The following is a 111,792-nucleotide window of genomic DNA, read 5'->3' as shown; positions in this document are numbered from 1 at the left end:
AGGAAGCCCAGGATCAGGCCCGCACTCGCCTTTCCGAACCAGTTCTTAGCGGTCAGTTGCGGTTTCATGTGCGGTCCTCCGGCATACCTTTCCACCACGCGATGGCGAGCGGGGCGATCGACAGGACAAGCATGGCGAGTGTCACTGAGACGAACACTGCGGTGGCCGGTCCGTAATGCTGAAGGAGCAAGACAAGCCCGATGACGAGTCCCGTCGAACCAGCCACCTTGAATATTAATGGTCGGTTCTTGGCTGTGAACAGTTTGCGGTTTGGCGACGCGAAATAGAACAGCAGGGCTGACAGCAAGGTCAGCACGCCTCCGGCAAGAACAATCATGGCAATTTCTCCAGCCCGAAGGCGAGCGTGATGCTGTGCGCGATGCTGGCAGCCATGGTGCTGCCGTGGTTCTGGTGCGACAGGGCAAGGGTTTGCACCTGCGCCCCGCGTGCGACCAGGTGTCGTTGAAGGTTGGTTATGTGAGCCCATGCCGCCGCGTCACCGGTCGCTTCCGCGATCAGCACGGTCGTTCCCTTCAGATTGCGGGCAGACTGATTCTGCGGCCGTGCGGCTGTTCCACCAAACCAAAGCGAGGGGCTGACAAGCGCATAGTTGCGGAAGCCTCCACTGGTGAGCATCTCGTGCACGGCAAACAGCCCACCGTAGCTGTGCCCGGCGAGCGTCTGGCGGTTCGGATCAAGCTTCCAGCGTGCGGCCACGGCCGGGCGAACACTGTCGCTTAGGAACTTGGCATAGGCGTTGGCACCGCCTGTCGGCAGGCCATGTCCCGGAGCGCCCGGTGGCACGCTGTAATCATCGATCAGAGGGGTAAAATCCCGCGACCGCCGGGCCATTGGTTCGGACCCAATCGCGATGATAAGGCCTGGTTCGACGCCGGACCTTTGCCGCGCCCGTGCAAGCCGGCGGGCATTGGTCACAGCCATGGGGAAATTGTCCTCGCCATCGAGCAGCCAGAGCACGGGCCAGCCATTTGACGGTGGCTGACCTTCGGGCCAGGCGACCATGACCGCATAGTCCTCACCCGCGTCCGAACGAACGGTCAGGACGTCGGAGTTCTCCAGATGCCATGGCGCAGCGACGGCAGCCGGTGCCACCATCGCTGCTACCACTGTCGGCAGGATCGCCGCTCGCATTACCAGCGGAACTGAAGCCGCGCAGTGACGCTGCGACCCTGACCATAGAAGCAACTCGCGGTCGAACCGCACGTCGCAACATAGCGCTTGTCGGCGATGTTGCGCGCATTGATCGATGCGGAAAGGCCTTCAAGCTTCTGGTTCGCAACCCCGAAATCATAGCGCAGGAACAAGTCGAACAGCGTATAATCGGGAATGGTCAGCGTGTTGAGCGCATCGCCATAAGTCCTCCCGGTATATCGCACGCCACCCCCGAAGCCGAGGCCTGCAAGGCTGCCCGATTTGATCCGTTGGTCGATGAACAGCGAAGCCAGCCAGTTTGGCACCTGTGGCAGTGCCTTGCCCAGTTGCGCAGCCGTGTTGGTCTTAGTGACTTTGCCTTCGCTGTGGACCGGCGTGCAAAAGGGACCCCGTTAGCGGGGTGATCGGCGTCTAAAAGGGCCCCCTCATTCCGATGGTGTAGCGGGCCGCCTGGTTTTCCAGGTGGCGAGATCGGGATGTTGGTGGTGGAGACAGTTGTTCGGATCCGACGCGAGCACGCGAACGGGAAGGCGATCAAGGCAATAGCGCGGGATCTGCGGTTGTCTCGCAAGGTGGTGCGCAAGGCGATCCGGGCGCCGGAAGGGGCGTTCGACTATCACCGCACGGTCCAACCGCTGCCCCGGCTTGGGCCGTTCCAGGAGCGGCTCGATACACTGCTGACGGAGAACGAGGCGCGGCACCGGCGTGACCGTCTGCGCATGACGCGGATCCACGATCTGCTCCAGCGCGAGGGGTTCGAGGGCTCCTACGATGCGGTCCGGCGCTACGCCCGGCGTTGGGCCGAAGCGCGGCGCAAGGATGCGGGTGACGGCGCCCCGGCGTTCATTCCGCTGCTGTTCCAGCCCGGCGAGGCCTACCAGTTCGACTGGAGCCACGAGGACGTGGAGATCGCCAGCAAGCCGATGCGGGTGAAGGTGGCGCACATGCGGCTGTGCGCGTCGCGGGCGGTCTACGTCAGGGCCTACCCGCGCGAGACGCAGGAGATGGTGTTCGATGCCCATGCCCGGGGCTTCGCCTTCTTCGGCGGCGTTCCGCTGCGGGGGATCTATGACAATCTATGGACGCCTCCCGCCGCAAGGTAGTTCTGATCGTTGCATCCGGCTTGGGTTGCGTGAATCTATCCGGCCTGTGGTCGGAGCGGTCACGCTCCTGGCCTTGATGGGAGTCCGCTACTTCTTGCCTCATAACATGATCGGCCTCGATGGCCTTGTCGTAGATCAGGCTTCGAAGCGGCGGCCCTTGCCGTTGCACCATCAACATCCACCTCGCAATTCTTCGGGGACCTAGCCCCGTTCAGCCAATGCGTTACGCTGGCAGGTAATCTTCCTTCCGGGCCAGCAGCACCCAGGCCAGGCGAGCGGTCTTGTTGGCAAGCGCCACGAGCGCCTTGTTGAAGCCTGCTCGAGCGACAATGCCCTTCAGCCAGACTGATCGCCCATCGTCTTTTGCAGCAAGTCGGCTGATCACCGCTCGGGCCCCATGAATAAGCTGGCGCCGCAGATAATGGTTGGCGCGTCGCCCGATGCCGCCGAGCCTGGGCTTGCCGCCGGTCGTGTACTGTCTTGGCACTAACCCGATCCACGCGGCGAGCTCCCGGCCTGAGCGGAAATGCCGACCGTCATCTACCGCGGCAACAAGTGCGGTCGCAATAACCGGCCCGACGCCCGGCAACGCTGCAAGCCGGCGACAGGCTTCATGCTCGCGGCAGATGCTAACGAGCTTGGCGTCGAGCTTCGCAAGTCGGGCTTCTACGTCGGTGAGCTGATCCATCAGCTCAGTAAACAACTCGCGGGCAAGGTTGGACAAATCAGCCTCGGCCACGGCTGACGGGACTTGCTGACGAAAGCGCCACGGGCCTTTAGGTAAAACTACGCCGTACTCGGCGAGAAGCCCCCGGGCGTGGTTGATGAGCGAGGTGCGTTGGACGACCAGCCGCTCTCGCACGCGGTGCAGGCTTTGAAGATCCTGCTGCTCGGTCGTCTTCACCGGGACGAAGCGCATCGTCGGCCTCGAGGCCGCATCGAAGATCGCCTCTGCGTCGATGGCATCGTTCTTGGACCCGCGCACGAACGCCTTGACGAACCTTGGGTTGACCAGGCGCACTTGGCGACCGGCCGATGAGAACCGTCGACCCCAGTGGTGGGCGCTCGCACAAGCCTCCATAGCAACAATCGCGGGATCAAGTTCGGTGACTGCGTTCTCGAGCTTGGCACGACTTACCTTGCGCGAGATAACTACCCCATCGGCGTCGATCCCGTGCAGGTGGAACGACTGCTTGCCCAGATCGATCGCGAGCATCTCCATTGTCATTGCCTTCCTCCTTCTTGTTGACCGACATGTTGGTCGGAAGACGGGAGGCGTCCATCCCATAACATGAAGACCGCCGTCGCCGCGGTCTTCGTCGGCAAGGAGCGGGTGTTCAACTGCCGCTTCCTGGTCATGGCCGACCATTACATGGTCGAGCCCACGGCGTGCACGCCGGCGGCAGGGTGGGAGAAGGGTCAGGTCGAGAACCAGGTCCAGACCATCCGTGGCCGCTTCTTCCAGCCCCGCCTGCGCTTTGCCAGCATCGAGGAGCTCAACGGATGGCTGGAGGCCGAGTGCCTGCGCTGGGCCGCGTTGCACCCGCATCCCGAGCAGAAGGAGTTGACCGTTGCCGAGGCGCTGGAGCTCGAGCGGCCAGCCCTGCAGCCGATGCTGGCGCCGTTCGATGGCTTCCACGAGACGGCCCATGCCGTGACCGGCACTTGCCTGATCAGCTTCGACCGCAACCGCTATTCCGTCATGGCCAAGGCCGCGCGGCGGGCGGTCCAGGTTCGTGCCTATGCCGACCGGATCGTCGTGCGCCTCGGTGACGAGGTTATCGCCGAACATGCCCGGCACTTCGGCCGTGACCGGACGATCTACGATCCCTGGCATTATCTCCCCGTTCTGGCCAACAAGCCCGGCGCCTGGCGCAACGGCGCCCCCTTCCAAGGCTGGGACCTTCCGCCGGCACTGGCGCGGCTGCGCCGCAAGCTGGGGAGCGGTGATGAGGCCGATCGGCGCTTCGTGCGGGTGCTGGCGGCCGTGCAGACCGATGGCCTGGACGCGGTCGAGGCCGCGATCCGCGAAGCGCTTGATGCCGGCGCCGCCAGCGACGAGGTGATCCTCAACATTTTGGCGCGATACCGCGAACCGGCGACTGACCGGCCTCTCGACGTGGTCGTCGACCTCAAGCTTAGCCATCCGCCAATTGCGGACTGCGCCCGCTACGATACGGTACGAGGCCTTGATGCAGCGGCATGAGATGATCGAGGCCATGCGCGGGCTCGGCCTCAGGGGTATGGCCGGCGCGTTCGACGAGGCCGTCACCACGGGACTTCAGCGCAAACGCACGACCCACGAGATCCTGACCGACCTGCTGCGGGCGGAAGCCGCGCATCGCCATGCCGCCTCGATCCGCTACCGCATGACCGCAGCCAAGCTGCCCGTGGTCAAGGATCTCGATGCCTTCGTGTTCGAGGGCACGCCGATCAACGAGGGACTGGTCCGCTCGCTGCACGCCGGTTCCTTCCTGCCAGGCAGGCGCAATATCGTGGCGGTTGGCGGCACGGGGACCGGCAAAACCCACCTGGCCACCGCGATCACCGCCAACGTGGTGCGCGCCGGCGCCCGCGGGCGCTACTTCAACACGGTTGACCTGGTCACCCGGCTCGAGGAGGAGGCTCGCATCGGCAAGGCCGGCGCCATGGCTGCCCAGCTCAGCCGGCTCGACGTCGTGGTCCTCGACGAACTGGGCTACCTGCCGTTCGCCCGCTCAGGCGGGCAGCTGCTGTTCCACCTGATCAGCAAGCTCTACGAGAAGACCTCGGTGATCATCACCACCAACCTGGCCTTCGGCGAGTGGCCCACCGTCTTCGGCGATCCCAAGATGACCACAGCCCTGCTCGACCGGATCACGCATCATTGCGATATCGTCGAGACCGGCAACGACAGCTGGCGCTTCAAACACCGCAGCTGACCACCTCAGAAATCGACTTCGCGCTGCTGCCGCCTCCGGTCGGGCTACGCCCTCCCTACGCCGTCAGCAGCGCGAAACACGCGCCCAGCATCAACCGTTCTACGCAACGCAAAGGGGGTCCCTTTTGCGCGCCGATAGGGGGTCCCGATTGGACGCCGATTGACAGCCATTGCTTGCTCTCGGCATGTCGGTTCGTACCCGAGGAGATAAAATCTGCCTGGCAGCATCGACATCGAGACGATCTGTGTCGCCAAAGGTCTCCGCATCACGGAGCAACGGCGCGTGATCGCAAGAGTGCTATCGGAAGCGCTCGATCACCCCAACGTCGATGTACTGTTTGCACGCGCTTCAGCGATCGATCCCGGCATTTCCATCGCAACGGTATACCGAACAGTCCGCCTGTTCGAAGAAGCCGGGGTCATCGATCGCCACGACTTTGGCGACGGAAAGGCCCGCTACGAAGCCGCTCCCGATGCACATCACGATCACCTGATCGATGTCGAGACAGGCAATGTCATCGAATTCGTCGATCCCGAGCTGGAGGCTCTGCAAAGACAGATAGCCGAGCGTCTAGGTTTCCGTTTGGTTGACCACCGCATGGAACTCTATGCTGTGAAGGTTTCATAAAATGCTGCTCGCTTTTTTGAAGGGGATGAAGCGTGAGAACGGTTGGAGATGCTTTCCAGCCGGCGTTGCGTCCCTTCTCCTGGACGGAAACTCGTCAGAGTGAACAGCGGTAGCGATCCATACGCTGTGGGTTCAAGTCGGGGAGGCGTCCGACCAAGTTACCCAACGCTACTCAGATATTTCATGCAGCCTCATCCTGCTAGCCATTAGGCTCGATCAGGCGGTGGAGGTGCACCACCACATATTTCATCGCGGCATCGTCTACCGTGCGCTGCGCCGCGCCGCGCCAGGCATTTTCAGCTGAGGCAAAATCGGGAAAGATACCGACCAGATCGATCTTCGAAAGATCCTCGAAATCCACCCCTTGCGGATCCGTGACCCGGCCGCCCATGACGAGATGCATCATACTCAGATTTTCCTTCAGATTGTCGCGGCGGGTTCGTGGATGGAATGCTCTGCCAGCAGCCGGGCGATGGCGGGGCGGCAAGAGCCGCAGTTGGTGCCGGCGTTGAGCGCGGCGCCCACCGCTTCCACGCTTTCCAGCCCCTGCCGGGCGATGGCATCGCGGATGGTGTATTCGCCCACGTTGAAGCAGACGCACACGATCGGGCCGCGATCTGGCTCGGGTTCGGCCGGGCGGGCGGCAAGCAGCGCGCCGGCGCCGGTTTCAGTCATTTCGGCCAATTGGCCCGCAATCCAGTCACGCGGGGGCAGGGCGCCCGAGCGAGTGAAATAGAGCGCGGCGGCAAGCTGGCCCACACCGCGATCATCCTGAGCTTGTGGAAGGGCGCGCACCACCACGCGCCGGGTGCCACGGGCGGCGTCGAAGGCCTCGATCCGGTCGCCTTCGGGCAGCAGCGCGTCAAGGTCGATCGTGCCCTTGCCTTCCAGTTCGATCAGCCAGCCGCCGTCCTGCTGCACGGCGGTCCAGTAGATGCCGTCCGGCAGCGCCGGGCGCTCTGCACAGACCAGGAAGCCGCGCCAGTCACCGCGCCACGGCTCCACCGCCGCCGGACTGTTCTTGAAACCGGGCTGGCCGCTGACCGGATCGTGCGCCGGGCCGGGCAGCAGGTTGCAGCGCCCCGCGCTCGATGTACGGTCAGTCCAGTGCATCGGCACGAACACCTCGCCGGGGCGTTGCGCATCGGTGACTTTCACGCGGAACAGGGAATGCCCATGCGGCGTGCGCACTGCGGCGAGCCGTCCATCGGACAGGCCCTGCGCCTCGGCATCCAGCGGATGCACTTCGAGCAGCGGTTCGCGGCGATGCTGCGAGAGCCGGGGGGAGAGGCCGGTGCGCGTCATCGTGTGCCACTGGTCACGATACCGGCCGGTGTTGAGCGTCAGCGGGAAGGCCGGATCGGTCTCACGCGCGTGGGGCACGTCCACCGCAATCATCCGCGCACGGCCGCCGGGGTGGGTAAAGCGGCGATCGGCGAAGGGCGAATCCCCGCCCCAGCGGCGCGGTGCCAGATCGTCATATTCCGGCCCGCTCAGCCCGGCCCAGACCGACAGGTCGAGCTTGCGCGCGCCGTTGTTTTCAAAGGCGGTCTGGCGGCAGAATTCGTCGAACACTTCGGCGCTGCTGCTCCACGCGAAAGCATCGCCGTGCCCCATGCGGCGGGCGACATCGGCGACGATCGCCCAATCCGCCCGCGCTTCACCAGCGGGGGGGAACAGGGCGCGCTGGCGCGAGATCAGCCGTTCGGAATTGGTGACGGTGCCGTCCTTCTCGCTCCACCCCAGCGCGGGCAGGCGGACGTGGGCGAAGCGGGCCGTGTCGGTGTCAGCAATGCAATCGGAGACAACCACCATCGGGCATTTCGCGAGAGCCGCGCGCACGAAGTTCGCGTCCGGCATGGACACCGCCGGATTGGTCGCCATGATCCACAGGAAGCGGACCTTGCCTTCGTCCACCGCGCGGAACAGGTCCACCGCCTTGAGGCCGGGGCCGGAGCAGATCGTCGGCGAATTCCAGAAGCGCTTGGCCCAGTCCAGATCATCGGGGTCGAAGCCCCGGTGGCAGGCGAGCATGTTGGCAAGCCCGCCCACCTCGCGCCCGCCCATCGCGTTGGGCTGGCCGGTGATCGAGAACGGCCCCGTGCCCGGTCTGCCGATGCGGCCCATGGCCAGGTGCAGGTTGATGATCGCGTTGCCCTTGTCCGTCCCGCAGACCGACTGGTTCGCGCCCTGGCTGAACAGTGTGACCATGCGGGGCGAAGCCGCCACCAGATCGGCGAGCGCCGCAAAGGCTGCCTCGTCGATCCCGGCAAGAGCGGGGCTGATCGTCAGCCCTTGCCAGAAGTGATCGGGCACATCGACATGGGCGCCGAGATAGTCCTCGTCGATCAGCTTGCGCACGCGCATTTCGGCCAGCAGGCTATTGAACAGCGCCACATCGCCATCGGGAGCCACCGGAACGTGCAGGTTGGCCTGCTCGGCGGTTTCGGTGCGGCGCGGATCGATGACGACGATCTTCGTGCCGCGCCTTTCGCGCGCCGCCTCGATCCTTTGCCAGATCACCGGGTGGCACCAGGCGGTGTTGGAGCCGACCAGCAGGATCAGGTCCGCTTCCTCCAGATCGTTGTAGGAGCAGGGCACCACATCCTCGCCAAACGCGCGGTTGTGGGCGGCGACTGCGCTCGACATGCACAGGCGCGAATTGGTGTCGATATTGGCCGAACCGATGTAGCCCTTCATCAGCTTGTTGGCGGCGTAATAGTCCTCGGTGAGGAGTTGGCCCGAAACATAGAAGGCCACGCTGTCCGGCCCGTGTTCGGCAACCGTATCGGTGATCGCCCGCGTCACCAGATCGAGCGCGGTGTCCCAGCCCGCCTGCTGGTCGCCGATCATCGGATGCAGCAAGCGCCCGTCCAGCCGCACCGTTTCGCCAAGGTGCGATCCCTTGGAACACAGGCGACCGAAATTGGCCGGGTGCGCGGCATCGCCCGCGATGGTGACGGCATGATCGCCTGTTACCGTTGCGGAGATGCCGCAGCCGACGCCGCAATAGGCGCAGGTGGTGCGAATCGTGGTCATGCCGGTCTCCGGCTCAGCCCTGGCCCTGCAAGGCTTCGGCGCGGCCGATGAAGATGCGGCCGTTGTCGATCTTCACCGGGATCACCGGCACGCAGCCTTCGTCGTCGCCCAGCGCATGGCCATCGATCAGCGAGATGCGCCAGCTGTGCAGCGGGCAGGTGACGGTCGTGTCATGGACGATGCCCTCGCTCAGCGGTCCCTGCTTGTGCGGGCATTCGTTGATGAGGGCATAGACCTCGCCGTTGGCGGTGTGGAAGATCGCGATCTCCTTGCCGCCCTGCACCGGCAGCGTGCGCGCGCCGAGCGAGGGCAACTGATCGACCGGCCCGATATCGAGCCACTTGGCACTGTCCATTACTTGGTTCCCATGACGGCGAAGGGCCGGATTTCGGCGATGTGCTGGTGGATGTGCGCTTCGGCACCGGCGGCGCGCTCGGCCCAGGGATCCTTCTGGAGGAATTCCTGCGCATGGTAAAAGCGCCGGGCGAGTTCCTTGCGGCCCTCGCCGTCCTCGACCACGCGGGATTTTACATAGTCCAGCCCGACACGCTCCACCCAGGGAGCAGTGCGATCGAGATAGCGGGCTTCCTCGCGGTAGAGCTGGATGAAGGCGGCGCAGTATTCCATCGCCTCCGCCTCGCTCGTCACCTTGCACAGCAGGTCGGTGCCGCGCAGGTGGATGCCGCCATTGCCGCCGATGTGCAGTTCATAGCCCGAATCGACGCAGATCACGCCAAAGTCCTTGATCGTGGCTTCGGCGCAGTTGCGGGGACAACCGGAAACGGCAATCTTGAACTTGTGCGGCATCCAGCTGCCCCAGGTCATCTTTTCCAGCTTGATGCCAAGGCCGGTGGAATCCTGCGTGCCGAAGCGGCACCATTCGGACCCCACGCAGGTCTTCACCGTGCGCAGCGCCTTGCCATAGGCATGGCCCGAAACCATGCCGGCGGCGTTGAGGTCTGCCCAGATCGCGGGCAGATCCTGCTTCCTGATCCCGAACAGGTCGAGCCGCTGGCCGCCCGTGACCTTGACCATGCGCGCACCGTACTTGTCCGCCGCATCGGCGATGGCGCGCAGTTCGTTGGGGGTGGTCACGCCGCCCCACATGCGCGGGACGACTGAATAGGTGCCGTCCTTCTGGATGTTGGCGTGCATGCGTTCGTTGACGAAGCGGCTCTGCGGGTCTTCCTTGTGTTCGGCCGGCCACTGGCACAGCAGGTAGTAATTGAGCGCGGGGCGGCACGAGGAGCAGCCGTCGGGCGTCGACCAGGACATTTCCTGCATCACCTGCGGGATCGATTTCAGCTCCATGTCGCGGATGTGCTCACGTACTTCCTCGTGGGTGAAGCTGGTGCACTTGCACATCGGCTTGTTCTGGCGCTGGCCGGAGAACTCGTCACCCAGCGTCAGCGCCAGCAGGCTTTCGACAAGTCCGGTGCACTGCCCGCAACTGGCCGAAGCCTTGCAGGTCGAGCGCACCGCATCGAGATCATGCGCGCCGCCTTCGATGCAGGCCACGACCTTGCCCTTGGACACGCCGTTGCAGCCGCAGATTTCCGCATCTGCGGAAAGCGCCGCAACGGCATCAGTAGGGTTTGCCGAAGCGCCTCCACCCGATGCAAACGCCTGACCGAAGATCAGCGCGTCGCGGATATCGGAGATGTCCTCGCCCTTCTTCAAGAGGTCGAAATACCAGCTTCCATCCGCCGTATCGCCATAGAGCACGGCGCCGATTACCTTGTCGGCCTTCACGATCACGCGCTTGTAGACGCCGCGGGTGGCATCGCGCATCACGATGTCCTCGCAGCCTTCGCCGCCCGCGAAATCGCCGGCGGAGAACACGTCGATTCCCGAAACCTTGAGCTTGGTGGACGTGACCGAACCGCCATAGGGGTTTTCGGCCCCGACGAGGCCGTCGGCGAGGCTGCGGCACATCTCCCACAGGGGCGCGACCAGGCCATAGACCATACCGCCATGCTCCACGCATTCGCCCACCGAAAGCACATCCGGGTCGGACGTGATCATATGATCGTCGACCACGATGCCGCGATTGACCTCCAGCCCGGCCTCTCGCGCCAATGCGGTGGCGGGGCGGATGCCGACCGCCATGACGACGATGGAGGCCGGAATCTCCGTCTCGTCCTTCAACCGCACGCCCTCGACCTTGTTGTTGCCGAAAATTTCGGCGGTGTCGGCCTCGGTCAGGATGGTCTGTCCACGCCGTTCCAGTTCGGTCTTGAGCAGCCAGCCCGCCGCTTCGTCGAGCTGACGTTCCATCAGCGTCGGCATCAGGTGGATCACCGTCACCTTCATACCCTGGAGCGACAGGCCGTGCGCGGCTTCCAGCCCCAGCAGCCCGCCGCCGATCACCACCGCCGCGCCGCCGCCTTTGGCCGCGTCCAGCATCTTGTCGACATCGTCCAGATCGCGGAACGTCACGACGCCGGGCAGATCCTTGCCCGGAACCGGGATGATGAAGGGATCGGAGCCCGTGGCAATCAGCAGCTTGTCATAGCCGACGCTCAGGCCCGACTTGGCGGTAACTGTCCGCCCCGCGCGGTCGATGCTCACCACCGGATCGCCCGATACCAGTTCGATGCCGTTGTCGGCATACCAGGCGGCGTCGTTGATCACGATGTCGTCGAACGTCTTCTCGCCCGCCAGCACGGGGGAGAGCATGATGCGGTTGTAGTTCACGCGCGGTTCGGCGCCGAAGATAGTCACGCGGAACTTGTTCGCATCGCGCGCGAGCACTTCTTCCACGGCGCGGCATCCGGCCATGCCGTTGCCGATGACGACGAGATGGGGCTTTTGAGACATCAGATACGAACTCCCTGAATCGCCGCGCCCCAGGTGGTGCGCCAGCGCTTCTTGACCGAGGTGAGGCCGGCCAGCGCGATCAGCGCCAGCACGGCAAAGACGAGGAAACCGGTGGAGGCACTGCCGGTCCACTGCTTGGCAAGGCCGAGCGAGGAGGCGAGGTAGAACCCGCCCACGCCGCCGCCGAAGCCGACCAGCCCGGTCATCACGCCGATTTCATGGCGGAAACGCTGCGGCACTAGCTGGAACACCGCGCCATTGCCCACGCCCAGCGTTCCCATCACCGCGAAGAACAGCGGGAACATGACCACGAACGAAATTGGCGCCAGGCTGATCGCGGCAAGCAGCACGGCAGCCACCATGTAGACGATCGACAACGTGCGGATGCCGCCGATCCTGTCTGCCAGCGCGCCGCCGAAGGGGCGCACCAGCGATCCGGCGAACACGCAGGCGGCCGTGGCATAGCCGGCGTGGATCGGGGTCATGCCGAGTTCGCCGGTGAACCAGATCGGCAGCGAGCCGCTCAGCCCGACGAAGCCGCCGAAGGTCACGCCGTAGAACAGCATGAACCACCAGGCATCGCCTTCGCCCAGCATGCGGAAGTAGCTGGCGATATACTGGCTGGTAGTCTTCGCGGGGGGCTGGTGCGGGCTGTCCTTCACCAGCACCATGTAGGCGATGAACACGATGACCAGCGGGATCAGCGCGAAGCCCAGCACGTTGTTCCAGCCAAACGCCTTGGCCAGCAGCGGTGCGAACAGCGCGGCAAACACGGTGCCCGAATTGCCCATCCCCGCAATGCCCATCGCCTTGCCCTGATGTTCTGGCGGATACCAGCGCGAGGCCAGCGGCAGGGCGACCGCGAAGGCCGCGCCGGCAAAGCCCAGGATCACGCCCACGGCAATCAGCCCCTCAAGGCTGTCCACCCCGAAATGCCAGGCGACCCCAAGGCCGACGATCACGATCACCTGCCCGATCGCGCCCGTCACCTTCTGGCCGATCCGGTCGACCAGGAAGCCGTTGACAAGACGCAGCACCGCGCCCGCCAGCGTCGGCACGGCCACCATGAAGCCCTTTTCCGCCGGGGTAAGATCAAGATCCTTGGCAATGATCGGAGCGAGCGGCCCCAGCAGGTTCCAGACCATGAAGGCAATGTCGAAATACAGGAACGCCATGATCAGCGTTGGCCTGTGCCCCGATTGCCAGAAGGATTTTCCGCTCATGCGGCCCGCTTCCTTTCGAGATGAGAAATGGCTTGACGAAGAATGGTCCCGGTCGTCCCCTTCGCGTGTGCACGCATGAGGGGGCGCGAGGATTGAAACCGGAAGGACGATTGCTGGTGGCTGGTGGCCACGCTTCTGAAACCGGGGTCCGTGCCGACAACCAGGACTTCGCCGGCATCTATACCGCGACCGAACTGGAGCGGATGCGCCACGGGATGATCGCCGCCGTGGCCGATGGCGTAGGCGGCGGCATCGGCGGCGATCATCGGGGCGGCCGCATCGCCGCCGAACTGGCCGTGCGCGCATTGATCGAGGGACTTTACGATCAGCCCGACACCATCGGCGTGCCTGCCGCCGCGCACCGGGTCATGGCCCCCTACAACCGCTGGCTGACGGCGATGGGGCGAACCGATTCGATGGCCCATGCTGCCACCACTTTCACCGCCTTGGTTCTGAAAGGGCGCAGGGGCCATGTCCTGCATGCGGGCGACAGTCGGGCTTGGCATTTCCGCGACGGCAGACTCACCCTGCTGACGCAGGACCATACCCGGTCGCATCCCGACCAGCGCCACATCCTCTACCGCGCCATCGGGATCGAGGATCGCTTGCGGCTCGATCATCACGAAGTGGCGTTGGCCGAGCACGACCGGCTGCTGCTGACCAGCGACGGCGTGCACGGCAGCCTGTCCCACCGGCGACTGGAGAAGTTGCTTGGCGCGCGCAATTCCGCCGATGCCGATGCCGGTGCCATCGTGGCGGCGGCGCTGGGGGCGGGCAGCCAGGACAATGCCACCGCGATCGTGCTCGATGTTGTCAGCCTGCCCGCGATCGGGCATGACAGCGTGGCCGGCGACATCGACCGCCTGCCCATCCTCGATCCGCCGGGTGAGGGCGACAGCGTGGACGGCTTCCGGCTCGATCATCTGCTGTCCGATGGCCGCTACACCCGCCTGTTCCGCGCAACCGACACCGCCAACGGGCAGGTCGTCGCGATCAAGTTTCCCAAGCCCGCGCTGCTTTCCGAAACCGGCGCACGGCTGGCCTTCACCCGTGAGATCCTGGTGGGCAGCCGGGTGTCCAGCCCCTTCGTCGGCGATGTCATCGCCGTGGCGCAGGATCGGCAGACCCGGCTTTACGGAGTGCAGCCGTTTTACGAGGGCCAGACGCTGGAGGCGCGGCTTGCCAGCCCGATGAACCTTGCCGAAGGACTGGATATCGCCATCCGGCTGACCCGCGCTGTCGCCGCGCTGCACAAGCTCGACATCATTCACCGCGACATCAAGCCCGAGAACGTGATGCTCACCCATGATGGCGGGCTGAAACTGATCGACCTCGGCGTCGCCCGCCTGCCGCGCGTCGACGAGTTCGGAGCCAGCGAAATTCCCGGCACGCCGAGCTATCTCGCGCCCGAGATGTTCGCCGGCAACCTTGGTGACGAGGCGACCGACCTCTACGCGCTGGGCGTCACGCTGTGGCGCCTGTTCACCGGGCATTACCCCTATGGCGAGATCGAGGCTTTCAGTCGCCCGCGCTTCCGCAAGCTGGAAGCGCCGAGCAGCCTGCGCCCGGAATTGCCCGCATGGTTGGACGCCGCGCTGATGCGCGCGGTTTCCGTCGATCCCGAGGAGCGTTTCGGCGATGCCATCGGCCTGCTGCGAGCGCTCGAAGGCGGTGCGGCGGTCGAACGGGTGGACCTGCGCGCGGTTCCCCTGATCGAAAGGCATCCCGTTCGGTTTTGGCAGGGCGTTTCGCTCATCCTGCTGGTGGCGCTGATCGCAGCGCTCATCCACTGACGGGGCATTCGTTGACCAGCGCACACGCGCAAACGCAAGGGCAATCAAGCCCCTGCGTCCGTCCGCTTGCTTCGCTTTCAATGCCCGTTCCATCCCGCCCCAAAACGCAAAAAAGCCGCACGGCCCGCACTCCCGAGGAAGCCAGGCCGAGCGGCGCCATTGCCACTACAGTCAGAAAAGCAAATCCCATGCCACATCGCCGCGACACGGGATCGTTACAGTGTTCGAATCGCCAGAACGCCGTTGTTCCGGTGAAGTGCGTGCCTATTGTCGGTTATGCCGCAAGCATTCAACCAGAATTTTGCGTTGCACAATTAAGTGGCATTGGCAGGCATGCCTGCCTGATTTTCAGGCGCGATCCGCCAGCGTGTCACCAAGTTTCGCGGGATCGAAGCGGGCGCCGTCGAAAAAGCTGTCGGCGCCCAGGATCAGTCTGCCCTGGATTGTTCCCACACCCGTCGGGTCGGTAATCGCACCCTCCAGTTTTGCGCTGGCGCCGGGAAGATCCGCCCCGATTCCGCGCAAGGCCTTGCGATAGACGTCCGGTCGGAAGGTTCGCTGCACGGTGGCATAGTTTTCGGCGTCAAACTGCGCGTGTCCGGCAAGGCACATCTGCGCATAGAGCCAGGCGGCCTGGCTGGACCAAGGGAAATTGGCGGCTTCGCGGTGCTGGAACATGAAATCGGGAACGTGGTGAGGCTCATGCCCCCGTGCGAAGAGGATGCGGTCGGAAACGGCGCGGCGGACAGGCTCCTCGGGCGCATCGACATAGGCCGGGCCGGAAAGAATGCGGACGATCTCGTCCTGGTGGGCAGGATCGACGAAGGCGATCCCGGCACGGTATAACGCGCGCAGTAGCCGCTCCGTTCGTTCCGGATTGTCCTCCATCGCGCGGGTTGGCATGGCAAGCACCTTCTCCACGCCGCGCCGCCAGATCTGCGCGGTGACGACCGAAATGGCTCCGACACCGCGATCCACCGCAACGCTGTTCCACGGCTCGCCCACGCATATCCCGTCGACTTCGCCGCTTGCCAGCGCATCTGCGGCGAACGGCGGGGAAACCGTGACAATTTCGACATCCTCGTTCGGATCGAGGCCACTACCACGCAGCCAGTAGCGGAGCATGTAACTGTGGCTGGAAAACCGGTGGACCACGCCGAACCGCAGCTTCCTGCCACCTGCCTTCGCAGCCAGCGCCGCGATGGCAAGGCGCCTGCCGATGGCAATGGCATCTCCGGGTTCGCCCGGAGTCATGACCTTTGCGGCGAGATCGGGATTGAGGGTGACAGCATTGCCGTTCAACCCGAGCACGAACGGCACCGACAAGGCGTGAGCCGGCCGGCCCAGACCCAGCGAGGTGGCGATGGCGAGCGGCGCAATCATGTGCGCGGCGTCGTTGTGGCCATAGACGAGGCGATCGAGGACAGTCGCCCAGCTCAGATCCCGCACGAGGACGAGATCAAGCCCTTCTTCTTCGGCAAAACCAAATTCTCGTGCCAGGATCGGCACGGCCGCGTCCACCAGCGGCAGGAAGCCAATCCTCACGACGTCTAGCGCCACAAGCAACCTCATCAATATTATTGGCCGAAATCGGCAGCCTTCATTCTGGACAGCTTATAGCATTTTGTCATGTCGAAGTTGGTTGTGCCGACTCTGCGGGGTTGCAATTAGGTGTATGGTTCATCTGGATAGCGGCCGAGTGCAACCCATAGGCATGGCCTTGGCTTTCTCGTTCGGTTGGCCTATGCGGTCTGTCGGGTGTTGAGCTTTTCGACATCCATCGATCGCGCCGGTGCCCCGAAAGGGGCTTAATCGGGAATGCGGTGCGGGAGTTCGCTTCCCAAATCCGCGGCTGTCCCTGCAACTGTAAGCGGATAGCGCGATGCACATCGTTCCGTCGATGAACGGGGCAGCCACTGGGCCGGACGCTAAGTCCTGCGAGGCCTGGGAAGGCGTGCATCAAGCTGTGACCCGCGAGCCAGGAGACCTGCCGGCGTCTGGTCGCTCTTGCCCTGGCCCAGGGGATGGCCGCGGCACGGTGAATTCCGTCTGAGCGACGAACGAGCGGCTGGGGCCGCATCGGCAGACGCGCGTCGGCCGCCCATGGCGTCCGGTCGTCGCGCGTGCCGACCGTTCGCGAACGGCAAGCCCCGGCCACGTCGCAAGACGCCGGGGGACACTTTGTGATCAAGACTATCCTTTCCAGCAGCGCGCTCGCCGCGCTGATCCTTTGCGCAACACCGGCGTTTGCCGAAGAAGCGCCAAACGAAACGGAGGTAGGCGCGGATGCCGATTTGGCCAGTGCCGACATCGTCGTTTTCGGACGTGGCGAGGCGAAAATCGGCACCGCGCAGGCAGCGAGCGAGGGCAGCGTGGGCGGCTCCGACCTGCTGGTCCGTCCGCTGCTCCGCGTGGCTGAACTTTTGGAGGCGGTTCCGGGCATGGTGGCGGCCCAACATTCTGGAAGCGGCAAGGCGAACCAGTATTTCCTGCGCGGCTTCAACCTCGACCACGGATCGGACTTCACCACCTACATCGACGGCGTACAAATGAATTTCCGCACACATGGCCACGGTCATGGCTATCTCGATCTGAATGGCCTCATCCCTGAAATCGTAGCGCGGGAGGACTTCCGCAAAGGCCCGTATCGCGCCGACGGCGGAGATTTCGCGCTGGCCGGGGCGGCCTACATGATCACCATCGATGGCTATGAACGACCGTGGGCGTCACTTGAGGGCGGCTCCTATGGCTGGCGCCGGATCGCCGCAGGGGGAACCCTTCGCAACATCGGCACGGGTGACCTGACCCTTGTCGGGCAGGCGAAGATCTACGACGGGCCATGGCAGCAGCCGGAACGGATGCGCCATTTCTCGGGCTTTGCGAAATACGGCACGCAAGTCGGCGCGGGTACGCTGGAGGGTACGCTCCATGCCTACCGGGCAACCTGGCGTCCGACCGAACAGATCCCCGAACGGATCATCGGCACGCCGCTGTGCCCGGACGTGTTCTGTTCCCCCGATCCTTCCGCACGGGGGCAGACGACGCGCCTGATCGGCAATCTGGCGGTCGAGCAGCCCGATTGGCGGGCCAACGCCTATGCCCAGTTTTACGACTGGTCGATGTTCTCCAACCCGACCTACGCCGATGCCGACGGAACCAGCGCACAGATCGAACAGTTCGACCGACGCTGGGTGCTTGGCCTTACGGCGCAGCGGCGGTGGGAACTCACGCCCGCCCTGACTCTCACCATCGGCACCGAGAACCGGTTTGACGCGATCGGCAACGTCGGCGTCAATCGCACCGCCGATCGCGCGTTCCTGGCATCGCTGGGGCATTATCACGCCAAGGAGCTGTCGCTGGCCCTCTATGGCGAGGCGACCTGGATGCCGATCGACGGGCTGCGCCTGACCGGCGGCCTGCGCGGGGATCATTACCGCTATTCGGTTCGCGCGCGCGATGCGGCGGCCGCTTCACTGGGCGAAGGCAGCGGTTCCGCGTCGCTTCTTTCGCCCAAGGCGTCGGTCGCCTGGCGCATCACGCCGCATCTGGAGGTCTACGGCAACTGGGGCAGGGGCTTCCACTCCAACGACGTTCGCGGCGCGGTGAACACGGCCGCGCCCGTGCCGGTGCTGGTGCGAGGCATTGGCAAGGAACTGGGCGCGCGGCTGCAATTCCCCGGCGTGAGCCTGACCGCGACATACTGGTGGCTGGATGTCGGCAGCGAACTGCGTTTCGTGGGCGATTCCAACGCCGTTGAGCCTTCTGGCGCCAGCCGCCGTCACGGTTACGAAATCGTCGCGTTCTGGCGGCCAGTCTCGTGGCTCGCGCTCGATGGCAACTACACCGCCAGCCATGCCCGCTATGACAATGGCGATCATATCCCCAACGCATTCCAAAACGCCGCGTCGGCCGGTGTTTCGCTGGTGCTCTCTCCGTGGGAGGCCAGCATTCGGGTGCGCCACCTGGGTCCATCACCCCTGGTCGAGGACGATAGCATCCGCGATTCCGGCAGCACGGTCGTCAACGCCCGTGCTGCGTGGAAGGGCAAGCGGGTCGAGCTTTTCGGCGAGGTTCTCAATGTCCTGGGCAGCCAGGACAAGGACATCGCCTATTATTACGAGTCCTACATCCCCGCCTATGACACAGGCGGCCCGGTGGAAGGCCGGCTCAGCCGCGTGGTCGAGCCGCGCACCGTAAGACTGGGCGCAAAGCTTACTTTCTGACCGCCACGCCAGCCAATCCGCGCGGCGGTGCATTCCGCCGTGCGGCGTTCCCCCCAAACCCCGGACCGATCATGACCTCACCTCCCGCACCTTCATCCATGGCGCTGCGCCAACGGATCGGCGTTCTGTTCACAGGATTGATCGCCGCGAACATCGCCGCCTGGCTCTGGGCCTATAGCCTGTTTCACGCGCAGCCCCTGATGCTCGGCACCGCCTTGCTCGCCTGGGGGCTGGGCCTGCGCCATGCCGTCGATGCCGATCACATCGCGGCGATCGACAATGTGACCCGCAAGCTGATGCAGGACGGCCAGCGTCCGGTGACAACCGGCTTCTGGTTCGCGGTCGGTCATTCGGGGATCATCGCCATCGCCTCGGTCGGCATCGCGCTTACGACAAGTGCCCTGGCGCGGTTCGGCGCCTTCAAGGAAGTGGGCGGTGTGGTTGCGACGATAGTTTCCGCGCTGTTCCTCTTCACCATCGCGGGCATGAACCTGGTCATCCTGCGTGTCGTCTGGCGAACCTTCGCCCATGTCCGCAAGGGCGGAGAATATGCCGAGGACGATCTCGACCTGCTGCTCGGAGGGCGCGGCCTGCTCTCCCGCCTGTTCAGGCCCATGTTTCGCCTGGTGAACCGGAGCTGGCATATGGCGCCGCTCGGCTTTCTGTTCGGGCTGGGGTTCGATACCGCGACCGAGGTGGCCATTCTGGGAATGTCGGCCAGCCAGGCCGCCAATGGTCTGTCGATCGCAACGATCCTCGTCCTGCCCGCGCTGTTCGCCGCCGGCATGGCGTTGATCGACACACTGGACGGGGTGGTCATGCTCGGTGCCTACGAATGGGCCTTCGTGAAGCCGATCCGCAAACTTTACTACAACATCACCATCACGCTGATTTCGGCGATAGTGGCCATCGTCATCGGTGGTATCGAAACGCTGGCGCTGATTGGTGACAAGCTGGGCCTGACCGGCACGCCGTGGCGTATCGCGGCGGAACTGGGCGAGAACTTCAACGGGCTCGGCTTTGCCATCATCGGCCTCTTCGTGCTTTGCTGGCTTGCCAGTTTCGCGATCTACCGCTGGAAGCGCTTCGACGAAATCGAGGTCTCGGTCGTTGCCTGACCGGTCCCGCATCAATCGGTGCGTCCTGCTCGAGTTCACGAACGAGGCCTGTGTCGTTTTGATCAATCTCGAGGTCCGCATGCCACTCGGGTTGCGCGTCCACCACGGGGAGCGCGACGCCGCGATCAGGTTGCTGATGGGGCGTTCGACTGGCAGCTTCTCCAGGACCAGTCGAAGCTGCGTTTTTGATCGAGCATCGAGGCAAGACGCTCAGAATCTCGTCGAAGCCTTACGAGAACGGCTTTTCCGGATAGCGCGCAAGCCTGTCAGTCAACGACAGGTCGAGGACATTCTCGGCATCACGTCCCGCGAGCGGATACGGTGGGGCAAGGATGGCCGCTTGCCGCTGTCGGGGACGTCCAGGATCAGGAAGGGTACAACCGGGATATCGCTTTGGACCTATCCTGGTGATGCGATAGAGCAGATCGCAGCCAACCCCGCCGTGATCCGGCGGTGGCGCGACGAGGATGAAGCGACAACAGCAATTGGCTTGGCCGCCATTATCGTCTAGGGGCAGGGCCGAAGGGTTGGGCTTGCCCGTTCTTCGATGATCGCGCCGGTGCCCCGCAAGGGGCTTAATCGGGAATGCGGTGCGGAAGCTTTTCTTCCAAATCCGCGGCTGTCCCTGCAACTGTAAGCGGATAGCGCGATGCACATGCTCCTGCATGCAGGAGCAGCCACTGGACGGCGCAAAGGCGCAAATCCGGGAAGGCGTGCATCAAGCTGTGACCCGCGAGCCAGGAGACCTGCCGGCGCACCGGTCGCTCTTGCCTGATCCAGGGGATGGTCATGGCACGGTAACTCTCCGTCTGGGCGACGAAGCTGTGTGGCTGGGGCTGCACGGCCGCGTGGTTACGGGTGCCTTGCTGCGCCCGCCCGTCGCCCGCGTGCCGGCCGGACATGTCCGGCAAGCCCCGCCTGTTCTCGCTCCGGCGCACGGGGAAGTTGACATGTCCGACCTGTCCAAGGTTCCGGTCACCATTGTTACCGGTTTTCTGGGCGCGGGGAAAACCACGCTTATCAGCCACCTGATCCGCAATGCCGGCGGGCGCCGCCTGGCGGTGGTGGTCAACGAATTCGGGACGCTGGGCGTGGATGGCGACATTCTCCAGTCCTGCGCCATTCCTGATTGCCCGGCGGAAAACATCGTGGAACTGGCGAATGGCTGCATCTGCTGCACCGTGGCCGACGATTTCATTCCCACGGTGGAAAAGCTGCTCGCGCTCGATCCGCGCCCGGACCACATCCTGATCGAGACATCCGGGCTGGCGCTGCCCAAGCCGCTGCTGAAGGCGTTCGACTGGCCCGCGATCCGCAGCAGGATCACGGTCGATGGCGTGCTGGCGCTGGCCGATGCCGAAGCCGTGGCGGCGGGCCGGTTCACGCCCGATGTGGCCGCGCTTGACGCGCAGCGCGCGGTCGACCCCAGCATCGATCATGAAACGCCGCTGTCGGAAGTGTTCGAGGATCAACTGGCCTGCGCCGATATGGTCCTGCTGACCAAGGTCGATCTGGCAGGAGCCGAAGGTGTCGCCGCCGCGCGCGCGGTGATCGCGGCGGAATCTCCCCGCCAGGTGCCGGTGATCGAACTGACCGAAGGCGTCATCGACCCGCGCGTGATCCTGGGGCTCGGCTCCGCCGCCGAAGACGACATCGCCGCGCGCCCTTCGCACCATGACGGAGAGGACGATCACGAGCACGAGGATTTCGACAGCGCCCTGATCGAACTGGGCGAGATCGCCGATCCGGCGGCACTGGCTTCGCGGATCGAGGCGCTGGCCCGCGATCATTCGATCCTGCGCGTGAAAGGCTATGCCGCCGTCGCGGGAAAACCGATGCGGCTGCTGGTGCAGGCCGTGGGCGCGCGGGTGCGTCACCAGTATGACCGGCCGTGGCGACCCGACGAAGCGCGGCGGACCATGCTGGTCGCCATTGCCGAGCATGACCATGTCGATGCCGAGGCGATCCGCGCGGTTCTGCTGGGCTGAGCGGCACGCCGTGCACGTCATCTTCCGCGAAACCCACGGGATGGAGGAGACCGCCGTCCCGCAGGATCCGGGGCAGGAGCCTGCGGATCTTGTGGTCCTGTCCTTTTCGGACAGCGACCTGGGCGCTTTCGCGGCTGGGTGGCGCGAAGCACGCGGGCGTGATGCGGGATTCCCTTCGCTCAGGCTCGTCAACCTGGGCTCCCTCCTGCACCCCTTATCGGTCGATACCTATGTCGAGCGGACGCTGTCTGGCGCAAAGGCGATTCTGATCCGGTTGATCGGCGGCATGCCTTACTGGAGCTATGGGTTGCAACAGGTGGAAACGCTGGCCCGGTCGCGCGGGATTGCCCTGGCGGTGCTGCCCGGCGACGGCCGCGTCGACGCGCGCCTCGATGCGGCCTCCACCCTGCCGGTGCCGGTACTGCGCGATCTGGCGCGGAATTGCGATGCGGGCGGGGTGGCGGCGGCATGTTCCGCACTCGTCCGCTTGGCACGTGTTGCCGGACTGGTCGATGCTGCGCTTCCGGACAGCGCGCCCGTACCCGAGGCGGGCGGCTGGCATCCCGAACACGGCGTGATCGATCCCGCAGCTTTCGTGCGCGATCCCGCCCGGCCGCTGGTGCTGATCGTGTTCTACCGCTCCTATCTGACCGCCCACGATCTGGACCCGTTCGCGGTGTTGCACGCTGCATTCGCGCATCGCGGCTTCGATGCGGTGTCGATTTTCGTACCGTCGCTGAAGGCGCCCACGGTGCGCGGTCAGGTGGACCAGTGGGTGCGTGCCCTGTCGCCGGACGCGATCATCAACGCCACCGCCTTTTCCGCGCGCGGCGAAGAGGGGGACACTCCGCTCGATGGCGCTGGCGTCCCGGTGCTCCAGCTGGCCCTGGCGACCTGCGCGCGGACGGCCTGGGCGGGCACCGCGCGCGGGCTGTCCCCCGCCGACCTGGCCATGCACGTCGTGCTACCCGAGATCGACGGGCGGGTCTTTGCCGGGGTCGCCAGTTTCAAGGAGAGCGGCGCGCGCGATCCCGACCTGCAATTCGCCCGCGCCGTCCACCGTGCCGATCCCGAACGGATCGCGGCGATTGCCGCGCGGGTGGCGGGCTGGGTCGCCCTGGCGCGAAAGCCCGTGGGCGGGCGGCGCGTGGCGCTGCTTCTGTCCACCTATCCGGGCAAGGCGCACCAGATGGCGCATGCCGTGGGTCTGGACGCGCTGGCCTCGGCAGAGGCCATCCTCGCCGATCTGGCGCAGGCGGGTTATGCCGCCGAGAGCAGCGTTCGGGCCACCGATCTCGAACGTGCCTGTCTGCGATGGCCGCTGGCGGACTATCGCAAGGCGCTGGCGTCCTTGCCGGACGAACTGCGCGCCGACCTTTTCACCGCCTGGGGCGAACCGGAAGACGATCCGGCCGTCGTTGACGGCGCCTTCCGCTTCGCCGCGCTGCCTGCCGGCGCGGCGCTGCTGGCCCTGCAACCGGAACGGGGCCACGCCGCCGGCCGCGACGGTGAGTATCACGATCTTTCCCGTTGCCCGCGCCATGGCTATGTCGCCTTCTATCTGTGGCTGCGCGAGCAGGGGACGGACGCGCTGGTGCATGTTGGTGCGCATGGCACGCTCGAATGGCTGCCGGGCAAGTCGGTCGCGCTGTCCGGCGGTTGCTGGCCCGAGGCGCTGACCGGCGCGATGCCGGTGATCTACCCCTTTATCGTCAACGATCCGGGCGAGGCGGCGCAGGCCAAGCGCCGCATCGGTGCGGTCACCATCGGGCATGTGCCGCCGCCGCTGGCGTCGACCCGCAGCGGCGCCGGATTGGGACGGATCGAGGCGCTGCTGGACGAATTTTCCAATGCCGACGGACTCGATCCCGCGCGGCGTGGCCGCCTGCAGGATGCCATCCGCGACGAAGCACGGGCATTGGGGCTCGAAGCCGAGCTGGGCCTCGATGGCGCGGCCACGCTGGCCGAGGCGATCACCCGGATCGACCGCTTCGTGTGCGATGTGAAGGAAAGCCAGTTTGGCGACGGGCTGCATATCTTTGGGCGCGGGGAACATGGTGCGGCGGAACGCGACGGGCTGCTGGCGGCGCTGGATGGGCGGCGGGTGCCGCCCGGTCCTTCCGGTTCGCCGTTTCGCGGGCGCAGCGACGTGCTGCCGACGGGTCGGAATCTTTACGCGATAGACCCGCGCGCCGTGCCTTCGCGTGCGGCCCATGCGCAAGGCGTTCGCCTCGCCGAGGAACTGGTCCGGCGGCATTTGCAAGATCATGGCGATTATCCGCGTGGGCTGGTCGTCGATCTGTGGGGCGCGGCCACGATGCGCACGGCGGGCGAGGAGTTCGCCATGGCGCTGCACCTGCTGGGCGCGAGGCCGCTGTGGGATACCGGCTCCGAGCGGGTGACGGGGGTGGAAATTCTCAACCTCGCCGTCTTGGACCGGCCGCGCATCGATGCCACCTTGCGGGTGTCGGGCCTGTTTCGTGACGCGTTCCCGACGCTGCCGTTGCTGTTCGGACAGGCGGTGCGGGCGCTGTGCGAGCGCGATGAACCGGCGGAATGGAATCCCTTCGCCGGGCAGGGCGCGAGCCCCCGCGTTTACGGTCCCGCTCCGGGCAGCTATGGCCTGGGCCTCGGCAGCGCGGCGGAGACCTATACCGATGCGGCGCGGCGGGCTGCTGGAGAAGCCTGGCTGGCGGCATCGGATCATGCGCTGGATACGGTGTTCGGCGAAGGAGCCGGCCGGGCCGACCCGCAGGGACTGCGCCTGCGCGTGGCCGGGGCGGATGCCTTCGTCCATCTCCAGGACCTGCCCGAGACAGACCTGCTGCTCGCCGCCGACTATGCCGCGCACGAGGCTGGATTTGCCGCCGCCAAGGCGCTCACCGGGGGTGAGGCCGCACTCTATCACCTCGATAATCGGGATCCGGCGCAGCCCACCGCGCGCACCGTGACCGAGGAAATCGCCCGCGTCGTGCGTGCCCGCGCGGCTCACCCAGGCTGGGTGGCGGGGATGATGCGTCACGGTTTTCGCGGGGGCGCGGAACTGGCGGCGACGCTGGATCATCTCGGGGCATTTGCGCACCTTGCGGGCGGAGTGCCACCGCACCTGTTCGACCTCTATCACGACGCGACGCTGGGCAGCGGCGAGGTCCGGGCTTTTCTGGAACAGGCAAATCCGGGCGCGCTGGCGGCAATGGAGGCCCGCTTCGCCGCGCTTCACGTTGCCGGACTGTGGCGGACGCGGCGCAATTCCATCCTCGCCAGCTTGCCAACCTCCTCCAGCCGGAGGGATGGGGCATGACCGGGTGCACGGTGAAAGGCTGGTGCCCCGATGCCTGGCGCCCGATGATGGCGGGCGACGGACTGCTGGTGCGGGTCAAGCCGCGCCTTGGCCGTCTGACGCGCGCGCAGGCGCTGGGGCTGTGCGATGCCGCGATGGCGCATGGCAATGGCCTGATCGACCTGACCCGGCGCGCCAATCTGCAGATACGCGGGGTGTCCGAACAAGGCTGGCAGAGGCTGCTGGACCGGCTGCTGGCGCAGGGTCTGGTGCATCCCGATCCTGCTATCGAACAGCGGCGTAATCTGCTGCTGCCGCCCGACTGCCGGACGGGCGACGACAGCCACCGGATCGCCTGCGACCTGCTGGACCGGCTGGATGAACTGCCGGATCTGCCGGGCAAGACGGGCTTTGTTATCGATGCCGGGCAGGCCTGTGTATTGCGCGATGAGGCGGGCGATTTCCGCATCGAGCGCGGGGCGGGGGGCGGGCTTATCCTGCGGGGCGGAGGACGGGATACGGGCGCCCCGGTCGCTCCCGGCAAGGAGGCCGACGCGCTGGTCGCGCTGGCCCGCTGGTTCGTGGCAAGTGGCGGCGCCCATGTCGGCCGCATGGCACGGCACGATGCCGCTCTTCCCGGCTGGGCCGATGGCGATGTTCCGCCGGGGCCGCCCGCTGCCCGCATCGTGCCGGGAGCGCATGACATAGGCACCGCCTGTGGTGCGCCGTTCGGCTGTCTCCACGCGGAGACTCTGGCCTGCCTGCTGCAAGCCTCGTCCGCCCGCGCGTTGCGGATCACGCCGTGGCGGGTGCTCGTGCTGGAAGGCGTTCATGCGCCCCTCGACAGCATGGCGGGGCTGATAACCGATCCCGCCGATCCCCTCCTGCGCGTCGATGCCTGTCCCGGCGCGCCGCTGTGCCCGCAGGCCACCGTCGAAACCCGCGATCTCGCCCGCCGCATTGCCTCGTTGGTGACTGGCAGCCTGCATGTGTCGGGCTGCGCCAAGGGCTGTGCCCGGTCCGCCCCGGCCGATGCCACGCTGACGGGCAGCACCGGCCTGTTCGACCTTGCCCTGAACGCGGTCCCCGGATCGCCTGCCGTTCGCTCCGCCGTCGGCACTGCCGAACTGCTTGCCCACTTCGAAAGGCGCCCTGATGCCGCATGTCTATGAAACCGACGGGGCGGCGATCTACCGCCAGTCCTTCGCCACGATCCGCGCCGAAGCCGAGCTGGCACGCTTTTCGGAGGACGAGGAACCGGTGGCGGTGCGCATGATCCATGCCGCCGGGATGGTGGAGCTGGCCGCGCATATCCGTTTCTCCGGCGGCTTCGTGGCAGAGGCGCGGGCGGCGCTGGCGGATGGCGCGCCGGTGCTGTGCGATGCGCGGATGGTGTCCGAAGGGATCACCCGCGCCCGACTTCCCGCCGCCAACCCGGTCATCTGCACGTTGCATGAGCGCCAGGTGCCGGACATGGCGCGGGTGATCGGCAACACCCGCTCCGCCGCGGCGCTGGAGCTATGGCGGCCGCATCTGGCGGGCGCGGTCGTGGCCATCGGCAATGCGCCCACCGCGCTGTTCCACCTGCTGAACATGCTGGACGCTCCGGATTGTCCGCGCCCGGCGGCGATAATCGGTTGCCCGGTCGGCTTCGTCGGCGCGGTCGAATCCAAGGCCGCTCTGTGGGCTGCGCCGCCGGTTCCGTGCTGCATTGTCGAGGGACGGCTGGGCGGCAGCGCGATCACGGTTGCCGCGGTCAACGCGCTGGCGAGCCGCGCGGAATGAGCGGGCAGATGGGAACCGTGCATGGCGTGGGCCTGGGTCCCGGTGCGCCCGATCTCCTGAGCGTGCGGGCCGACCGGCTGGTGCGCGGGGCGCGCCATGTCGCCTATTTCCGCAAGGCGGGAAGGCCGGGACAGGCGCGCCGCATCGCCGAGGGCATGTTGCGCGAGGACGCAGTCGAAATTCCGATGGAATATCCGGTGACGACGGAAATTCCGGTATCCGATCCACGCTACAACGCCCGGCTGTCCGCCTTCTACGCCGATTGCACCGGGCGGCTGGTCGCCCTGGCGCGGTCGGGCGAGGATATTGTCGTGCTGTGTGAGGGCGATCCGTTTTTCTACGGCTCGTTCATGCATCTCCATGCCCGCTTGTCGGGCATGGTGCCGGTCAATGTGGTGCCGGGCATCACCGGCATGGCCGGCGCCTGGAACGCGACCGGCCAGCCGATCACTTGGGGCGACGACGTGCTGACCGTGGCGATGGCGACCCTGCCGGAAGCGGAACTGGCCCGGCGCATCCGCGATACCGACGCGCTGGTGGTGATGAAGATCGGGCGCAACCTGCCCAAGCTGCGCCGTGCGGTGGTCGCGGCCGGGCGCGAGGATGTGGCCTGGCTGGTCGAACATGCCGCCATGCCCGGCCAGCGCGTGACCCCGTTGGCCGACGCGGAGAGCGTCACGCCCTATTTCTCGATCCTGCTGATTCACGGCCAAGGACGCAGACCATGAATGCGGAGGCGGCCGTGAGTGCCGGACTGACCAGCGGCTGGCTGGCCATCGCCGGGCTGGGACCGGGGGACGAGGCGCTGGTGACGCCCGAAGTTGCCGCCGCCCTGGCTGGGGCCAGCGACGTCATCGGCTATATCCCCTATGTCGCCCGCATCGCCCCGCGCGACGGGCTGGTGCTGCACCCGTCGGACAACCGCGCCGAACTGGACCGCGCGGTCCACGCGCTGAACCTTGCCGCGCAGGGGCGGCGGGTGGTGGTGGTATCGTCGGGCGATCCCGGCGTTTTCGCGATGGCCGCCGCCGTGTTCGAGGCGCTGGAGGCCAGCCCCGCGCATTGGCGCGATCTCGATATCCGGGTGCTGCCCGGCATCACCGCCATGCTCGCCGCCAGCGCGCGGGCCGGGGCGCCGCTGGGGCATGATTTCTGCGCCATCAACCTGTCGGACAATCTCAAGCCCTGGCCGCTGATCGAAAAGCGGCTGCGGCTGGCCGCCGAGGCGGATTTCGCCATGGCCTTCTACAACCCGCGCTCGCAGGCCCGGCCCGAAGGTTTCGCGCGGGTGCTGGAGCTACTGCGCGAGTGTTGCGGCGATGACCGCCCGATCCTGTTCGCCCGCGCCGTGTCCACGCCCGACGAGCAACTGCGGATCGTGGCGCTGGGCGATGCCCTGCCGGAAATGGCCGACATGCGCACCATGGTCATTGTGGGCTCGAGCCGGACCCGGATCATCGAGCGCCCAAGTGGACGAAAGCTCGGCCCGATCCTCTATACGCCCCGCTCGGTGCCAGAGCCGGTGGCGGACCCCGTGTCATGATCCAGCCAGTCGATCACATCCTCCGGGTTGTAGAACTCGGTTCGTTCAGGAACGGCGGGGCGGTCGATCATCAGCACCGGCAGGCCAAGCTGGCGCGCGGCGAGCAGCTTGGCCTGTGCGCCCGTGCCGCCCGCGTTCTTGCACACCACCAGATCGACGGCATGGGCCTGCATCAGCGTACGATCACCTTCGGTCGTGAACGGCCCGCGATCGACGACAAGACTGTGCCGGGGCAGGGCAGGCGGCCGGTCCGGCGCGTCGACGAAGCGCAGGAGATAGTGGTGCTGCGGCTGGGCGGCGAAGGCCTCGACATGCATCCGCCCCAACGCCAGCATCACGCGGCGGGCTGGGCCGGCCAGCGCAGCGACCGCGCCGTCGATGTCGGCCGCATGGGTCCAGCGGTCTTCCGGGGCGGGCTGCCATGCCGGCCGGGTCAGAGCGACATGGGCGATGCCCGCCTGCCGCGCCGCTTCGACCGCATGGGCGCTCATGGTTGCGGCAAAGGGATGGGTCGCATCGACCAGATGGGTCACCCTGTGCTGGCGCAGATAGTCCGCCAGCCCCGCCACGCCGCCAAAGCCGCCGACCCGGATCGGCACGGGCTGAAGCCGGGGCGCTTCGGTTCGCCCGGCATAGCTCAGCGTTGCGGCAATGCCCCGCGCGGCCAGCAGCCGGGCCAGCGCGCTGGCCTCGGTCGTGCCGCCCAGCAGGAGGACATGGCGCATGACTGATACGGTTCCTCATGCATGGTTGACGATCATCGGCGTGGGCGAGGACGGGGCGGAGAGCCTTGTCCCTGCGAGCCGGGCGGCGCTGGCGCGGGCCGAACTGGTCATCGGACCGGCCCGGCACCTGTCGCTGCTGCCCGCGCATAGCTGCCCCGTCATCGAATGGCCAGTTCCCTTCGCCGACGGGATCGCCCGGTTGATTGAGCATCGCGGGCGGCGCGTGGTGATGCTGGCCTCTGGCGATCCGTTCTGGTTCGGCGCGGGGAGCAGCGTGACGGCTCACCTCAGCCGGGAAGAATGGACCGCGATCCCCGCGCCTTCAACCTTCACGCTTGCCGCCGCGCGGCTGGGCTGGCCGCTTCAGGATGTGGCCTGCCTTGGCCTTCACGCCGCGCCGCTGGAACGTCTGCGTCCGCACCTCTCGCCCGGACGGCGCGTGCTGGCTCTGCTGCGTGACGGCGAGGCGGTAGCGGCGCTGGCCGACTATCTCTCAAGGCAAGGTTTCGGGTCATCGGCGCTGCATGTTCTGGAGGCGCAGGGCGGGCCGCGTGAGCGCGTTCGCCTGACGGCGGCCGATGCGCTGTCCTTTACCGACGTGGCCCATCCGGTCGCGGTCGGGATCGAATGCGCGGGCGACGGGCGCACCCTGCCGCTGACGCCGGGACGGCCAGATGACTGGTTCGCGTCGGACGGACAATTGACCAAGAGCCCGGTGCGGGCACTTGCCTTGTCGGCGCTGGCGCCGCGCCCCGGCGAATTGCTGTGGGACATCGGTGCGGGATCGGGGTCGGTGGGGATCGAATGGCTGCTGGCCCACCCGGCGAACCGGGCCTGCGCGATAGAGGCCGATCCCATGCGCGCGGTCCGCGCGCAGGCCAACGCCGCGGCGCTCGGGGTGGACCGGCTCGATCTGCTGACCGGCACTGCGCCCGATGTCCTGCCCGAGGGGCCTGCGCCCGATGCGGTGTTCATCGGCGGTGGCTTGTCGGACGCCTTGCTGGACAGGCTATGGGCGCGCTTGCCCCCCGGAACCCGGCTGGTCGCCAATGCGGTGACGCTGGAATCCGAGGCGCTGCTGACCCGCTGGCATGGCGCGAAAGGCGGCAGCCTTCTGCGGATCGAACTGGCCGATGCCGCACCGCTGGGAAGCAAACACGGCTGGCGCGCGCGCTATCCGGTGGTGCAGTGGAGCGTTACGCTGTGATCGTCGCGGGCTTCGGGTTCCGGTCGGGCGCGGGCCTGCCTTCGCTGCGCGCGGCATTCCTTCTGGCGCAGCAGGGGTACCCACCGGTGACGCATCTCGCCACGGTGTGCGGCAAACTGGCGGTGCTGGCTCCGCTGGCCGAAGCGCTGGGCCTGCCGCTGACCGGAGTGGAGCCTGAAGCGCTGGCCGCTGCCGCCACGATCACCCGTTCCGCCGCCAGCCTTGCCGCCCATGGCACCGGCAGCCTTGCCGAAGCCAGCGCCCTCGCGGCAGCCGGGGTGGGCGCGGGCCTGCTCGGGCCGCGTCATATCTCCCCTGATCGCATGGCCACTTGTGCCCTTGCAATCCGGGCTTCCGCCAAAGGACATTCGACATGACCGTGCATTTCATCGGCGCCGGCCCCGGCGCGCCCGACCTGCTGACCCTGCGCGGAAGGGATCTGATCGCCGCCAGCCCTGTGTGCCTTTATGCCGGGTCGCTGGTGCCCGAGGCGGTGCTGGCGCATTGCCCCCCCGGCGCGCGGATCGTCAACACCGCGCCGCTGGAACTGGACGGGATCATGGCCGAGATCACCGCCGCGCACGCCGCCGGGCAGGACGTGGCGCGGCTGCATTCAGGCGACCTGTCGGTCTGGTCCGCGATGGGCGAGCAACTGCGCCGCCTGCGCGCGATGGACATTCCCTTCACGGTTACGCCCGGTGTGCCAGCCTTCGCCGCCGCCGCCGCCGCGCTGGAGGCGGAACTGACTCTGCCCGAACTGGCGCAATCGCTGGTGCTGACCCGCACGCCGGGCCGCGCGAGCACCATGCCGCCCGCCGAAAGCCTGGCCAATTTCGCGAGGACAGGCGCGACGCTGGCCATTCATCTTTCCATACACAATCTGGGCCTAGTGGTGGCCGACCTGTCTCCCGCCTATGGTGCGGATTGCCCGGCAGCGGTGGTCTGGCGGGCAAGTTGGCCGGACCAGCGGATCGTCCGCGCCACGCTCGACACTATCGAACAGGCCGTGGCGGGCACCATGGAGCGCACTGCGCTGATCCTGGTCGGACGGGTTCTGGCCGCACAGGATTTTGCCGAAAGCAGTCTCTATGCGCCCGGCTATGATCGCCGGTTCCGGCCTCAGGATGCCGCTTCACGCTTTGCGGGGGTGAGCGAATGAAGGTGCCCCAAGGGTTCCCGCCGGGACTGATGATCGCGGCACCGGCATCGGGGACGGGCAAGACCACGGTGATGCTGGGCCTGCTGCGCGCGCTCACCGAAGACGGGCTGGCGGTGCAGCCGTTCAAGAGCGGGCCGGACTATATCGATCCGGCCTTTCACCGGGCCGCCAGCGGGCGGGCTTCGTTCAACCTCGATAGCTGGGCGATGGATGGTGCGCTGGTCGATACCATCACAGGCCAGGCGGCGGGCGCGGACATGGTGCTGGCCGAAGGGTCGATGGGCCTGTTTGACGGCGTGGCCAGCACGGGTGCGCTGGGCAATGGCGCCAGCGCCGACATGGCGCGGCGTATGGGCTGGCCCGTCGTGCTGGTGCTGGATGTATCGGGACAGGCGCAGTCCGCCGCCGCTACCGCGCTGGGCTTCAAAAGCCTCGATCCACACCTGCCATTCGCGGGCGTGATCCTGAACCGCGTGGCCAGCTCGCGCCATGAACGACTGGTGCGGCGAGGGCTGGAAGCGGCGGGCGTGTCCGTGCTGGGCGCCTTGCCACGGCGCGGCGACCTGACCCTGCCCGAACGCCACCTCGGACTGGTCCAGGCGGAGGAGCACCCCGACCTCGAGCACGCTATCGCCGGTTACGCGGCCTTCCTGCGCGAACATGCGGATCTCGGCGCCATTCGCGCGGCGGCCCGCGCTGCCGGGCGGACGGGCGAGGAAGGACAATTGCCGTCCCCTCCGGCCCAGCGCATCGCCATGGCCCGCGATGCCGCCTTTTCCTTCGTCTATCCGCATCTGCTCGAAGGCTGGCGGCGTGCGGGGGCACAGATAATCCCGTTCTCGCCGCTGGCCGATGAGGCACCCGCCGGGGACGCCGATCTGGTCTGGCTGCCCGGCGGCTACCCCGAACTGCACGCGGGCACAATTGCGGGTGCAACGAACTTCCTGTCGGGTCTGCGCGCCCATGCCCGGACACGGCCGGTCCACGGCGAATGCGGCGGTTACATGGTGCTGGGCGAGTCGCTGATCGACAAGGCGGGAGAGCGGCACCGGATGGCTGGCCTGCTTGGCCTTGTCACCAGCCATGCCCAGCGCCGGATGCATCTGGGCTATCGCCATGCCGAACTGCTGGCACCGATAGCGTGCCTTGCCGCCGGAACCAGGCTGCGCGGCCACGAATTTCATTATTCCACCATTGTCGAACAAACCGACGCCCCGCTCGCGCGCGTGACTGACGCCGATGGCGGGTCCGTTGGCGAAACCGGATCACATCGCGGTCCTGTGACGGGCACGTTCTTCCACCTGATCGCGCCTTCGGCATCGGGGAGTGTGGGATGAGCGGCTTCGTATCCTTTGTCGGAGCAGGTCCGGGCGATCCGGATCTGCTGACAGTGAAAGCTGTCACGCGGCTCGGCGAGGCCGACGCGATATTGTTCGACGATCTTGCCTCGCGCCCGGTGCTCGATCGTGCGCGCCAAGGCGTGAAGCTCGTCCCAGTCGGCAAACGCGCGGGCTGCCCGTCGCCCAGCCAGGCGGAGGTCAGCCGGCTGTTGGTGGAGCACGCGCGGGCGGGCATGCGGGTTGTGCGGCTCAAATCTGGTGATGCGGGTATTTTTGGGCGGCTTGAGGAAGAAGTCAGCGCGTTGCGTGAGGCCGGGATTTCCTTCGAGATCATTCCGGGCGTCAGCGCCGCCAGCGCTGCTGCGGCGGCCATCGGCATCCCGCTTACCCGGCGCGAGAAGGCGCGGCGATTGCAGTTCGTGACGGGCCATGGTGTGAACGGGCAACTCCCGAAAAATCTTAACATGGCCGCTCTGGCTGATCCGGCGGCGACCACCGTCATGTATATGGCAAAGCGCACCTTTCCGTTGCTGGCCGACCGGCTGCTGGCCAGCGGCATAGCGCCCGATACACCAGCGATCCTTGCCGAAAATGTCGGCCATCCCGACCAGAATCTTGTGCGCAGCACTGTCGCCGGATTGGCAGAAATGCTGACTGGCCGGTCATCAGCGACACCTGCGATCATCCTCTACGGCCCGCTGCTGGAGGGCGCATGATCGAACTCCACCTCATCGGCATCGGCACGGGCAATCCCGATCATCTGACTGCGCAGGCAGTGGCGGCAATGAACAATGCCGATCTGATTCTGCTACCGCGCAAGGGTGCCGCGAAGTCCGATCTTATCGATTTGCGGCGGGGGATTTGCGCAGCTGTGCTCACGGCTCCCGTGCAGGTTGCGGAGTTCGATCTGCCTGCCCGCAGCGATGATCCGGCCTATCTTGATGCCGTGCACGACTGGCATGATGCCATCGCCGCCACATGGTGCGCGCAGATTGCCGAGCATCTGCCCGATGGCGGCAGGCTGGCCATGCTCGTCTGGGGCGATCCTTCGCTCTATGACAGCACGCTGAGGATTGCCGAACGGCTGAAGGGCGCCGGGCTGGATGTGGCCGTTCGAGTAGTGCCGGGTATCACGAGCATTCAGGCGCTCACGGCGGCGCACGCCATCCCGCTCAACCGATTGGCAGGGTCGGTGACGATCACCACCGGGCGGATGCTGCGCGAACGGGGCTGGCCGGAGGGGGCTGGCACTATCGTCGTGATGCTCGACAGCGGCGGCGCCTTCGAGGTGCTGGAGCCGCAGGGCATTTCGATCTGGTGGGGCGCCTATCTGGGCATGACGCACGAAGCGCTCGAACAGGGGGCGCTGGCCGAAGCCGGCCCCCGGATCGCCGCGCGCCGGGCCGATCTGCGCGCCCGCCATGGCTGGATCATGGATGTCTATCTCATGCGAAAGGAGCAAGCCGATGGAGCCTGAAAGCCAGGAGGATAGCGCCGTGGATGCGGCGAATGGCGATACCCGCCATGCCGACAAGATGCGCAAAAAACAGGCAGCACGCACCGCGATCATGGCCACCAAGACTCGCGAACAGGGTCTGCTGATCGTCCACACCGGCAAGGGCAAGGGCAAGACCAGCGCGGCGCTAGGCATGGTGGTCCGTGCGATCGGCCACGGGATGAAAGTGGGTGTCGTCCAGTTCGTCAAGGGCGCGATGACGACCGGAGAGAAGGCGGTATTCGGTGCCTTTCCCGATTCTGTCGAGTTCAAGCCGATGGGCGAGGGCTTTACCTGGGATACGCAGGACCGCGCCCGCGACATCGCCGTCACTCGCGCCGCGTGGGAGGAGGTCAAGCGGATGATCTCCGATCCTTCCTATCACATGGTCCTGGCCGACGAACTGAACATCGCGCTGCGCTATGACTATCTGCCGCTGGACGAGGTGCTGGAGGTGGTCTCGGCCCGCGGCGAGATGAAGCACGTCATCGTCACCGGCCGCAACGCTCCCGAAGCGTTGATCGAGGCGGCCGACCTCGTCACTGAAATGACCATGGTGAAGCACCCGTTCCGTTCCGGCGTGAAGGCGCAGAAGGGGATCGAGTTCTGAGCGCCGTTCCGCCCCTGTTCGACGCGGGCTTTGCCGGGCAGTTCAACGAATTGCTGCGCTGGCGCCGCGATGTCCGGCATTTCGCGCCGCGCGGCGTGAAGGAAGCGGACATACGCGCGCTGCTGGAATGCGCCGCCCTCGCGCCTTCGGTCGGTAATTCGCAGCCGTGGCGGTTCGTGCGCCTGCGCTCGCCCGCGATCCGCGATGCGCTCGGCGCCCATGTCGATGCGCAGAGTGTTCGCGCGGCCGAGCGCTATGCCGGGCAGGCGCGGCATGATCATTATCTCTCGCTGAAGCTGCACGCGCTGCGCGAGGCGCCCGAATTGATGGCGGTGTTCTGCGACGAACGGCCCGAGGCAGGGCACGGCCTCGGCACCGCCACCATGCCGGAAACGCTGCGCTATTCCTGCGTGCTGGCGATCCACAATCTGTGGCTGGCGGCCCGGCTGCGGGGCATCGGCCTTGGCTGGGTTTCGATCGTCGATCCCGACACGGTTCGCGCCATGCTGGATGTGCCCGCCCACTGGTCGCTGATCGCGCTGCTGTGCATCGGCTACCCGGCGGAAGAATCCGACACACCCGAACTGGAACAACGCGGCTGGCAAGCCAGAGAATCGCTGAGCGACCGGGTGTTCGAGCGATGAACTTCAAGCAAAGGACCATGATACCATGCTGACACCAGTGGAGGATGGCCCCGCTATCGTCGCCTGCAACACCTGTCGTCACAGTGCCGATGCGCGTGAGGATGAGACCGGATCACGCGGCGGCGCGCGGATGGTGGCGGCGCTGCGTTTGGTTCAGGAGAGCGATGCGCGCTATGCCGGGATCGCCGTGCAGGAGATGCCCTGCCTGTTTGCCTGCGCCGAGTTCTGCACCGTGCACCTGCGCGCGCCGGGCAAGGTCGGCTATGTGCTGGGGCGGTTCGCTGCGGATGAAGAGGCCGCCACCGCCATCCTGGATTATGCCGTGCATTACGCCGCCAGTGAGAATGGCCGCGTGCCGTTCAAACAGTGGCCGCAGGGGGTGAAAGGGCATTTCATCACCCGCACTCCGCCGCCGGGCTTCGTCGCGGAATGAACAGCTTTGCTTCACCCGCCGATTTCGACGTGGCGCTCCAATCTCTGTCCGTGCCGGATGCGGAGGCTGCCGCCGCTGCCCGCGCCCGGCAGGGGGAACTGACCAAGCCGCCCGGATCGCTTGGCCGGCTGGAGGATATAGCGCTATTCTTCGCCGGGTGGCAGGGCACGGAGCGGCCCGCGATCGAACGGGGCCGTGCGGCGATCTTCGCGGGCAATCATGGCATGGTCGTTCACGGCGTCAGCGCTTTTCCGGCCAGCGTCACACAAGCGATGGTGGCCAACTTCGCGGCCGGGGGTGCGGCGATCAATGCGCTGGCGGGTGCTGCCGGGCTGGAGCTGAAGGTAGTACCGCTCGATCTTGACCGGCCCACCGCCGATTTCACGACTGCCCCTGCCATGACCGGGGACGAATGCCTTGCCGCGCTCTCCGCCGGGGCGGCGACGGTGGAACCGGGGCTGCAGCTGCTGGTCGTCGGCGAAATGGGCATCGGCAATACGACGGCCGCCGCCGCGCTCTGCGCGCGCAGCTTCGGCGGTGCGCCCGCATCATGGGTCGGGCCGGGAACGGGGGTCGATGCGGAAGGTGTCGCGCGCAAGGTGGCGGTTGTCGAACGGGCGCTTGCCTGTCACGCCGACGCGCCCCGCACTCCCTTCGAGACTCTGCGCCGCCTGGGAGGGCGCGAAATCGCCGCGATCGCCGGAGCCGTGCTGGAAGCTCGGAAGCAGCGGGTGCCGGTGGTGCTGGACGGCTTCATCAGCTGCGCCGCGCTGGCCCCGCTGGCCGCCGCGGCGCCCACCATCACCGATCATTGCCTGGCGGGTCATTGTTCGGCCGAGCCGGGGCATCTGGGCCTGCTGGCGCGTCTGGGCCTCGAGCCGCTGCTGTCGCTTGGGCTTCGGCTGGGAGAAGGCAGCGGCGCGGCGCTGGCGGTGTCGCTGATCCGGGCCGCGCTGGCCACGCATAACGGCATGGCGACGTTCGCCGAGGCCGGGGTGGCGGGCAGCTTGTGAGCAGCTTCGCGCTCCATCTGCTGCGGCACGGCGAGCCCGAAGGAGCAGAGGCGCTGATCGGGCGCACCGATGCTCCGCCAAAGGCTGCGGGTATCTCCGTGTGCGTCGATCAGGCGCGGGGGTTGGAAGCTGCGGCATTGATCGCCTCCGATCTCTCTCGTGCGCAGCTGGCGGGCGAGGCGATCAGCCGGGCGACTGACCTGCCGCTTTCCGTCGACCCGCGCTGGCGCGAGCTGGACTTCGGCGCATGGGACGGCATGGCGCCCGCCGATATCGACAATGCGGCGCTCGCGCGGTTCTGGAACGATCCCGATGCCCATGCGCCGCCGCATGGAGAATGTTGGTCGGCGCTGGTTCACCGCGTGTCGGCGGCGATTGCCGATCTTGCGCCGTGTCCGACGCTGATCGTCACCCATGGCGGGGCGATGCGGGCAGCGCTGGCGGTGCTGTGCGGGTTCGATGTGCGACAGGCCTGGGCCTTTGACCTGCCCTATGGCGCCTTGCTGTCGCTGCGCGTCTGGCCGGGCGCAAATCCTGCCGCGCAAATCACGGGTTTGCGGCCATGAAGGGCTTTCTCATCGCCCTGCAATTCCTGACGCGGTTGCCATTGCCCTCCATCATGGTCGACGATGCCGCCTTCGCCCGGTCAATGCGCTGGTTTCCCGCAGTCGGCCTGGTGATCGGCGCGGCTGTCGCTGGCTCGGCATGGGCGGGGGCGCTGATCGATAGCCGGCTAGGCGCGCTGGCTGCTCTTGTCGTCTGGGTGGGCGTCACCGGCGCGCTGCATCTCGATGGCCTTGCCGATATCGCCGATGCTGGCGGAGCGGCGCACAAGACGCAGGGGAAGGACCGCGAGCGATTGCTCGCCGTTCTGGCCGATCCGCATCTGGGCAGCTTCGGCGTCGTGGCCATCATGCTGCAACTGCTGGCCAAGTTCGTGTTGCTCAGTTGCCTGATCGATGAGGGCGCATTCGCCGCGCTCGTGTCTGTGCCCTTTGCCGCGCGCATCGGCCCGCTGGTTTGGACCTGGTGGCTCGTGCCGCTGCATCAGGGGCTGGGCGCCAGATTCCGCTCAGCTATCGGCCCGCTGCACATTATGTTCTGGATGATCGCTCTGGCCGCCGTGTCGTGGTTCTGCCCGGTGCTGCTGGTCACGCCGCTGCTGGTGCTGTGGTGGGGCTGGCAGGTGCGGCGCACGATCGGCGGGGTTTCCGGCGACGGCCACGGTGCGGGCATCGAGCTTATCGAAACCGCATTGCTGCTGGCTCTGACGGTTGCCGTCCGGTGGGGTCTGGCCGGATGACCGGCTTTGCCTTTCACGGCGGCAAGCTTGCCGAGGCCATGGCGCGGTTCGGCGTCGGCGATGCGCCGTGGATCGATCTTTCGACCGGTATCAACCCGCATGGCTGGCCCGCTGCCGGGACGCTGGCGGTGGACTGGCAGGCCCTGCCCGAGGCGGGCGCGCTGAATGATTTGGAAGCCGCAGCGGCCGCCTTTTTCGGCACGGACCCGGCCCATGTCTGCGCCGTGCCGGGGACCGAGATCGGGCTACGGATGCTGGGCGATGTGCTGCCGGGGCCGGCCGTTCATGCCTGGCCCAGCTATCGCACCCATGGCGATATGATCGCCGGAAGCCGTGCGGTTCCGCCGACCGATCTGGATCGGGAACAGGCTTCGACCGTCATTCTGGCCAATCCCAACAATCCCGATGGCCGTATCATTCCACCCGCTACGCTGCTGGACCAGCTGGAGGCCCGATACGTTGATGGCGGCGTAAGCTGGCTGGTGGTGGACGAGGCTTTCGCCGATGTCTCGCCTGAGATCAGCCTTGCCCCTTTTGTGAATGATGCCCGGCGGCTGATCGTCTTTCGCTCCTTCGGCAAGTTCTTCGGGCTGGCCGGGGTGCGGCTTGGCTTCGTGCTGGGACCGCGAGAAGTGATCGCGCAATATCGGCGGCGCCTTGGCAGCTGGCCGTTGTCGGCGGCGGCGCTGGCCATCGGCACGGCGGCCTATCGGGATACGGCGTGGATATCCGCCACGCGGATTGGCTTGCGTGAACAGGCGGCGGCGCTGGATACCGTGCTGGCCCGGCGAGGTTTCAGGGCGATGGGGGCCTGCCCGCTGTTCCGGCTGATCGAAGTGGACGATGCAGCCGCCCTGTTCGAGCGCCTCGCCAAGGCTGCGATCCTGACACGGCCGTTCGACTATGATCCGCGCTGGCTGCGGTTGGGTCTGCCTGCTGGCGGAGAGGGGCTGGACCGTCTCGACAGAGCGCTTGCCGAGCATGGAGGGGCCGATGGCTGAGCCGATAGCCCTGCTGGCCTTGACGCTGGATGCCGCGATGGGCTGGCCGCATGCGCTGTATCTCCGGATCGGCCACCCGGTGGGCCTATTCGCCCGGATCATCGCGGAAGGCGAGCGACGGTGGAACGATCCTGCGAGGGGCGACGCCGCGCGGCGCACGGCTGGTGTGGCGACGGTGCTGCTCCTGCTGGCGATTGCCGGTGGCGCGGGCTGGGCGTTGCAAGCTCTGCTCGAAGCTGTCGCCGGAGGCTGGGCCTGGCCATTGATCGCGGTGCTTGCCTGGCCGGGACTGGCGCAGCGCAGCCTCCATGATCATGTCCGCGCCGTCGCCGAGGCGCTGGAACAGCAGAATCTTCCCGCCGCACGCGGCGCAGTCGGGATGATCGTTGGCCGCGATACGGCCGATCTTGACGAGGCGGGCATCGCGCGCGCCGCCATCGAAAGTCTGGCGGAGAGTTTTTGCGACGGGGTGGTGGCGCCGTTGTTCTGGCTGCTCGTTCTGGGTCTGCCCGGCATCTGGATGTACAAGGCGATCAACACCGCCGACAGCATGGTCGGGCACCGCGAGGAGCGATGGCGCGCCTTTGGCTGGGCGGCGGCCCGCACCGACGATGCCCTGAATCTGGCGCCCGCGCGGTTCGCCGCTGGGTTGATTTGCCTGTGCGGGGGACGCGGCTGGCGGATAATGTGGCGAGATGCGCACCAGCACGCCTCGCCCAATGCGGGCTGGCCGGAGGCGGCGATGGCCGGAGCGCTGGGCCTGCGTCTCGCCGGGCCGATGGCCTATGACGGCGCTGTTTCGGACAAGCCGTGGATCGGTGAAGGTGAACGTCCGGCCGGGGCAGGGGATATCCGGCGGGCACTGACCGTCTACGCCCGTGCCTGCCTGTGTCTGTGGATCATTGCGGGGGGTGCGGCATGGGCGCTTTGATGCTTCAGGGCACCGGCTCCGACGTGGGTAAATCGGTGCTGGTGGCGGGGCTGTGCCGCGCCCTGGTGAAGCGGGGCTTGCGGGTCTTGCCGTTCAAGCCGCAGAACATGTCCAACAATGCGGCCGTCACCAGCGACGGCGGCGAGATCGGGCGGGCGCAGGCCTTGCAGGCGATCGCCTGCAAGGTTGCGCCGCACACCGACATGAACCCGGTGCTCCTGAAGCCGCAGGCCGACCGCACCTCGCAGCTGATCGTGCATGGCCAGGTGCGCGGCACGCTGGGGGCTGGCAATTTCCGGCAGGCAAGGAGCGCGCTGCTGGGCGAGGTTCTGGCCAGCTATGCGCGGCTCCACCAGGCCTGCGATGTGGTCATGGTCGAGGGCGCCGGCTCGCCCGCTGAAATCAACCTGCGCGCGGGCGACATCGCCAACATGGGCTTCTCGCGCGCGGCGGACGTGCCGGTGGTCCTGATCGGCGACATCGATCGCGGCGGGGTCATTGCTGCCATCGTCGGCACGAAGGCGGTCATCGACCCGGATGACGCGGCGATGATCGCGGGTTTCATCATCAACAAGTTTCGGGGCGATCCCGCGCTGTTCGCCGATGGCTATACCCAAATCGAAAGCCTGTCGGGCTGGCAAGGATTTGGCGTGGTTCCCTGGCTCGCCGCCACCGCGCGGCTGCCCAGCGAGGATGCCGTGGTGCTGGAGCGTCGCGGAACGGGGCCCGGGGGACGCAAGCTTATCGCCTGTCCGATCTTGCCGCGCATCTCCAATTTCGACGATCTCGATCCGCTGAAACTCGAAGCGGGCGTCGAACTGCGGATGATCCCGCCCGGCCATCCGATCCCGGCGGAGGCCGCGCTGGTCATCCTGCCTGGATCGAAGGCGACCATCGCCGATCTGGCCGCGCTGCGCCGCGAAGGCTGGGACATCGACATTCTGGCGCATCACCGGCGTGGCGGAGTGATCCTGGGGTTGTGCGGCGGCTATCAGATGCTGGGACGGAGCATCGCCGATCCCGAGGGGCTGGAAGGTCCGCCCGGCACCGCCAGCGGCCTTGGCTTGCTCGATGTCGAAACGACGCTGCATGTGCACAAGGCGCTGCGCCCGGTCAGCGGGACAGCATTGGGCGCGCCGTTCGAGGGCTATGAAATGCACATGGGGCGAACCTGTGGTCCAGACACCGAGCGGCCCTTCGCCACGCTCTCCGATGGTCGCCGCGATGGCGCGATGAACGCGGCGGGGATGGTGCTGGGCTCCTATGTTCACGGCCTACTGGCAGACTCGGATCAGCGCCGCGCATTGCTGGCGCGCATCGATGTCGTGGCCGAGGGCTTGGACTATGGCGATTCTGTCGAGGCGGCCCTGGACGAGATTGCCTCTGCGCTGGAGGAGCATCTCGACATCGACGCGCTGATCGCACTGAGCATGGCTGAGCGAAAAGGGTCACGGTCATGAGCAACTTGCTGGTGCTGGGTGGTGCGCGTTCAGGCAAGAGCCGTTATGCTCAACTCCGCGCCGAGGCACTGACCGGTGAACTGGTCTATCTGGCGACGGCACAGGCCTTCGATGGGGAGATGGCCGAGCGGATTGCCCTCCATCGTGCCGATCGCGGCCCGCGCTGGTCGACCGTCGAGGCCCCACTGGAACTGGCAGAGGCCATCACGGCGCACAGCAGGCCCGGGACGGTGGTGTTGGTGGATTGCCTAACGCTCTGGGCGTCGAACCTGATCCTGGCGGAGCGAGATTCGACTGCGGCGACGGCAGACCTGTTGCGCGCGGTTCTGGATGCGCCGGGGCCGGCCATTCTGGTCGCCAACGAGGTGGGGCTGGGCATCGTGCCTGACAACGCTCTGGCCAGACGCTTCCGCGATGTTGCGGGCAGGATCAATCAGGAGGTGGCTGCCGCCGTTGACGAGGTCGTGATGATGGTTGCCGGGCTGCCGCTGGTGCTGAAGCCAAAAGCGTGATCATGCCGGTTGATTAGGACTGCCCTCGGAAGGCTTGTGTGGTCTTTCGGTGTTGACCAATACTGCCGAATATATTGCAAATGCCAATGGCAAGGGGCTGAGATGACCGACAAGATTCCAATGCCTATCCGCTCTCTGGCCGCGCTCTCCGGCGAAGCAGTGGCCGCTGTGGGACTGCCGATTCAGGCAGCGGGTACGACTTACACCATGGCGCAGGAAGCGGCCTTCATCGACGACAAGCATTATGCGGTTGGCCGGTGGGACGGAACATTGTCGCTCTTTGCATTTACGGATTCGCCGACGCAGGGGCCGCTCATAGCCAAAGCGGTCAACAGCCCGGCGCAGGAAGGCGTGCAGATGATCGTGCCGCTGGAAGCATCGGCGCTGGCGTTCGCCTCATCGAATGACGAACAGAGTCTTCTCGTCTGGGCGTCGGCCACGGGCGACTGGAGCAACCTTGCTATTGCCGCCACGCTCAGCTTCGATGCCGCTCTCGGCGTCGCCAACAGCGGTGCGAGGGTTGACGCGAGCGGTGCGCAATACCTCGTCATCGGCCATGCCAATGGCTATGTCAGCATCTGGCTACAAGGGAGCGGAATCGCAGATTGGATCTGCACCATGGTCACCGATGTGCGCGCGGCGAAACCTGCCAATCCATGGGGTATTCACAATGTTCGCGGTGTGGCGAACGTGGAACTGGGCGATGGCCAGGGCTATGTCGTCACCGGCTCGGAAGATGGCAACCTGACGATCGTGCGGGTATCCGACGGAGCGATCCTTTCAACGACTGTTTACAATCCCGCCGCCCAGCGGGGCATCAACAGCCTGGCAGTCGCAGGTTCGACCTTGCTCGTCGCAAACTGTGCTGTGGGTGCGGCAGATTCCAACCTGTGGTGCTACACGATTGACCCCGTCGGTTGGTCCATCACGTTGACCGACAAGGCGACGCTCCGAATCGACCCGAGTGCGCCGCAGGTGTTTAATTTCGACGTGATTTTCTCTGTCCTGGATTGCGGTCCCACGAGATTTTTCTGTTCGACCGAGGAGGGAGCCTTGTGGATGGGGCAGGTCAGCCCCGCTGCAAGGCTCTCGGTGGAAGGGTACAAGCCCATTGGAGCGGCGCTCGGATCTGCCTTGTGTGTCAGCGGAGTCCGCCTCTCAGCCACTGCTTATGATCTACATGAGTATTTGATCGAGTGAGCGAGAGCGAAGCGGAAGCAGGCCGAAAAGGGCCGCGCACCTCATCGTTCCCGCGATGGTAACAAGCGGCGGTATAGTTATCCGTTACTAAGCCGCAGCCTTTTCTCTTTGTAATTCGGCAAATGCCTGGCGGACGACGTGCCATCCTCCCTGAATGCCAAGTGCCGCCATGATCATCGCAACGATCAGGTCCGGCAGTCCGCTACCCATCCAGAGAACGGCAATGCCTGCTCCGATTACCAGCAAGTTGTTGATCGCATCGTTGCGGGAGCAAATCCATACCGACCGCATGTTGGCGTCACCTACGCGGTAGCGGAACAGCATAATAGCTACGATCGCATTGACTGCCAAAGCCAAGGCTCCCACGCCTGACATTGTCCATGGATCAGGGTGTGTGCCCCGCAGCAGACCCCAAATTGCGGAAATGGCGACGGCGCATGCGAAAGCCAGAATCGTCACGCCTTTCGCCAGTGCGGTACGTGAACGCCACGCTGATGCCAGACCTGCGACACCGAGGCTGATCGCGTAATTCGCGGAGTCCCCGAGAAAGTCGAGCGCGTCGGCCTGCAATGAACGAGATCCGGAAGCATGCCCAGCAGCGGCTTCGACGACGAACATCGCCACGTTGAACACAAGCGCGATCCACAGGACCCGCCGCCAGTTTACATCGTCCGTTGCCACTGCCCCGCCACAAGCGCTCGCGCAGCATTCGTCAGCCATGCGGCAAATCCTTCTGTGAATTTCCGACTCGCTCCCTTATCTGCACCCTGTAGTAACTACAGGGTCAAGGCGATGAAGATCGGCGAACTGGCTGCGGCGACCGCGACGAAAGTCGAGACGGTTCGCTATTACGAGAAGATCGGACTGCTGGCATCTCCGGCACGATCTTCGGCTAACTACCGCAGCTACGGCAGCGAGCACCTCGCCCGCCTGTCCTTCATCCGTCGCGCCCGCGATCTTGGCTTCTCGTTGGAGGTCGTGCGCGAGTTGCTGACGCTTGCAGACGATCGCACCGAGTCATGCGAGGCGGTGGACGGCATCGCACGCTCCCACCTATCGGAAATCGATCGCAAGATCGCCGATCTTTCGGCACTGCGACGCGAACTTGGACGTGTGCTAGACAGTTGCAGCTGCGATACGATCGCCGATTGCAAGATCATCGATGCACTCGCGCCGAGACGATAGTCGCCGCGGCAATGACCGAACAATTGACATCGTTCCAATGCGATGTGCTATGCAGTACGCAGTGAAACGACTGCTCTCCCTGCTGCTGCTCGCCGGAGCACTGGTTGGCCTTCTCGGCCAGGAAGCTGCGTTCGCGTATGTCATGCCGGTCGCGAATGCCGAGCAGATTGCCGCGCCCGCAGCGCAGATGAGCGCCGATTGCGCGGAGATGATGGGGCTCGCCAAGCAGGCGCTTCAGCCCGAGAAGCCGTGCGAGGGTATGACGCCCGACTGCGTGGCCAAGATGGGTTGCGCTGTGCCTGTGGCCCTGGTTCCGCCGCTCGCGTTCGGCGCAACGCTGCAATTCCGCGCGGCATCGCCGCCGCAAATGCCTGTCGCCCCGCTTGTCGGCCGCGATACCGGCCCGGAGCCGGAACCGCCCACTTTCCTTGGCTGAACTCAAGACGACACGCACGAACAGCTTCGCTCGCGTGTCCTTTCCCAGTTCAACCAAGGATAGTTTCCATGAAGACGATTCTCACGCTCACCGCTGTCGTGGCGGCCCTCGCTAGCGCATCCGTTGCTTCCGCCCATGACGCCGCTGGCGGTCATTGGGAATGGCGGGCCCAGCCCTCGTTCGGCCCCAAGTCGATCGTGCCCTCGCGCGTGCGCGTCTGGGTCAAGGACAGTGGCTCGGAAATGGCCAGTTGCGACTGCTCCATGATGAAGGCGGACAGCGCCAATTGCATGATGGGCATGTCCGGCCAGCGCCGGGCGCCTTCGGCCAGCTAAGGCGATTGCCTGGCCGATAACGACAAGAACGATGGCCGGGCGCGCGGCGCCGGTGGAAGGTGCCCCCCTTCGCCGGCGTCGCGTCAATCGGAGGCCTCGTCAAGCTTCGGCCCGGTGATCTTCCGAACGGGAGATTCCCATGCGAATACTTATACTGACTCCGCTTCTGGCAGCGGTTTCGGGTGCGGCGGTGGCCGAGCCGCTGACCTTCGACGCTGCGATCGAGCGTACTACGCGCGATGCGCCGTCGATCCTGGCTGGCGAGGCAGGTGTCGAAGCCAGGCGCTCCGCCGCGATCGCCGCCGGCCGCTTGCCCGATCCGACGCTCAACGTCGGGCTCGACAATTACCCCGTTTCCGGCCCGCCTGCCTTCAGCTTCACCCGTGAGAGCATGATGATGGCGCGGATCGGAGTCGATCAGCCGTTTCCCAACCCCGCCAAGCGCAGCGCGCAGCGCACACGCGCGCAGGCCGACATCGGCATGGCCGAAGGCGAGCTTGCGGTCGAGACGCAGAATGTCCTGCTCGAAACCGCGCTCGCATGGATCGACCTTTACTATGCCAAACGCCGGCTCGCGCAGTTGCAGCACCTCGACGAGAGCCTGACCGGCCTTCAGGCGACCGTATCGGCCCGTCTCGCTTCGGGTTCGGCGCGCCCGGCCTCGGCGCTGGAGCCCGATCAGTTGCGCGCCGCCGTCAATGATCGCCGCAGCGAACTCGCCGCCGATGTCGTGCGTGCAAAGGCGCGGCTGGCCCGGTTCACCGGTGATTCCGACGCCGATGTCGCGGGCGATCCGCCGATGCTCGAAGTGGACAAGGCAAACCTGATCGTGGGCATTCCCCTGCTTCCGCGCCTCAAAACTCTCGATGCCGCCATCAGCGGGGCCGAGGCCGATACGGGCCTCGCCCGCGCCGACAAGCGACCGGATTGGCGGGTGAGCGCGAGCTACGGCCGCCGCGACCCCGCCTATGGCGACATGGTTTCGGTTGGCGTCAGCATCGACCTGCCGTTCTTCAGCAAACGGCGGCAGGACCCGAAGATTGCTGCCAGCCTGAGCGGCGAGACGCAGGCACGCCTGCTGCGCGCCGCCGCCGAGCGCGAGATTCTTGCATCGCTTGACGGCGATCTTGCCGATCACGCCATGCACATGGCGAGGCTCGAAAATGCCCGCAAGGTGCTGGTGCCGCTCGCTAGACGCCGGGCCGAGCTCGACATGGCAAGCTATGCGGCGGGCAAGCTCGATCTTGGAGCTGCGCTGCTATCGTCGCTCGCGCTCGCCGAGGCCGAAGTCGATGCGCTGTCGCGCGAAGCCGACGTCACGCGCGACGCGTTGCGGATCAATTACACCTATCGGCCAATTACAAATGAGGGAGTTCGGCCATGACGCTGGACGGGAAGAACGTCGCGCGCAGGGGCGCGGCTGCATTAGCGATCGCCTTGGTTGCGGGCGGTGGAGGTTACTGGCTCGGGCAACGAGAGGGGGCACCCGCGACCGAATCCGGGTCGGGAAAGGATGGCCGCAAGATCCTCTACTGGTACGACCCGATGGTGCCGCAAGAGCATTACGATAATCCCAATTCGCTCTCGTCGATGGGGATGAAGACGATCCCCAAATACGCCGACGCTGCCCCGGACACTGGGCCAGGCGTGAGCGTCAACGCCGATGCGCGACAGAACCTGGGAATGCGAGTTGTCGCGGCGGAAATGGGCGCCTTGCCGTCGAGCCTCACCGTCACCGGCAGCATCGATTTCAACCGGCGCAAAGTCGCTATCGTCCAGGCACGTTCGGGCGGCTTTGTCACCCGCGTTTACGCCCGTGCGCCGGGCGACGTAATCGGTGCCGGAGCGCCGATTGCCGACCTGCAACTGCCCGAATGGGGCGGCGCGCAGGGCGAGTTTCTCGCCGTCAAACGGCTCGGTAGGCCTGACCTCACCGCCGCCGCGCGCCAACGGCTGCGGCTAATGGGCATGTCCGACACACTGATCGGTGAGGTCGAGCGTTCGGGCCGGACCAGTGGCACGGTGACGATCCGCTCGCCCATTGGCGGTGTGATCCAGACGCTCGACGTGCGTGCCGGGATGACCCTGGCAGCAGGGCAAAGCCTCGCGCAGGTCAGCGGGATCGGCACGGTCTGGCTCAATGCCGCCGTGCCCGAAGCACAGGCCGGACTGGTGCGTATGGAACAAAGCGTGAGCGCAACGCTCGCGGCTTTCCCGGGCGAAATCTTCGCCGGACGAGTCACCGCGATCCTGCCCTCCACGCAGGCGGAGAGCCGCACGCTCACCGTGCGGATCGAACTCGCCAATCGCGGCGGACGGCTGCGTCCTGGCATGTTCGCCTCTGTCGCGCTCGCCGGAGATGGCAAGCCCGCGCTTCTGGTGCCAAGCGAGGCGGTGATCCGCACCGGCACGCGCACGCTGGTCATGCTGGCGCTCGCCGATGGCCGCTATCGCCCGGCCGAGGTCCGCACCGGGCGCGAGGGCGGCGGCAAGACGGAGATAATCGCCGGACTGACGGCAGGAGAGAAGGTTGTCGCTTCCGGCCAGTTCCTACTCGATTCCGAAGCGAGCCTGGCCGGCGTGGCGGCCCGGCCCATCGGAGGCGGCCAATGATCGCCGCGATCATCCGCGCTTCGGTCAGGGCGCGCAATCTGGTCCTTGCCGCCGCGCTGGCGCTGACCGCGATCGGCGTGGCGGCAGTGCGGACCACGCCGGTCGATGCGCTGCCCGATCTGTCCGACGTGCAGGTCATCATCCGCACAAGTTGGCCGGGACAGGCGCCGCAGATCGTCGAGAACCAGGTCACCACGCCGGTCGCCTCGACCATGCTCTCGGTTCCCGGCGCGCGGGTGGTGCGGGGATATTCGTTCACTGGCGACAGTTTCGTCTACGTCCTGTTCGACGACGGCACCGACCTCTACTGGGCGCGCAGCCGGGTGCTCGAATACCTCAGCCAGGTGCAGAGCCGCCTGCCAGATGGCGCACGCGCCTCGCTCGGCCCCGACGCCACTGGAGTTGGCTGGATCTACGAATATGCGCTGGTCGACCGCACCGGGCGGCATGATCTCGCGCAATTGCGCTCCTTGCAGGACTGGTTCCTGCGCTACGAGCTGAAGACCGTCCCCGGCGTCGCCGAAGTCGCGAGCATCGGCGGCATGGTCAAGGAATATCAAGTCGTTGTTGATCCGCAGAAACTGGCCGCCTATGGCGTCACCGGCGAGGACGTCGCCGAAGCGCTCAGGCGCGCCAATCAGGAAGTGGGCGGCTCCAGCGTCGAGATGGCGGGCGCGGAATATACCGTGCGCGCCAGCGGCTACCTCAAATCGCTCGCCGATTTCCGCGCTGTGCCGATCCGCACCACAGCGGGAGGCATTCCCGTCACGCTCGACCAGGTGGCGACGGTGCAGATCGGCCCGGAAATGCGCCGCGGCATTGCCGAACTCAACGGCGAGGGCGAGGTCGCGGGCGGCGTCATCGTCATGCGGCAAGGGCAGAACGCCCGCGCGGTGATCGAAGGCGTGCGCAGCAAGCTCGACGAACTGAAGAAGAGCCTGCCCCCCGGCGTCGAACTGGTCACCACCTATGACCGCTCCGGCCTGATCGACCGCGCGGTCGAGAACCTGACCGGCAAACTCTTCGAGGAGTTCCTGATCGTCGCCGCCGTCTGCGCGCTGTTCCTGTGGCACGCGCGCTCGGCCTTGGTGGCGATCCTTACCCTGCCATTGGGCATCCTCATCGCCTTCATCGTCATGCGCGTTCAGGGCCTCAACGCCAACATCCTCTCCTTGGGTGGCATTGCCATCGCCATCGGCGCGATGGTCGATGCGGCGGTGGTGATGATCGAGAACGCGCACAAGCACCTCGAACGCTGGCGCCACGATCACGAAGATGGCGAACCGGATGCAGCTAATCGGTGGAGGCTGGTCACCACCGCCGCTGCCGAGGTCGGCCCGGCCCTGTTCCTCAGCCTCTTGATCATCACTTTCTCGTTCCTGCCGATCTTCACGCTGCAGGGGCAGGAGGGCCGCCTGTTCGCGCCGCTTGCCTTCACCAAGACCTGGGCGATGGCTGCGGCCGCCTTCTTGTCGATCACGCTGATCCCGGTGCTGATGGGCCTGCTGATCAAGGGAAAAATCCCGAGCGAGGAGGCCAACCCGCTCAACCGCTGGCTGATGCGCATCTACCGCCCGGTGATCGATTGGGTGCTCGCCCGGCCGAAGCAGACGCTGCTGCTCGCCGTGCTGGTCTTCGCCTCCAGCCTCTGGCCGGTCTCGCGCATCGGCGGCGAGTTCCTGCCGCAGATGAACGAGGGCGACCTGCTCTACATGCCCTCGGCGCTGCCCGGGCTCTCGGCGGCCGAGGCGGGGCGCCTGCTCCAGCAGACCGACCGCATCATCAAGACCGTGCCCGAAGTCGAGAGCGTGTTCGGCAAAGCCGGGCGCGCCGACAGCGCGACCGATCCCGCACCGCTCGAAATGTTCGAGACGACGATCCGGTTCAAGCCGAAGGACCAGTGGCGGCCCGGCATGACGTCCGAAAAGCTGGTCGAGGAACTCGACGCGCGGGTAAAGGTGCCCGGCCTCGCCAACTTCTGGATCCCGCCGATCCGCAACCGCATCGACATGCTGGCGACCGGCATCAAGAGCCCGATCGGGATCAAGGTGGCGGGCGCGAACCTCGCCGAGATCGACCGCACCGCCAAGCGGATCGAGGAAGTGGTGAAAGCCGTCCCCGGTGTCTCGTCCGCGATCGCCGAGCGGCTCACCGGCGGGCGCTATATCGACGTCGAGGTGAACCGCGCCGCCGCCGGGCGCTACGGCCTCAACGTCGCCGACGTGCAGGCGGTGGTTTCGGGGGCGATCGGCGGCGAGAGCATCGGCCAGACCGTCGAGGGCCTCGCGCGCTACCCGATCAGTGTACGCTATCCGCGTGAGTTGCGCGACAGCGTCGACAAGCTTGCAAACTTGCCGGTTTTGACACCCTCGCGCCAGCAGATCACGCTAGGAACCGTTGCGACAGTCCGCATCAGCGACGGCCCGCAGATGCTCAGAAGCGAGAATGGACGCCCGGTCACCTGGATTTATGTCGATGGGCGTTCCAGTGACATGCAGACGCTGGTGAGCGACATCAACCGCGCGATCACCACCAAGGTCGCCCTGCCGCCCGGTGTCAGCATCTCCTACACCGGCCAGTACGAGTTCCTTGTGCGCGCCAAGGAGCGGATGAAACTGGTGATCCCGGTGACGCTCGCGATCATCTTCGCGTTGCTTTACCTGACCTTCCGCCGCTGGGACGAAGCGCTGCTGATCATGGGCACACTGCCGTTCGCGCTCACCGGCGGGCTGTGGCTGCTCTGGTGGCTCGGCTACAACCAGTCGGTCGCCACAGCCGTCGGGTTCATCGCGCTTGCGGGTGTCGCCGCAGAGTTCGGCGTGGTGATGCTGATCTACCTCAAGCAGGCGCTCGAAGCACGAACCGACGGCGATGTCGCCGCCGCCGTGCGCGAAGGCGCACTGCTGCGCGTCCGGCCCAAGGCGATGACCGTCGCGGTGATCCTCGCCGGCCTGCTGCCGGTTCTGCTCGGCAGCGGCGCCGGCTCCGAAGTGATGAGCCGCATTGCCGCGCCAATGGTCGGCGGGATGCTCACCGCGCCGCTGCTGTCGATGCTCGTCATCCCGGCGGCGTACTTGCTGATGCGCCGGCGCTCCCGATTCCCCGTTCAACCCGAAGGAGAAGTGAAGTGATGAAGACCCTGTTGATTGCCTCCACCCTCGCAGTCGTCGCCGCGCTTTCCGCCTGCAAGAAAGAGGCTGAGGCCCCAGCGCCGGCACCCAGTTCCACCATGATGTCGGACAACATGGCAGAGATGCCGATGGCTGGCGCCATGAAGCACGGCATGGGGGCAGGCATGGTTACTACGATCGATGCCGCCAAGGGCACGATCACGGTCGATCACGGCGCGATTGCCGAGTTGCAATGGCCAGCTATGACGATGGCCTTTGCCGTGAAGCCCGAACAGCTCTCCGACATCAAGGTCGGTGACAAGGTCGATTTCGAGATCGACTGGGACGGTAAGACTGGAACGATCACGAAGATCGCGAAGTCTGGCCAATAGCAAATTCTCTTTGTTCCGCCACTTCGGGAGGCATTCTTGCCTCCCGAAGTACGTCAGCGTGAAGCTTTCCGGTATTGCGACAAAGTGGAGGTTTCTGTCGCACAAGGTTCAAAACCTGAGCCATCGGTGGTTCGGCGATCCGCAGTAATTGCCGTATCGTCATTTCCGACCACGAATGACAAAATTCTCGAAACTGCAAGGAGTAGGTTCGTCCTGGCTACTCGCCACAGCGTGGCCCAACCGAAAAGCCTCGACGGCGGCGCCACAAGATTTGCAACCTGGAGGAACATGCGGGATACTTGCACATCCCTTGCTGCCGTTCGGTGTGCCAATGTCATGTAGCGGTTGATCGTGCGCGCGGCGAGGGGGCGAGGGGCATCCACCTTCGGGTGCCACAGATCATTGCCCGTCGACATGTTCCAGGCAGGATCGATGATCGTATCGGCGGCTCTGAAGAAACGCAGTGCGAGAGTATGATCGGTACCGTCAGAGAGCGCCGCGTCGAGCAGCAGCGACTGGGCAGCTGCGACCGACATGCCCTGTCCATAAACCGGATTGAAACTGCAGATGGCGTCGGCGAACGGAAGATAGCCCTTCGGAAATTCATTCATTGCAGCAAAATCACGGCGTCGGCTGCTGGGATATTTGAAGGTCATGAAGTCAGACATCGGCTCAGCCTGCTCGACCACTGCGGCGATGTCAGGTGTCGGCATCGTCCGTGCAAAGGCAAGGAAGCCTTCGTGGGTCATCGGTGGGTGATCGCCAAAATAGCCGCCGATGGAAATGGTCCAGCGATCCGGTCCGTGGCAGGCGATGACGCCAGTGCGCCAACTCGGCGGTCCACCGGCAACGACAATGGCGAGGCGACCACCAAGATCGACCGGATCGCGGCGATAGAGCCGTGTGACATAGCCGAGGCCGATTTCGATCTTCCTTTCGGGGATGGCGCCGTAGCCCCAACTGGCAAGATGCCGGTCAACCGGCGCGCCTCGGCCGCGTGCATCGATGACCAGATCGGCTTCCAGCAATTCCGACTGGCCATCATGATTGCGGATTGCAATGCCCTCAACGGTTTGTGTCGTATCATTATGAACGGGTTCCTCAGCCTTGCATCCATCTCGCAGATACACGCCGCGTAAGGTCAGCAAGCGCTGGCGCAGACCGTGTTCGACAAGCGGCCGCGGCGCGACAATGCCGGTCAGGCCCGTATGGACCGGTCGCAACGCATTGCGGTGCCCCAGCCAGCTCACCGCCTGGCCGAGATCGCCGATCATCGCGCCTTGCCGGGCAAGCTGATCGGTAAAGCCCGGAAACCAGTGCTCCATGACGTACCGGCCGCGCGCGAGCAGACCGTGGGTATGATAGCCCTGCGGCGCGCCCTTGCGGGGCAACGGTTCGGCGGGAACGAGGTCGCGTTCTATCACGGTCACCGACCTGAAGTGCTCGGCGGCGGCTCGCGCTGCGAGCAGGCCGCCGATGCCGCCGCCGAGGACGATCGCGTGATCGCGCCCGCTCATCGCACGCGCCTTTCGCCCGTCTCATATTCTTCGATGAGAGGCGGCTCGCTCACGCATTGCGCCGCGGCCTCCAGAAACGCAGTGGTGTGCGGACAGAGGAAATGCGCGTCGATCGCTGCCTCGCTGTCCCACTGCTCGACCGCGACGAAGCAACCGGCCCCGGTCACGCTTTCATACATATCGTAGGCGATACAGCCTGGTTCCCGGCGCGTCGCGGCGATGCAGGTCATGGCGGCTTCCAGGAACTTCTCGCGCATGTCGGGTCTGACCTGGGCGCGGGCGATGACAATCTTCATTGGCTTTTCCTTTCGCGAGACAGCCGGCACGGTCGCTCACGGCTTCAACTGAGCAGAAATTGTTCTCGGAGCAGCGACGACGAGGGAGGGAGCGAGAGCTTCGAGGCTGCGCTTCAGGTTTCTGGTGGCCGCTTCCGACTCGGCGAAGATGCGCCGGTTCAGCCAGACCGCATCCAGCAGGACGAACAGCAGATTGGGCCGCCCATAGCGGAACTCACGAACGAATTCGGCGCCGCCCGCCACTGGGCGCAAGCGATAGGTCACGGTTCCGCGCCCGCCATGTCCGGTCACGCCGCTGATCGACCAGCGCCAGGGCGCAATCCGTTCGGTGACGCGCCAGACGGCATGGCCCTTGATCCCGGCGACACGGAAGTCCTCGTCCACCTGGTCGCCGACCTGCCCGGAGCGCGCGACCTGCCCATCGACGCGCAGCGACGAGGGATGCCAGTGCGGCCAGTTTGCGGGCGTCGTCACATAGGCGAAGATAGTTTCGGGCGGTCGGGCGATCGTCGTCGAGGTCTGCACGCTGCTGTCCGGCAGCAGCGGGAGCGGAGCAAGCAGCAGCAATGCCAGTCCGAGCGCAACGGCGGTCGCCCGCCCGATCGGGTGCTGGCGCAAGTTCATTGCACCATCCCCGGATTTGGCCCCGAACATACCCCCGAACGCACCATGGCCGCTTCATCGGAGAGGCGTCCGCCGCCGGCGTGAACGTCGAAGCACAGGAGCATCGTTCCAATGCGCTTGCTGCGGTATCCGGCGAAGCCCACCGGAACATCTGCGCGCACGGGATTGGCCCAGGTTCCGAACAGCATGTCCCAGACAGGCAGGTCGCCATAGTTGCGGGCATGGACATCGCGTTCGTGGTGGAGGCAGTGCGCCTCGGGGCGCTGGACGATCAGGCCGATCCAGCGCGATGTCGCGACGTTCCAGTGCTGGAACAGAGCAAGAAGGAAGCCGATCAGCCCGGCAAGGGCCGCCGCCTCGACCGTCACACCGAGCAGCCAGGCAGCGAGCGTCGTCGCAGTCGCCTGCACGGCGACGTCGATGGGGTGGAACATCATGGCCGATGCGATGTCGACGCGCTGCACCGAATGGTGCAGTTGGTGGCCGAGGCGCCACAGGGCGTCGAAGCGATGCTGGATGCGGTGCGTCCAATAGGTGAAAAACGTCGTCAGGATCACCGCGGGAACCGCCGCCCACAGGCCGAGGGACTTGAGGTCGAACGGCGATGAGCGTGGAAGCAAGCCCAGCACTGTCGGCGCAACCATGACGTTGACCGCCAGCGTGACGACGAGTGCGGCCACGCCGATTAGCCGCCAGCGGCGGACGGCGGGAAAGCTCCCGCCCGAAGAGCCGATTGCTTCAGCGCCCATCGCAGCCAGGAAGAGAAACGGCAGCGAGAGATTGAAGAGGTCTGCGAGAGGCATTTCGATCGGCATGGCGAACTCCGCTTTGCCTGCAGTACGAAGCGTGGCCCGGTGACGGATGCAGCCCGATGGCCGCCATCCGTGCCCCGGTCTCGCGCGTTGGCTTAGAAGCCGTAGGTCAAGGTCGCCCGTAACGCCTGGTAGCGAAAGCGGTTGTCGCTGCGGGCGAAATCGGTGCCCTGTGCATTGCCTTGAATGAAAGCGTTGGTGGGCGGAGTGCTGGGACCGGAGCTGACCCGCAGGCGAAAGTCATCGTCCCTGAGATCAGTGTAGAGATATTCGACGCCCACCGAAATGGCCCGGCTGAGCTTGTGTTGGATGCCTCCACCGACGTTGTAGCCGGTGGCGGTGCTGTTGCCGTTGCCGGTGAAAACGTTGACCGTGTTGGTCGTGGCGAAGCTGTTTTCCACCCGCCCCCAGGAAAAGCCCCCGGTTCCGTAGACCAGCGTCCGGCCGAAAGCATAGCCGCCACGTGCCGCGAGCCGCCCGTTGTGCTTGAGTTCGCGGGTCAGGGTGTAGCTTGCCGGGGTGACGCTGAACGCGGAAACACTGTCGCGGATGTCGGCCTTGCCGAATTCGGCAAGCACGCCAATCACCACGTTCCCAATCTGCTTGTCGTAGCCTGCGCGCACGGCGAAATCGACGCCATCCTTGTCGTCGCGGCAGCCGCCCGCCGGAGCGTTGGTATTAGCCGCGCCGCCGCAAAATCCGGGCGCGAAGGCATTGGCGCCGGCTGCGGTCGTGATCGTGTCACCGAAGCGGCCATCGAGATTGCGATCGAACAGTATGCTCGATCCCGTGTCGCTGCCCTGAAGCGCCCCGCCGATCGACACACCCACATAGGGTCCGTCAAAGGGCAACTCGTCCGTCTGCGCCCATGCCGGCGATGCCGCCGTCGTCATGCCAGCCGCTGCGATTACCGCCATCGCCAGAATGTTTGAAATCTTCATATCGCAGCCTCCGCTGAACCCGCGGCAACATTGCCGCCTTGACTGCGAATTACGGTGGGCGAGCGGAGTTTGGATGCAGTCTAGCGCGTCACTCGCCGTGTGAAGTGGTCGATATCATTGAGAGCAGGCGCAGTCCCACGCAGTGGCTGCGCCAACGCGAGCAGTATCCCGGCGTGGCTCATGTCCGGGTAGAGATGCAGGTCCGCCTTCGCGCCGACGCGGTCCAGTTCGGCCTTGAGTCGCAAGCTGTTGCGCGGTCGCACACGGTTGTCATCCGCGCCGTGCAGCAAAAGCACGGGCAGGGCGTTCGGGTTTGCGAAGTGAACCGGCTGGGTCTCCTGAAGCCTGGGCCAGTGCGAAAACGCCGCGATACTGGCGGGATCGTCAAGCGGTAGAATGTCGAACGGTCCGGCAAGCGTGACGAGGCCACGGACGGCGGTTCGGTTACCGCCCAGCCAGCGCGGGTCGAGCGCCAGCATGGCGGCATTGTACGCGCCCGCCGAATGACCAGCCAAAACCACCCGGTCACCGTCGCCACCAAACTTTGCCGCGTTGGCCCGCGTCCACTGCAGCGCCAATGCACAATCACGCAAGAAATCGGGAAAGCGTACTTCGGGAACAAGACGATAGTCGGGAATGACCACGAGATAGCCGCGCGACGCGAGCGCTTGCCCGACGAAGGCGTAGTCTTGCCGTCGGCCACTGTCCCATGCGCCGCCGTAAAGAAATACGATCACCGGCAGGTTTTTATCGGGCCGCACCGGGCGATAGATGTCGAGGCGCTGGCGTGGAAGCGGCCCATAGGCGAGATCGGTCTGGACGCGGCCGGCGGTGTCGTCCTTCGGGACCAGCAAGTTGAACGCAGTGAGCGGTTTCCATGCCGCGATACTGGCCGCGCCCGCCAGAAGGCCGAGCGCGCCCAGAAACAAGCGTCTGCGCTTCATTCCGGCTTCGCGCCCAGATAGCGGCGCAAGCCCGCTTCGCCCCGCCGCATTACCACGTCGTGGTTCCAGGCGAAGACGAGGGCGAGCAGCGGCGCAAATCGGCGCATCCAGGGCTTGGCTGCGTCCACATGCCAATCATAGCGCGCCACGGTCCGTCCCTCCGCCCCTCCATTCGAATGGCCCAGCGTCCAAATGCCGGTGCCTTCCAATTCGCCGGTCGCGCGGCCTGCGATGCGCCGCATGGGTTCCATGGCGGCAACGGTCATGTCGAACGACAGATCGTAGGGCAGCGCCGTAGCCCAGGTGAAGCGGTTCACCGCGCCGATGCCGTCCTGATCGCCGGGCGCAAGCGCTTCGACCCGCCTGACCGACGGCCACCAGCGGGGCCAGTCCTCTACCGCGCAGAGCGCATTCCACACCCGATCGAGCGGCGCATCGATCCGCCATTCACTGACGAGCTGGAATTGTCTCTGCTTCACCTGTCCGTCCCTGAAATATGCGGAGTCCATGCGAGCGATACGCTCGCAATAGCCGCACTGGATGCATGGCCACGAAAATTTTTCACACGGGACTTCGGCGGCGTGCATCCGAACGGCCGTGCCGGACCGTATCGGCAGGGATGGCATATCTGTTCCGGGGGAAAAGCGAATGCGCGGGTTGATGCAGAACTGGCCGATGACGCTGGACCGGATACTGGTCCATGCCGCATCTGCGAGCGGCTCGCGCCGGATCGCTACACAGCGGCCGGATGGCTCGATCACAGCAAGCGACTATGCCTCATTGCAGAAGCAGGCGAGGGCGTTCAGCGCGGCGCTTGCGGGCCATGGGATCGGCCTTGGGGACAGGGTGGGCACCCTGCTGTGGAACGATCTGCCGCATATGACGGCATGGTATGGCGCGATGGGGATCGGCGCCGTGGTCCACACGCTCAATCCGCGCTTCGACGCGGCCCGGCTCGCTTGGCTGATCAATCATGCGGGTGACAGGCTGCTGGTGATCGATGCGCAGTTCGCGGACACACTCCGGCAGGTTGCCGACCGCCTGCCGACCGTGGAACATATCGTCATCGCCAATGGCGGGGGCGCGGCATTGCCGATCGGGTCGATAGCGGCCTCGTCGCTGGAAGATTTTCTTGGCGCCGGAGGCCCCGCTACCGCCGCGTGGGGCGGCTTCGACGAAGAGACGGCCGCGGGACTGTGCTATACCTCGGGCACGACGGGCGATCCCAAAGGGGTGCTTTACAGCCACCGCTCCAACTTCCTCCATGCGCTTTGCTCGAACCAGCCCAATGGCTTTGCTATCGCCGCCACCGATGTCGTCCTGCCGATCGTGCCGATGTTCCACGCCAATGCCTGGGGCTGGAGCTTCATCGCGCCGATGGCGGGGGCCGGACTGGTGCTGCCCGGGCCCAGGCTCGATGGCGCATCGCTGCAACGGTTGATCGAGATCGAGGACGTGACTTTCGCCGCCGCGGTCCCGACGGTCTGGCAGGATCTGCTGCGCCACGTGCACGAATCCGGCGCGTCGCTTGGCCGCCTTGCCCGCGTGCTGGTGGGGGGCGCGGCGGTGCCGCCCGAAATGGTTCGCGCCTTCCGGGACGATCTCGGCATCGAGGTCATGCACGGCTGGGGAATGACCGAGCTTTCGCCTCTCGGCGCGATTTCAAGTGTGATGCCCGACGAGGCGACTCTGAATGGAGAGCAGATCGTCGCCCGCAAGGCGCGACAAGGCCGGACCCTCTTTCCAGTCGAGGGTCGGATTGTGGGAGCCGATGGCAAAGACTGTCCGCATGACGATGCAAGCCCCGGCTCGTTGCAGGTGCGCGGGCCGGCTGTCGTCCGCCGCTATTATGGCGCGCAGGAGGATGCCGTCGCTCTTGATGGCTGGTTCGATACCGGCGACATCGCGGTGATTGACGGCCACGGCTTCATCAAGCTGGTCGATCGCGCCAAGGATGTGGTCAAATCGGGCGGGGAATGGATCTCGTCGGTCGAGCTCGAGAACCATGCCATGGGTTGTGTAGGAGTCCGGCGCGCGGCCGTCATCGCCGTTCCCGACGCGCGCTGGGGCGAACGCCCCTTGCTGATCGTCGAGTGCGATGAAGGCGAAACGCCTTCGGACCAGGTCATCCGCGAGTATCTACGGCCGTTGGTGCCCAGATACTGGCTGCCAGAGCGGATCGTCTTCGCTGCCATACCGCTTGGCCCCACAGGCAAGATCGACAAGCTTGTGCTGCGCCGGCTCTTCGCCCAACCATTGCCGGTCGAGGCGGCTACCGCTTGAACGATGACGGGGGAGGGCATTGGCCCGGATGCCAGAAAACGCTATGGCCATGGTTTCAGGCATGCAGGATATAGAGCAGCTTCTGAGTGCCGTCGCCACGGGCGACATGGCCGCTTTCCGTGCGCTCTACGACCTTGCCGCCGGGCGTCTGCTGGCCATCGCGATGAAGATTCTCCGCGATCGGGAAGCGGCGGAGGATGCCGTCCAGGAGGCATTCCTGCGCATCTGGCGCAAGGCCGGCAGCTACGATGCCGCGCGGGGCAGCCCGCTCGCCTGGATGAGCATCATCGCACGCAATGCGGCGCTCGATCACATCCGCCGCCGCTGCCCGGCCGAGGAAATCGAAGCCATAGACGTGATCGATCTCGCCGTGCAGCCGGTCGAGCCGCCTGATGCAAGATTGGGGCAATGTCTTGGCCGACTTCCCGCCGATCAGGCCAGAGCCATCGTCACCATGTACACTTATGGCCTCAGCCATGCGGAATTGGCCGAGCAACTTGTCGCACCGCTGGGCACGGTCAAGAGCTGGGTGCGCCGCGGAACGCAAAGTCTGAAGGAGTGCATGGAATCATGACCCGCGACGAGCTGGCCCGGCAAGAACTGGTCCACGCGTTCGTGATGGGCGCGCTTTCTCCGCTGGAGCGCGAGACCGTGGCGAGGGACCGCCTGTCCGACCCCGTGCTCGACGACGAGATCCGCGCAGCGGAGGAGAGTCTGGCCCCGATGACCGGGCTGACTGGAACGCTGGCTCCGCCTGCAGGCCTCTTCGATCGTATCGTCGGCGCGATCGCGAAGGAAAGCAGGGCGCTTGCCGGCAAGACCGCTATCGCATGCGAAGAGGGCGAATGGCAGCCGTTCCTCGCGGGTATCGAGATCAAGAGGTTGTGGAATCCGGGAACCGTGATGCTGCGCTGCCAGCCCGGTGCGGTCCTGCCAGCGCACCCCCATGCGCAGACCGAGCACATCGTGGTCATATCCGGCGACTTCGTCGTTGGCGGGCGAACGTTCCGCACCGGAGACTGGCATAGCTCTCCTGCCGGCAACGATCACGGCGAAGCCCGGACGGAGGACGGCTGCATCCTGTTGATCCAGTACGCGGCGGCCTGACTGGCGAGACCTGCGGCAAAAATTTGACGGCGGCGTGCATCCGAAAGGCGCTGCTCCTGCGTAGCCTGTCATGGGTAGTGGAACGGCCTGCCGCCCTTGCACATCGGGAGGATAGCCTGTGCTCACCGTACATCATCTGCGTATCTCGCAGTCCGAGCGGATCGTCTGGCTCTGCGAGGAACTCGGCCTCGACTACGAGTTGAAGCTCTACGAGCGCAGGAAGGACAACTTCCTCGCTCCCGACGACTACAAGGTCCTCCATCCGGCGGGAACGGCCCCGATCGTTACCGATGGCGCGGTCGTCCTGGCGGAGAGCGGCGCGATCATCGACTATATCGTGACCCGCCATGGCGGCGGGCGGCTGGTTCCCGTTGCCGACAGCCCCGATTTTCCCGGGCATCTGTTCTGGTTCCATTTTGCGAACGGCGGCTTCATGCCGACGACCATGCAACATTGGGGCGCCACGCGCGGCGGTGTCGCAGTGCCTCCCTTCGTGACAGACAGGCGCCGCCGTATGTGGGACATGGCCGAACAGCGTCTTGGCGAGGCGAACTATTTCGGCGGCGGCGATCTGACGACGGCGGACATCATGATGGGCTTTCCGCTGATCACGATGCGCAGCCTGACGGGGGAAACGGTTGCCGAGCATCCCAACATTTGCGCCTGGCTTCGGCGCATAGGCGAACGTCCCGCCTTTCGGCGGGCCATGGCCAAGGCCGAACCGGGCATGCCGCCCAACCTGCAATAGAGGGGTATCCGCTGGTATCGGCTGCATCCGATTTCCTGCCTCGCCCGGTAATTCCATCCGAACAGGTGGAATTACCGCGATGGCTCACGAAAATTTGGCCCTACCCTATGTCCTCGGCGCCCTTTCTCCCATCGAAAGGGACGCTATTACACGCGCGCGCCTCTACGATCGCTCACTCGAACATGCGATCGCGAGCTTCGAGCGCCACATGGTGGCGCATCTGCAACTCGGCGATCGGGCCGTTCCGCCGACTGACTTGTGGCGCAACATCGTCTCGGCGCTGGCCGAGGAACGGGCGGCGCTAGCAGGCAGGCGGATCGAAACCTTCCCTGATGGCCAGTGGCAGGCCATCGCGCCAGGCACCGAGGCAAAGCAGATGGCCGAAGATGCCTGGCTGCTGCGATGCGACCCCGGAGTAGCTGTCTCCTCTCGCCCGCTCGGAATGGATGAGCATCTCCTGATCGTCGCAGGCGATCTCTGTCTGAGCGGGCGTTGCTTCTCCACCGGAGACTACCTCTTCAGCCCCGCCGAGGATTCCGCTGCTGATGAATTGCACTCGATCAGCGGTTGCATTCTTCTCGTCCTGCGCGCCGCATCACAAAATATTCCGTCGTCGATGCATCCGCCAGACGGCCCCGCTTCGTAATTGAAGCGTCGGACAAGCGAAATGCTTTGGAAATGAATTCCACGATCGGAACGCTGTTCGAAAGACAATTTTCTGGAGATTTCACGATGAAAAAGTTCAATCATGTGCTCACTGCCCTTGCCGTTTCTGTCGCTGCCATGGGCGCGACGGCCGCCTTTGTTCCCGCCATTGCCGCGGGAATGGCGGCGGGCAATCCGATGGTCGGCGGTGCGCCGATGTATTCGACCAAGAACATCGTCGAGAATGCCGTGAATTCGAAGGATCATACCACGCTGGTCGCGGCGGTGAAGGCGGCCGGCCTGGTCGGCACCCTGTCGAGCCCCGGACCCTTCACGGTATTCGCCCCGGTCAACGCCGCTTTCGCGAAGCTGCCCGCCGGCACGGTGGACACCCTGCTGCGTCCGGAGAACAAGGGCCAGCTCACCAGTGTCCTGACCTACCATGTCGTTCCCGGCAAGTTCTCCGCCATGCAGCTTCGCCAGCGCGTCCAGGCCGGCAAGGGCCGCGCCGTGCTCCGCACCGCGCAGGGCGAGAATCTCACCGTCACACAGATGGGCCGCCGCCTGGTGGTGACCGATGCTCATGGTGGTCATTCGATGATCAGCATTGCCGACGTCAACCAGAGCAACGGCGTCATCCATGTCGTCGATACCGTGCTGATGCCCTGACAGCGCGGAAGGCAGGACGCCTCGTTTGCCCCCCTCCGGGGCGTCCTGCCGGTAGCTGGAGGCCAACATGACCCTGCATCCGCTGATTGTCCGATTGACCCATTGGACGAATGCCGCAGCAATGACCGTGATGGTGATGAGCGGGTGGGAGATCCACAACGCGCATCCCATCGCGTCTTTCCCGTTTCCCTCGGCGATAACCCTCGGCGGAGGCCTGATCGGGGCGTTGCAATGGCATTTCGCGGCAATGTGGGTGCTCGCGGCTAACGGCCTCATCTACGTAACCTATGGACTTGTTAGTGGCCGCTTCCGCCGCAAACTGACTCCCATATCGCCCCGCGATGCGATCCGTGACGCGCTCTCCGCTTTGCGAGGGCGGCTCGGGCATGAAGATCTATCGGTCTACAATGGCGTCCAGCGCCTACTCTACGCCGGGGTGATCGTGCTCGGCATTCTGATCGTGCTGAGCGGCCTAGCCATCTGGAAGCCTGTTCAGCTGGGTTGGCTGACCGCCCTCATGGGCGATTTCGACAATGCTCGCATCATCCATTTCGCCGCGATGGCCGGCATCGTCCTGTTCGCGGCCGTCCACGTGCCGATGGCCCTGCTTGTGCCGCGCAGCCTGCTCGCGATGATCCGAGGGAGATGAAGCATGTCTGATCCCGATACTCCCTATATTCTGCGGGAGGCGGCCAAACGGCTCGATCTTCCCACCCGCCGCCTATTCCTGCGCAATGCCCTGGGCCTGGGCACGCTTGGCCTGCTTGGCGGATGCAAGGTCATCGACGGGCTCAGCGCCGAGCAGATGCTGTCGGGCATGAACGATTTCAACGATCGCGCGCAGGCCTGGCTTTTCAACCCCTCCGCTCTCGCGCGCGAATATCCGGAAAGCGCCATCACCCGGCCGTTCCCGTTCAACAGTTTCTACACACCCAACTCGCCCGATCTCGCCCCGGTGATCGAAGCCGCCGGATGGGTACTCAATGTCACCGGCCAGGTCGAACGCACCGCCGACTGGACGCTGCCGCAGCTCTACGCGCTGCCGCAGTTCACCCAGATCACACGCCACATCTGCATCGAGGGCTGGAGCGCGATCGGCAAGTGGGGCGGCGTGAGGCTGTCGCATTTCCTGAAGGTGGTCGGCGCGGACACCCGCGCAAAATACGTCACATTCCGTTGCGACGACGAATATGTGACCTCCATCGACATGGCGACCGCGCTCCATCCGCAGACCCAGCTCTGCCTATGGATGGACGGCCGGATACTGGAGCGCCGTCACGGCTTTCCCTTGAAGCTGCGTGTGCCGACCAAGCTTGGCTTCAAGAATGCCAAGCATGTCGGCGAAATCGAAGTCGGCAACGACTATACCGGCGGCTATTGGGAAACCTACGGCTACAACTGGTACAGCGGGCTTTAGCCATGCGCAGTTACCTGCCGATCTGCGCCATACATTCCAGAAATACTCGAGCGACGCCTTCGCTCATCTCGATGAAGGGCGGATCTATCGTCGTGCCCGCCATCGCAGAGAACGAATAATCCGGCGCTGCGCGCCCTACGAAATTGTGAGGAGTGAACGCCCATGGACACCGCCGCCCCCCTATTCCGCAAGAGCAAGGATCTGCTCGAACATTCCGTGCTCGGCATAGGACATCGCTATCTCGCCCGCGCCAGCGAAACCGGCGGCGCGTTCATGACCTTTGAGATCGAAGTGCCGCCGGGCGCCAGTGTGCCGATGCACAGCCATGAAGTGGACGCGGAAAGCTTCCAGATCCTCGAAGGCGAGCTCGTATTCACGACGCCGGATGAACGTAAGGTCGCTGGTCCCGGGGAGTTCGCGGCATTTCCGACCGGATGCATCCACGGTTTCGCCAATGAAAGCGGCAAGCCCGCCCGTGCCCTGATCGTGCAAGCGCCGGGCATCGAAGCGGAAAAGTTCTTCTTCGCCATGGCGGAGCAGGCCGAAACCGACCCTGCGGCCGCCATGGCTACGGTCATGGCGATCGCGCCCCTGCACGGCATCCAGCCCTATCGGCCTGAGTGACAGGGAATACGACCAATAAACACCCGCAGGCGCACCCAGCCCGGATGTTCTCTGAAAAGCAGGGGCAGCATCACTAGCGATCTGCCCGAGTTCGAAAAATTCCCGGAAAGGAAATTCCAATGATCGACAATTCAGACTTTGTCCGCTCGCTCTATGAGGCGTTCGGCAGGGGCGACGTGCAAACCATCCTCGACAATGTCGATCCTGCGATAGAGTGGGTCTCCAACGGGAATCACGAAACGATCCCGTGGGGAGGCAAGCGCGACGGCGAGGCCGGCGTGGCCTCCTTCTTCCAGGCGCTCGGGGATAACCTGGATTTTGAAATGTTCGAGCAGCACCAGTTCTGCGATGCGGGCAACGTCGTAACCGTCCTTGGACGGAGCCGCGCGCAGTTCAAGACCGGTGGCAGGGGTATTTTCGACAGCGACTGGGCGCACATTTTCACGATCGAAGGCGGCCAGCTCACGCGCTTCCAAGAGTTTTATGACACTGCGGCGATCGAGCAGGCGCGCTCGGTTTGATGTGGTCTGAAGCGGACGAATAGTCTGCCCCCATCATCTCTTCTTCCTGTTGAAAGCAATATCATGGAAATGGATTTTTCGCGTCCGTCGCGTAGCGGCGGGGCCAACCCCGTGCATGGCCTTCTCGTGACCGAAGGCAGAACCTACACCAACTGGGGCGGGCATCGCAGCACCGTGCCCGCGGTCTATGCTGAACCGCTGAGCTACGAGGATGTCCAGTCCATCGTTCGCGACGTCACGCGCTTCCCGACGCCAGTCAGCCCGGTAGGCTCGATGGCCTCCGTCACCGACACAATCGTCAATGACGGAGGTAGTTTGGTTTGCCTGCGCAAGCTCGACGATATTCTGGGGCTTGAAACCGATGCGACGGGCCGCGCCGTTGTCCGCGTCCAAGCGGGATGCCGACTGAAGAAGCTCAATATGTGGCTACAGGCCCGCGGTGTCGAAATCCCGTTCCAAGCCGAAATCGGCGAAGCATCCGTTGGATCGGTCGCGGTCGGCGATACCAAGGAATCCTCGCTCAATGGGCCGGGCTATTTTTCCGCCCATGTCGTCGGCATCACCTATGTCGACGAGAAAGGTGACTTGCGCATCATTTCCGATCACGCGGACGGCAGAGCCTTTCAAGAGTTCAAATGCTCTTTCGGGCTTTCCGGGATCGTCGTCGAATGCTTGGTTGAGGTGCGGCCCGCGACCCTGTGCCGGACCGATGTCTCATTCGGTGCTTATGAGACGCCTCAGGATCTCGTTTCGGGGTTGCTCGAAAAGCGCCTTCAGTGCGGTGCACTGCTCGCCATCATTTTTCTCGACAAGCTCGCTGGCTTTTATGAGCAGCGCCATATGGTGGGTCCCGGTTCAACGACGCCTACGGCATCTCAGCCGGAGTGCGAGGCGTTCCGTTTGGCCAAGCGGCTCGCGATCCAATATGGCTTCGATGGCGTGGAGGTGCCGCAGCCCCAAGGGCTGGTCCATTCGCGGGCAGATTTCGTCAACGAATACTGGCGGCCGACTGCCGACGAAAAGCGGCTCGATTTCCAGTATTACGAACATGATCTCGCGCAGCTTGAACGGGTCGTGGCCGAGAGCCACGCATTCACTCTGGCCTTTCAGGCAGAGACGGGTTTCGCTCCAGGCGGCTGGGCAACCTATTTCGTCACAAGGCCAGGGGTAAATCGCAAGCCCTTCGGACTCTATTCAGACGGGCCGGGAGTGTCGTTCTCGTTCGACCCCTTCTGCTCGAATCCGGCAGACCCGTCATGGCACGAGTTTTCCCGCCGCTACAATCAACTCGCCATCCATCAACTCGGCGGACGAGCATCGCCGATCCAGACGCAATGGCTGCAAAAGGGCGATCTTTTCATTCCGCACAAGCTGGCGCGTTCTCGCTTCACGACGCCGTATTTCGCCCAATTTCTGGGTTGAGTTCATCTATCTCAACGAGATTGAAGCTGGAGGAGCTTTGAAAGTTACCTTCCGAACGCCCGCTGCCCTTCAACCAATGGCTCAGGTCTGACGAGCGGGGCGCCATCAGCAGCGAGATATTCGGTGAAAAGCAGGCAGCCGCCATGGGTTTCCATGTGCTGATGAACGCTGCCCGCCGGCACGCGAACATAGTCTCCTGTGCCGAATCTGCGGCCTCCAATATCGAGGTCGCCGGCGATGACGAGGATGTGCTCGTCGAGATCAGGTGGCTGATCGTGGCGTTCTTCAACAGCCCCTGGGTTGCAGCGGATAAGGATCGCGCTCTCGGACCATAGCGGCTTGAATTCGATCCGCGGCCCATGCACCCGCCAGTCTCCGTCGCTGCACTCCTGCGCGTGCTTGCCCGCCAGCGCAGCTTGTTCGCGGCTCATCGCCGCCTCAATGCGGGACCAGCTTTCCGAGGAAAGCCGTGAGGCCGTCGGTGCCGGCGCCTCACCAGCTTCGAGCCCGGCGAAAAGCTGCTCGGCCAAGCTAATGTGCTCGTCGAGTTCGCTGTTGTAGAGACGCTCGCGTGCAATCTCGTCACGCTCGCCTGGCGAGAGCGATCCCATTGCATAGGCCGTCGCGCGATCTTCAATCGACATGTCCAGAACTCGTGTTGTCATAGTGTGATATACGGCCCTAATGCCCGGAACGGACGCATGTTCCTCGCTGATCCGGGATCTGCCATTCAGCTTTCCATGCAATGTTTGAGAGATTGCGTGCCCCGGCGTATCCAGCTCTTGACCGTGCCCAGCGGCAGGTCGAGCTGCTGCGACAATTCCGAATGGCTGAGGCCGTAGTTGTACATGGTGACGATCGCTCGCGCCTGGTCCCGCGGCAACAGATCGAGGCATTTGCCCAGTTTGGGATCTGGCGGTTCCACCACGTCGGTTGCAAGGCTGGCCATGGTGCCTTCGTCCAGTTCTTCGGTGGGCTGGCGACGCCGCCCCATATCGAGCGCCGCGTTGCGCGCAATGATCCCGATCCAGGTCTTCGCCGATCCCAGTGCGGCATCGAAGCGTCCCGCCGTTCGCCAGAGCTTGACGAAGGCTTCCTGCACTGCATCTTCGGCGGCCTGGGTGTCGCGCAGGATCCGCAGCGCGATGGCGTAGACCCAGTCGGCATGAGCTTCGTAGAGTTGGCGCAGTGCCCGCTCATCGCCCTCCGCCATATCCCGCAGCAGTGTCTCTGAGCTCCGGAGTTTGGTGATCATCATGGTCCCGTCGCAAGATGCTCCGCGCTCGAGCGCGTGCCTGCGTTACGCGGGCAACTGCCAAATCAGATGCAGTCAGAGCGGCGAAATATGAAAAAATAAACTTTGCTTGGCTCTGCATCCGGCCGGCGTATCGCGCCGGTAATTCCCCTTCGAAAGCCGTCGCGACGGTGTGACGGAAATCACGTGGCAAGCCGAAGGGGTGATTGATCCAATGAAAAGTCGAGCAAAATCCAGGTGGGGCACCAGCCTCTCCGTCGTCGTGCTTCTGGCGGCCACGCCCTTGTCGGCGGCATGGGCGGCTGACGCGCAGAGTACGGAATCCACGGCCAACGACGCTATGGAACCGTCTTCCACGCCGCAGGAGGTGCCCGCTCAGGAGATCCAGCCCCAAGTTGCACCGCCGTCATCCGACGACGGTTCGCGCGAACGTGGCCTTTTGTCCAATGGCGGACGCCTGCTTCTCACCGGCGGCGTTTCGACCATCGAGGGCGCGGGTGGTGGCGGTCTTGTGCCCTGGGCCCTGATCGGCGGTTACGGCACGCGCAACGAGCTCGGCGCGAGCGCCTTCTTCACCGGCGTCGATACCCGCGACTTCACGCTCGCCTCCTATGGCGGCGCTATCAATTTCCGAAATCGCGTGGAGCTTTCGATCGCCCATCAGAATTTCAACCTACGCGAGGTCGGCAACGCGCTGGCGCTCGGCAATCGCTATACCATCAGCCAGACGATCCTGGGCGCGAAGGTCCGCCTGTTCGGCGATGCCGTTCTCGAGCAGGACAGCCTCATTCCGCAGGTTGCGGTTGGCGTCCAATACAAGATCAACGACGACAAGACCGTCGTCGGCGGCGCGCTGGGCCTGGATCGTGAGGATTTCGATTTCTACGCTTCGGCGACCAAGATCATCCTGTCCAAGAGCCTCTTGCTCAACGCCACGGTCCGGCTGACCCGGGCAAACCAGTATGGCATTCTCGGTTTCGGCGGGCTCGGCGGCAAGGACCGCGACTACAAGCCGCAGTTCGAAGGCTCGGCCGCTTATCTCATCAGTCGCAAGCTGGCCGTTGGCGGTGAATTCCGCACCAAGTCGAACCGTCTTGAAGGCGCGCTGGGCGGCACATCCTTCCGCGAGGAAGACGCCTGGGATGCCTTCGTCGCCTACGCTCCGACGCGGAATATCTCAGTGACCTTGGCCTATGCGCGGCTCGGCCAGATCGCGCTGCGCCGCCAGGACGGCGCCTATGCCTCCCTTCAGGTCGGCTTCTGACCCACTCTTCCAAATCAAGGAATTCGATATGCGAAACTTCGTACTTCCGCTTGCCATGGCCCTTCTGGTCGCTTCAAACCCAGCCATGGCAGCAGTCGGCGAGCCGGCGGTGTCCGACCCTAGCATCCAGCCGCGCTCGCCGACTGTCCCCGTCATCACCGATGACGAACATCTGCTCGAGGCTTTCGGCGGACGGGAAGGCCTCGTGAAAATCATGGACGATGTCATGCCGCGCTGGGTGAAGAATCCGCGCACTCGCCCTTTCTTCGAACCGGCTGATCAGGAGCGCATCAAGGCTCTGCTCGTCGAGCAGTTCTGCGTGATCATGAAGGGGCCGTGCACCTATTCGGGCCGCACCATGGCCGAGGCCCATCGCGGCATGAATGTCAACGAGGGCGCGTTCTTCGCTCTCGTCGAAGAGCTGCAGAAAAGCATGAACGCGATGCATGTGCCCTTCGCCGCGCAGAACCGGCTGATCGCCGCACTCGCGCCGATGCACCGCGACATCATCGACAGGTAAGCGCCATGAACAAGACCATCCTTTCCGTCCTTCCGGTCGTAGCGCTCGCAGCGGCCGTCCTTGTGCCGGCAGCAAGGAGCGGCGCGCAGACCGCGCCGTCCGCCGCTGATGGCATGCGGCTCTATCAGGCGAAATGCGGCGGCTGCCACTCCATCGCCGCCAACAAGGTCGGGCCGGCACACAAGGGCGTGTTTGGCCGCAAGGCCGGCATGGCGCCCGGTTACAACTACTCGCCGGCCCTGCGGGCAGCGAACATCACCTGGAACGCGACAACAATCGACCAATGGCTGCAGGGGCCGCAGAAGATGGTGAAGGGCACCCGGATGTTCCTCTCGGTTCCCAACCCTGCCGAGCGCGCGGCGATAATCGCCTATCTGAGGTCGGATGCCGCCAAGTGACACGCTACGATCGTCTGTTCGGCCAGGCGATCGAGCGCCTGCACGCCGAAGGCCGCTACCGCGTCTTCATCGACATCCTGCGCAACAAGGGCATGTTCCCCAACGCGCGCTGCTTTGCCGGGCACAACGGGCCCAAGCCGATCACCGTGTGGTGCTCGAACGACTATCTCGCCATGGGCCAGCACCCCAAGGTCATCGCGGCGATGGAAGAGGCACTGCACGATGTCGGCGCCGGTTCGGGCGGCACGCGCAACATCGGCGGCAACACGCATTACCACGTCGATCTCGAAGCCGAGCTGGCGGACCTGCACGGCAAGGAAGGCGCGCTGCTGTTCACCTCGGGCTATGTCTCGAATGACGCCACACTTTCCACCCTCGCCAAGATCCTGCCCGGCTGCGTGATCTTCTCGGACGAGCTGAACCACGCCAGCATGATCGCCGGCATCCGCAATTCGGGCGCCGAGAAGCAGGTCTGGCGGCACAACGACGTCGCCCATCTCGAGGAACTGCTCGCCGCCGCCGATCCCGAGGTGCCCAAGCTGATCGCTTTCGAGAGCGTCTATTCGATGGACGGCGACGTCGCCCCGATCCACGCGATCTGCGATCTGGCCGACAAGTACAACGCGCTGACCTATATCGACGAAGTCCACGCGGTGGGCATGTACGGCCCGCGCGGCGGCGGCATTTCCGACCGTGACGAGGCGGCGCACCGCATCACCATCATCGAAGGCACGCTGGGCAAGGCCTTCGGCGTGATGGGCGGCTATATCGCGGCCGACAGCCGGATCATCGACGTGATCCGCTCCTATGCGCCGGGATTCATCTTCACCACGAGCCTGTCGCCGGTGCTGGTCGCCGGCGTGCTCGCCTCGGTCCGCCACCTCAAGGAAAGCTCGGTCGAGCGCGAGGGCCAGCAGGCTGCCGCCGCGATACTCAAGGCGATGTTCCGCGATGCCGGCCTGCCGGTCATGCCATCGACCACGCACATCGTCCCGCTGATGGTCGGCGACCCGGTCAAGGCCAAGCGGATCAGCGACATCCTGCTCGCCGAATACGGCGTCTACGTGCAGCCGATCAACTTCCCGACCGTGCCGCGCGGAACCGAACGCCTGCGCTTCACCCCCGGCCCCGCGCACAGCGAGGCGATGATGCGCGAACTCACCGCCGCGCTCGTCGAAATCTGGGAACGAACAGCCAAAAGGCTGGCAGCCTAATCCAGAAAGACGGCAGGCTGCGCGCCGAACACGCCTCAAGGTCTATTCTTCGCGCTTTACGAGCAGTTCGGATCAGCCTCGAAAGCCTGGATAGCAGAACGCGCCCGCGATGAGGCCGCAGTCCTTTTCACTGACACCTTCGGACCGGGCGATCTCATACCAGCGCTGACTGACACATTGCTCCATATCGCGGACGATGTTCTCCGCTTGTGCGGGCGACAGAAGGAATCTCAGGCTCTGTGAGCAAAGGTTCGCCGCCGTCGCGATGCGGCCGCCGTCACCGATCGTGAGGGCAAGATCACGCCGTTCCAGGCTGATCGGGGTGGTCGGCGTCAGATCATAGGCCGGTGACAGCCGCCAATCCCGATCGCGCGCGATGAGGGCGTGGTTGCGTGGATGATCGTCGGAGTTTGAGATCAGGGCATTATAGCACATTCGCCGGAACAGCTCCGATGCGTCGTCTTTCGGATCGGCCGATGCGCGCCTGAGCTCTTCGGCGAGAAGGACATAGGACCAGCGATCCCGGTCCCTGTGGCTGTCCTCCGTCCGGAGCAAGGTCAGGGCGCTCACCATGCGCGCGCGCCGGTATCCGTCTTCGCTCCTGTCGCGATCGAAGCGGCGCACCATCAGGACATCGCGGCCCCCGGCAACGACGACCTTGCTCTGTGCGGCATTGATCCCGCAGGCCGCCGCCAGCCTCAACATCGCATGCTCGACGCGCGCGCTGTTCCAGCGGTCGTCGGCGCGGTTGAATTTCGCGACCCACAGCGCATCCTGGTCTTCGACGACCGCTTTGGGGCGGGCACCACCCATCGATGTTCCGACGAGCAGCAGCTCCTGAATCTGTTCCGCCTCGGCATCGGCCGGCAGATCTTCGTCGGCCACGATTGCATCCGCGATGCGTTGCAGTTTTTCCAGAGCGATGGTCTGATTAAAGTTGCGTCTGGGGGCAGGGGGCTGCTGGTTGAGCCCGAACCCAAGTGCGCCCGCGCGGTCATCGGCTGAGTGAAGCAGATAATCGAGTTCACCGAGTTCGGCTTTGCCGGCATGCTTTTCGATGACACGGCGTCCCCAATAGTCGGGGCCAGCGTCGCGCAGCGCGCCAAAGACGCCCCGCAAGGCCGCCGTCTCATAGGTTTTTGTCGAGAGCTTGAGCTCGACCGGATCGAATTCCACCGCATCGGGGCGTGACAGATAGCTTCGTCCATAGACGAACCGGCCGATCGCATTGCCCGCCCGGTCGGTCTCTATCTGGAAGCGGCCGGCCGTGACGGGTTCGGTCGATCCGGGAAGCGTGATGTAGACGTAGCACTCTCCCCCGCCTGCCTCAGAAGTCATTGCTCAGGCCTTGGCTCGAACGCGCCCGCGAACGCTGCTTCGAACGCGAAAGGATCATGCCTTCCTGATCGCGCGATGGATCGGCGAGATGCTCGATGCCGCCCAGAAGATCGTAGCTCCATAGCAGCGCCGCATAGACCGCCATCGAGGTGGTCGCCTTGCCGCGCTCCGCATCCGCCACGGCGCGCCGACCGGAACCGATCTTCGCGGCAACCTCGTCTATCGTGAGGTTTCGGCGGAGCCGGGCCGTGCGCAAATCCTCACCGAGACGAGTAAGCGCCAGAAGCACCGCATGCGGCGGGGCCATAGAAAGGGCATTGCGGGCAGGCATGGTCGTTCAAGGGCTCCTAAAAGCCGATTTTCTACTTTCAAGGCAATACGGACGATCTCGCAAAATGTCAAGATATGCACCCTTGAGAGCTTGATATGAGCCTTAACACGCTTTTGAACGCACATCTTGAGGTATTTTATCCGGGAGGGGAGCGGGTGGCACGGGGGCAACCAGGACAAGGATCCAAGCCCATGGGACAGGAATTCTCCGCCAAAGCGTTCAAAGCCGGATTCCCTCATTTCGGCGCCGGTGCTATAGTCGGGCTCGGAAAGGATCAGACGATGGCCCGGGCAGTCGAGTCAGACGAGAATGCGGATGCGGCGACCACCACCAGTGTGGTTGAGCGCCCGCATGCGTCCGATTGGCTGTGGCGCCCCTGGTATGCAAAACTCTGGTGGGCGGCGATCGTGATCTATTGGCTCGGCATGGCGGCATCAGTGAAGGTTGTGTTGCTGGAAGAATTCTACACCGGCGCATTGGCCGGTTTCCTCAACATCGCCTTTTTCCCGCCGCTGGCGCTGATGGTGCTGGGTCTCGGTTATGCGCGAGAATGGTTCGCTTGGAGTGACTGGGAATTCGTCGAGCCGACCCACGAGCAGATGTTCCCCAAGCGCTCAGTCGGCGGCATGCGGGATCCATATTCCGATCCGCTCGATCCGCGGTCCGGTGCGCTACACCGACGGCATTTCCGGTCGCGTCGCTGAAGGCATCACTTGTCGCGACGTCCCTTGAAGCTCGGATCTCCGTCCTGTGGACTGTGATCGAGGTCGGTCGAGAAGGTTCCCCGCTGTAGGACGGACGATTGCTCGATTGAGGTGAGCGGACCAGTGATGTCGGCGGTACCGCGCCCGGAATCTGCCTGCTCAAGGTAGCGATTACGTAGGCCGTTAGGACCAAGTACTTGTCGGCTCAGTTCACTCGAGAACGTGTCGGCCGGACTGTCTGCGCGCGCTGCGGCCCGCTCGGCAGCGGCGATGGCTCCTCGCACATCGTAGTTCACAATATCGATATTGGCATTCGCGCTTTCGGACGTCGATCCGCGATCAGAACTTTCGAAACCCAGGTTGGCGGAAGCGCCGCCTGCAACCGAACTGCCTGAAGACTGACGGCCTCGATCTCCAGCCTTGGTCGGACCAGTACGATTGGCGGATGCGGATATTGAGGCACCGACATCTGTGCCCATGGATGTCTGATCCTGTGCCGACCTTTCAATATTCCGCGTCCATCCAGTCTGCGCCATGATCGCCTGAACGTCGCGCTGGAGCGTGTCGGCAACCTGCGGCTTGAGCCGCCAGTTCCCTTGCCGGTCCATCTCGAACCCGCCGCGCAGCCAGTTGGCCATGGCGGCCTTGCCTTCCTCGCCGCCACCGAGGAAATGCTCGACCGTATCCGGCCCGGCCTGCTTGCCGGCCTCGAACCGCGTGCTGGTATCGTTGCGTGCCGAGCGTTGGGAATTGGTGCTGCTCGAGACCAGCAGATCATTGTGCGCGAAGCTGAACCGGGCCGAACCGCCGTTTGCCACGGCACCGAGCTGACTTTCGTTGATGAGCCCGCCGCGCCACATCTGGGCGGCGGACTCGGGCGTCAGGTTGAGGTTGAAGTCGCCGTTCTGATCCATGGCGATCTGGCGCTTGCTCATATTGATGCCATGCTCGCGCAGCAGCCCCTGCATCCTCGTAAGGCGTTCGTTGTCGACGATGCGGGTGAGCCGCTCGTTGCGCGCGCGGTCGGCGATCCCGCCGGCGCCGCCTTCGGCCATATCGACCTGATTCCCGGCAGTGCGGCTGAGTGCCTGGATGAAGCTGTCGAGCCGGGCCGCCTCGCGCACCGACACGCCTGCGGCCGCAGCACCCTCGGCATAGCCGAAATTATCCGACTGACGCCGCTGCTCGCCGATGCGGGCAGCGCTGCGGGTGCCGCTCGTACCCACTTCGCGCTGGGCATCGAGCTTGCCCGAGCGTTCGGCAAAATCATAACCTGCCGCCTCGCGAGTGCGTCCATAGACACTGGTGCCTTCACGTGCCGCTTCTGCGGTGGCGCCGTCGGCGGTGCCCACCTGGACGGCGGCATTGTAGGTTTCGAGCGCGCGCATGACCTGGGCGGCATTGCGCCCTGTCGCGCGGCCAAGCTGGGTGATCGCGGAGGAACGCGCCTCACCGGACAATGCGTTGATGAACGAGATGCGCCGGCTGGTCTCGTCGAGCGAGAGCCCGAGCATCGATGCAGCACTGCGCTGCCCCTGATTGCCGCCGGTGCGCCAGGCCTGTTCGGTCGCGACATTGCGGCGTTCGGTCTCGGCGACGCGGTCGCCGGCATAATCGCGGCGGCCTTCCATCGCGCCGACCTGGATCTGCGCGCCGGTCAGGTCGTTCTTCAGCATCTGCTCCTGGTCGTAGCTGTTGGCGATGAGCTTGGCGAACGTCGGATCGGCGCCCGCCTCGCCAATCACGCCCGAAGCCTTCAATTCCGCATCCGCCTTGGAGTAGCCGCCGCGCTCGAAGTGACGGCTCGCTCCCTGGAACATCATCGCATAAGCGCGTTCGTCGCCGAACGCCTTCCACTGCACCATGTTCTGTGCGAAGGCGGCAAAGGCCTTCTCGCCCGCTTGCCCCGCGCCGAAGTAGCTGGTGCCGAGGCCGCGCAGCGCGTCCTTTTCGGCAAAATTGTGGATCGCGGAGGTCGTGGCATTGGCGCGCACCGCGCGCGCGACCGCCGGATCGCTCAAATCACGGCCATTGAGGGCAGGGGAGAGCCCGCCCAGCTCGCGCGCGGCATCGATCCCGCCTATGCCGAAAGCGGGCACGCCCGGCACACCGCTGCCCTGCTCACCGAGCACGGCTCCCGCCGCGCCGAAGGAGCGGTTGGCACCGAACGAAGACCGCTCGCCGAAGTCGCCGAAGCTCGAGGCCGCGCCCCGCCTAGCCATGGTGCCGGCCGCCGAGGCCTGGGTTTCGAGGGCGGAGGCATAGCCCTCGCGCGTGGCCAGCGGCGCGGCAGCGGCACTGCCGAGCCCCTGAGCCTGCAAGGCGCTGCCGGTGAAGCTCGAAAAGACATTGCCCGAGAAGCGAAACACGGTGAACACGAAAGCGCCGGCGAGTCCTGCCGCGGCGGTGCGGAAGGTGCCGAAGATCGCCAGCGCCTTCATCGAAGCCGAGGGCGCGAGCATCCAGGCATTAGTGGCAACCGCGTTCGATCGCATCTCGGCGAGCACGTCCATCGCCCGGCCGAGCGTCAGCTGGTAGATGCCGGCATCGATCACGCCCCAGAGCGCGACGAAGACGAACAGCCCCAGGGCAAAACTTGCGACACGCAGATTGATGGGTGTGAGGATGAACAGCAGCGCGATCGGCACCATGAACAGCATGATCCCGAACACGGTGGCCCGGATCGTCGGCATCCATTCGTTGGCGACCGACATGGTGGCAAGCCCGTTCGAGACGATCGCGCGATTGGCCATGACCCGTGCGGCCGAAGCAGGGCTGTCCTCGAACAGCACGTCGCCGACGGTGTTGCCCAGCAATATGTCGGTCATGAACGCCTGCAGCGAAAGCGGTGTCCCCAACATCATCTGGCCCATGTCCCCGAGCCGCGAGCGGCAGCGCGCGAGCTGCGCGGCATCACCGATGTCGTAGCCGGTGCGCTGGCAAACCTGCGCCGTGTAGCCCTCGAACAGCGTCGGATCGGCAAGGCGCGCCTGGATATTGTCCCAGGCCTCCTGGCAGCTCATCGTGGTCCCGCCCTTGTCGGCGGCGGTATAGACCGTGCTGAAGGTTGCGGGACCGGCCATCGCGGCAAAGGAGGCGGGGAGGTCGGTGGTCGTGCGGAACAGCTGGTCGTCGTCGACGCCGTAGGCAGGCGAGACGCGCGCAACAGGATAGCACTGCCGGACATAGTCCTTGATCGTCGCGTCGAGGAAAGAGTCGGTCATGGGCCCGCGAGGACTGACCGCGTTCAAGAACAGGTCGAAGCTGTGCCCGCCCGCACCGAACTCGAGCTTGGCATTGGGGTCGAGCGTGTTGTCGTCGATCGTCTCGGCGAGCGAGCGCTCCATGAGATTGGTGACGCCTGCGACCAGGACCAGAAGATTGGGCACATCGCCGACCGGCTGATAGGCGTTCCTGACCTTGTCGTAGACATGGACCGTGCCCGTGGTGGCGACGAGCCCGACGAACAGGCCGACGCCGACGAAGATCTGGAAGCCAAACGCGACAAGTCCCATGCCCTGGCCGCGGACGCTGGCGATGACCGCGCCAAGCGCAATCCCGACCACCGCGATGATCATCACAAGCGTCTCGTAGCGCGGATCGGCGAAGATCATCGAGACGAGGCGGAAAGCGTCAACCGTTTCGGCGAACCCATCATAGGTATAGAAGCTGGTATCGACCGCCAGCGCGGGCGTGGCGATGAGGCCGAGCAGCAGAGCGGCGAGGGCGCGAATGGCGAGGCGCATGGTATGAGTTCCTGGGGTTGCGGCGTCAGCGGTTGGGAGTAGCGGCGGCCGCGCTGGCATCGCGCGCGTCGCGGTCGCGCTGGCGGATTAGACCAGCATAGTTCGCCGAGAGATTGGCGGCATTGAGCGCGGCCATATAGCTCTGGCGCATTTGCGCGCGCTGGCGCAGCACCTCTTCGCGCAGTTCGCGCAGTTGCTCGATGCCTTTGGTGAGGATGCGCGTCTGGCAGACATTGGCGTTGGCATCGTCGGCCGCGCCCGCCGCGCTGGCACCGCGTTCGGCATTGCCGATGGCGAAGTCGATGGAGCGGGTGAGATCGTTGAGCATCTGGTAGGCGAGAGTCAGCGCCACCAGCTCGTCGGTGTCGGCGATCACCGAATCCGGGACGCCCTGGCGCACGCCCCATTCGAGCATGCGATAGACGGGGAGCGTGCGGACATTGGCGACGAACTGGCGTTCCTCGACAGTCAGCGCGCTGCGCGTGCGGATCTTGACTGTGATCGCCTGCATCCGGATGCGCGCCAGTTCGAGCGCGCCCTTGCCGGTATCGGTGGTGCAGTCGGCCGCGGTCGCGGGGATGTTGAGCGCGCGGCGCTGGACCTTGCCGGTGAGGAAATCGTCTGGGCTCTCGGTATCCTGGCGCGGGCAGGCAGGAATTGCTGAGAACAGCGGCACCTTGTCGGCCGGATCCCAGCGCATGTAGACGTCGCCGACCCGGGCGCGCATCACGCTCGCCCAATCGCCCGCGCCGACGCGGGTCGCGGCATGGGCGAGGAGCGAGCCGGTACGGAAGATGTCGGTCACTTCGGCAGGGCAGTTGGCGAGCGCGTCTTTCAGATCCTCGGTGGGACTGTTGCGGTTCGCCTGGATCTTCTCGCGGCTCTGCTGGTAGCTCTTGGCGAAGCCTTCCTTGACCGACTTGTAGCCGGTCATTTCCTCGATGATCCCCGACATATTGTCGTCGCCCTTGGCGATCTGGACCATCCGGTTGGCGAGCCGGCAGTCGTTGACCTGGATCGAGTTCAGGAAATTGGTTGCCGCTTCCATCTTCGAGATGATGTTACCCATCTTCTCGTCCAATGTTTCGAGAAGATACTGGAAGGCGACGGCGGGCGCGGCCTGGAGGATGCTCTCGAGCTTCTGGACGAGATAGTCGGGGTCGAGGAACGACATGCCGCCCAGGAACATGTCGATGCCGCCGCAGCCCGCCTTCACCTTGGGCAGCGTCAGGCTCATCAGATAGTCGTTGTGGACGTCGATCCGCCCCGACATGCCGCCTGCGGTGACATAGCCGCGGGTCTGGTCCTCGAAGCTGCCGGGCGAGGTGTAGGTGACATTGTCGAACCAGCTTTCCGCCCAGCTCTGGGCATGGGCGGGAACGGTCGTTCCGCAGGCTGCGAGAAGGGCGAGCGCGGAGATGCTCAGACGGGAGAGGGGCTTGGCCATGGCGGGCTTCCTTGCATGTGATAGTGGTGGGGAAGGAACTGGCCTGCCATGATCAATTCCTTCCGGTTCTGGGTGCCGGGCGTGGCGTCATGCCGACGATCCCGGTGAACTTGGACAGAGCGCGCACGCCGACATCGGCGCGAACGCCGGTCAGCATCTTGGCCGCGAGGTAGATGTTGCGCGCGAGGTTGGGCGCATGATCGGTACCGATCGCGATCGGTATAATTCGGTTCGGATCGCCCACCGGTCGTACCCAAGCGACCGGATGCCCGACCCAGGGCAGGGCGAGCCTGCCAGAACGGATCATCGCCTCCTCGCTGCCGATGGTTCGGACCTGCCAGCCATATTGGCGACGCAGTGGGCCGAGCTTGTTCCACATATCCGCGCAAGGGACACAGCCTGGTGCCGTACTCATCTCGATGAGGAAGGCGGGAGCCTGCCCGCGCAGAGCCGCGACAAAATCGGGCGGAAAATCACGGGTGACAGGCGCACGGGCCAGCCAGGCGTTCATATCGGCGAGGCTCGCGACCGGATGGATGGCCGCACGCATCGCTTCCTCGCGCGTGACCGGTCGCGCCAGAGCCGAGCCGCTGGGAGCAGCCACGGCGCAGGCCAGTGCGGCAAGTGCGAGATAGCTCGACCAGCGCATCATTTCGGCCCTGCGGGCAGATCGACGAGATCCCCGCCGAGCATGTCGCTCGCGCGGGAGCGCGGGTCGCTGGCCGAGACCGGGCCATTGGCGAGCGCATCGAAGAACCCGTCTTCTTCGCCCGCGCCGGTCATGAACTGTTCGGGGCGGATGTCGCCAGTAAGCAATTTCACCGCCTGATAGGCCATCTGGGTCAGGTTGGGATAGGCCTCGATGCCGGCGGCGATCACCATGCGCTGCTGGCTGTTTCGCCGGATGATCATGGTGGTCGGTGTCACCTCGACGCCGAAGCGCTGCCCCAGTTCGGGCCGCCGATCGATGTCCATCAGCGTCACCTGCCAGCCCATTTCATCCTGGAAACGCTGGACGATCGGCCACTGCACCCGGCAATAGCCGCAGGTCGAACGCGAGAACATGACCAGCGCGAACTCGCCTGCATGGGCGCGCAGATAGCGGCGGCGGACATCGTCCTTGTACGCGGTGAGCTCGGACCGGGCATCGCCGACCATCGGATTGGCCGATTTGGAATTGAGTTCGGGATGCTGGAGCATGGCGATCTGGGTGACCCCCGCGAACGCACGCGCCTTCCGCCTCGCAAAATCCTGAAGCCGCCAGAAGTCCGAGACTGCATCGACGGTGAGCACGGTCGCGGCATAGTCGCGCTGCTGCTCGATCAGCTTGCGAATTTTGGGCGGGGTCCAGCTCGCGAGTTCGGCCATCGGCGGGATGACGGGCCGGACCAGCGCCTCTGGATCGGGCTCCCTTGGCTCTTCCGCCTTCGGCGGCGGCGCGTACCACCAGTAGCCCTGCTTGATCGTGCTCGACGTCGCGGGGCTTGCTTGCGCGCTGACTGGCACCGGTATGGCCAGGACCAGCAGCAAGCCCATGGCGACCGCGCGGGGGAGCGAGAACCGCGTCACAGCACCTTCTCCATGCGCTTGAGCCGAGGAAGTGCCACCGGGCCGTAGTAGCGGCTGTCGAACCCGTCGGGATGGTGTGAGCCGACGAATATGAAGCCTTGAGGGATCGTTCCGAGCTTCGGCTGCCAGTGATCGAGCGTCATGCCGTTACGCCCCATCGGCTTCGACACATTGAGCAGCTGCTCGTTGCAGTAATACCAGCCGTCCCAGACTCCAGGTGTGTTCGAAGGCTTCTCGATCAGGGCAATGCGCTCGCCCGGCATGCACAGTGCCTGTTTGGTGACGTTGACGGGCCTTGGTCCGGCAAGCGGATGCGACAGCTCGAACATGACATAGTCGCCCTTGCGGATCGGGCCTGAACCGGCGCGCACCGCCACCGCATCGATCGAAGGGCTCATCACCCAGGTCAGCTGCGGGATCGCCCAGAGCGTCGCGAGGCCGATGGGTAGAACGATGGCATAGGCTTTCCACAGCTGCGCCGGGCGGACCGGCTGTCCGAGTCCCGAACTTCCGAGTGCGACCGCAGCGCGCAGGGGCAGCAGCCAGATCTCGGGCCAAGCCGCTCTAGCGGCCTTCCAGGCGAGCTTGAGCATCGCGGACCTCCTCTTTGCCGCCCAGTCGGGCATATTCGTCGAGCAAACCGGAGAGCGCGGCATCGCCGTAGATGACGTGGACTGCGACAGGACTTGCATCGTCGCGCTCGCAATAGGGCTGGGTGGGATCGCCCGGGATCATGGCGAGTGCGGGAACCGCATTCACGCCGTGCTGACGGAACACCAGTGGATCGACGATGAGCTGGACGTTGCGCATGGCGCAGGCCGGACCCTCGCAGCCGGGATCGAGCCGCAGCACCTCAGCCGAGAGCTTCGCCATCGGCCCGACCCTGGCGAGCCCGCCCGGCATCCCGCGAAACGCCATGACGCCGCCCGCCTTTTCGAGCTGCACAGCATAGGTGCGGAGCGTCGTCACTGGCATAGAGGAGGAGACGAACAGCACCGGCACCCAGTCGTTGGCCACTTTGGATGCGGCGTGATTGGCAACGGCGGCCATGTCGGGGGCTTCGAGGCCGAGGGCTTCGCGCAAGCGCTTCCCCATTGCCTCGCGCTGGGCGGCAAAGGCGTCCTTGCCGGCCTCGAGAGCGGCGCGCGCACGCGCGTCCATGGCGGGCGAGGGGGCATGCTTGCGCAAACCCTCGAAAGCGCGGCGGCGCTCGGCCTCGGGTAAATCCGGAAGGGCAGTCGGGCCTGTCGGCGTTTCCGCCTTCTGCCGGGCAACCGCGTCCTTCAGCCGCTCCATCGCGGCATCGCCCTGCTGCCTCGCAGAAGTGTGCGGGGCGGCTTGCGGCGGCGGAGCACTGTTCTGCGCGATAGCGGCATTGGCGCACCCCAGCGCAATGCCAAGCATCAGCAGTGTGCGCCCAGCACGCACGGCGCTACTTGCCGACGGCCTGCATATAGGCATCGATCCTGTCCTTCATGTCGATGTGGATTTGGCTCTGGGTGCGGGCCTCGATCTCCGCATAATATTCGGAAAGGTCCATTTTGGAGAAATCGAGCGCCTGGAACTCTTCCGGCGTGAACCCGCGGCAGTAGGGCTTCTTGGGCGTGCCCCAACCAAGCCCGTTGAACGATTTGAGCTGCGGGCGGCCCTGCTCCTGGATGATGCGCCCGAGCTTGGTGTTGAAGCAGCAATGGCCCCTGGCCTTCTGGATACAGATGCCGAGGATCTTCGAGGCGCAATAGGTGCCGACCTCATGGCACATGCCCGAGCCGCGCAGCATGCCGGTTTCCATATCCTGCTGGTCGCAGCCCTGCAGCAGAACCTCGATCATGAAATTGATCGCAAGGCTGATCGCGAGCGAGGTTGGATCGATCCCGGCGATCATTGCACTGGCCCCGGCATTTGCCGCCTGACCCGCGGTCGCCCCCGCCTTGAACGCGGCATAGGCGGCACTCATGCCGGTGAACACGCCCTTGGCGACAGCGATCTTGGTGCCGATCGAGGAAATCGAGGAGCCCATCCCGTCTTTAACGATCTTGCCCTTGTCCTTGCAGCAATTGCTGAAGGTGTTGAGCAGCCCCGGTGGCCGGCAGCGCATGCCGCGCCCGGAGAATATCTCGATATTGGCGGTGCAATTGCCTTGTCCATCGACCGCGCCGTCCGGGGGCGTGCCCGGATCATTAATCGGCGGCTCCTCGGCGATTGGCGCTGCGCCGGTGTCCTGGCACAGATTGGGCGAGCAGGTTGGCGCGCCGCCCGAGGCCGGCGCTTCGCAAGAATATTGCGCGCCCAACGGACAGGCATAGGTTCCAGGGCCGGTCACGGTGCATGCAACCTGTTGCAGTGGGCATTGCCAGGTGCCGCCCTGCATCTCGGTGCAGCTTGCCGTTTCCCCGGAATCGGCGGCATCGCCATTACCGTTGAGATCGGCGGCGCAGACCTGTTCGGCATGGACCGCTACCGGCGTCAGGCTCGTCGCACCAAGCAGTAGGGTGAGGCCTATGGCATAGCGTGAGATAGCTGGGCGCTTCATGGCACGGCGGTCGTGCAGGTCATGTCGGCGCCGGCGAGTCGGACGGTCTGCATCATCACCACCGCTTCGGGAAAATCGTCGAGACAGCCGCAGGCCGAGACCACTTCCTCGCCGGGTCCGGCGGGGCAGGCATTGTCGGCATCGCAGGTGTGATAGAACGTGTCGTAGCCGGAAGGACTGTTCTGGCGGTTCGCCACTACGCCGTCGGGTGCGGCGGCAGTGTTGGCTTTCGGTGCGCGGGTCTTGCAGATCGCCTCGCAGACGGGAACCGCGGCTTGCGGCGGCAGCGCAAACGCCCGCGTCGATGTTGTGACGCTGCCATCCTTCGCCTTCTGCCGGTCGGCCAGCAGCGTCTCGGTCGAATGGTCGATGATATAGGCGCCGCGGGAGAGATCGGGTTCGGGAAGCGCCGCGCTGTCGGTCGAGCAGACATATGTCCGGTTGCGTTCGAAGAAATCGCGCGTGATCTGCAGCGTGCAGTTGGCACTGCCGAACAGCCGGGTCTGGGGCAACGGCCTCAAGCCCGTAGCAACGCCATTGCGGAAGGTCTGGACGCCGTCGACCAATTCCTCCGAGAGGCTGCATTTGGGATCGGCAGCGTAACCCGAACAGAGATCGACCAGGCGCTCCGCGGTCTTGCAACTGGTATCGACCTCGGCATGGATCTGCGCGAAAGCTTCGCCGCCGCCGCCAACCGCGACGCGTAGCCAGATCTCATGGTCTCCCTTGGTGAGCCAAGGCTTCAGATCGATGTTCGGCGCGAAATAGCTGGTCCGCTTGCGTTCGCATTTCCCGGGCGGATAGCCGCTACCGGTCCAGGCGCCCGGACCATAAGTGACAAGCGTGCCATCGATGCGAAGCTGTCCCCAATCGTCCACGAAGTAATAGGGCAAGGTGGCTGACTTCAGCCGGTCGGGATCTTCGACATGGATCGTCATTTTGAAGTCGAACAGGCGGCAGCTCCCGCCTGAAAGGCTGTTGTTGCTAGGCGAGCCCATAAGGAAGTCGACATTGCCCGCGCCATCATCGATCGTCGCATAACCTCCCGCCGTGCGGGCTATGACAACCTCGACCCTGACTTCCTTGACCGTCACTTCGCGCGTCACCGTACAGCCGCGCAACTGTTGCGCCTTGCCCGTGCCTGCCGGCGAGGCCGCGAGCGCCTGGAACACCGGATTGCTCGACGACAGCGCGAAGGCATCACCCTGGATCGCGGCGGGATTGGTTCGGTAGGCGGTCTGGCCAATCGCCGGGCTCGCGCTGCAGGCGGTGGTCTGCGCGCCGACATAGTCGATGACCGGGCCATTGATCCGGGCTTCAGCCACACCGATGCGGGGATCGGCGGTGGTGAGAGCGCCGACCATGCCGCCGCCCAAGTCCTTCAGCACCGAGGCGAGGTTGCCGAAGACGAGATTGCTGCCGCAGCTGTCGTTGACGCAGTAACAGCCGGCGAGCTCGGGCATATCGACCTGGGTGAGCTTGAGGTCTTTCGCCGCATCCAGGTCCCAGCGGAACGAACGGCACTGGTTCCAGGTGCCGGGATTGCAGGAGATGATGCCGTTCGCGCAGATACCCGAGACCGGAACGGGCAATGTCGCGCTGCTGTCGAACTTGCCGTCGAGATCCTTGTCGCGCGATATCCGCACAACACCGATGTCGCCGGTCCCGTTGGGCTGGATCAGCACTTCGAGCAAATTGGCGGTCTTCTGGCACGCGATGGTCGGCGTGAAGCTTTTGCGGCCATCGACCGTCGCGATCGGCTGACCGCTCATCCCCGGCGTCACATAGTTCTGCTGCAGCGTGTCGCTCTCGCCGGTTTTCGCGCGCGAGGCGGTCGCGGCAGCACGGGCGCGATCCTCCACAGTTTGCGCTTGCAGGACCGAAGGCATGACCAGCACGGCGCCGGCGAGCAGCAGGGGCCAGGTCCGCCCTCGGCTTCTGGAGGTGGCCAGCACGGCCGTCAGCCTCTGTGGGGCGGCTGAGAGGGGGACCGCACCCGAGAGAGGCAGGGCGACCGTGCTGACCGGGGTTGGAGCGACGCCGCCTGGGGCTTGGGGCACCGCTCCCGCCGCGCGCGCACCCTGGCAGCCGTGCTGGCTGTGGCGGGCAGACCATGGCTTACCCAGGGCCCACGCGGGACGTTCGAAAATCCGGGGGATGAAGGCGCTGCTGCTCATGGCACCGGAATCCCGGCGCAGCAGATCACCTTCTCGAAGAGCATGAACTGGGCGTTGTCCTTGCCCGGCGCGTGTTTTCCACTCGACCACAGCGCGCCGGGCCGGCCGATATTGACGCATTTGCCGCCCTTGACGGGCTCCATGATCTGAAGCTTGTAGCGCGACTTGGTCCAGATCGGCTGCGGTTTGAACGAGCAGCCGTCCGCCGAACTGATGGTGAGAGCACCCAGACGTCCCATCATGAAGGTGCCGCGCGCGGCAAGCCCCGCCCAGGCCTCGACCGAATCGTCGAAATGGATGTCGCCGGCGACGGGATAGGTCGCGCCCCACGAACCCATGCACCAGAACAGCGGATCGATGACCTTGCCCGCGGCCGCCGCGGCGCTGTCGGCCATACAGGCAAGGCCCGCAGCGGGATTGCCGAACAGGATGCCCTCGGGCTGGATGATCGCGCCCAATGTTCCCGACTGCCAGGTCGGCAGCACTTCGGTGATCATCGCGACGTCGAAACCGTCGTCCTCGAGGCACGGCAGGTCGGTGAACATGTCGAGCATCTTCCAGACCGGCGAGACGTAATAGTGCATCTGTGCGAACATCTTGCGGGTGTTCGTTCCGTCAGCGATCGAACTCTGGCTGCCCTGGAGTTTTCCGTGCGTCGGCAGCAGATCGGCGCCGAGCGCCATCATGCAGCCGGGCTCGGTCACGACGTCGACCATGCGATTGGGCGACCAGAACGAGACCTTGACCCCGAACCAGAAGGTCGCGCCCTTGCGGCAGGCACATAGGGGTTTGGACGATGACTGCGCGTCGAGTTCCTTCGAGAGCTTGTCGAAGCTCCCGATCCGCACCCCGCCGATGGTGATCGGGAAAATGCAGTTCCAGCGCACCTTGGTGATCGGGTTGAATACTGTGCCCGCCGGGCAAGACGAGGCCTGCGCCGGTGCGGCCAGGCCGAGTCCTACGAGCAGCAGTGACGCGGCTGCGAGCCAGGTTTTCTTGCTACGCATGTTCATGGCGCGGACTTTCGCGGGATGGGAGGAGTGCTCTGCGTCTGTCCCGTGCGCACGAGCCGGACTTCGGTCAGTTCGAGCTTTTGGCCGACCTGCGCGATGATTGCGGGGGCCACCGTGAGGCCGAGCCGGTCCTTGATCCGCTCCTCGAGGATGAAGATGGGCCGACCTGTGCGTTCCGACAGCGTGATGGCATCGTCATCCTTGGCGTCGCCCGCCGCGAGCAGGATGAAGTCGGTGAGCCGCGCGGTTTTGAGCGCCCAGGCGAGATCGCGTGGATGGACGACGACGAGACGCTGCGGCAGCGTCACATAGGTGAGGGGATTGAAGCTGTAGCCCTTGGGATAAAGCAGTTCGCCGCCCGGCAGACGGATCTCGGTATCGAGCGTATAGAAAGGCACGACGCTGCGGGTCTGGCTCTTCGTCGCGGGCGTCAGGCTAGCCGCCTTCATCGCCGACCACCCCGAGCGGGGACCGAACTTCGCGCGCATGTTGGCGGGGAGCTTCGAAGCGCGGGCCTCGATCTCGGCGAGCGCATCGGGTTCGGCGATCGGCCAGGTGCGCCCGATTGTCGAACTCGCGGCATGCGCACTGGCGGCAACTATCACGGCACCGACCAACAGCGCGGCGATCATGCTCGTCTGAAAGGCGACAACGCCCCAGCCTGGCTGGCGGCCTTCTTGCGGAGGCGTGCGATCAGCGTCCATGGCGGCGCCTCCACCAGTCCTGTCGCCGTTCGTCACCACCACCATGGATCGCGGCGACCAGCCCGCCCGCTGCGATGGCGAACACCATGCCCACCAGGATGCGCAGCGGCATATCGACATGCGGGGCCGACCACAGCACCAGCGCGGCCTGGATCAGCAGTAGGAGGTGCGTGCCGACCATCAGGCGGATCGCCGAAGGACCGGGCACAGCGGAGAGGATGCCTCTCATTTCCGCCTCCATCCACGGATGCGATCAAGGGCGCGCCGGAGTGCCGAAGGTAGACGAATGAGACAGATGCCGCCGATCATGCTCGCGACAGCGACGGCGATCACAAGGCCCAGCCAGTCGTCCGGGCGAAAGATCCCGAACAGCCCCGCCACGACCGCAGCGATCCAGGCCTGGCTGACAAGCAGCGAGCATTCGTGCGCGATGCGCGCCTCACGCTCGTCCCAGATTATCGCAGCTTGCCGCCTGGTGATCGCCTCGAACGTGGTGATTTCGTCACCCATTTCCTGATGGCGGCGCAGCAGGAAATCGTGCAGCGTTTCGTCGCGGCGGCGTTCCGCGAATGGGCAGGGCCGTATGCTATGCGAGCCATTGAGCAGTATGTCGTCCGTCATTGGCTCCTCCAGCGGCGATAGCGGGCGGCAAGATGGCCGGTGAGGCCAGACAGCAGGATGAGAAGCACGCCGCTGGCGAGGCAGGCCGCGCCGACGATCGCCGCGCCGCGCAGAACCGTGGCGGCCGGCTGCTTGAGCGCCAATCCGGCGGCAAGCACGAGCGCTGCCATCAGTACCGTCTCGATCACGATCAGCCGGAACCGCCAGCGCAGCGCCGCCGCCTCGGCACGGATCGCGACGCGTGCTTCGATGATGCGCTCGATCTCGGCATCCTTGCTCCAGTCGAGCGGCAACTGGCCATAGTGGGAGTCGGCGTGGGAGCGTTTGAAGCGCATCACACCACCTCCTGTCCGAGCGGGGCGGCAAGCTGCGGCGCGGAAGCCCCGAGAATGTCCGGGGGGTTCACCCCGGCAAGCTCGCATACGGCTTCGAGCGGCGAGCGGCCGTGCCGGATCAGCGCTTCGAAGGCGGCAACTTCGGTCGGCGCCGAGGTGTTGATCCAGTAGCTGAACGGATCGACCACCAGCCGGGCGATACCGAGGCCGAGCGGGCTGTCGATGAACACCTCGGAATAGTTGGGCTTGTTGTTCCGGACCGATTTCAGCAGGTCGAGGACGAAGGGCGAATAGTCGAGGATCTTGTTGTCGACCGCCTTGTCGTAGGTCGACCCCTGCAAGAGGAAGCGCGTCGCGGCGTTTTCGAGGATCACCTGGCCGGTGCCGCCGAACAGGAGGAGGTCGTTCATCGACTGCATGACGATGCCGAAGCTTCCCTGATATTTGCGCGCGCGGCGGTAGCCCTGGCCGAAGGCCTCGGCGAGGCGCGACAGGTCCTGCCCGTCGGTGCGCGTCATGAACTGAGCGGCCTCGTCGCAGAGCACGAAGCGCGGTCGGTCGCGGCCCGACATGTACAGCTCCTGGGTGACGGCGTTCACCACCACCATCACGACCACGTTGAACAGATCGGGCATGTTCTTGAGGCGCTCGAGCTCGAGCACGACGAATTCGTCGCTCGAAATGTCGAAGGTCGAGGATCCGTTGAAATAGTGCCCGTAAGCGCCTTCCGACCCGAAATCGCGCAAGTTGAACGCGAGCTCGCGCGCCACCGGCACGAGATGATCGACCCGATCGAGATCGCTGGCGGTATTGACGGGGTAGGCTCCGAGCCAGTCGCGCACCGCGTCGATCCCGTCCTCGGCCCGGCCGGAGTCGATCGTCCACTGGACGGCGGATTTGAGCAAGTTCCATTCCGAGGTCGAGACGCCCTTGCGGGTCGAGGCATTGGCCATCTCGGCGACGATCGCGACTGCCATGGCGATCGCCGACTGGCGGTCGTCGCCATCGAGTGCGAACCCCATGTCGAAGGGGTTGAGGACGAGCCGCTCCTCGCCGATGTCGATATAGCGGCCCGAACACAGCGTGCAGAGCTTGCGATAGGAACCGCCGATATCGATGATGCGGATGAGCGCGCCAGACGCGTAATATTGCTGGCAGAGATTGTTGAGCAGGAAGCTCTTGCCCGCGCCGCTCTCGGCCGAGACGATGAAATTGTAGTTGTTGATGCGGGGATCGAAGAGATCGAGCGTGATGAGCTGGCCCTTGCGCCCGGTGTAGAGCAGCGCCGGACGGCCACCGCCGCGAAAGTCGGTCTGGATCGGCGTCATCAGTACCGCGGCTTTCACCGGCATGCGGAAATCGCGCTCGAGCATCCTCAAGGTCTTGCCGTCGGGATAGAGCCCGAAGGGGAGGCTCATCGGCAGCAGCACCGGATTGAGGTAGCTCTCCTCCTGCATCATGAACGGGAGGGGCTCGGCTTCCCACAGCCGCTTGGCGCGCGCCGCCATTTCGCGGGCCTGGGCGCGGGTCTGGCCGAACACCCAGACGGTCGGGATCACCCGGACGAAGCGGCTGTTGCCGGCTTCGTCGAGGACCCAGCCGATCTCCTCGATCTGCTTGCCGACCTCGACTGCGAAAGATCCCGCCGCTTTCTGCGCCGAGAGGATCTGCGCGCGCTTGTGGATCTCGAAGGCCGAATGATCGAACAGGACATTCAAGGTATAAAGGAACGGACCGCCGATCTGGTCGCTGTCCTCGGCTGACCCGCGCATACCGCCGGTCAGCCGATTGGCGCGCTCGGCGCTGATCCGCCGCGCGGGCGCCTTGGGCGTGAGGCAGCGCGCGACCTGGTTGCCGAGAAAGACCTCGGGGCCTTCGAACAGAAGGTCGGGTCCGGCATCGATGATCTGCTTGCGCAAGGGGCGCGGTTCGCTGCCGTCGCTTGAACCGTTGACGAAGCTGCCCGGAGCCGCCTCGAACACGCCGTTGAACACGCGCCGATAGAAGGTCATGATCTCTTCCGGCGGCAGCGGGACAATACCCAGCTTGGCGAGCTGCTCTTCGATCTGTCGCCGCGTATCCTGACCCAGCGGTTTCCGCGTCTTGACGGCCAGAATCGTGCGGAAATTGCGGATCGGGATGCCATGGAGCGCGCGAAGGCCGTGTCGTCCCTGGCGCAGGTAATCGTAGGTCCGCCGTGCCGAGGCCTGAATCAGCGGATCGTCGCGGGTCTTCAAATCGAGGAAGGCATCGAGCGCATCGTCGATCAGCGGATCGGCGAAACTCATGATCTGGAGGACCGTGCTGGGTTCAAAGTGAATGTTGAGAACCCCAAGCAAAGCACTGTGAACATGAGCGAACATATAGGCCGATGGCACCAGCTCCCAGGCATAGCCCCAGCCGTCGTCGATGGTGAGGAAGGCACCTTCCTCCTCGACCCAGGCAACGAGCGGCAGATGGTCCGAATAGGAATCGCGCGCGACATGCCGCCGCAGCGCCGCGAAGCTGAGCCCGCCCGCTTCCTCGTGGCGCGCGCTCATCGCCGGAGCTCCTTACCCGGCAGCGCTGCCGGAACCGGTGCGGCTGCGGGTATCGCTGTCAAATCAGGGCTGTCGCCGCCGTGTTCGCGCAGCTGGCCGAGCACGGGCAATTGCGCGGCGGGCGAGACCGGTTCGACCAGATAGCCGCCGACCACCCAGGACGGGCGCTCGAGGATCGAATAGACGTAGCGCGGCATGTAGAGCCGGTCGGGGCGCTGCCGGTCGGCATAGGGCAGGATCAGCGTCCGCACGGCCTGGCTGGGCTTCAGCATCGGCGTGACGGGCTGGTCTATCAGCCCTTGCAGCTCGCGATAGACGCTGTCGCGGTAGGTGCCATAGGTGTTGGATCCGGCCTTGCCATGCGTTGCCGCGGTCGTGGCGTCGGTCGCTGTCGCATTGCTTCCGCGCAGCAGTTTCTTATCACGCGTGACCGCAGGATCGGAGCGGGGGCTACGGCCCGCTACTGCATCCTCATAGGCTTTCTCGGGATGGATGCACTGGCCGTGATCGCTGTTCTTGCAGGAGAACTTTTCCGGATAGGGCGACATCAGCGAGCCGACGGTGGCGCAGCCCCCCAGCGGCAGGGTTGCTGCAATGAGCGTGAGCGGCAGCAGGCGGCTGAGGCGCGGCCGGACGAAGGGCGGGTGCTCCATGGCGGTTTCTCCGAAGCTGGGGTGAGGCCGGGGCATCAGAACTTGGCTCCAGCGCTGGGCTTGATTTCGAGGGTCACGCCCTCCTGGATGACCACGACGACTTCCTTGGCCGCGCCGACCTCGACGATGGGGCCGGCCTGACGGGCGAGATCGAGGTAAAAGTCGGTGAGCTTGTCCGAGGATTTGGAGAGGCCGCCGGCGATCCCGGTCTTGGCGGCATCGCCCGCGTTTAGCGTGCGCACCGTGCCCAATGCCGAAGTTGAGGTCTCGCCGAAGGTGCTCTCGACCGACTGGCTGATCCCGCTGATGGTGCCGGCGATGAAGCTGCGCGCAAGCGCGGCGCCGGCGCGGGTGACGACTTTGCCCGACAGGCCCTTCTTGCCGTCAGCATCGACGAAGAAGCCCTTGACCGGCTGATCGACCACCGAATGCTCGTCGAAATCGACGCAGGACAGGCTCACAAGCTGGATCTCGACGCGTTCCTTGGCGAGGCTGCCGGTCGCGTTACCGATGACGAAACAGCCCGACAGGTTCGCCTTGACGTCATTGGGAAGCACGGCGGGCGCCTGAACGCGGGCGATGATCGGTTCCGGGTTCGAGGTCGCGTCCCGGCTCGCCAGTGCGTCCACCCCGGTCAGCAGCCGCGCCTTCATGAAACCAGGCGGCAAATAGATCGTCCGATTCTTTTTTTTCGAATCCGGCCCGTTTCCTGAAGCGTCCTTCGGCAGCATCGGACTGGTCGCCGCGCCAATCGACCCGACGACCTTTTCAACCGGCGGGGCAGGGGGCGCGGCCGGCGGTGCGGGGGGAACCGGTGGGGCCGGTAAACCTGCTTCCGACCCGGGGACACCGGCGGGCGAGGGCGGGAAGGCGGGCGCACTGCCAGGCAGCGCCGGCGGCAGGTCTCCGCCGTCGACTCCGGCGCCGTCGCCACCGGGCGTGGCGCCGTGGGGCACGACCTTGCCTTCCTCGATCGCGGTGATGCGGTCGCCGAGCAACTGCTGGCCGTCGATGACCTTCTTGAAATCGCCGCGCAGCTTCTCCTCGAGGCTGTCGCCGCGCAGCCCCGCGCCCATGTCGAGCTTGGATGCGGCGGGTGCGGGGGCCTTGTCCTCCTCGCCGCCAGTGCTGGCCGTATAGAGCCCGTAGCCGAGCACCCCGACCGCACCGGCAAGCGCCGCCTGCTTGATGCGCAGCTTTGCGCCTGAGCCGAGCGCATCCCAGCGCGCCTTCCAGCCGAGCAAGGCAGGGCCGCGCTCCGGCCCAGCAGCTTCGGCCGCCAGATGTGCCTGGTAAGGGCTGCGCTCGCCATTGGGACCTGGCAGGGCCGGGCCCCCATCAGATTTCTCAGCGCCGGACATGGGAGTATCGTCGATGCTCATTGTGCCTCTCCCCGGCGGATGACGATGAGGCGTGCGGTCTCGCCATGCTTGAGCGTCAATCGGTCGAGCGAGACCGCGAACACGTTTGCGCCGAGGCTGCGGTCGAGGAATGTCCGCTCGTCGAGCGTGGTATCGCTGTTCGCAGCGACCAGATATTCGGAGGCCGATAGCCCCGCGCCTTCGATCGCGACGCGCCGCCGTTCAGTGAGGATCGCGGTAGGAAGCCCTTCGAGCACGATCCTGCCCAAGCGCGGCGCGACCTCGGCGAAACTTGCCGGCACCCGGTCCTGCAGCATGGCCAGCGTGATCGAGACCGCACGGTCCTCCTCGACCAGCGGACCAAGCAGATCGCTGTTGGCCTTGGCGCGCTGGATCGAGCCGGGCGCAAGCGTCACGGTCTGCGCCGGGATGTCGGCCGGTTCGGCATAGAGCGGATAGATCGCGCCGTTGCAGGCGATGAAGAATTCCGACGGGGCGGTGACGTAGCTGCGCGTCGTCTGACCCAAATCCTCGGTCTCCTTGACCAGGAACTTGATCCAGGCGTCGGCGCCCGCCTTCTCGACCGCGATCGCCTTTTCGGCGGAGAACTTGACGTCCTCGATCTCGCCGCCCTCGCAGACGACATGGTTGATATCGCGGTTGGAGAGGCGGATCGTGCTGGTCTGGTCGGGAAGGGCGATGATCCCCTGTGCCCGCGCTGGCATAGCTGGCGACAATATTGCGGCGGCAAGCAGCATCGCCGGGAGCGCGCGCGGGGCGCGTCCTTTACCGGAGTTCGGCATCGAAGTTTTCCTCGGTGAGTTGGGTGAGCCAGAACCGGCCGTTGTCGATGGCGTAACCGATGTGGAGATTGCCCCGGAACTTGCGGATCACCCCGCCAATGACGCGGACCTTCTCGACCGGAACGACGATGTCGGTCGAGGTCCAGGTGACGGGCTGGTCGGGCCGGATATAGGTCGCGATCGACAAAGTCGGATTGTTCGCGAGTTCGTCGAGAATGGCATTAAGGCTGTCGCGCAGGCCATTGTAGGCGCTGGGATGCGCTAGGCTCAGCAGTTCCTGGAACTGCTTGTCGGCGCTGTAAGCGGAATAGGTGCCGGAAAGGCTGACCACGTTGCGGGTCATCGTGCGCATGTACGCCACCGAAGGCGTATTTCCGGTGACGTAGAGATCGCCGCTCGCCCCAAACGGCACGATCACCGTCCGCTGGTTCTGGTTGGTCGTGTAGATCAGCGTGCCGAGCACTGCGGAGACCCCGAACATGCCGGCGATCGCGAACTTCAGGAGCCGGTTCTCCTCGAAGAGGTTGGCCGAACCCTGGAGGTAGCGGTGGATCGCGAAGCTCGCGGGTTTGCCGGCGAGCGGGTCGGACACCTCGGTCTTGCTGGATTTGAAGAACGGCATCGTCGGTCTCACTCGAAAAAGCGCGTTTGGGTCGGACCCGGGTAATGGCGAAAGGAAACCAGCCCCCAGCGCCAGGCGAGGTGGGGCAGGAAGCCGCGCGGTTTGCTGCGCTTCCAGGGGATGAAAAGGAGAAGGGCACAGATGAGCACCCAGCCGACCAGTCCGCCGACGATCGCGGCGACGAAGATGGTCGACATGACCAGTACGAACTCGTCCGAGCCGAACCAGAGGATCTGGACCGGGCCGTGCAGATACTGGGGCAGACGCTCGTCCAATGCCCTTCTCCTCCTGCTTCATGACACCCGTCGTCAGGGGTCATTTCCGAAGGCCGACCATCGGCCTCCAGCGTGTCGGGGGTCTCACCGGCAGCGGGTCCACTCGGGCGACCGGCTGACTCCCAAGGGGTTCAGATCACCATCCCGAAGGTCTGCAGGATCGAATCCGACTTGATCAGGGCGACCGCCGCGACGATCGTCGGGATGCCCACCATGATGTTGGAAAACAGTCGCGAGACGCCGAACAGAAAGGCTGCGACGCCGCCGACGAAGCCGAGCGGACCCTTGACGCCCTTGTTCACGACGATGTCGTAGATGTCGTAGCCGAGGTCGCCAGCGGCCGGCGCGGTGAAGGCGTGGGCGGCTCCGCCCGCCAACGCCAGGAGGGCCAAAGGGAGGCCGACATTGGCGACAGCCGCTGCCTGGTTGCCGATCTTCTTGATCATGTGTTTAACTCCACTTGCCTGGAGCCGCCCGGGACACTGCCTGCCGGCATCGATGGATGATCGCTGTCGGCCGACGCGCGCGGTGGACGGCTCCTGATAAGCCGCGAGCGCCGGCATTTCGGTCCGCCTGACTTCGGCCGAAGAGGCCGGGTGGCAGGCGTCCGCCAGATGAGGGGAACGGCCTTCAACGCACGGCATCGGCGCCGGCCTTTTTCGCTTCGAGGAACGACTCGAGTTCGGCCTGCTGGAAACCCGAGACGAGCTTGCCGTCGGCAATCAGCGTCGGCGTGCCGGTGATGCCGAGCTTGCGCACGATGCCGGCATCTTCGGCGACCCTCGCCGCACCAGCGGCGCACTTTTCGAGCTGCTTGGGTGCGGCGCCAGCATAGATCGCGCGGAACGCGGCCTCCTTGTCCAGCGAGCACAAGATGTGTTCGGCCTTGGCTGCGGCCTGGGGGTGAATGCCGCTGACGAAATAGATCAGGCGGCGCACGGGCTTGCCTTCGGCCGCCTTGGCCGCCCAGAACTTGTCGAGCGCGCGGCAATAGGGACAATCGGGATCGGTGAACTCGATGACGGTGGGCGCATCCGCCGGACCGATCGCCAGCGCCTTGTCCGGATCGATCAACTTCAACCGCTTTGCTGTGCTCGCTTCCTGCGCGAGCGCGGTGACGTTGACGCCGTTCTTGTCGTAGACGGTTGCGAACAGGATGTGCTCGCTCGTGGGGGCATAATAGATGATGCGCCCGCCAGCGACCGCCTGATAGATCGTCCCCTTGACCGGCGCGCGTCCGAATTCCTCGAACTGAAGGTTGGTGAAACTCTGGCGGAGTTGGGCCTGCGCGGCTTCGGCCGCCTCGGCGAGCACCTTGTCCTCGGACTTGCCATTGTCGCCGGGCGCCGCGAGCGCAGCGGTGCTGCCGATCAGCAGCGCCAGGGCGCCGGTCGCGGCGTGAAACGCCTTTAGCTTATCGGCTTTCGCCATGGGGAGCCTCCTTCGGGTGGTTGGAAATCAGGGCGTCCCGGTCGAAGCTGACCGTGCTGCCGAGCGTGACCGGCGGGGACGATGGCGCCGCGGTGGCCGAAGCATCGGCCTCGTCGACGCGGATCACGAAGCCTGTGGCGGCTTCGGCAATGAATTGATGGCGCGGGCCGGACGGGGGAAGCGTCACCGGTCCGGGGACCGGGGCACAGGCCGTAATCGAGTTGGCTGTCAGCACGAGGCAGAGGCTATGCAACGCTGATCGTCGAAATCGGAGCACCGGCTACCTCCTGCCTGCGAGTTTCCGCATGCCGAACCGGGAACCTGTCCCGAACCGGCCGCGTTCTGTGGCGGTAGGAATGGTGTTTTTGACTTCAAATCCGCAAGGCGCAGGCCATTGTCTTGGGCAATGGGCTACGTCATTCTGACAAGCGCCATCGAGTTACGCTTTTGGTTACCAATTCGTTGTAATTGAGGTCGGCCTCAGGGTCGGCAGGAGGAATGAGAGACCGGCTCAGAGCGATGGAAAGGAACGATTCGCGCGGTGGGAAGGGTCTCGAGAACCTTCAAACTGAAACTGTCACCCGCCGGGGTCGAGCTATTCCTCGACTGCCATTGCCGGCTCGGCCATCTTGTCAATGAACTGCTTCCCTTCGGCAATACGCTCTACTGCGCGCTGCTTCATCTTGAGCGTGTCGATACGCGGATTATTGCCGATGGCTTGAAAACCTTGAAGGAATCCGGTCTGGCCGGCGACAGGGTCTGTTTCGTCGGCGCGCCGCTCTCGCTGACGGAGACGACTTCCAGACTCGCAGACCGGCTCGGCCCCGCGGCACAGCGGCGAGGTCCCGCTGCACTCAACTCGCGGCTCTTCATTGTCGCGCTGAAGCAATTTCGTCTGGCATCGCCCGAAGCCATCATGACAGCCTATGACGAGATGCTCGTTCAGGCCGGCGACTGCCTGAAGGTCGGCAAGACATTACGCGTCCGACGATCAGAGCTTTCCCCGATCGGGCAATAATGGCCACAATTGGCGTTGACCAATTGTGTATGAAACACCAATCCTCGACTGTCGTGCTGCCGTGGCGGGCCAGATTCAGTAGTCAGGAGTGGGCGATGTCGCACGAAAGCGTGGCATCCGGTCCGGACGAATCTTCGCTTGCCGAAATCAAGCAGATGTCAGGCCGGAGAATAGAGGATGAACGCAGACGCCAGGGACTTACCCAACCCAAACTCGCGAAGCGGGCCGGTCTCAGCGTGAGTTGGATCCGCGAGATCGAGTCCGGCAATCCCAGGACCCGGATTGACGATCATTTGCGCTGCGTGACCGCACTGGGAATGCCGCCCTGTACCATTCTCATCCCCATGCTGTTCAAGGCGCACGGCAAGGCCTTCCCGCCCCAGCTCCTCGCTGGCAATCTTCATGAACTCGAATGTCATTTGCTCGAGTTCATAGTCAACCACACCATCGCCGACATGCGCCGCAGCCTGGGTTCTGACCTGGGCGAAGGATCTGAATCGGCGTTTCCGCAACTGCGCTAGCGAACTCTGACCGAAACGGAGGAATCTGCATTTTTATCACTAATGCGACGCACTAGCATATTCCCACAAGCTCCGTGTAACGGATTTCCGCGCGCATTGACCATACGCCCGCCGCCAGAATTCAACCATCCCAAGGAGAGCCGCACATGCCTGGAAACACGTCGTTTGCAACGCACGCAATGGCGTGTGGCGAACCGGTGCTTCAGTGGCTCCCTTCCAGAGTGTCGGGGATGTCCGGCAATTGTCGCCCAAGGCATCGGCGGTGAACGATGGCCCTGATGAACCAAGCTCGACTGCACGGCCCGAACATATCCTTGCAGGGTACTATCCGGAAACCGGTGAACCTGCCCTTCGCGACACTGGTCTCGCTATCGTCCGTTGGTGGCTCAAGGCGCGGCGTCTGCGTGAGGAGACGTTCGGGCCGGGCCTGTTCGCCGACCCAGCCTGGGATATATTGCTCGACCTCTACAGTGCCGCCGCACGGGGCGAGCAGGTGCCGACATCGAGTCTCGCCCATGCTGCACGCGTGCCGCACAGCACAGCGATTCGCTGGGTCAAGCTCTTGGCGAAGGCTGGCATAGTGGTCCGGGAGAAGGACCCTCGCGATGCGCGCCGAGTCCTTGTCAGCCTCAGCGGCGCCGCTACTGCATTGATGGAGGGCTATCTCGGACGGCTGAGCCGAAGCGGCGCTATTCCCGCCGCTATCGTTCCGCAGGCCCCCGCATGATTTATTCGCGGCACCAATCGTCCCTGAACTATCAGGCTGTTTGTTGGCGATGCCGACGAATTTGCAATTGGCGCCTGAAACGATAATCCGTTGTTCAGTTCGTCTCACCCCATTTCTCATCGGAAGGATATCCATGGAAGCGCAGTCGGATCAGGATCTCAACCTTCTCACGCTCACTGCCGACATCGTTTCCGCGCACGTTGGCAACAACAGCGTCGCGATCAGCGATTTGGCTAACCTGATCGCCAGCGTCCATGCGTCGCTGGCTGGTCTGGGAACGACAGATGAGCCGGAAACGGTCGCACAAGAACCTGCAGTCGCGGTGAAGCGCTCCGTCAAGCCGGACTACATCATCTGCCTGGAAGACGGGAAGCAACTCAAGATGCTGAAACGGCATCTGATGACGCACTACCAGATGACACCCGAGCAGTATCGCGCCAAATGGAAGCTGCCCGCCGACTATCCGATGGTCGCCCCGAATTATGCCGAAAAGCGACGCGCGCTGGCCAAGAAGATCGGGCTCGGGCGGAAGCCTGGCAAGGTCAAGACCGCGGCAGTCCGAGCGCCAGCGCCTGCCAAGAAGGCCAGCGCGCCGCGCAAGGAGTTGTCCGTCGCTGCGGCTAAAGGCTGACGACCCTACCCACTCATTTTCTACAGACCCCAACCCTCGAATGGAGAGCATGTCATGAACAATTCCGACCTCGTTGACCAAATTGCAGCCGGCAACGGCATCACAAAGGCCGATGCCAAGAAGATTGTGGATTCCGTATTCGCTGCCATTGCTGATGCCGCCGCCAAGGGCGACGAGATCGCGTTGAATGGATTCGGCAAGTTCAAGGTGAAGCATACCGCAGCACGTGAGGGCCGCAGTCCGGCGACCGGCGAGACTATCAAGATCGCCGCGTCGAAGAAGCTCACCTTCTCTGCCGCCAAGGCGATCAAGGACAAGCTGAACGGGTGATCCCCCGTGGTCTGCGTTGTCCGGCAATTCGACTAACTTCAGGCAGTCTCGCGTCATGGGCGCGAGGCCGCTTGCCTATGAGCTTGAGCTGTTTTCGCTGGGGCAATAGCCACTTTTCCGTCAAATTCGCCATCTTAGTGGCTTCAGGCCGGCCAACCTCGTTTTTATCGTTTCGATATATTCGCGCCGAAGTATAGTCCGGGTGCTTCTTGGCCGCTCGACAGGGTTTCTGTTGGAAACCTCTCATGCATGCGGAGCGCCCTGGCAACCTTTTGCCCGATTTTTACGCCGAACGTTCGTCGTTCGGATTGTGTCTGACGTATGGTTTCGGGCAATCTCAAGTCCTGCCCGAGTTCGATCATGGATGGGGAAGGGGAGTCGGGGCAGAAGAAGTGGGCGTCGAGGTGCGCGGTGTCCTGATCAGTCTTCACCGTAGCAAGCAGGCGTCCCAGTGACGCGGTCGGTTCCACCGTATCGGGACAACCGCTCCTCCGATCAGCCAGTGCGCCATAGCCGGCGCTTCTCCGACGAGATCGTGGAAGAAGCCTGCAGGGTGTTCCAAAAGCGAACCGATCGGAAACTGACGCACGAAGACGGCCGCCAGATTCTCGAGAACCTTGTGGGCTTCTTTTCGACCCTGCACGAGTGGGATCATGCGAGCGCCAAGCCTCACCATGAAGGTGGACCGTCGAATTGAAGCGTCCCGGGTTTCCCGGAGGCTCCTATCTGTGAGAAGGAGCTATAATGAGCAACGCAAGGAACAAGTTTTCACCTGAGGTCCGCGAACGCGCGGTTCGGATGGTTGGTGAGCACCGTGCCGATTACGGTTCGGAATGGGCGGCAATGACCTCCATCGCTGGGAAGATCGGCTGCACTGCGGAAACGCTGCGTCGGTGGTGCCGTGAGGAGGCGAGCCGACGAACGGGGCCAGCGGCGCAAGCCGCTAGCGAACGGGAACGGCTCAAGCTTCTCGAACGCGAGGTGAAGGAGCTTCGCCGTGCCAACGAGATCCTGCGCAAGGCGTCGGCATATTTTGCGCAGGCGGAGCTCGACCGCCACGGCAAATGGTGATGTCGTTCATCGACGCTCATCACGAGGAACTGGGTATCGAGCCGATCTGCCGCGAACTGCGGGTCGCCCCATCGTCCTACCACGAGCACGCCGCAAGGCTTGCCGACCCTGACAAGCGCTCGGCGCGTACCCGGCGCGATGACGAGATCAAAGAGCAGATCAAGCGGGTCCACGATGCCAGCTTCGGCCTCTACGGCACCCGCAAAGTCTGGCACCAGCTGCGCCGCGATGGGATCGACGTCGCCAAGTGCACCGTGGAGCGGCTGATGCGCGCGATGGGCTTGGCAGGGATAAGGCGCGGTAAAGCCTGCGTTACCACCGTCAGTAATCCGAAGACACCGTGCCCGCTGGACAGGGTCAACCGTGCGTTCAAGGTCAAGCGGCCCAACGCGCTGTGGGTCGTCGACTTCACCTATGGTGCGCCTCGTCCCGGATGGTCCGGGGTGCATATGACTGGAATGCAAAGGAGAAAGGAGGAATTGAACGAACGCCTTGCCCCCTGCTGTGAGGGGGCATGAGCCCAAGCGGCGGTGACCTGCCGTCAACTGGCAGGGTGACGTAGCCCGCAGGTAAAGGGGATTGAGACGAAGCCGTTACGCCGAGATGGTCCCCGAGGCTGTAGCGCTGGAAGGTTGAGGAACACGAACCGGTTAATCCGCATCCGAGGGCTGAAATGTCGCCTTCGCCTACACGGCTTAACAGGCGGAATGCTGATGATGGCGCCGGAGACGTATGTCGGCGGCATCCGAATGCGGGCGTACATGTAGGTCGCCCGCAGGGAGCCATGGAGAGAATGCAGCCAGACCATGGCATCGGCATCGACTTGCGGGACGCAAGGACAAGGACTGCGACCGGCAGCCTCCCCAGCGCGCGAAAGTCCAGCATATGAACGAGGGAAGGCATGATGGAATGCCAAGGGAGTTGGCCCCGATGTCCACCATGCTGGCGGAGTCCCCGTAGTAGTCCGCGACAGGGAAAGCCTGTCACATGGCGAAGGGGGACAGTTCAATCTGCTTGAAGTGCAAACTACCTGACCAAACGAGGTGAAGACCTTTGATAATCAGTGAAATGCAGCACAAGCTCGCGACATGGGCCGAGAGCGATCCGAACCGCAGGTTCGACCGCCTACTCCGGCTCATTGCTGACAGGGCGTGGCTTGCCGAGGCGGCCCGGATCGTGCTGGCGTCTAGCGGCGCCAAAACCCCGGGCATCGACGGAATGGACAAGCAACGGATGCAGGCTGGACTGGCAGAACATCTGGCCAGTCTGCGGACGGATTTGCTGACGGGGAATTACGCCCCGCAGCCGGTCAGGCGAATCTATATCCCGAAAGCCAATGGCAAGAAACGTCCACTGGGTATCCCGACCCTGAAAGACCGCATCGTCCAACGTGCGATGCTGATGGCCATGGAACCGATCTGGGAGAGCGACTTCCATCGCCTCTCCTACGGCTTCCGGCCGGAGCGCAGCGTGCATCACGCTGTCCGGACAGTGAAGATACAGTTGCAGGATACTGGTGCCGGAACGCGGGGCCGCTGGATCATCGAAGGTGATCTGGCGAGCTACTTCGATACCGTCCACCACCGGCTTCTGCTTCGCTGCGTCCGGCAGCGTATCCGGGATGATCGGTTCGTCGATCTGCTCTGGCGGTTCCTGAAGGCAGGCCACATTGACCGTGGCCTGTTTGTCGCCTCAAGTGAAGGTGTTCCGCAAGGCGGCGTGCTGTCGCCGCTCCTGTCCAACATCATGCTCCATGAGTTTGATGCGTGGCTGGAGGCGAAATACCTGAGGGCCAAGGCGCGAAAGGATCGCTGGGCATGGAACTTCGGCATCCAGCAGGGACGCCCCATCACGGTTCGCGAGAACCGGCAATGGAAACCTGCTGTCGCCTACTGCCGCTACGCCGACGACTTCGTCGTCATCGTCAAGGGCACCAAGGCACATGCCGAGGCCATCCGCGAGGAATGCCGGGCCTTTCTGGAAGACGGCCTGAAGCTGACGTTGAATATGGACAAGACCCATATCACCCACGTCAACGACGGGTTCGTGTTCCTCGGGCACCGGATTATCCGCAGGCGGGGATCGAGCGGACGCATGTCCGTGGTCTCGACGATACCCAAGGAGAAAGCCAAGACCTTCGCTCGCCGACTGGTCGAGGCGCTCTCCGGCAATCATGAGGTTGCCGCGGTGGACATGATCGACAGCCTGAACCGCCAACTGGTGGGCTGGGCTGCGTTCTATAAGTTCACCGACTTCACGGCGCGCACATTCCGGCGCATCGACACCGTCGTGTTCTGGAAAATGGCGCACTGGTTGGCGCAGAAGTACCGATCCCGTATCAAGCCCTTGATGCGCAAATGGTACCGCGTGCCGACAATCGGCCAAGCAAAGACGTGGCTGATTTACGACCGGAGCAATCAGGGCAATGCCGTCGGCAAGGCGCTGCGACGACTGGTCACCAGCCAGAAGATGCAGTTCCGGTGGCGGAACCCGGAGCGAAATCCCTACATCTTCAGGGACGAACTCCGAAACACCGTCACTTCCCGCTATCATGATGTCGCCATGGCCATGGGCCAAGGTTGAATGGAGAGCCGTATGCGCTGAAAGGTGCACGTACGGTTCGGGGAGGGGAAGCGCTTATGCGCTTCCTACTCCACTTCATACCTGGACCGGCTTTGTCTACGTGGCCTTCGTGATCGACGCCTTCGCCCGGCGGATCGTAGGCTGGAAGGTCAGCACCAGCGCCACAGCAGGGTTCGTGCTGGATGCCCTGGAGCAGGCAATCCATGCGCGCAGGCCAAATGCCGAGGATGGCCTGATCCACCATAGCGACAGGGGTGTGCAATATCTGGCCATGAGCTACACCCAGCGGCTGTCCGAAGCCGAGCTGGTGCCCTCTGTGGGCAGTGTCGGTGACTCGTATGACAACGCCCTCGCCGAGACCATCAACGGCCTCTACAAGGCCGAAGTCATCTGGCGGCAACGATCATGGCCAAACGCTTCAGCGGTGGAAATGGCAACCCTGCGCTGGGTAGATTGGTTCAACCATCACCGCCTGTTTGGCCCAATCGGACACATCCCGCCCGCCGAGGCCGAAGCCAATTACTATGCAGCCACCGACAACCTCAATATGGTTGCATGACCCAAATGAAACCGCCTCCGGGAAACCCGGGACGCTTCAAATAACAAGATTCCCGGAACGGACGACTGATACTGTAGTTGATCGTGCGTTGTCGTTATGGCCGAGCAACCGATTTGGTTTGGAAGGCCACATTTCAGCTCGCGCAAGAAAGCTACTAACGTCATTGTTCCCAACCCGTTGATTGAGCCCGTATCTGGTTTGCGATACCGTCACCGACGGACTTGTGATGCCATGGGAGCTTGTCGCCAATCCCGCTCAGCCCTGAGCGTCGCAAGAGCAATGGCCTCGTGAGTGACGGGTGCGAGGTGCCTGCAACTGGAAGGAAATATCGACATGGCAACGGCGAGGTCGAAAACACGGGCGAAGCGCGAAGACATGCAGACGCCCAAGGCGGTCATCTACGCCCGGGTTTCGTCGCGCGAGCAGGAGCGCGAGGGCTTTTCGATTCCTGCCCAGCTCAAGCTGCTGCGCGAACACGCCGTCGCCAATGGGTTCGTCGTGGCTGGTGAATATGTCGATGTCGAAACGGCCAAGCAAAGTGGCCGGACCAGCTTCAACGAGATGATCCGGTTCTTGCGAAAGCGCAAGGTGATTAACACCGTTCTGGTCGAGAAGACTGACCGGCTCTACCGCAATCTCAAGGATTGGGTGACGATCGACGAACTGGATGCCGAGATCCACCTCGTGAAGGAGGGCGTTGTCCTGTCCCGGGAATCCCGATCGTCGGAAAAATTCATGCACGGCATCAAAGTGCTGATGGCGAAGAACTACATCGACAATCTCTCCGAAGAGGTCCGCAAGGGGATGCTGGAAAAGGCAGAGCAAGGCCTTTGGCCGAGCGCCGCGCCGTTCGGATACCGGAACGGCGTAGAGCCGGACGGCAAGAAAGTCATTGTGGTTGATCCCGACCAAGGGCCAACCATCGCCCGCATGTTCGAGTGGTATGCTACAGGCAACTATTCCCTGAAGGAAATCGGCGCCATGGCGCGGGGCGCCGGACTTGTCTATCGCAAGAGCGGACGTTCTGTTCCGGTCAGCACCGTGCATAAAATCCTGCGTAGTCGTCTCTATACGGGCGACTTCGAATGGTTGGGCAAGATTTACAAGGGCAGCCATCAAGCGCTGGTCAGCCTCGACCTGTGGCAATGCGCTCAGGACATTCTCGACGGCAGGAACAATGTCCGCCACGCCAAGACAGGCGGAGGCGTCAAGGATTTCGCATTCACCGGCCTGATCTCGTGTGGGCACTGCGGTTGCGCGCTGACCGCCGAGATCAAGAAGGGCAAATACATCTATTATCATTGCACGGGGTATCACGGGAAATGCCCGGAGCGTTTTGTCCGGGAAGAAGTTCTCGAAGAGCAATTCGCGACCATTCTGTCGCGGTTGCGGTTTGATGAGGACGTGTATGACCTTATCGTCAAGGCGCTTCGCGACGGCTACTCCGTTGAGAAGCGTGACCACGATGAGGCAGTGGCGCGTCTTCGTGCCGAGATCGACCGGCTACGGAACCGACTGGAAGGCGTCTACATCGACAAGCTTGATGGGGCCGTCAGCGACGACTTCTACCGCCGGATGTCGATCCAGTGGCGCGACGAGATTGATCGTTGCCAGCGTGACATGACCCGCCATCTGGATGCGAGTAGCGCCTATATGGACGAAGGGGTCGCTCTCCTTACTCTTGCGCGTAAGGCCCACAGGCTGTTCGAATCGCAAGCCTCTGTCGAGAAGCGCAGACTGGTGAATTTCGTACTATCGAACTGCATTTGGCAGCATGGTGAGTTGCGAGCGGAATACCGGCAACCATTTGATATGCTTGTTGAAATGTTCAGTCCACCGCCACCCTCTAATGAGGGCGACGGGGCTGAAATTCCGCAAATTGAGAATTGGTCGGGGAGAGAGGATTCGAACCTCCGGCCCCTGCCTCCCGAAGACAGTGCTCTACCAGGCTGAGCTACTCCCCGACCGGGCTGGAATCATACGATCCCCGCAAGGCAGGCGGCAGCCTATAGGGGGCGGGTGCCTGCGTGGCAAGGGCAAGTACGCAGTTTTCTGAAGCCTTGAGCAACCCCGATGAGCGAAAGCTGAAATATCGATCACGCGCCAGTATGATATGATCGAACAGGATCATGGAATGTGGCTGCAAACGGGCATGGAGACGCCGTGTCAGGGCAATATCCTGGCTGCTGGGGCGAGGGTCTCCGGAAGGGTGGGTGTGTACGAGCAAAACCAGCTTTGCTCTCGCCTGCGCGGCAGCGTCTACGATTTCCCGTATCGGCAGATGAACCCGCTGTGCCTCTCCTTCCATCGTCAGAGCGCCGACGGCCTCGATTGTTGGGCTAAGGAAAATCGCGGCCAGAACCTCGTTGGCGGATCCACGCAGCTCCAGCATCTCAACAATATGGGCAAACCAGTGCGGCGCATACATAGGCCGCAGTTGCACAATATGCTCCACTGACCGCCAGATATAGGATGATCCGATCTGCTTGGTGTCCTATAATAATTGCGCCATTATGGATGAGACTGAGCGCCCTTGACGATAGCTGCGCTCACGCGCAAGGAATGGTCGCATCTCTCGATAGGAATCCGTGCCCCATATGCCCCAGGCCGATCATTATGAGCAGCAATATCTCGATTTGATGCGCCGTATCTGGACCGAGGGGCACACGCGCACCGACCGGACCGGGGTAGGCACGCGCGCGCTATTTGGCGCGAGCATGCGCTTCTCTCTGGCCGACGATGCGGTGCCGTTGCTCACCACCAAGCGGGTCTATTGGAAGGCGGCGGCGCGGGAGATGCTGTGGTTCCTTACCGGCGACACCAATATTCGCGCGCTGGTGGCGCAGGGCGTGCATATATGGACGGATTGGCCGCTCGATACATATCGCCGTGCGACCGGGGAGCAGATCAGCCGCGACGATTTCGAGGCGCGGATCGTGGCGGATGAGGGGTTTGCCGCGCGCTGGGGCGATCTGGGACCGGTCTATGGCGCGCAGTGGGTGAACTGGCCGCGCTATGAGCCTGCGGGCGAGGGCGAGGGGCTGTATCGCCGCGCGAGCCAGGGGCATAACCAGATAGCTGCTCTGGTCGAGGGCATCCGCAGCAACCCCGGCTCACGCCGCCTGCTGTTTACCGGCTGGAATGTGGATGAGGTGGATAGCATGGCGCTGCCGCCGTGCCACATGACCTATCAGTTCCATGTCGCGGACGGGAAGCTTTCCGGCCTGCTGTTTCAGCGTAGCGCCGATTTCGTTCTTGGGGTGCCGTTCAACATTTTCGCTCTGGCGATGCTCACGCGCATGCTGGCGCAGCAATGCGACCTGAAGGCGGGGGAGATCGTCTGGCAGGGCGGCGATGTGCACCTCTATCTGAACCACGCGGAACTGGTGGAGGCGCAACTGGCGCGGACGCCCGCTGGCGCGCCGAAACTCCGCATCACCCGCAAGCCGCTGAGCATGTTCGACTATGCGATAGAGGATTTCGAGGTGGTGGACTATAGCCCGCAAGCCCACATCGCCGCGCCGGTTGCGGTATAGCGTCCTATCGGATTATAGGCTGATACCAGATGTTTGTGGATCAGTTATGGCATCCGCTGGCATGTGATCGTGAATGTGGTGCGATCCGACTTCTGAAGGCTATACAGCACCTATTGCCACACGTCTCTTCGCCATCTCTGACGCTTCCTCTGGGTGCCGAAGTGCGCTTCAATCTATTGTTTGGCGAAGTGCGCTTGCGGGAGCGCAAGATCATCCGGCAAAATTCATAAGGGCTTCCTGTCGTATATGTTCGGGCGGTGCCTGTTACCTGATACGGCCAGAGATTGCTTGTGCCAGCGCCTCCAGCGCTGTCGCATCTTCCGGTGTAAAGTGTCCGGGTTCCGGGCTGTCAAGATCAATCACAGCTATCACCGTGCCGTCATCATATACCGGCACCACCAGTTCTGAGCGGCTATCGGCATCGCATGCGATATGGCCGGGAAAGGCGTGAACATCTGGAACGAGTTGCGTCTTGCCGTTTGCCGCGGCAACGCCGCAGACGCCCCGATCGAGCGGGATTCGGATGCATGCCGGTTTGCCGATGAATGGACCCAGCACCAGTTCTCCCTCGATCATGCGATAGAAGCCTGCCCAGTTGAGGCCGGGCAAATACTGCCATATTAGCGCTGCGATATTCGCCATGTTCGCAATGCCATCCGCCTCGCCCTCTGTAATTGCCAGTGCAGCAGCGCGCAGTGCCTCATGGCGTTCGGACGGGGTAAGGTGGGCCTCGGAAGAGAAAACATACATGCCGGCACCTTTGAAAAGGAAGGGGGAGGTGATGAATGTCCCCTATCAGTTTCGCAGGGGGGCGTCCAACGTCAGTCGGCTGTCCAGCCCCCATCAACCACTATGCTCGTGCCGGTCATGAGAGCACTTGCGTCAGACGCAAGGAACAGCGCTGCACCCATTAAATCCTCGACATTGCCCAGACGACCCAGCTTGATCTTGGCAATTACGCTGGCCTTGAATTCCACATTCTCGAAAAACGGCCTGGTCATAGGCGTTTCGATGAAGGTAGGTGCGATCGTGTTCGACCGGATGCCATGGCTGGCGAGGTCTAGCGCGAATGTCTTGTTCATGCCCTCCAGCGCCCATTTCGAGGTGCAGTAGAGCGAGCGGTTCGGCCCGCCCACATGGCCCATTTGCGAACCAATGTGGATCAGGCTGCCCGCCACCCGCTCCTCGATCATCCGCTTGACGCAGGCCTGTGCCACGAAGAAGGCGGATTTGACATTGAGGTCAATGACCGCGTCATAATCCTCTTCTGTCACATCCCACATCGGCTTGGGACGATTGGTTCCGGCATTGTTGACAAGAATGTGATAGGCGGGGCGTTCTTCGAAAAATGCGGTGACAGCCGCAATATCGGATACATCGAGGATGGCCGCGTTTGCGATGCCGCCCGCTGCACGAATAGCCTCCGCCCCGGCTTCGATTTCGCTGGCTGTGCGGGCAACGAGCGTGACCGCGGCTCCGGCCTCGGCCATTGCCGCGGCGAGCGCCAGCCCGATGCCGCGCCCGGCCCCCGTCACGATTGCACGGCGACTATCAAGGCGGAAACTGGGTGTCTTGGGCAGATCCATTTTATTCTGCCTCGGCCAGCGGTTCGGCTCGACCTGCATAGGGAACGTCACGGTGACCATAGCGGCGCACGCGGATATTGGCCTGCTCGCCATGACCAGCAAAGCCCTCCAGCGCGCACAGACGGCTGCAATATTCACCGATCATCGCGGATGCCTCGTCTGTAAGCACCCGCTGATAGGTGCATGTCTTGAGGAATTTGCCCACCCACAGTCCGCCAGTATAGCGCGCCGCCTTTTTCGTCGGCAGCGTGTGGTTGGTGCCGATTACCTTGTCGCCATAGCTGACGTTGGTACGGTTGCCGAGAAACAGCGCGCCGTAATTGGTCATATTGGCGAGAAAATAATCCGGATCGCGGGTCATCACCTGGACATGCTCGGATGCGATCTCGTCGGCGATGCGCACCATCTCCTCGTCATTTTCCGCTACGATGACTTCGCCGTAGGTCTCCCATGCCTTGCGCGCGATTTCGGCGGTAGGAAGGATCTGAAGCAGGCGTTCGATCTCTGCCATCGTTTCGCGCGCCAGTTTTTCCGAAGTGGTGAGAAGGACAGCTGGGCTGTCTGGCCCATGCTCTGCCTGGCCCAACAAGTCCGTGGCGGCAAGTTCACCGTCACATCCGATTTCATCGGCAATGACGAGTGTTTCGGTGGGGCCTGCAAACAGATCAATGCCGACTCGACCGAACAGCTGTCGCTTGGCTTCCGCGACGAAAGCGTTGCCGGGGCCGACGAGTATGTCGACGGGCGCAATCGACTGGGTGCCGATGCCCATTGCTGCGACCGCCTGAATACCGCCGAGACAATAGATTTCGTCTGCGCCTGCCATGGCTTGTGCCGCGACGATCGCTGGCGCGGGCTTGCCGTTAAACGGCGGCGCGCAGGTGACAACGCGCGGCACGCCGGCGACCTTGGCCGTAATGACGCTCATATGTGCGGACGCGAGCAAGGGATATTTGCCGCCGGGCACATAGCAACCAGCCGCATTGAGGGGCAGATTTTTGTGACCCAGAACGATGCCGGGCAGTGTTTCGACCTCGACATCTTTCATTGAGTCGCGCTGGATGCGGGCGAAGTTGCGAACCTGGGTCTGTGCGAATTCGATGTCCTTGAGATCCTGACCGGAGAGCTGGTCTATGCAGTCCTGGATTTCGCTTTGGCTAAGGCGGTAGCTCTCGCGATCCCACTTGTCGAATTTGACGGATAATTCGCGCACCGCCTCGTCGCCGCGCGCCTCAATGTCGGCAAGTATAGCTTCAACGGTGTCACGCACAGAGCGGTCACGATCCGCCTTCGCCTCCGCCGTTGCTCCTCTTTTCAGATAGACTGCCATCGTTCATTCCTTGTGCTGATTGCAATGCATACGTATGCAAAAACATAGCGCGTCAGAGCAGGCGGTCAAGCAGAATTGCGGATGATCAGTTCTCCGGGCACCACAACGGCGCGCTCACCTTCGCTTTCCCCCGCGATAAACGCGACTGCATGGGCGACCATGCGGTCTATTGGCTGGGAGTAAGTGGTGAGCGAAAAGCTGGGCCACGCCGCCATTGATATATTGTCGAAACCCGCCACCGCGCACTGCCTTCCCGGCTCGATGCCGAATTCTGTTCGCAGCGTTTCGATGGCAGCAATCGCCATCATGTCGTTGGCGCAGAACAGGGCGTCAGGGCGCTCAGCCCCGGCGGCGAAAAGCTCGCGAGTCGCCTCTATCGCACCCTGTCTGCTATAATGGCCGACGACGCGGCGCGGCTCTGGTATGCCCGTGCCAGACATGGCGGCCATGAACGCTGCTTCGCGTTGGCGGCTGGTGGAGCTGTCGTCATAGCCTGCCATGAACGCAACCCGCGCTCGGCCGGTGTTCAAAAAATGCTGTGCGATGGCTGTGGCTCCTGCTGTGTTGTCACCAGTTACCGCGAAGGCCTCATGCTCTTCCTCTGTCGTGCGGTTGAACATCACCACCGGGATATTGGACCGCGCGCACTCGGCCACGAGCTTGGATGACAGGTTCACGGCCATCAGGATGACAGCGCTCACCTGATAGCTGAGCAGTTCGGCGACTTGTTCGTCGACAGTCGCGTTGGTCTTGGCGGTAAACAGCAAGATGCGAAGGCCGCGGCCCTCGAAATCTTCCGAGAAACGATCGAGAGCATGAGCGAAAAAGGGGTTCTCGAATTGGCCGAAGACCACGCCGACGACCTTGGACGTGCCCTTAATGAGCGACCGGGCGAGGATGTTCGGACGATAGCCAAGCTCGTTCGCGGCGGCGATGATTTTGTCGCGCTTGTCGGGAGAGATACTGGCCCCGACAGTAAATGCGCGTGACACAGCGGACTGCGATACGCCGGCGAGCCGTGCAACGTCATGTGCCGTGGGAGTACGGAAGGAATGGTCTTCGCTCATGTGCGAGCTTCTATCTGGTTCATGCAGAACGACAACCGGAAGTTGCATTTTTGTCGCAGATAGCCGTTAGGGGGTGCTGTTGAGGATAAATTCTAACATATTGAAATTATGTATGATTGTTACGATCCCTGCTTAATTAATAGTATATAACCTATGCCTCCTATAATTTTTATCGCGATAGACCAAGGGTATTGGCAGGTTTACTTACTATAGCTGCACAGAGGTTGAGTGCCCCGTTTGCGTGGGCAGTTGCCGTTAATTTTGCGTGCGGCATGCAGGCTGTGATCGACGCAGCTGCTGGCCGGTTTAGAAACTGGAAGGGGAGGGTTATGAATAACCGCATTAAAAATAGTCTGCGTTTGGCAGGCAGCACATCGGCGCGCAAATTGTCATGCGCTCTGATGGTTTGTACGGGCCTTACGCCACTTTACGCCATTGCGCAGGACGCCCCTGCTCCGGCGGCCGCAACGGAAGAAGTGGAGGCGACGCAGCTTCAGGATATCGTCGTGACCGCCCAGCGCCGTGAACAGCGGCTTCAGGACGTTCCCGTTGCCGTGACGGCGTTCAGCGGCGCCACTTTGCAGGCTAGCGGCATCGAGAATGTGAAGGATCTGGCCCATGTCGATCCTTCGCTGAACTTTGGTCAGGTCGTTGGCGTCTATCTGCCGTTCTTGCGCGGCATCGGTAACCCGGCGGGCGGCAACCTCGGCAACGAGTCGAGTGTGCCCGTTTACATTGACGATATGTACTACACCCGTCTCTCGACCGCCTATCTGGCTATCAACAGCATCGAGCGCGTCGAGGTGCTGAAGGGTCCGCAGGGTACGCTGTTCGGCCGCAACTCATCGGGTGGCGCTATCCAGATGTTCACGAAGGATCCAGGCCGGGATACCGAAGTCAGCGGGTCGCTTGGCTATGCGAACTATGATCGCCTGAGCGGCCAGTTGTATGTGTCGGCTCCTATTGGTGACACACTGGCGTGGAATTTGTCTGTTGCGGGAACTGATCAGCGCGATGGTTGGGGCAAGAGCCTGTCGGCCGGCCATGATATTTTCACGGAAAAATTCGCCACTATCCGCTCCAAGCTGCTGTGGGAGCCTTCAGATGCGACCCGCGTGAAGCTGACCGGTTTTTATGCCTACACCAAGGGCGACATCGGCATGGTGAACGATCGCCATAGCGGAACATATGCGTCTTCGGCGAATGTCGTTGCACCGGGCTATCCAAATCCGCCGGTTCGTCTCCCCTCGCTTGCAGATGTTCCGGGCAAAAATTTTTACAATACCCGAAATGATCTTCCGCAGTTCAACAGGGAAGAAGGCTATGGCGCCACCCTCCGCGTTGATCAGGAGCTGGGCTTCGCGGACCTCGTGTCGATCACCGGCTTTCGGTATTCCGAAGGCACGATCCGGCTGGACGCTGATATTACTGGCCAGAGCCTGCTGCACGGTGATCTGAACCATGAAGACCGCCAGTTTTCTCAGGAATTCCAGCTAAAGTCGAAGCGTGGCAGCAGCATTGAATGGATTTTGGGAACCTATTTGTTGATTTTCATTGAGAGTTGACCCGGTGTTTTCACTGAGAAGTGACCCGTCTTGTGATTATGTTTCGATTAATTCCTGTGGGTCAAGATAGTGCTTTCTCCTTTTTGGGTTTTGCCTGCTGGGCA

At 64.3% G+C, this 111,792-nt stretch carries 112 protein-coding genes, 1 tRNA gene, 6 pseudogenes, 2 riboswitches and 1 other annotated feature (1 of these 122 only partly in view); of the genes and pseudogenes, 66 read left to right on the top strand and 53 right to left on the bottom strand.

All coding sequences use genetic code 11. The features are described from left to right. The 4 genes and pseudogenes from EQG66_RS00600 to EQG66_RS00585 all read right to left on the bottom strand — a co-directional run. Positions 1–68, bottom strand: the 5' end (the start) of a protein-coding gene (locus EQG66_RS00600; RefSeq protein ID WP_129402611.1) for a hypothetical protein. It extends 226 nt beyond the left edge of the window; only the first 68 of its 294 coding nucleotides appear in the window; its start codon is at positions 66–68; its stop codon lies off the left edge, out of view. Continuing rightward, the gene (locus EQG66_RS00595; protein WP_129402610.1) at positions 65–337 is read right to left on the bottom strand and encodes a hypothetical protein; all 273 of its coding nucleotides are present in this window, start codon (positions 335–337) and stop codon (positions 65–67) included. The genes EQG66_RS00600 and EQG66_RS00595 overlap by 4 nt, the downstream gene beginning before the upstream one ends. Beyond that, a complete protein-coding gene (locus tag EQG66_RS00590) occupies positions 334–1,152 on the bottom strand; it encodes an alpha/beta hydrolase (RefSeq protein ID WP_129402609.1) in 819 nt (272 codons plus the stop codon). The genes EQG66_RS00595 and EQG66_RS00590 overlap by 4 nt, the downstream gene beginning before the upstream one ends. Next, positions 1,152–1,502, bottom strand: a pseudogene (locus EQG66_RS00585) (TonB-dependent receptor domain-containing protein); the annotation flags it as partial. The pseudogene EQG66_RS00585 and the gene EQG66_RS00590, both read right to left, overlap by 1 nt. A gap of 147 nt (positions 1,503–1,649) precedes the next feature. Between EQG66_RS00585 and istA the strand changes: the two are divergent. Further along, positions 1,650–2,258 (top strand): annotated as a pseudogene (gene istA, locus EQG66_RS00580) (IS21 family transposase); the annotation flags it as partial. A 241-nt stretch (positions 2,259–2,499) separates the two neighbouring features. Here istA and EQG66_RS00575 read toward each other — a convergent pair. Then, positions 2,500–3,498 (bottom strand): IS110 family RNA-guided transposase, encoded by a 999-nt coding sequence (locus EQG66_RS00575; protein WP_129402919.1) that lies wholly within the window; start codon positions 3,496–3,498, stop codon positions 2,500–2,502. 66 nt (positions 3,499–3,564) lie between these two features. Here EQG66_RS00575 and EQG66_RS00570 point away from each other — a divergent pair. The 3 genes and pseudogenes from EQG66_RS00570 to EQG66_RS00560 form a co-directional block, all read left to right on the top strand. Further along, positions 3,565–4,482 (top strand): annotated as a pseudogene (locus EQG66_RS00570) (Mu transposase domain-containing protein); the annotation flags it as partial. Further along, positions 4,469–5,197 (top strand): IS21-like element helper ATPase IstB, encoded by a 729-nt coding sequence (gene istB / locus EQG66_RS00565; RefSeq protein ID WP_066549432.1) that lies wholly within the window; start codon positions 4,469–4,471, stop codon positions 5,195–5,197. The pseudogene EQG66_RS00570 and the gene istB, both read left to right, overlap by 14 nt. Before the next feature lie 213 nt (positions 5,198–5,410). Next, positions 5,411–5,824 (top strand): Fur family transcriptional regulator, encoded by a 414-nt coding sequence (locus EQG66_RS00560; RefSeq protein ID WP_129402607.1) that lies wholly within the window; start codon positions 5,411–5,413, stop codon positions 5,822–5,824. A 199-nt stretch (positions 5,825–6,023) separates the two neighbouring features. Here the strand turns inward: EQG66_RS00560 and EQG66_RS00555 are convergent, their stop codons facing one another. The 5 genes from EQG66_RS00555 to EQG66_RS00535 are packed head-to-tail and all read right to left on the bottom strand — an operon-like array spanning position 6,024 to position 12,906. Further along, positions 6,024–6,236 carry a DUF4170 domain-containing protein gene (locus EQG66_RS00555; protein ID WP_129402918.1) on the bottom strand — a complete coding sequence of 71 codons (213 nt, stop codon included), beginning with the start codon at positions 6,234–6,236 and terminating at the stop codon, positions 6,024–6,026. Positions 6,237–6,244: 8 nt separating this feature from the next. Beyond that, on the bottom strand, positions 6,245–8,863 hold the full coding sequence (locus EQG66_RS00550) for a nitrate reductase (protein WP_129402606.1): 2,619 nt from the start codon (positions 8,861–8,863) through the stop codon (positions 6,245–6,247). Between the two features lie 13 nt (positions 8,864–8,876). After that, on the bottom strand, positions 8,877–9,218 hold the full coding sequence (gene nirD / locus EQG66_RS00545) for a nitrite reductase small subunit NirD (protein WP_129402605.1): 342 nt from the start codon (positions 9,216–9,218) through the stop codon (positions 8,877–8,879). Continuing rightward, positions 9,218–11,683, bottom strand: a complete 2,466-nt coding sequence (gene nirB, locus EQG66_RS00540; protein ID WP_129402604.1) for a nitrite reductase large subunit NirB — start codon at positions 11,681–11,683, stop codon at positions 9,218–9,220. Before nirB ends, nirD begins: the two co-directional genes overlap by 1 nt. Further along, positions 11,683–12,906, bottom strand: a complete 1,224-nt coding sequence (locus EQG66_RS00535) for a nitrate/nitrite transporter (protein WP_129402603.1) — start codon at positions 12,904–12,906, stop codon at positions 11,683–11,685. The genes nirB and EQG66_RS00535 overlap by 1 nt, the downstream gene beginning before the upstream one ends. Before the next feature lie 92 nt (positions 12,907–12,998). Here EQG66_RS00535 and EQG66_RS00530 point away from each other — a divergent pair, with 92 nt between their 5' ends. Beyond that, positions 12,999–14,699, top strand: a complete 1,701-nt coding sequence (locus EQG66_RS00530; protein WP_129402602.1) for a bifunctional protein-serine/threonine kinase/phosphatase — start codon at positions 12,999–13,001, stop codon at positions 14,697–14,699. A 348-nt stretch (positions 14,700–15,047) separates the two neighbouring features. Here the strand turns inward: EQG66_RS00530 and EQG66_RS00525 are convergent, their stop codons facing one another. Beyond that, the gene (locus tag EQG66_RS00525; protein WP_245987749.1) at positions 15,048–16,259 is read right to left on the bottom strand and encodes an ABC transporter substrate-binding protein; all 1,212 of its coding nucleotides are present in this window, start codon (positions 16,257–16,259) and stop codon (positions 15,048–15,050) included. Positions 16,260–16,472: 213 nt separating this feature from the next. Then, positions 16,473–16,708, top strand: a riboswitch (cobalamin riboswitch). Positions 16,709–16,882: 174 nt separating this feature from the next. Between EQG66_RS00525 and EQG66_RS00520 the strand changes: the two genes are divergently transcribed. The 9 genes from EQG66_RS00520 to cobJ all read left to right on the top strand — a co-directional run bounded on the left by EQG66_RS00520 (position 16,883) and on the right by cobJ (position 28,636). After that, positions 16,883–18,922: a TonB-dependent receptor gene (locus EQG66_RS00520; RefSeq protein ID WP_129402600.1), complete on the top strand. Its 2,040-nt coding sequence runs from the start codon at positions 16,883–16,885 to the stop codon at positions 18,920–18,922. Positions 18,923–19,020: 98 nt separating this feature from the next. Then, positions 19,021–20,040 carry a HoxN/HupN/NixA family nickel/cobalt transporter gene (locus tag EQG66_RS00515; RefSeq protein ID WP_181951763.1) on the top strand — a complete coding sequence of 340 codons (1,020 nt, stop codon included), beginning with the start codon at positions 19,021–19,023 and terminating at the stop codon, positions 20,038–20,040. A gap of 79 nt (positions 20,041–20,119) precedes the next feature. After that, positions 20,120–20,551 (top strand): hypothetical protein, encoded by a 432-nt coding sequence (locus EQG66_RS00510; RefSeq protein ID WP_129402598.1) that lies wholly within the window; start codon positions 20,120–20,122, stop codon positions 20,549–20,551. A gap of 29 nt (positions 20,552–20,580) precedes the next feature. After that, positions 20,581–20,808: riboswitch (cobalamin riboswitch) on the top strand. 182 nt (positions 20,809–20,990) lie between these two features. After that, a complete protein-coding gene (gene cobW, locus EQG66_RS00505; protein WP_129402917.1) occupies positions 20,991–22,028 on the top strand; it encodes a cobalamin biosynthesis protein CobW in 1,038 nt (345 codons plus the stop codon). Positions 22,029–22,038: 10 nt separating this feature from the next. Continuing rightward, the gene (cobN, locus tag EQG66_RS00500; protein ID WP_129402916.1) at positions 22,039–25,329 is read left to right on the top strand and encodes a cobaltochelatase subunit CobN; all 3,291 of its coding nucleotides are present in this window, start codon (positions 22,039–22,041) and stop codon (positions 25,327–25,329) included. Then, positions 25,326–26,480 carry a cobalamin biosynthesis protein CobG gene (locus EQG66_RS00495; protein ID WP_129402597.1) on the top strand — a complete coding sequence of 385 codons (1,155 nt, stop codon included), beginning with the start codon at positions 25,326–25,328 and terminating at the stop codon, positions 26,478–26,480. Before cobN ends, EQG66_RS00495 begins: the two co-directional genes overlap by 4 nt. Further along, positions 26,464–27,093 (top strand): precorrin-8X methylmutase, encoded by a 630-nt coding sequence (locus tag EQG66_RS00490; RefSeq protein ID WP_129402596.1) that lies wholly within the window; start codon positions 26,464–26,466, stop codon positions 27,091–27,093. The genes EQG66_RS00495 and EQG66_RS00490 overlap by 17 nt, the downstream gene beginning before the upstream one ends. Beyond that, on the top strand, positions 27,090–27,821 hold the full coding sequence (cobI, locus tag EQG66_RS00485) for a precorrin-2 C(20)-methyltransferase (RefSeq protein ID WP_129402595.1): 732 nt from the start codon (positions 27,090–27,092) through the stop codon (positions 27,819–27,821). The genes EQG66_RS00490 and cobI overlap by 4 nt, the downstream gene beginning before the upstream one ends. Continuing rightward, positions 27,818–28,636 carry a precorrin-3B C(17)-methyltransferase gene (gene cobJ / locus EQG66_RS00480; RefSeq protein WP_129402594.1) on the top strand — a complete coding sequence of 273 codons (819 nt, stop codon included), beginning with the start codon at positions 27,818–27,820 and terminating at the stop codon, positions 28,634–28,636. Before cobI ends, cobJ begins: the two co-directional genes overlap by 4 nt. On the opposite strand, the gene EQG66_RS00475 is transcribed toward cobJ, so the two are convergent. Beyond that, positions 28,588–29,361 (bottom strand): cobalt-precorrin-6A reductase, encoded by a 774-nt coding sequence (locus tag EQG66_RS00475; protein WP_129402593.1) that lies wholly within the window; start codon positions 29,359–29,361, stop codon positions 28,588–28,590. The genes cobJ and EQG66_RS00475 overlap by 49 nt on opposite strands. Here EQG66_RS00475 and cbiE point away from each other — a divergent pair. From cbiE to EQG66_RS00390, 17 genes are all read left to right on the top strand, one after another. Then, a complete protein-coding gene (cbiE, locus tag EQG66_RS00470) occupies positions 29,360–30,568 on the top strand; it encodes a precorrin-6y C5,15-methyltransferase (decarboxylating) subunit CbiE (RefSeq protein ID WP_129402592.1) in 1,209 nt (402 codons plus the stop codon). The genes EQG66_RS00475 and cbiE overlap by 2 nt on opposite strands. Continuing rightward, positions 30,565–30,945, top strand: coding sequence for a cobalamin biosynthesis protein (locus EQG66_RS00465; RefSeq protein WP_129402915.1), 381 nt, complete (start codon positions 30,565–30,567; stop codon positions 30,943–30,945). The genes cbiE and EQG66_RS00465 overlap by 4 nt, the downstream gene beginning before the upstream one ends. Then, positions 30,942–31,727, top strand: a complete 786-nt coding sequence (gene cobM, locus EQG66_RS00460) for a precorrin-4 C(11)-methyltransferase (RefSeq protein ID WP_129402591.1) — start codon at positions 30,942–30,944, stop codon at positions 31,725–31,727. Before EQG66_RS00465 ends, cobM begins: the two co-directional genes overlap by 4 nt. Beyond that, positions 31,724–33,064 (top strand): cobyrinic acid a,c-diamide synthase CobB, encoded by a 1,341-nt coding sequence (locus EQG66_RS00455; RefSeq protein WP_129402590.1) that lies wholly within the window; start codon positions 31,724–31,726, stop codon positions 33,062–33,064. The genes cobM and EQG66_RS00455 overlap by 4 nt, the downstream gene beginning before the upstream one ends. After that, complete coding sequence (gene cobA, locus EQG66_RS00450; RefSeq protein ID WP_129402589.1) at positions 33,061–33,783, top strand: uroporphyrinogen-III C-methyltransferase; 723 nt, start codon at positions 33,061–33,063, stop codon at positions 33,781–33,783. The genes EQG66_RS00455 and cobA overlap by 4 nt, the downstream gene beginning before the upstream one ends. Further along, positions 33,780–34,544, top strand: coding sequence for a precorrin-6A synthase (deacetylating) (gene cobF / locus EQG66_RS00445; protein WP_129402588.1), 765 nt, complete (start codon positions 33,780–33,782; stop codon positions 34,542–34,544). Before cobA ends, cobF begins: the two co-directional genes overlap by 4 nt. Further along, the gene (cobO, locus tag EQG66_RS00440) at positions 34,534–35,172 is read left to right on the top strand and encodes a cob(I)yrinic acid a,c-diamide adenosyltransferase (protein ID WP_129402587.1); all 639 of its coding nucleotides are present in this window, start codon (positions 34,534–34,536) and stop codon (positions 35,170–35,172) included. The genes cobF and cobO overlap by 11 nt, the downstream gene beginning before the upstream one ends. Then, positions 35,169–35,816: a 5,6-dimethylbenzimidazole synthase gene (gene bluB, locus EQG66_RS00435; protein ID WP_129402586.1), complete on the top strand. Its 648-nt coding sequence runs from the start codon at positions 35,169–35,171 to the stop codon at positions 35,814–35,816. The genes cobO and bluB overlap by 4 nt, the downstream gene beginning before the upstream one ends. Positions 35,817–35,841: 25 nt before the next feature. After that, on the top strand, positions 35,842–36,249 hold the full coding sequence (locus EQG66_RS00430) for a DUF1636 domain-containing protein (RefSeq protein ID WP_129402585.1): 408 nt from the start codon (positions 35,842–35,844) through the stop codon (positions 36,247–36,249). Next, on the top strand, positions 36,246–37,262 hold the full coding sequence (gene cobT, locus EQG66_RS00425) for a nicotinate-nucleotide--dimethylbenzimidazole phosphoribosyltransferase (RefSeq protein ID WP_129402584.1): 1,017 nt from the start codon (positions 36,246–36,248) through the stop codon (positions 37,260–37,262). The genes EQG66_RS00430 and cobT overlap by 4 nt, the downstream gene beginning before the upstream one ends. Next, positions 37,259–37,828 (top strand): histidine phosphatase family protein, encoded by a 570-nt coding sequence (locus EQG66_RS00420; protein WP_129402583.1) that lies wholly within the window; start codon positions 37,259–37,261, stop codon positions 37,826–37,828. The genes cobT and EQG66_RS00420 overlap by 4 nt, the downstream gene beginning before the upstream one ends. Beyond that, positions 37,825–38,565: an adenosylcobinamide-GDP ribazoletransferase gene (gene cobS / locus EQG66_RS00415; protein WP_129402582.1), complete on the top strand. Its 741-nt coding sequence runs from the start codon at positions 37,825–37,827 to the stop codon at positions 38,563–38,565. Before EQG66_RS00420 ends, cobS begins: the two co-directional genes overlap by 4 nt. Next, positions 38,562–39,566 carry a threonine-phosphate decarboxylase gene (locus tag EQG66_RS00410; protein WP_129402581.1) on the top strand — a complete coding sequence of 335 codons (1,005 nt, stop codon included), beginning with the start codon at positions 38,562–38,564 and terminating at the stop codon, positions 39,564–39,566. The genes cobS and EQG66_RS00410 overlap by 4 nt, the downstream gene beginning before the upstream one ends. Further along, positions 39,559–40,497 carry an adenosylcobinamide-phosphate synthase CbiB gene (cbiB, locus tag EQG66_RS00405; RefSeq protein ID WP_129402580.1) on the top strand — a complete coding sequence of 313 codons (939 nt, stop codon included), beginning with the start codon at positions 39,559–39,561 and terminating at the stop codon, positions 40,495–40,497. Before EQG66_RS00410 ends, cbiB begins: the two co-directional genes overlap by 8 nt. Next, complete coding sequence (locus EQG66_RS00400; protein WP_129402579.1) at positions 40,485–41,957, top strand: cobyric acid synthase; 1,473 nt, start codon at positions 40,485–40,487, stop codon at positions 41,955–41,957. Before cbiB ends, EQG66_RS00400 begins: the two co-directional genes overlap by 13 nt. Beyond that, positions 41,954–42,469: a bifunctional adenosylcobinamide kinase/adenosylcobinamide-phosphate guanylyltransferase gene (gene cobU / locus EQG66_RS00395; RefSeq protein WP_129402578.1), complete on the top strand. Its 516-nt coding sequence runs from the start codon at positions 41,954–41,956 to the stop codon at positions 42,467–42,469. The genes EQG66_RS00400 and cobU overlap by 4 nt, the downstream gene beginning before the upstream one ends. 102 nt (positions 42,470–42,571) lie before the next feature. Beyond that, positions 42,572–43,669 (top strand): hypothetical protein, encoded by a 1,098-nt coding sequence (locus tag EQG66_RS00390; protein WP_129402577.1) that lies wholly within the window; start codon positions 42,572–42,574, stop codon positions 43,667–43,669. Positions 43,670–43,756: 87 nt separating this feature from the next. On the opposite strand, the gene EQG66_RS00385 is transcribed toward EQG66_RS00390, so the two are convergent. Continuing rightward, entirely contained in the window at positions 43,757–44,389 is a 633-nt protein-coding gene (locus tag EQG66_RS00385) for a cation efflux transmembrane domain-containing protein (protein ID WP_129402576.1), read from the bottom strand. 72 nt (positions 44,390–44,461) lie between these two features. Here EQG66_RS00385 and EQG66_RS00380 point away from each other — a divergent pair, with 72 nt between their 5' ends. The 7 genes from EQG66_RS00380 (at position 44,462) to EQG66_RS00350 (ending at position 51,740) form a co-directional block, all read left to right on the top strand. After that, entirely contained in the window at positions 44,462–44,854 is a 393-nt protein-coding gene (locus EQG66_RS00380; protein WP_129402575.1) for a MerR family transcriptional regulator, read from the top strand. Between the two features lie 49 nt (positions 44,855–44,903). Next, a complete protein-coding gene (locus tag EQG66_RS00375) occupies positions 44,904–45,290 on the top strand; it encodes a hypothetical protein (protein WP_245987747.1) in 387 nt (128 codons plus the stop codon). A gap of 68 nt (positions 45,291–45,358) precedes the next feature. Next, positions 45,359–45,625: a hypothetical protein gene (locus EQG66_RS00370; protein WP_129402574.1), complete on the top strand. Its 267-nt coding sequence runs from the start codon at positions 45,359–45,361 to the stop codon at positions 45,623–45,625. Positions 45,626–45,764: 139 nt separating this feature from the next. After that, positions 45,765–47,009 (top strand): TolC family protein, encoded by a 1,245-nt coding sequence (locus tag EQG66_RS00365; protein ID WP_129402573.1) that lies wholly within the window; start codon positions 45,765–45,767, stop codon positions 47,007–47,009. After that, positions 47,006–48,238, top strand: coding sequence for an efflux RND transporter periplasmic adaptor subunit (locus EQG66_RS00360; RefSeq protein ID WP_129402572.1), 1,233 nt, complete (start codon positions 47,006–47,008; stop codon positions 48,236–48,238). Before EQG66_RS00365 ends, EQG66_RS00360 begins: the two co-directional genes overlap by 4 nt. Beyond that, a complete protein-coding gene (locus tag EQG66_RS00355) occupies positions 48,235–51,369 on the top strand; it encodes an efflux RND transporter permease subunit (RefSeq protein ID WP_129402571.1) in 3,135 nt (1,044 codons plus the stop codon). Before EQG66_RS00360 ends, EQG66_RS00355 begins: the two co-directional genes overlap by 4 nt. Next, entirely contained in the window at positions 51,369–51,740 is a 372-nt protein-coding gene (locus EQG66_RS00350; protein ID WP_129402913.1) for a copper-binding protein, read from the top strand. Before EQG66_RS00355 ends, EQG66_RS00350 begins: the two co-directional genes overlap by 1 nt. Before the next feature lie 53 nt (positions 51,741–51,793). Here EQG66_RS00350 and EQG66_RS00345 read toward each other — a convergent pair whose 3' ends face one another. From EQG66_RS00345 to EQG66_RS00315, 7 genes are all read right to left on the bottom strand, one after another. After that, on the bottom strand, positions 51,794–53,257 hold the full coding sequence (locus EQG66_RS00345) for an NAD(P)/FAD-dependent oxidoreductase (RefSeq protein WP_129402570.1): 1,464 nt from the start codon (positions 53,255–53,257) through the stop codon (positions 51,794–51,796). Then, on the bottom strand, positions 53,254–53,553 hold the full coding sequence (locus tag EQG66_RS00340; RefSeq protein WP_129402569.1) for a putative quinol monooxygenase: 300 nt from the start codon (positions 53,551–53,553) through the stop codon (positions 53,254–53,256). The genes EQG66_RS00345 and EQG66_RS00340 overlap by 4 nt, the downstream gene beginning before the upstream one ends. Positions 53,554–53,589: 36 nt before the next feature. Further along, complete coding sequence (locus EQG66_RS00335) at positions 53,590–54,177, bottom strand: SRPBCC family protein (protein ID WP_129402568.1); 588 nt, start codon at positions 54,175–54,177, stop codon at positions 53,590–53,592. Continuing rightward, complete coding sequence (locus EQG66_RS00330; protein WP_129402567.1) at positions 54,174–54,992, bottom strand: sterol desaturase family protein; 819 nt, start codon at positions 54,990–54,992, stop codon at positions 54,174–54,176. The genes EQG66_RS00335 and EQG66_RS00330 overlap by 4 nt, the downstream gene beginning before the upstream one ends. Before the next feature lie 92 nt (positions 54,993–55,084). Next, positions 55,085–55,930: an outer membrane protein gene (locus EQG66_RS00325; RefSeq protein ID WP_129402566.1), complete on the bottom strand. Its 846-nt coding sequence runs from the start codon at positions 55,928–55,930 to the stop codon at positions 55,085–55,087. Between the two features lie 80 nt (positions 55,931–56,010). After that, positions 56,011–56,874, bottom strand: a complete 864-nt coding sequence (locus tag EQG66_RS00320; protein ID WP_129402565.1) for an alpha/beta hydrolase — start codon at positions 56,872–56,874, stop codon at positions 56,011–56,013. Then, a complete protein-coding gene (locus EQG66_RS00315) occupies positions 56,871–57,353 on the bottom strand; it encodes an SRPBCC family protein (protein ID WP_129402564.1) in 483 nt (160 codons plus the stop codon). Before EQG66_RS00315 ends, EQG66_RS00320 begins: the two co-directional genes overlap by 4 nt. Before the next feature lie 169 nt (positions 57,354–57,522). Here EQG66_RS00315 and EQG66_RS00310 point away from each other — a divergent pair, with 169 nt between their 5' ends. The 11 genes from EQG66_RS00310 (at position 57,523) to EQG66_RS00260 (ending at position 66,310) form a co-directional block, all read left to right on the top strand. Next, a complete protein-coding gene (locus tag EQG66_RS00310) occupies positions 57,523–59,157 on the top strand; it encodes a long-chain-fatty-acid--CoA ligase (RefSeq protein ID WP_129402563.1) in 1,635 nt (544 codons plus the stop codon). Positions 59,158–59,200: 43 nt separating this feature from the next. After that, positions 59,201–59,731: a sigma-70 family RNA polymerase sigma factor gene (locus EQG66_RS00305; protein WP_220428615.1), complete on the top strand. Its 531-nt coding sequence runs from the start codon at positions 59,201–59,203 to the stop codon at positions 59,729–59,731. After that, a complete protein-coding gene (locus EQG66_RS00300) occupies positions 59,728–60,264 on the top strand; it encodes a cupin domain-containing protein (protein WP_129402562.1) in 537 nt (178 codons plus the stop codon). The genes EQG66_RS00305 and EQG66_RS00300 overlap by 4 nt, the downstream gene beginning before the upstream one ends. Before the next feature lie 118 nt (positions 60,265–60,382). Further along, complete coding sequence (locus tag EQG66_RS00295) at positions 60,383–61,012, top strand: glutathione S-transferase family protein (RefSeq protein ID WP_129402561.1); 630 nt, start codon at positions 60,383–60,385, stop codon at positions 61,010–61,012. A 79-nt stretch (positions 61,013–61,091) separates the two neighbouring features. Then, complete coding sequence (locus EQG66_RS00290; protein WP_129402560.1) at positions 61,092–61,658, top strand: hypothetical protein; 567 nt, start codon at positions 61,092–61,094, stop codon at positions 61,656–61,658. A gap of 137 nt (positions 61,659–61,795) precedes the next feature. Next, a complete protein-coding gene (locus EQG66_RS00285; protein WP_220428622.1) occupies positions 61,796–62,326 on the top strand; it encodes a fasciclin domain-containing protein in 531 nt (176 codons plus the stop codon). A gap of 67 nt (positions 62,327–62,393) precedes the next feature. Then, positions 62,394–62,975 carry a cytochrome b/b6 domain-containing protein gene (locus EQG66_RS00280; RefSeq protein WP_129402559.1) on the top strand — a complete coding sequence of 194 codons (582 nt, stop codon included), beginning with the start codon at positions 62,394–62,396 and terminating at the stop codon, positions 62,973–62,975. 3 nt (positions 62,976–62,978) lie between these two features. Then, entirely contained in the window at positions 62,979–63,743 is a 765-nt protein-coding gene (locus EQG66_RS00275) for a molybdopterin-dependent oxidoreductase (RefSeq protein WP_129402558.1), read from the top strand. A gap of 162 nt (positions 63,744–63,905) precedes the next feature. Continuing rightward, positions 63,906–64,367: a cupin domain-containing protein gene (locus EQG66_RS00270; RefSeq protein ID WP_129402557.1), complete on the top strand. Its 462-nt coding sequence runs from the start codon at positions 63,906–63,908 to the stop codon at positions 64,365–64,367. Between the two features lie 119 nt (positions 64,368–64,486). Beyond that, the gene (locus tag EQG66_RS00265) at positions 64,487–64,888 is read left to right on the top strand and encodes a nuclear transport factor 2 family protein (RefSeq protein ID WP_129402556.1); all 402 of its coding nucleotides are present in this window, start codon (positions 64,487–64,489) and stop codon (positions 64,886–64,888) included. Between the two features lie 63 nt (positions 64,889–64,951). After that, positions 64,952–66,310 carry an FAD-binding oxidoreductase gene (locus tag EQG66_RS00260; protein WP_129402555.1) on the top strand — a complete coding sequence of 453 codons (1,359 nt, stop codon included), beginning with the start codon at positions 64,952–64,954 and terminating at the stop codon, positions 66,308–66,310. Positions 66,311–66,354: 44 nt separating this feature from the next. On the opposite strand, the gene EQG66_RS00255 is transcribed toward EQG66_RS00260, so the two are convergent. After that, positions 66,355–66,954, bottom strand: coding sequence for a cupin domain-containing protein (locus EQG66_RS00255; RefSeq protein WP_164975548.1), 600 nt, complete (start codon positions 66,952–66,954; stop codon positions 66,355–66,357). 86 nt (positions 66,955–67,040) lie between these two features. Beyond that, positions 67,041–67,568 carry an RNA polymerase sigma factor gene (locus EQG66_RS00250; protein WP_129402553.1) on the bottom strand — a complete coding sequence of 176 codons (528 nt, stop codon included), beginning with the start codon at positions 67,566–67,568 and terminating at the stop codon, positions 67,041–67,043. A gap of 169 nt (positions 67,569–67,737) precedes the next feature. On the opposite strand from EQG66_RS00250, the gene EQG66_RS00245 reads away from it, so the two are divergent. Genes EQG66_RS00245 through hemA form a run of 4 tightly spaced genes read left to right on the top strand, consistent with a single transcriptional unit; the run spans position 67,738 to position 70,961 of the window. Beyond that, positions 67,738–68,829, top strand: coding sequence for a DUF3034 family protein (locus tag EQG66_RS00245; protein ID WP_245987746.1), 1,092 nt, complete (start codon positions 67,738–67,740; stop codon positions 68,827–68,829). Between the two features lie 55 nt (positions 68,830–68,884). Next, on the top strand, positions 68,885–69,349 hold the full coding sequence (locus tag EQG66_RS00240; protein ID WP_220428614.1) for a group I truncated hemoglobin: 465 nt from the start codon (positions 68,885–68,887) through the stop codon (positions 69,347–69,349). 5 nt (positions 69,350–69,354) lie between these two features. Continuing rightward, complete coding sequence (locus EQG66_RS00235; RefSeq protein ID WP_129402552.1) at positions 69,355–69,747, top strand: c-type cytochrome; 393 nt, start codon at positions 69,355–69,357, stop codon at positions 69,745–69,747. Next, entirely contained in the window at positions 69,744–70,961 is a 1,218-nt protein-coding gene (gene hemA / locus EQG66_RS00230) for a 5-aminolevulinate synthase (protein WP_129402551.1), read from the top strand. The genes EQG66_RS00235 and hemA overlap by 4 nt, the downstream gene beginning before the upstream one ends. 72 nt (positions 70,962–71,033) lie before the next feature. Here hemA and EQG66_RS00225 read toward each other — a convergent pair whose 3' ends face one another. Together EQG66_RS00225 and EQG66_RS00220 are read right to left on the bottom strand one after the other, a co-directional pair. Continuing rightward, positions 71,034–72,299, bottom strand: a complete 1,266-nt coding sequence (locus tag EQG66_RS00225) for a type II toxin-antitoxin system HipA family toxin (protein ID WP_164975547.1) — start codon at positions 72,297–72,299, stop codon at positions 71,034–71,036. After that, positions 72,289–72,606, bottom strand: a complete 318-nt coding sequence (locus EQG66_RS00220) for a helix-turn-helix domain-containing protein (RefSeq protein WP_220428613.1) — start codon at positions 72,604–72,606, stop codon at positions 72,289–72,291. The genes EQG66_RS00225 and EQG66_RS00220 overlap by 11 nt, the downstream gene beginning before the upstream one ends. A gap of 119 nt (positions 72,607–72,725) precedes the next feature. Between EQG66_RS00220 and EQG66_RS15485 the strand changes: the two genes are divergently transcribed. Beyond that, positions 72,726–73,334 carry a hypothetical protein gene (locus tag EQG66_RS15485; protein WP_245987744.1) on the top strand — a complete coding sequence of 203 codons (609 nt, stop codon included), beginning with the start codon at positions 72,726–72,728 and terminating at the stop codon, positions 73,332–73,334. A 5-nt stretch (positions 73,335–73,339) separates the two neighbouring features. Here EQG66_RS15485 and EQG66_RS00210 read toward each other — a convergent pair whose 3' ends face one another. The 22 genes from EQG66_RS00210 to EQG66_RS00105 all read right to left on the bottom strand — a co-directional run bounded on the left by EQG66_RS00210 (position 73,340) and on the right by EQG66_RS00105 (position 95,441). Further along, on the bottom strand, positions 73,340–77,080 hold the full coding sequence (locus EQG66_RS00210) for a conjugal transfer protein TraG N-terminal domain-containing protein (RefSeq protein ID WP_129402549.1): 3,741 nt from the start codon (positions 77,078–77,080) through the stop codon (positions 73,340–73,342). A gap of 25 nt (positions 77,081–77,105) precedes the next feature. Beyond that, positions 77,106–78,527: a conjugal transfer protein TraH gene (locus EQG66_RS00205; protein ID WP_129402548.1), complete on the bottom strand. Its 1,422-nt coding sequence runs from the start codon at positions 78,525–78,527 to the stop codon at positions 77,106–77,108. Positions 78,528–78,579: 52 nt separating this feature from the next. Further along, a complete protein-coding gene (locus EQG66_RS00200) occupies positions 78,580–79,176 on the bottom strand; it encodes a conjugal transfer protein TraF (RefSeq protein WP_164975563.1) in 597 nt (198 codons plus the stop codon). After that, the gene (locus EQG66_RS00195; protein ID WP_129402906.1) at positions 79,176–80,063 is read right to left on the bottom strand and encodes a conjugal transfer protein TraF; all 888 of its coding nucleotides are present in this window, start codon (positions 80,061–80,063) and stop codon (positions 79,176–79,178) included. The genes EQG66_RS00200 and EQG66_RS00195 overlap by 1 nt, the downstream gene beginning before the upstream one ends. Before the next feature lie 29 nt (positions 80,064–80,092). Next, on the bottom strand, positions 80,093–80,689 hold the full coding sequence (locus EQG66_RS00190) for a S26 family signal peptidase (protein ID WP_129402547.1): 597 nt from the start codon (positions 80,687–80,689) through the stop codon (positions 80,093–80,095). Next, on the bottom strand, positions 80,661–81,557 hold the full coding sequence (locus EQG66_RS00185) for a type-F conjugative transfer system pilin assembly protein TrbC (RefSeq protein ID WP_129402546.1): 897 nt from the start codon (positions 81,555–81,557) through the stop codon (positions 80,661–80,663). The genes EQG66_RS00190 and EQG66_RS00185 overlap by 29 nt, the downstream gene beginning before the upstream one ends. Next, positions 81,529–82,629 (bottom strand): conjugal transfer protein TraN, encoded by a 1,101-nt coding sequence (gene traN, locus EQG66_RS00180; RefSeq protein ID WP_129402545.1) that lies wholly within the window; start codon positions 82,627–82,629, stop codon positions 81,529–81,531. Before traN ends, EQG66_RS00185 begins: the two co-directional genes overlap by 29 nt. After that, positions 82,626–84,518, bottom strand: a complete 1,893-nt coding sequence (locus EQG66_RS00175) for a hypothetical protein (RefSeq protein ID WP_164975562.1) — start codon at positions 84,516–84,518, stop codon at positions 82,626–82,628. The genes traN and EQG66_RS00175 overlap by 4 nt, the downstream gene beginning before the upstream one ends. 284 nt (positions 84,519–84,802) lie before the next feature. Continuing rightward, positions 84,803–85,813 (bottom strand): TraU family protein, encoded by a 1,011-nt coding sequence (locus EQG66_RS00170; protein ID WP_129402904.1) that lies wholly within the window; start codon positions 85,811–85,813, stop codon positions 84,803–84,805. Between the two features lie 2 nt (positions 85,814–85,815). Further along, positions 85,816–86,523 carry a conjugal transfer protein TraW gene (locus EQG66_RS00165; protein WP_425470198.1) on the bottom strand — a complete coding sequence of 236 codons (708 nt, stop codon included), beginning with the start codon at positions 86,521–86,523 and terminating at the stop codon, positions 85,816–85,818. Then, complete coding sequence (locus tag EQG66_RS00160; RefSeq protein ID WP_129402544.1) at positions 86,513–86,752, bottom strand: hypothetical protein; 240 nt, start codon at positions 86,750–86,752, stop codon at positions 86,513–86,515. Before EQG66_RS00160 ends, EQG66_RS00165 begins: the two co-directional genes overlap by 11 nt. Next, positions 86,749–87,144, bottom strand: coding sequence for a hypothetical protein (locus tag EQG66_RS00155; RefSeq protein WP_129402543.1), 396 nt, complete (start codon positions 87,142–87,144; stop codon positions 86,749–86,751). The genes EQG66_RS00160 and EQG66_RS00155 overlap by 4 nt, the downstream gene beginning before the upstream one ends. Further along, positions 87,141–87,479 carry a hypothetical protein gene (locus EQG66_RS00150; protein WP_129402542.1) on the bottom strand — a complete coding sequence of 113 codons (339 nt, stop codon included), beginning with the start codon at positions 87,477–87,479 and terminating at the stop codon, positions 87,141–87,143. The genes EQG66_RS00155 and EQG66_RS00150 overlap by 4 nt, the downstream gene beginning before the upstream one ends. Then, positions 87,479–90,019, bottom strand: coding sequence for a TraC family protein (locus EQG66_RS00145; protein ID WP_129402541.1), 2,541 nt, complete (start codon positions 90,017–90,019; stop codon positions 87,479–87,481). Before EQG66_RS00145 ends, EQG66_RS00150 begins: the two co-directional genes overlap by 1 nt. Further along, positions 90,016–90,672 (bottom strand): TraV family lipoprotein, encoded by a 657-nt coding sequence (locus tag EQG66_RS00140; RefSeq protein ID WP_129402540.1) that lies wholly within the window; start codon positions 90,670–90,672, stop codon positions 90,016–90,018. The genes EQG66_RS00145 and EQG66_RS00140 overlap by 4 nt, the downstream gene beginning before the upstream one ends. 35 nt (positions 90,673–90,707) lie before the next feature. Continuing rightward, a complete protein-coding gene (locus EQG66_RS00135; RefSeq protein ID WP_129402902.1) occupies positions 90,708–92,033 on the bottom strand; it encodes a TraB/VirB10 family protein in 1,326 nt (441 codons plus the stop codon). A 17-nt stretch (positions 92,034–92,050) separates the two neighbouring features. Next, a complete protein-coding gene (locus EQG66_RS00130; RefSeq protein WP_425470197.1) occupies positions 92,051–92,836 on the bottom strand; it encodes a type-F conjugative transfer system secretin TraK in 786 nt (261 codons plus the stop codon). Next, positions 92,820–93,458 (bottom strand): TraE/TraK family type IV conjugative transfer system protein, encoded by a 639-nt coding sequence (locus EQG66_RS00125; RefSeq protein WP_129402539.1) that lies wholly within the window; start codon positions 93,456–93,458, stop codon positions 92,820–92,822. Before EQG66_RS00125 ends, EQG66_RS00130 begins: the two co-directional genes overlap by 17 nt. Positions 93,459–93,466: 8 nt before the next feature. Next, complete coding sequence (locus EQG66_RS00120) at positions 93,467–93,733, bottom strand: type IV conjugative transfer system protein TraL (protein ID WP_124807523.1); 267 nt, start codon at positions 93,731–93,733, stop codon at positions 93,467–93,469. A 131-nt stretch (positions 93,734–93,864) separates the two neighbouring features. Next, a complete protein-coding gene (locus tag EQG66_RS00115) occupies positions 93,865–94,179 on the bottom strand; it encodes a hypothetical protein (protein WP_129402538.1) in 315 nt (104 codons plus the stop codon). A gap of 184 nt (positions 94,180–94,363) precedes the next feature. After that, the gene (locus tag EQG66_RS00110) at positions 94,364–95,164 is read right to left on the bottom strand and encodes a DsbC family protein (RefSeq protein WP_129402537.1); all 801 of its coding nucleotides are present in this window, start codon (positions 95,162–95,164) and stop codon (positions 94,364–94,366) included. After that, positions 95,148–95,441 (bottom strand): hypothetical protein, encoded by a 294-nt coding sequence (locus tag EQG66_RS00105; protein WP_129402536.1) that lies wholly within the window; start codon positions 95,439–95,441, stop codon positions 95,148–95,150. Before EQG66_RS00105 ends, EQG66_RS00110 begins: the two co-directional genes overlap by 17 nt. A 264-nt stretch (positions 95,442–95,705) precedes the next feature. On the opposite strand from EQG66_RS00105, the gene EQG66_RS00100 reads away from it, so the two are divergent. The 10 genes and pseudogenes from EQG66_RS00100 to EQG66_RS15750 form a co-directional block, all read left to right on the top strand. Beyond that, positions 95,706–96,182: a hypothetical protein gene (locus EQG66_RS00100; protein WP_129402535.1), complete on the top strand. Its 477-nt coding sequence runs from the start codon at positions 95,706–95,708 to the stop codon at positions 96,180–96,182. 95 nt (positions 96,183–96,277) lie between these two features. Continuing rightward, on the top strand, positions 96,278–96,703 hold the full coding sequence (locus tag EQG66_RS00095) for a helix-turn-helix domain-containing protein (protein ID WP_066766963.1): 426 nt from the start codon (positions 96,278–96,280) through the stop codon (positions 96,701–96,703). Positions 96,704–96,965: 262 nt separating this feature from the next. Next, the gene (locus tag EQG66_RS00090; protein WP_245987742.1) at positions 96,966–97,430 is read left to right on the top strand and encodes a MarR family transcriptional regulator; all 465 of its coding nucleotides are present in this window, start codon (positions 96,966–96,968) and stop codon (positions 97,428–97,430) included. Positions 97,431–97,563: 133 nt separating this feature from the next. After that, a complete protein-coding gene (locus EQG66_RS00085) occupies positions 97,564–98,061 on the top strand; it encodes a Ros/MucR family transcriptional regulator (RefSeq protein ID WP_129402534.1) in 498 nt (165 codons plus the stop codon). A 54-nt stretch (positions 98,062–98,115) separates the two neighbouring features. Next, positions 98,116–98,391 carry an HU family DNA-binding protein gene (locus tag EQG66_RS00080; RefSeq protein WP_129402533.1) on the top strand — a complete coding sequence of 92 codons (276 nt, stop codon included), beginning with the start codon at positions 98,116–98,118 and terminating at the stop codon, positions 98,389–98,391. 451 nt (positions 98,392–98,842) lie between these two features. Further along, a complete protein-coding gene (locus EQG66_RS00075; RefSeq protein ID WP_129402532.1) occupies positions 98,843–99,088 on the top strand; it encodes a hypothetical protein in 246 nt (81 codons plus the stop codon). 47 nt (positions 99,089–99,135) lie between these two features. Beyond that, a pseudogene (locus EQG66_RS00070) lies at positions 99,136–99,878 on the top strand (IS3 family transposase); the annotation flags it as partial. Further along, positions 99,417–99,531 (top strand) — a sequence feature (AL1L pseudoknot). (Overlaps the previous pseudogene by 115 nt.) A gap of 652 nt (positions 99,879–100,530) precedes the next feature. Then, positions 100,531–102,045 carry a group II intron reverse transcriptase/maturase gene (gene ltrA / locus EQG66_RS00065; protein ID WP_129402531.1) on the top strand — a complete coding sequence of 505 codons (1,515 nt, stop codon included), beginning with the start codon at positions 100,531–100,533 and terminating at the stop codon, positions 102,043–102,045. Positions 102,046–102,112: 67 nt separating this feature from the next. After that, positions 102,113–102,604 (top strand): annotated as a pseudogene (locus EQG66_RS00060) (DDE-type integrase/transposase/recombinase); the annotation flags it as partial. A gap of 333 nt (positions 102,605–102,937) precedes the next feature. Continuing rightward, positions 102,938–103,915 (top strand): annotated as a pseudogene (locus EQG66_RS15750) (recombinase family protein); the annotation flags it as partial. Positions 103,916–104,107: 192 nt separating this feature from the next. Here the strand turns inward: EQG66_RS15750 and EQG66_RS00045 are convergent. The 3 genes from EQG66_RS00045 to EQG66_RS00035 form a co-directional block, all read right to left on the bottom strand. After that, a complete protein-coding gene (locus EQG66_RS00045; protein WP_129402530.1) occupies positions 104,108–104,320 on the bottom strand; it encodes a hypothetical protein in 213 nt (70 codons plus the stop codon). A gap of 171 nt (positions 104,321–104,491) precedes the next feature. Then, positions 104,492–104,568 (bottom strand) — tRNA-Pro (locus EQG66_RS00040). Then, positions 104,559–105,047: a JAB domain-containing protein gene (locus tag EQG66_RS00035; protein WP_129402529.1), complete on the bottom strand. Its 489-nt coding sequence runs from the start codon at positions 105,045–105,047 to the stop codon at positions 104,559–104,561. The genes EQG66_RS00040 and EQG66_RS00035 overlap by 10 nt, the downstream gene beginning before the upstream one ends. Positions 105,048–105,201: 154 nt before the next feature. Between EQG66_RS00035 and thyA the strand changes: the two genes are divergently transcribed. After that, entirely contained in the window at positions 105,202–106,140 is a 939-nt protein-coding gene (thyA, locus tag EQG66_RS00030; RefSeq protein ID WP_129402528.1) for a thymidylate synthase, read from the top strand. Positions 106,141–106,404: 264 nt separating this feature from the next. Here thyA and EQG66_RS00025 read toward each other — a convergent pair whose 3' ends face one another. The 4 genes from EQG66_RS00025 to EQG66_RS00010 form a co-directional block, all read right to left on the bottom strand. Further along, positions 106,405–106,890 (bottom strand): GAF domain-containing protein, encoded by a 486-nt coding sequence (locus EQG66_RS00025; protein ID WP_129402527.1) that lies wholly within the window; start codon positions 106,888–106,890, stop codon positions 106,405–106,407. A gap of 71 nt (positions 106,891–106,961) precedes the next feature. Continuing rightward, a complete protein-coding gene (locus EQG66_RS00020; protein WP_129402526.1) occupies positions 106,962–107,726 on the bottom strand; it encodes an SDR family NAD(P)-dependent oxidoreductase in 765 nt (254 codons plus the stop codon). 1 nt (position 107,727) lies between these two features. Next, positions 107,728–109,056, bottom strand: coding sequence for a histidinol dehydrogenase (hisD, locus tag EQG66_RS00015; protein ID WP_129402525.1), 1,329 nt, complete (start codon positions 109,054–109,056; stop codon positions 107,728–107,730). Positions 109,057–109,121: 65 nt separating this feature from the next. Next, positions 109,122–110,123, bottom strand: coding sequence for a LacI family DNA-binding transcriptional regulator (locus EQG66_RS00010; protein ID WP_164975546.1), 1,002 nt, complete (start codon positions 110,121–110,123; stop codon positions 109,122–109,124). A gap of 329 nt (positions 110,124–110,452) precedes the next feature. Here EQG66_RS00010 and EQG66_RS00005 point away from each other — a divergent pair, with 329 nt between their 5' ends. Further along, positions 110,453–111,688 carry a TonB-dependent receptor gene (locus EQG66_RS00005; RefSeq protein ID WP_164975545.1) on the top strand — a complete coding sequence of 412 codons (1,236 nt, stop codon included), beginning with the start codon at positions 110,453–110,455 and terminating at the stop codon, positions 111,686–111,688. Positions 111,689–111,792 lie beyond the last annotated feature (104 nt).

It is taken from the genome of Sphingobium fluviale, from assembly GCF_004122115.1.
In the GTDB taxonomy this organism is placed as follows: Bacteria; Pseudomonadota; Alphaproteobacteria; order Sphingomonadales; family Sphingomonadaceae; genus Sphingobium; species Sphingobium fluviale.
The sequence above is the reverse complement of the archived record's forward strand: the minus strand, read 5'-3'. Positions and strand labels throughout refer to the sequence as shown.

Bases quoted from the DNA above. Each gene is read 5' to 3' on its own strand.
- EQG66_RS00285 (WP_220428622.1), top strand. From the start codon at position 61,796: ATGGGCGCGACGGCCGCCTTTGTTCCCGCCATTGCCGCGGGAATGGCG.
- EQG66_RS00495 (WP_129402597.1), top strand. From the start codon at position 25,326: ATGACCGGGTGCACGGTGAAAGGCTGGTGCCCCGATGCCTGGCGCCCG.
- EQG66_RS00375 (WP_245987747.1), top strand. From the start codon at position 44,904: ATGCAGTACGCAGTGAAACGACTGCTCTCCCTGCTGCTGCTCGCCGGA.
- EQG66_RS00590 (WP_129402609.1), bottom strand. From the start codon at position 1,152: ATGCGAGCGGCGATCCTGCCGACAGTGGTAGCAGCGATGGTGGCACCG.
- EQG66_RS00020 (WP_129402526.1), bottom strand. From the start codon at position 107,726: ATGGATCTGCCCAAGACACCCAGTTTCCGCCTTGATAGTCGCCGTGCA.
- EQG66_RS00410 (WP_129402581.1), top strand. From the start codon at position 38,562: ATGACCGGCTTTGCCTTTCACGGCGGCAAGCTTGCCGAGGCCATGGCG.
- cobI (WP_129402595.1), top strand. From the start codon at position 27,090: ATGAGCGGGCAGATGGGAACCGTGCATGGCGTGGGCCTGGGTCCCGGT.
- EQG66_RS00150 (WP_129402542.1), bottom strand. From the start codon at position 87,479: ATGCGCTTCAAACGCTCCCACGCCGACTCCCACTATGGCCAGTTGCCG.
- EQG66_RS00165 (WP_425470198.1), bottom strand. From the start codon at position 86,523: ATGGACGCTGATCGCACGCCTCCGCAAGAAGGCCGCCAGCCAGGCTGG.
- cobM (WP_129402591.1), top strand. From the start codon at position 30,942: ATGACCGTGCATTTCATCGGCGCCGGCCCCGGCGCGCCCGACCTGCTG.
- cobJ (WP_129402594.1), top strand. From the start codon at position 27,818: ATGAATGCGGAGGCGGCCGTGAGTGCCGGACTGACCAGCGGCTGGCTG.
- EQG66_RS00235 (WP_129402552.1), top strand. From the start codon at position 69,355: ATGAACAAGACCATCCTTTCCGTCCTTCCGGTCGTAGCGCTCGCAGCG.
- EQG66_RS00095 (WP_066766963.1), top strand. From the start codon at position 96,278: ATGTCGCACGAAAGCGTGGCATCCGGTCCGGACGAATCTTCGCTTGCC.
- EQG66_RS00400 (WP_129402579.1), top strand. From the start codon at position 40,485: ATGGGCGCTTTGATGCTTCAGGGCACCGGCTCCGACGTGGGTAAATCG.
- cobO (WP_129402587.1), top strand. From the start codon at position 34,534: ATGGAGCCTGAAAGCCAGGAGGATAGCGCCGTGGATGCGGCGAATGGC.
- ltrA (WP_129402531.1), top strand. From the start codon at position 100,531: ATGCAGCACAAGCTCGCGACATGGGCCGAGAGCGATCCGAACCGCAGG.
- EQG66_RS00345 (WP_129402570.1), bottom strand. From the start codon at position 53,257: ATGAGCGGGCGCGATCACGCGATCGTCCTCGGCGGCGGCATCGGCGGC.
- cobW (WP_129402917.1), top strand. From the start codon at position 20,991: ATGTCCGACCTGTCCAAGGTTCCGGTCACCATTGTTACCGGTTTTCTG.
- EQG66_RS00190 (WP_129402547.1), bottom strand. From the start codon at position 80,689: ATGCTCAAGCTCGCCTGGAAGGCCGCTAGAGCGGCTTGGCCCGAGATC.
- EQG66_RS00240 (WP_220428614.1), top strand. From the start codon at position 68,885: ATGGCCCTTCTGGTCGCTTCAAACCCAGCCATGGCAGCAGTCGGCGAG.
- cobT (WP_129402584.1), top strand. From the start codon at position 36,246: ATGAACAGCTTTGCTTCACCCGCCGATTTCGACGTGGCGCTCCAATCT.
- EQG66_RS00490 (WP_129402596.1), top strand. From the start codon at position 26,464: ATGCCGCATGTCTATGAAACCGACGGGGCGGCGATCTACCGCCAGTCC.
- EQG66_RS00455 (WP_129402590.1), top strand. From the start codon at position 31,724: ATGAAGGTGCCCCAAGGGTTCCCGCCGGGACTGATGATCGCGGCACCG.
- EQG66_RS00380 (WP_129402575.1), top strand. From the start codon at position 44,462: ATGAAGATCGGCGAACTGGCTGCGGCGACCGCGACGAAAGTCGAGACG.
- EQG66_RS00265 (WP_129402556.1), top strand. From the start codon at position 64,487: ATGATCGACAATTCAGACTTTGTCCGCTCGCTCTATGAGGCGTTCGGC.
- EQG66_RS00220 (WP_220428613.1), bottom strand. From the start codon at position 72,606: ATGGCCCCGCCGCATGCGGTGCTTCTGGCGCTTACTCGTCTCGGTGAG.
- EQG66_RS00270 (WP_129402557.1), top strand. From the start codon at position 63,906: ATGGACACCGCCGCCCCCCTATTCCGCAAGAGCAAGGATCTGCTCGAA.
- EQG66_RS00145 (WP_129402541.1), bottom strand. From the start codon at position 90,019: ATGAGCGCGCGCCACGAGGAAGCGGGCGGGCTCAGCTTCGCGGCGCTG.
- EQG66_RS00340 (WP_129402569.1), bottom strand. From the start codon at position 53,553: ATGAAGATTGTCATCGCCCGCGCCCAGGTCAGACCCGACATGCGCGAG.
- cobA (WP_129402589.1), top strand. From the start codon at position 33,061: ATGAGCGGCTTCGTATCCTTTGTCGGAGCAGGTCCGGGCGATCCGGAT.
- EQG66_RS00025 (WP_129402527.1), bottom strand. From the start codon at position 106,890: ATGTATGTTTTCTCTTCCGAGGCCCACCTTACCCCGTCCGAACGCCAT.
- EQG66_RS00390 (WP_129402577.1), top strand. From the start codon at position 42,572: ATGACCGACAAGATTCCAATGCCTATCCGCTCTCTGGCCGCGCTCTCC.
- EQG66_RS00160 (WP_129402544.1), bottom strand. From the start codon at position 86,752: ATGAGAGGCATCCTCTCCGCTGTGCCCGGTCCTTCGGCGATCCGCCTG.
- thyA (WP_129402528.1), top strand. From the start codon at position 105,202: ATGCCCCAGGCCGATCATTATGAGCAGCAATATCTCGATTTGATGCGC.
- EQG66_RS00125 (WP_129402539.1), bottom strand. From the start codon at position 93,458: ATGCCGTTCTTCAAATCCAGCAAGACCGAGGTGTCCGACCCGCTCGCC.
- EQG66_RS00175 (WP_164975562.1), bottom strand. From the start codon at position 84,518: ATGCCTTCGGTCCTGCAAGCGCAAACTGTGGAGGATCGCGCCCGTGCT.
- cobF (WP_129402588.1), top strand. From the start codon at position 33,780: ATGATCGAACTCCACCTCATCGGCATCGGCACGGGCAATCCCGATCAT.
- EQG66_RS00110 (WP_129402537.1), bottom strand. From the start codon at position 95,164: ATGGCGAAAGCCGATAAGCTAAAGGCGTTTCACGCCGCGACCGGCGCC.
- EQG66_RS00280 (WP_129402559.1), top strand. From the start codon at position 62,394: ATGACCCTGCATCCGCTGATTGTCCGATTGACCCATTGGACGAATGCC.
- EQG66_RS00385 (WP_129402576.1), bottom strand. From the start codon at position 44,389: ATGGCTGACGAATGCTGCGCGAGCGCTTGTGGCGGGGCAGTGGCAACG.
- EQG66_RS00210 (WP_129402549.1), bottom strand. From the start codon at position 77,080: ATGCGCCTCGCCATTCGCGCCCTCGCCGCTCTGCTGCTCGGCCTCATC.
- EQG66_RS00310 (WP_129402563.1), top strand. From the start codon at position 57,523: ATGCGCGGGTTGATGCAGAACTGGCCGATGACGCTGGACCGGATACTG.
- EQG66_RS00370 (WP_129402574.1), top strand. From the start codon at position 45,359: ATGAAGACGATTCTCACGCTCACCGCTGTCGTGGCGGCCCTCGCTAGC.
- EQG66_RS00475 (WP_129402593.1), bottom strand. From the start codon at position 29,361: ATGCGCCATGTCCTCCTGCTGGGCGGCACGACCGAGGCCAGCGCGCTG.
- nirD (WP_129402605.1), bottom strand. From the start codon at position 9,218: ATGGACAGTGCCAAGTGGCTCGATATCGGGCCGGTCGATCAGTTGCCC.
- EQG66_RS00550 (WP_129402606.1), bottom strand. From the start codon at position 8,863: ATGACCACGATTCGCACCACCTGCGCCTATTGCGGCGTCGGCTGCGGC.
- EQG66_RS00130 (WP_425470197.1), bottom strand. From the start codon at position 92,836: ATGCCGAACTCCGGTAAAGGACGCGCCCCGCGCGCGCTCCCGGCGATG.
- EQG66_RS00010 (WP_164975546.1), bottom strand. From the start codon at position 110,123: ATGAGCGAAGACCATTCCTTCCGTACTCCCACGGCACATGACGTTGCA.
- EQG66_RS00005 (WP_164975545.1), top strand. From the start codon at position 110,453: ATGAATAACCGCATTAAAAATAGTCTGCGTTTGGCAGGCAGCACATCG.
- EQG66_RS00185 (WP_129402546.1), bottom strand. From the start codon at position 81,557: ATGCCTATATGCAGGCCGTCGGCAAGTAGCGCCGTGCGTGCTGGGCGC.
- EQG66_RS00115 (WP_129402538.1), bottom strand. From the start codon at position 94,179: ATGATCAAGAAGATCGGCAACCAGGCAGCGGCTGTCGCCAATGTCGGC.
- cbiE (WP_129402592.1), top strand. From the start codon at position 29,360: ATGACTGATACGGTTCCTCATGCATGGTTGACGATCATCGGCGTGGGC.
- EQG66_RS00535 (WP_129402603.1), bottom strand. From the start codon at position 12,906: ATGAGCGGAAAATCCTTCTGGCAATCGGGGCACAGGCCAACGCTGATC.
- EQG66_RS00575 (WP_129402919.1), bottom strand. From the start codon at position 3,498: ATGGAGATGCTCGCGATCGATCTGGGCAAGCAGTCGTTCCACCTGCAC.
- cbiB (WP_129402580.1), top strand. From the start codon at position 39,559: ATGGCTGAGCCGATAGCCCTGCTGGCCTTGACGCTGGATGCCGCGATG.
- traN (WP_129402545.1), bottom strand. From the start codon at position 82,629: ATGAAGCGCCCAGCTATCTCACGCTATGCCATAGGCCTCACCCTACTG.
- EQG66_RS00335 (WP_129402568.1), bottom strand. From the start codon at position 54,177: ATGAACTTGCGCCAGCACCCGATCGGGCGGGCGACCGCCGTTGCGCTC.
- EQG66_RS00350 (WP_129402913.1), top strand. From the start codon at position 51,369: ATGAAGACCCTGTTGATTGCCTCCACCCTCGCAGTCGTCGCCGCGCTT.
- EQG66_RS15485 (WP_245987744.1), top strand. From the start codon at position 72,726: ATGAGCCTTAACACGCTTTTGAACGCACATCTTGAGGTATTTTATCCG.
- hisD (WP_129402525.1), bottom strand. From the start codon at position 109,056: ATGGCAGTCTATCTGAAAAGAGGAGCAACGGCGGAGGCGAAGGCGGAT.
- EQG66_RS00510 (WP_129402598.1), top strand. From the start codon at position 20,120: ATGCCACTCGGGTTGCGCGTCCACCACGGGGAGCGCGACGCCGCGATC.
- cobU (WP_129402578.1), top strand. From the start codon at position 41,954: ATGAGCAACTTGCTGGTGCTGGGTGGTGCGCGTTCAGGCAAGAGCCGT.
- EQG66_RS00305 (WP_220428615.1), top strand. From the start codon at position 59,201: ATGGCCATGGTTTCAGGCATGCAGGATATAGAGCAGCTTCTGAGTGCC.
- EQG66_RS00140 (WP_129402540.1), bottom strand. From the start codon at position 90,672: ATGGAGCACCCGCCCTTCGTCCGGCCGCGCCTCAGCCGCCTGCTGCCG.
- EQG66_RS00195 (WP_129402906.1), bottom strand. From the start codon at position 80,063: ATGGGCTTGCTGCTGGTCCTGGCCATACCGGTGCCAGTCAGCGCGCAA.
- EQG66_RS00200 (WP_164975563.1), bottom strand. From the start codon at position 79,176: ATGCGCTGGTCGAGCTATCTCGCACTTGCCGCACTGGCCTGCGCCGTG.
- EQG66_RS00360 (WP_129402572.1), top strand. From the start codon at position 47,006: ATGACGCTGGACGGGAAGAACGTCGCGCGCAGGGGCGCGGCTGCATTA.
- EQG66_RS00205 (WP_129402548.1), bottom strand. From the start codon at position 78,527: ATGGCCAAGCCCCTCTCCCGTCTGAGCATCTCCGCGCTCGCCCTTCTC.
- EQG66_RS00355 (WP_129402571.1), top strand. From the start codon at position 48,235: ATGATCGCCGCGATCATCCGCGCTTCGGTCAGGGCGCGCAATCTGGTC.
- EQG66_RS00325 (WP_129402566.1), bottom strand. From the start codon at position 55,930: ATGAAGATTTCAAACATTCTGGCGATGGCGGTAATCGCAGCGGCTGGC.
- EQG66_RS00135 (WP_129402902.1), bottom strand. From the start codon at position 92,033: ATGTCCGGCGCTGAGAAATCTGATGGGGGCCCGGCCCTGCCAGGTCCC.
- EQG66_RS00300 (WP_129402562.1), top strand. From the start codon at position 59,728: ATGACCCGCGACGAGCTGGCCCGGCAAGAACTGGTCCACGCGTTCGTG.
- cobS (WP_129402582.1), top strand. From the start codon at position 37,825: ATGAAGGGCTTTCTCATCGCCCTGCAATTCCTGACGCGGTTGCCATTG.
- nirB (WP_129402604.1), bottom strand. From the start codon at position 11,683: ATGTCTCAAAAGCCCCATCTCGTCGTCATCGGCAACGGCATGGCCGGA.
- EQG66_RS00085 (WP_129402534.1), top strand. From the start codon at position 97,564: ATGGAAGCGCAGTCGGATCAGGATCTCAACCTTCTCACGCTCACTGCC.
- EQG66_RS00275 (WP_129402558.1), top strand. From the start codon at position 62,979: ATGTCTGATCCCGATACTCCCTATATTCTGCGGGAGGCGGCCAAACGG.
- EQG66_RS00260 (WP_129402555.1), top strand. From the start codon at position 64,952: ATGGAAATGGATTTTTCGCGTCCGTCGCGTAGCGGCGGGGCCAACCCC.
- EQG66_RS00255 (WP_164975548.1), bottom strand. From the start codon at position 66,954: ATGTCGATTGAAGATCGCGCGACGGCCTATGCAATGGGATCGCTCTCG.
- EQG66_RS00365 (WP_129402573.1), top strand. From the start codon at position 45,765: ATGCGAATACTTATACTGACTCCGCTTCTGGCAGCGGTTTCGGGTGCG.
- EQG66_RS00430 (WP_129402585.1), top strand. From the start codon at position 35,842: ATGCTGACACCAGTGGAGGATGGCCCCGCTATCGTCGCCTGCAACACC.
- EQG66_RS00225 (WP_164975547.1), bottom strand. From the start codon at position 72,299: ATGACTTCTGAGGCAGGCGGGGGAGAGTGCTACGTCTACATCACGCTT.
- EQG66_RS00515 (WP_181951763.1), top strand. From the start codon at position 19,021: ATGGCGCTGCGCCAACGGATCGGCGTTCTGTTCACAGGATTGATCGCC.
- EQG66_RS00170 (WP_129402904.1), bottom strand. From the start codon at position 85,813: ATGCGTAGCAAGAAAACCTGGCTCGCAGCCGCGTCACTGCTGCTCGTA.
- EQG66_RS00290 (WP_129402560.1), top strand. From the start codon at position 61,092: ATGGCTCACGAAAATTTGGCCCTACCCTATGTCCTCGGCGCCCTTTCT.
- EQG66_RS00595 (WP_129402610.1), bottom strand. From the start codon at position 337: ATGATTGTTCTTGCCGGAGGCGTGCTGACCTTGCTGTCAGCCCTGCTG.
- EQG66_RS00330 (WP_129402567.1), bottom strand. From the start codon at position 54,992: ATGCCGATCGAAATGCCTCTCGCAGACCTCTTCAATCTCTCGCTGCCG.
- EQG66_RS00080 (WP_129402533.1), top strand. From the start codon at position 98,116: ATGAACAATTCCGACCTCGTTGACCAAATTGCAGCCGGCAACGGCATC.
- EQG66_RS00250 (WP_129402553.1), bottom strand. From the start codon at position 67,568: ATGATGATCACCAAACTCCGGAGCTCAGAGACACTGCTGCGGGATATG.
- EQG66_RS00320 (WP_129402565.1), bottom strand. From the start codon at position 56,874: ATGAAGCGCAGACGCTTGTTTCTGGGCGCGCTCGGCCTTCTGGCGGGC.
- EQG66_RS00155 (WP_129402543.1), bottom strand. From the start codon at position 87,144: ATGACGGACGACATACTGCTCAATGGCTCGCATAGCATACGGCCCTGC.
- istB (WP_066549432.1), top strand. From the start codon at position 4,469: ATGCAGCGGCATGAGATGATCGAGGCCATGCGCGGGCTCGGCCTCAGG.